The organism is Pectobacterium artocarpous (assembly GCF_046159765.1).
Lineage (GTDB): Bacteria > Pseudomonadota > Gammaproteobacteria > Enterobacterales > Enterobacteriaceae > Pectobacterium.
In genome coordinates this window covers 1-91,026 of the sequence record NZ_JBJXVK010000023.1, presented here as the reverse complement: position 1 = coordinate 91,026, position 91,026 = coordinate 1, and the positions used below count along the sequence as shown (strand labels likewise).

Annotated in this window: 70 protein-coding genes and 2 pseudogenes; 42 read left to right on the top strand and 30 right to left on the bottom strand. The window is 51.7% G+C overall.

Annotated features, from left to right (window positions below):
- Nucleotides 1-78 precede the first annotated feature (78 nt).
- Complete coding sequence (gene ppa, locus ACKQAD_RS15435; protein ID WP_039350246.1) at nt 79-609, bottom strand: inorganic diphosphatase; 531 nt, start codon at nt 607-609, stop codon at nt 79-81.
- 247 nt (nt 610-856) lie between these two features.
- Between ppa and ACKQAD_RS15430 the strand changes: the two genes are divergently transcribed.
- Nucleotides 857-2,443, top strand: a complete 1,587-nt coding sequence (locus ACKQAD_RS15430) for a methyl-accepting chemotaxis protein (RefSeq protein WP_409160962.1) — start codon at nt 857-859, stop codon at nt 2,441-2,443.
- 46 nt (nt 2,444-2,489) lie between these two features.
- On the opposite strand, the gene plsY is transcribed toward ACKQAD_RS15430, so the two are convergent.
- A complete protein-coding gene (gene plsY / locus ACKQAD_RS15425; RefSeq protein WP_409160961.1) occupies nt 2,490-3,125 on the bottom strand; it encodes a glycerol-3-phosphate 1-O-acyltransferase PlsY in 636 nt (211 codons plus the stop codon).
- Nucleotides 3,126-3,232: 107 nt separating this feature from the next.
- Here plsY and folB point away from each other — a divergent pair, with 107 nt between their 5' ends.
- Complete coding sequence (gene folB / locus ACKQAD_RS15420; protein ID WP_409160960.1) at nt 3,233-3,586, top strand: bifunctional dihydroneopterin aldolase/7,8-dihydroneopterin epimerase; 354 nt, start codon at nt 3,233-3,235, stop codon at nt 3,584-3,586.
- Nucleotides 3,587-3,732: 146 nt separating this feature from the next.
- Nucleotides 3,733-4,551, top strand: a complete 819-nt coding sequence (bacA, locus tag ACKQAD_RS15415; protein ID WP_409160959.1) for an undecaprenyl-diphosphate phosphatase — start codon at nt 3,733-3,735, stop codon at nt 4,549-4,551.
- A gap of 63 nt (nt 4,552-4,614) precedes the next feature.
- Here bacA and ACKQAD_RS15410 read toward each other — a convergent pair whose 3' ends face one another.
- Together ACKQAD_RS15410 and ACKQAD_RS15405 are read right to left on the bottom strand one after the other, a co-directional pair.
- Complete coding sequence (locus ACKQAD_RS15410) at nt 4,615-5,859, bottom strand: multifunctional CCA addition/repair protein (protein ID WP_409160958.1); 1,245 nt, start codon at nt 5,857-5,859, stop codon at nt 4,615-4,617.
- Between the two features lie 106 nt (nt 5,860-5,965).
- A complete protein-coding gene (locus ACKQAD_RS15405; protein WP_409160957.1) occupies nt 5,966-6,586 on the bottom strand; it encodes a TIGR04211 family SH3 domain-containing protein in 621 nt (206 codons plus the stop codon).
- A gap of 264 nt (nt 6,587-6,850) precedes the next feature.
- Between ACKQAD_RS15405 and ACKQAD_RS15400 the strand changes: the two genes are divergently transcribed.
- The 5 genes from ACKQAD_RS15400 (at nt 6,851) to ACKQAD_RS15380 (ending at nt 15,074) form a co-directional block, all read left to right on the top strand.
- Entirely contained in the window at nt 6,851-8,179 is a 1,329-nt protein-coding gene (locus ACKQAD_RS15400) for a CYTH domain-containing protein (protein WP_409160956.1), read from the top strand.
- Nucleotides 8,180-8,241: 62 nt separating this feature from the next.
- Complete coding sequence (gene glnE, locus ACKQAD_RS15395) at nt 8,242-11,097, top strand: bifunctional [glutamate--ammonia ligase]-adenylyl-L-tyrosine phosphorylase/[glutamate--ammonia-ligase] adenylyltransferase (RefSeq protein WP_409160955.1); 2,856 nt, start codon at nt 8,242-8,244, stop codon at nt 11,095-11,097.
- A gap of 127 nt (nt 11,098-11,224) precedes the next feature.
- On the top strand, nt 11,225-12,661 hold the full coding sequence (gene hldE / locus ACKQAD_RS15390; protein ID WP_409160954.1) for a bifunctional D-glycero-beta-D-manno-heptose-7-phosphate kinase/D-glycero-beta-D-manno-heptose 1-phosphate adenylyltransferase HldE: 1,437 nt from the start codon (nt 11,225-11,227) through the stop codon (nt 12,659-12,661).
- Between the two features lie 133 nt (nt 12,662-12,794).
- The gene (gene ligA, locus ACKQAD_RS15385) at nt 12,795-14,849 is read left to right on the top strand and encodes an NAD-dependent DNA ligase LigA (RefSeq protein WP_409160953.1); all 2,055 of its coding nucleotides are present in this window, start codon (nt 12,795-12,797) and stop codon (nt 14,847-14,849) included.
- A 3-nt stretch (nt 14,850-14,852) separates the two neighbouring features.
- Nucleotides 14,853-15,074, top strand: coding sequence for a DUF3820 family protein (locus ACKQAD_RS15380; protein ID WP_409160952.1), 222 nt, complete (start codon nt 14,853-14,855; stop codon nt 15,072-15,074).
- Nucleotides 15,075-15,290: 216 nt separating this feature from the next.
- Here ACKQAD_RS15380 and ACKQAD_RS15375 read toward each other — a convergent pair whose 3' ends face one another.
- The 4 genes and pseudogenes from ACKQAD_RS15375 to garD form a co-directional block, all read right to left on the bottom strand.
- Complete coding sequence (locus ACKQAD_RS15375; RefSeq protein ID WP_409160951.1) at nt 15,291-15,641, bottom strand: FlxA-like family protein; 351 nt, start codon at nt 15,639-15,641, stop codon at nt 15,291-15,293.
- A gap of 200 nt (nt 15,642-15,841) precedes the next feature.
- A pseudogene (locus ACKQAD_RS15370) lies at nt 15,842-15,994 on the bottom strand (FlxA-like family protein); the annotation flags it as partial.
- 427 nt (nt 15,995-16,421) lie between these two features.
- Nucleotides 16,422-17,957 carry a methyl-accepting chemotaxis protein gene (locus tag ACKQAD_RS15365; RefSeq protein ID WP_409160950.1) on the bottom strand — a complete coding sequence of 512 codons (1,536 nt, stop codon included), beginning with the start codon at nt 17,955-17,957 and terminating at the stop codon, nt 16,422-16,424.
- A 658-nt stretch (nt 17,958-18,615) separates the two neighbouring features.
- Complete coding sequence (gene garD, locus ACKQAD_RS15360; RefSeq protein WP_409160949.1) at nt 18,616-20,190, bottom strand: galactarate dehydratase; 1,575 nt, start codon at nt 20,188-20,190, stop codon at nt 18,616-18,618.
- A 540-nt stretch (nt 20,191-20,730) separates the two neighbouring features.
- On the opposite strand from garD, the gene ACKQAD_RS15355 reads away from it, so the two are divergent.
- Nucleotides 20,731-22,083: an MFS transporter gene (locus ACKQAD_RS15355; RefSeq protein ID WP_409160948.1), complete on the top strand. Its 1,353-nt coding sequence runs from the start codon at nt 20,731-20,733 to the stop codon at nt 22,081-22,083.
- 287 nt (nt 22,084-22,370) lie between these two features.
- On the opposite strand, the gene ACKQAD_RS15350 is transcribed toward ACKQAD_RS15355, so the two are convergent.
- Nucleotides 22,371-23,705 (bottom strand): amidase family protein, encoded by a 1,335-nt coding sequence (locus ACKQAD_RS15350; RefSeq protein ID WP_409160947.1) that lies wholly within the window; start codon nt 23,703-23,705, stop codon nt 22,371-22,373.
- A 26-nt stretch (nt 23,706-23,731) separates the two neighbouring features.
- Nucleotides 23,732-25,420: an NAD(P)/FAD-dependent oxidoreductase gene (locus ACKQAD_RS15345; RefSeq protein ID WP_409160946.1), complete on the bottom strand. Its 1,689-nt coding sequence runs from the start codon at nt 25,418-25,420 to the stop codon at nt 23,732-23,734.
- A 465-nt stretch (nt 25,421-25,885) separates the two neighbouring features.
- Between ACKQAD_RS15345 and ACKQAD_RS15340 the strand changes: the two genes are divergently transcribed.
- The 6 genes from ACKQAD_RS15340 (at nt 25,886) to ACKQAD_RS15315 (ending at nt 33,795) form a co-directional block, all read left to right on the top strand.
- On the top strand, nt 25,886-27,262 hold the full coding sequence (locus ACKQAD_RS15340) for a carboxyl transferase domain-containing protein (protein ID WP_409160945.1): 1,377 nt from the start codon (nt 25,886-25,888) through the stop codon (nt 27,260-27,262).
- Nucleotides 27,263-27,923: 661 nt separating this feature from the next.
- Nucleotides 27,924-29,276, top strand: coding sequence for an enolase C-terminal domain-like protein (locus tag ACKQAD_RS15335; protein ID WP_409160944.1), 1,353 nt, complete (start codon nt 27,924-27,926; stop codon nt 29,274-29,276).
- 36 nt (nt 29,277-29,312) lie between these two features.
- Nucleotides 29,313-30,653: a glucarate dehydratase gene (gene gudD / locus ACKQAD_RS15330; RefSeq protein WP_409160943.1), complete on the top strand. Its 1,341-nt coding sequence runs from the start codon at nt 29,313-29,315 to the stop codon at nt 30,651-30,653.
- 69 nt (nt 30,654-30,722) lie between these two features.
- Nucleotides 30,723-31,493, top strand: a complete 771-nt coding sequence (gene garL, locus ACKQAD_RS15325) for a 2-dehydro-3-deoxyglucarate aldolase (RefSeq protein WP_409160942.1) — start codon at nt 30,723-30,725, stop codon at nt 31,491-31,493.
- A 60-nt stretch (nt 31,494-31,553) separates the two neighbouring features.
- The gene (garR, locus tag ACKQAD_RS15320; RefSeq protein WP_409160966.1) at nt 31,554-32,468 is read left to right on the top strand and encodes a 2-hydroxy-3-oxopropionate reductase; all 915 of its coding nucleotides are present in this window, start codon (nt 31,554-31,556) and stop codon (nt 32,466-32,468) included.
- Nucleotides 32,469-32,646: 178 nt separating this feature from the next.
- Nucleotides 32,647-33,795, top strand: a complete 1,149-nt coding sequence (locus tag ACKQAD_RS15315; RefSeq protein ID WP_409160941.1) for a glycerate kinase — start codon at nt 32,647-32,649, stop codon at nt 33,793-33,795.
- Nucleotides 33,796-33,881: 86 nt separating this feature from the next.
- Here the strand turns inward: ACKQAD_RS15315 and barA are convergent, their stop codons facing one another.
- Nucleotides 33,882-36,668 carry a two-component sensor histidine kinase BarA gene (gene barA / locus ACKQAD_RS15310; protein WP_409160940.1) on the bottom strand — a complete coding sequence of 929 codons (2,787 nt, stop codon included), beginning with the start codon at nt 36,666-36,668 and terminating at the stop codon, nt 33,882-33,884.
- Nucleotides 36,669-36,894: 226 nt separating this feature from the next.
- Between barA and rlmD the strand changes: the two genes are divergently transcribed.
- The 8 genes from rlmD to bglB all read left to right on the top strand — a co-directional run bounded on the left by rlmD (nt 36,895) and on the right by bglB (nt 48,522).
- Complete coding sequence (gene rlmD, locus ACKQAD_RS15305) at nt 36,895-38,247, top strand: 23S rRNA (uracil(1939)-C(5))-methyltransferase RlmD (protein WP_409160939.1); 1,353 nt, start codon at nt 36,895-36,897, stop codon at nt 38,245-38,247.
- 50 nt (nt 38,248-38,297) lie between these two features.
- Nucleotides 38,298-40,532, top strand: a complete 2,235-nt coding sequence (gene relA / locus ACKQAD_RS15300) for a GTP diphosphokinase (RefSeq protein WP_409160938.1) — start codon at nt 38,298-38,300, stop codon at nt 40,530-40,532.
- A gap of 430 nt (nt 40,533-40,962) precedes the next feature.
- On the top strand, nt 40,963-41,760 hold the full coding sequence (mazG, locus tag ACKQAD_RS15295; protein WP_409160937.1) for a nucleoside triphosphate pyrophosphohydrolase: 798 nt from the start codon (nt 40,963-40,965) through the stop codon (nt 41,758-41,760).
- 225 nt (nt 41,761-41,985) lie between these two features.
- The gene (gene pyrG, locus ACKQAD_RS15290; protein ID WP_409160936.1) at nt 41,986-43,623 is read left to right on the top strand and encodes a glutamine hydrolyzing CTP synthase; all 1,638 of its coding nucleotides are present in this window, start codon (nt 41,986-41,988) and stop codon (nt 43,621-43,623) included.
- Nucleotides 43,624-43,714: 91 nt separating this feature from the next.
- Nucleotides 43,715-45,010: a phosphopyruvate hydratase gene (gene eno, locus ACKQAD_RS15285; RefSeq protein WP_409160935.1), complete on the top strand. Its 1,296-nt coding sequence runs from the start codon at nt 43,715-43,717 to the stop codon at nt 45,008-45,010.
- 104 nt (nt 45,011-45,114) lie between these two features.
- Complete coding sequence (locus ACKQAD_RS15280) at nt 45,115-45,447, top strand: LysR family transcriptional regulator (RefSeq protein WP_409160934.1); 333 nt, start codon at nt 45,115-45,117, stop codon at nt 45,445-45,447.
- 332 nt (nt 45,448-45,779) lie between these two features.
- Nucleotides 45,780-47,339 carry an MFS transporter gene (locus tag ACKQAD_RS15275; RefSeq protein ID WP_151241489.1) on the top strand — a complete coding sequence of 520 codons (1,560 nt, stop codon included), beginning with the start codon at nt 45,780-45,782 and terminating at the stop codon, nt 47,337-47,339.
- A 43-nt stretch (nt 47,340-47,382) separates the two neighbouring features.
- Nucleotides 47,383-48,522 (top strand): beta-galactosidase BglB, encoded by a 1,140-nt coding sequence (gene bglB, locus ACKQAD_RS15270; RefSeq protein WP_409160933.1) that lies wholly within the window; start codon nt 47,383-47,385, stop codon nt 48,520-48,522.
- A 371-nt stretch (nt 48,523-48,893) separates the two neighbouring features.
- Here bglB and ACKQAD_RS15265 read toward each other — a convergent pair.
- Nucleotides 48,894-48,992, bottom strand: a pseudogene (locus tag ACKQAD_RS15265) (NAD(P)-dependent oxidoreductase); the annotation flags it as partial.
- Between the two features lie 36 nt (nt 48,993-49,028).
- On the bottom strand, nt 49,029-50,009 hold the full coding sequence (locus ACKQAD_RS15260; protein WP_409160932.1) for an MBL fold metallo-hydrolase: 981 nt from the start codon (nt 50,007-50,009) through the stop codon (nt 49,029-49,031).
- Between the two features lie 195 nt (nt 50,010-50,204).
- Here ACKQAD_RS15260 and queE point away from each other — a divergent pair, with 195 nt between their 5' ends.
- Complete coding sequence (queE, locus tag ACKQAD_RS15255; protein ID WP_409160931.1) at nt 50,205-50,876, top strand: 7-carboxy-7-deazaguanine synthase QueE; 672 nt, start codon at nt 50,205-50,207, stop codon at nt 50,874-50,876.
- 74 nt (nt 50,877-50,950) lie between these two features.
- On the opposite strand, the gene queD is transcribed toward queE, so the two are convergent.
- Nucleotides 50,951-51,313: a 6-carboxytetrahydropterin synthase QueD gene (queD, locus tag ACKQAD_RS15250; RefSeq protein WP_409160930.1), complete on the bottom strand. Its 363-nt coding sequence runs from the start codon at nt 51,311-51,313 to the stop codon at nt 50,951-50,953.
- Between the two features lie 81 nt (nt 51,314-51,394).
- A complete protein-coding gene (locus ACKQAD_RS15245) occupies nt 51,395-52,729 on the bottom strand; it encodes a glycoside hydrolase family 28 protein (RefSeq protein ID WP_409160929.1) in 1,335 nt (444 codons plus the stop codon).
- 576 nt (nt 52,730-53,305) lie between these two features.
- On the opposite strand from ACKQAD_RS15245, the gene ACKQAD_RS15240 reads away from it, so the two are divergent.
- Nucleotides 53,306-54,598, top strand: coding sequence for an ABC transporter substrate-binding protein (locus ACKQAD_RS15240; RefSeq protein WP_409160928.1), 1,293 nt, complete (start codon nt 53,306-53,308; stop codon nt 54,596-54,598).
- A 21-nt stretch (nt 54,599-54,619) separates the two neighbouring features.
- Here ACKQAD_RS15240 and ACKQAD_RS15235 read toward each other — a convergent pair whose 3' ends face one another.
- Entirely contained in the window at nt 54,620-56,314 is a 1,695-nt protein-coding gene (locus ACKQAD_RS15235; RefSeq protein WP_409160927.1) for a hypothetical protein, read from the bottom strand.
- 216 nt (nt 56,315-56,530) lie between these two features.
- Nucleotides 56,531-57,271 (bottom strand): EAL domain-containing protein, encoded by a 741-nt coding sequence (locus ACKQAD_RS15230; RefSeq protein ID WP_409160926.1) that lies wholly within the window; start codon nt 57,269-57,271, stop codon nt 56,531-56,533.
- 524 nt (nt 57,272-57,795) lie between these two features.
- On the opposite strand from ACKQAD_RS15230, the gene ACKQAD_RS15225 reads away from it, so the two are divergent.
- The 4 genes from ACKQAD_RS15225 (at nt 57,796) to ACKQAD_RS15210 (ending at nt 64,119) form a co-directional block, all read left to right on the top strand.
- Nucleotides 57,796-59,520: a PilZ domain-containing protein gene (locus tag ACKQAD_RS15225; protein WP_409160925.1), complete on the top strand. Its 1,725-nt coding sequence runs from the start codon at nt 57,796-57,798 to the stop codon at nt 59,518-59,520.
- Nucleotides 59,521-59,809: 289 nt separating this feature from the next.
- Nucleotides 59,810-61,639, top strand: coding sequence for an NADPH-dependent assimilatory sulfite reductase flavoprotein subunit (gene cysJ, locus ACKQAD_RS15220; RefSeq protein ID WP_409160924.1), 1,830 nt, complete (start codon nt 59,810-59,812; stop codon nt 61,637-61,639).
- Nucleotides 61,639-63,372 carry an assimilatory sulfite reductase (NADPH) hemoprotein subunit gene (gene cysI, locus ACKQAD_RS15215; protein WP_409160923.1) on the top strand — a complete coding sequence of 578 codons (1,734 nt, stop codon included), beginning with the start codon at nt 61,639-61,641 and terminating at the stop codon, nt 63,370-63,372. Before cysJ ends, cysI begins: the two co-directional genes overlap by 1 nt.
- Before the next feature lie 12 nt (nt 63,373-63,384).
- Nucleotides 63,385-64,119, top strand: a complete 735-nt coding sequence (locus tag ACKQAD_RS15210) for a phosphoadenylyl-sulfate reductase (protein ID WP_409160922.1) — start codon at nt 63,385-63,387, stop codon at nt 64,117-64,119.
- Nucleotides 64,120-64,280: 161 nt separating this feature from the next.
- Here the strand turns inward: ACKQAD_RS15210 and pta are convergent, their stop codons facing one another.
- The 4 genes from pta to ACKQAD_RS15190 all read right to left on the bottom strand — a co-directional run bounded on the left by pta (nt 64,281) and on the right by ACKQAD_RS15190 (nt 70,265).
- Nucleotides 64,281-66,425, bottom strand: coding sequence for a phosphate acetyltransferase (gene pta / locus ACKQAD_RS15205; RefSeq protein ID WP_409160921.1), 2,145 nt, complete (start codon nt 66,423-66,425; stop codon nt 64,281-64,283).
- Between the two features lie 111 nt (nt 66,426-66,536).
- Nucleotides 66,537-67,574 carry an alcohol dehydrogenase AdhP gene (adhP, locus tag ACKQAD_RS15200; protein ID WP_409160920.1) on the bottom strand — a complete coding sequence of 346 codons (1,038 nt, stop codon included), beginning with the start codon at nt 67,572-67,574 and terminating at the stop codon, nt 66,537-66,539.
- Between the two features lie 146 nt (nt 67,575-67,720).
- Complete coding sequence (gene eutR / locus ACKQAD_RS15195; protein ID WP_409160919.1) at nt 67,721-68,761, bottom strand: HTH-type transcriptional regulator EutR; 1,041 nt, start codon at nt 68,759-68,761, stop codon at nt 67,721-67,723.
- 124 nt (nt 68,762-68,885) lie between these two features.
- Nucleotides 68,886-70,265, bottom strand: a complete 1,380-nt coding sequence (locus ACKQAD_RS15190) for an aldehyde dehydrogenase family protein (protein ID WP_409160918.1) — start codon at nt 70,263-70,265, stop codon at nt 68,886-68,888.
- 424 nt (nt 70,266-70,689) lie between these two features.
- Here ACKQAD_RS15190 and cysG point away from each other — a divergent pair, with 424 nt between their 5' ends.
- From cysG to ACKQAD_RS15165, 5 genes are all read left to right on the top strand, one after another.
- Nucleotides 70,690-72,132 carry a siroheme synthase CysG gene (cysG, locus tag ACKQAD_RS15185; protein ID WP_409160917.1) on the top strand — a complete coding sequence of 481 codons (1,443 nt, stop codon included), beginning with the start codon at nt 70,690-70,692 and terminating at the stop codon, nt 72,130-72,132.
- Between the two features lie 9 nt (nt 72,133-72,141).
- Nucleotides 72,142-73,050: a sulfate adenylyltransferase subunit CysD gene (gene cysD, locus ACKQAD_RS15180; RefSeq protein WP_180741696.1), complete on the top strand. Its 909-nt coding sequence runs from the start codon at nt 72,142-72,144 to the stop codon at nt 73,048-73,050.
- A gap of 74 nt (nt 73,051-73,124) precedes the next feature.
- Nucleotides 73,125-74,552, top strand: a complete 1,428-nt coding sequence (gene cysN / locus ACKQAD_RS15175) for a sulfate adenylyltransferase subunit CysN (RefSeq protein WP_409160965.1) — start codon at nt 73,125-73,127, stop codon at nt 74,550-74,552.
- Nucleotides 74,491-75,171, top strand: coding sequence for an adenylyl-sulfate kinase (cysC, locus tag ACKQAD_RS15170; protein WP_409160916.1), 681 nt, complete (start codon nt 74,491-74,493; stop codon nt 75,169-75,171). Before cysN ends, cysC begins: the two co-directional genes overlap by 62 nt.
- 57 nt (nt 75,172-75,228) lie before the next feature.
- A complete protein-coding gene (locus ACKQAD_RS15165) occupies nt 75,229-75,561 on the top strand; it encodes a DUF3561 family protein (protein WP_409160964.1) in 333 nt (110 codons plus the stop codon).
- Nucleotides 75,562-75,621: 60 nt separating this feature from the next.
- On the opposite strand, the gene ACKQAD_RS15160 is transcribed toward ACKQAD_RS15165, so the two are convergent.
- The 3 genes from ACKQAD_RS15160 to ACKQAD_RS15150 form a co-directional block, all read right to left on the bottom strand.
- Nucleotides 75,622-76,344: an amino acid ABC transporter ATP-binding protein gene (locus ACKQAD_RS15160; protein ID WP_409160963.1), complete on the bottom strand. Its 723-nt coding sequence runs from the start codon at nt 76,342-76,344 to the stop codon at nt 75,622-75,624.
- Complete coding sequence (locus ACKQAD_RS15155; RefSeq protein WP_409160915.1) at nt 76,331-77,095, bottom strand: amino acid ABC transporter permease; 765 nt, start codon at nt 77,093-77,095, stop codon at nt 76,331-76,333. The genes ACKQAD_RS15160 and ACKQAD_RS15155 overlap by 14 nt, the downstream gene beginning before the upstream one ends.
- Before the next feature lie 133 nt (nt 77,096-77,228).
- Nucleotides 77,229-77,999, bottom strand: a complete 771-nt coding sequence (locus ACKQAD_RS15150) for a basic amino acid ABC transporter substrate-binding protein (protein ID WP_409160914.1) — start codon at nt 77,997-77,999, stop codon at nt 77,229-77,231.
- 353 nt (nt 78,000-78,352) lie between these two features.
- On the opposite strand from ACKQAD_RS15150, the gene ftsB reads away from it, so the two are divergent.
- From ftsB to rpoS, 7 genes are all read left to right on the top strand, one after another.
- Entirely contained in the window at nt 78,353-78,688 is a 336-nt protein-coding gene (gene ftsB / locus ACKQAD_RS15145) for a cell division protein FtsB (protein ID WP_409160913.1), read from the top strand.
- A 3-nt stretch (nt 78,689-78,691) separates the two neighbouring features.
- Complete coding sequence (gene ispD / locus ACKQAD_RS15140) at nt 78,692-79,405, top strand: 2-C-methyl-D-erythritol 4-phosphate cytidylyltransferase (protein ID WP_409160912.1); 714 nt, start codon at nt 78,692-78,694, stop codon at nt 79,403-79,405.
- 51 nt (nt 79,406-79,456) lie between these two features.
- On the top strand, nt 79,457-79,954 hold the full coding sequence (ispF, locus tag ACKQAD_RS15135; RefSeq protein ID WP_409160911.1) for a 2-C-methyl-D-erythritol 2,4-cyclodiphosphate synthase: 498 nt from the start codon (nt 79,457-79,459) through the stop codon (nt 79,952-79,954).
- A gap of 103 nt (nt 79,955-80,057) precedes the next feature.
- Nucleotides 80,058-81,104 carry a tRNA pseudouridine(13) synthase TruD gene (truD, locus tag ACKQAD_RS15130; protein WP_409160910.1) on the top strand — a complete coding sequence of 349 codons (1,047 nt, stop codon included), beginning with the start codon at nt 80,058-80,060 and terminating at the stop codon, nt 81,102-81,104.
- 128 nt (nt 81,105-81,232) lie between these two features.
- Nucleotides 81,233-81,859 carry a protein-L-isoaspartate(D-aspartate) O-methyltransferase gene (locus ACKQAD_RS15125; protein ID WP_409160909.1) on the top strand — a complete coding sequence of 209 codons (627 nt, stop codon included), beginning with the start codon at nt 81,233-81,235 and terminating at the stop codon, nt 81,857-81,859.
- Between the two features lie 358 nt (nt 81,860-82,217).
- Nucleotides 82,218-83,240, top strand: coding sequence for a murein hydrolase activator NlpD (nlpD, locus tag ACKQAD_RS15120; RefSeq protein WP_409160908.1), 1,023 nt, complete (start codon nt 82,218-82,220; stop codon nt 83,238-83,240).
- Between the two features lie 53 nt (nt 83,241-83,293).
- A complete protein-coding gene (gene rpoS, locus ACKQAD_RS15115; protein ID WP_409160907.1) occupies nt 83,294-84,289 on the top strand; it encodes an RNA polymerase sigma factor RpoS in 996 nt (331 codons plus the stop codon).
- A gap of 105 nt (nt 84,290-84,394) precedes the next feature.
- On the opposite strand, the gene proS is transcribed toward rpoS, so the two are convergent.
- The 6 genes from proS to metN all read right to left on the bottom strand — a co-directional run bounded on the left by proS (nt 84,395) and on the right by metN (nt 90,056).
- A complete protein-coding gene (gene proS / locus ACKQAD_RS15110) occupies nt 84,395-86,113 on the bottom strand; it encodes a proline--tRNA ligase (RefSeq protein ID WP_409160906.1) in 1,719 nt (572 codons plus the stop codon).
- Nucleotides 86,114-86,258: 145 nt separating this feature from the next.
- Nucleotides 86,259-86,975 carry a tRNA (N6-threonylcarbamoyladenosine(37)-N6)-methyltransferase TrmO gene (gene tsaA / locus ACKQAD_RS15105; RefSeq protein WP_409160905.1) on the bottom strand — a complete coding sequence of 239 codons (717 nt, stop codon included), beginning with the start codon at nt 86,973-86,975 and terminating at the stop codon, nt 86,259-86,261.
- On the bottom strand, nt 86,972-87,382 hold the full coding sequence (gene rcsF, locus ACKQAD_RS15100; protein ID WP_409160904.1) for an envelope stress sensor lipoprotein RcsF: 411 nt from the start codon (nt 87,380-87,382) through the stop codon (nt 86,972-86,974). Before rcsF ends, tsaA begins: the two co-directional genes overlap by 4 nt.
- Before the next feature lie 118 nt (nt 87,383-87,500).
- A complete protein-coding gene (locus ACKQAD_RS15095; protein WP_409160903.1) occupies nt 87,501-88,316 on the bottom strand; it encodes a MetQ/NlpA family lipoprotein in 816 nt (271 codons plus the stop codon).
- A 62-nt stretch (nt 88,317-88,378) separates the two neighbouring features.
- Nucleotides 88,379-89,032 (bottom strand): methionine ABC transporter permease MetI, encoded by a 654-nt coding sequence (locus ACKQAD_RS15090; RefSeq protein ID WP_409160902.1) that lies wholly within the window; start codon nt 89,030-89,032, stop codon nt 88,379-88,381.
- On the bottom strand, nt 89,025-90,056 hold the full coding sequence (gene metN / locus ACKQAD_RS15085; protein ID WP_409160901.1) for a methionine ABC transporter ATP-binding protein MetN: 1,032 nt from the start codon (nt 90,054-90,056) through the stop codon (nt 89,025-89,027). The genes ACKQAD_RS15090 and metN overlap by 8 nt, the downstream gene beginning before the upstream one ends.
- Before the next feature lie 181 nt (nt 90,057-90,237).
- Between metN and gmhB the strand changes: the two genes are divergently transcribed.
- Nucleotides 90,238-90,801: a D-glycero-beta-D-manno-heptose 1,7-bisphosphate 7-phosphatase gene (gene gmhB / locus ACKQAD_RS15080; RefSeq protein WP_409160900.1), complete on the top strand. Its 564-nt coding sequence runs from the start codon at nt 90,238-90,240 to the stop codon at nt 90,799-90,801.
- Nucleotides 90,802-91,026: the final 225 nt, after the last annotated feature.

The following is a 91,026-nucleotide window of genomic DNA, read 5'->3' as shown; positions in this document are numbered from 1 at the left end:
ATATGGTGCTGGTTTATTAGCACTGGGTTTGTGGGGATCCCTCAGCCCGTAAGGGGGTTAACGCATATGGTGTGGCGCTTATTTGTTTTTCGCGCGCTCGAAGGAAGCAACGATCTCGGCTTTTGCCGCTTCAGCGTTATCCCAACCTTCAACTTTCACCCACTTGCCTTTTTCCAGATCTTTGTAGTGCTCAAAGAAGTGGCCGATCTGTGCACGCAGTAGCTCAGGCAGGTCGTTAACGTCTTTAATGTGATCGTATTCTTTCGTCAGCTTGCTATGCGGAACGGCAACCAGCTTGGCATCTTCGCCTGCTTCGTCGGTCATTTTCAGCACGCCAACAGGACGGCAGCGGATCACTGAACCCGGCTGTAACGGATACGGGGTTGGCACCAGAACGTCAACTGGGTCGCCATCCAGAGACAGCGTGTGGTTGATGTAGCCGTAGTTGCATGGGTAGAACATCGCTGTAGACATGAAACGGTCTACAAACAGCGCACCAGTATCTTTATCAATTTCATATTTGATCGGATCGGCGTTCGCGGGAATTTCAATCACTACATAGATATCTTCCGGCAGATCTTTACCAGCCGGGACATTGTTCAGACTCATGTCGGTTTCCTTCTCTTAAACCTGAAATAGCGTGGCCGTCATTATAGCCAAAAAGCGTTTAATGTCCCCGATTTTTAGCGTGCCAGAGCGCTGTGCGCTCGCGTGAGCTGTTTAAGTAAAAAAACTTTAGTTACTAAATTTTTTTTAAAGAAAGCAGTCTTAATACCGATAAAAACATGATAAAGGTCACGTTATGTGAGGCTTTTCTCCATATTTGTTTATCATTTGTCATTCCAGGAAAACAAAAATGTTAAGAAATATCACAATCAAGATGAGCTTGATTGCTTTGTTAGGAACGATGGTTCTGCTGTTATTGCTGGTCTGCGGAATTGGTATCACCTCAATCAATCAGGGAATCACTTCGCTGACGAGAATCGACAAGATTCAGGGGAAAGAAGTCACGGCGCTGGCAGGGAGTTATACCGCTTCGTTGCGTGCAAGAACGCGCGCGGAGTTGGCTGCTCGCCAGATAGAGAGCGGGCAGACCGATCTCGCGAATGCATCGGTCGCACGAGCGGAAGCCTACGCGGCGCTCTCCCAAAAAGAAATGACGCGCTTTCTTTCTTACGGCACCGTAACGGAACGCGGCGCTCGAATGGCAGCAGAGGTTAAAAGTAACTACGAGCAATACATGAGCCTTGGTGTTCAGCCGATGGTCGATGCGCTGAAGCGCGGTGATGTTGACGCCTACTACCAACTGCTAGAGGACGTGTTGCCGCCGCTCAGCGTTAAGGTGGATAAAGTGACGAACGAATTTCGCGACTTCGCGCTGGAAGTGGGGGAAAACATGCTCACGCAAGCAGAAAGCTTTGCGTTCGAGCGTCTGACGATCATTGGTATCGCCTGTGTCGTTGTTATTCTGCTGGTGTTTGCGGCCTGGATTGCGCTGAAGCGTTCTATCCTGTCCCCGCTTGAAGATACGGTCGTGCAGCTGGAGTTTATTGCCCGTGGTGATTTGACCCAGCACATTGCCGATGGCGGCAATAATGAAATTGGCCGCCTGATTCGGTCAATGCAGACAATGCAGTCTTCGCTGGCCACCGCCGTTGGGCGCGTCCGCGATGCGGGTATGCAGATCGACGTGGGGACTCGTGAGTTGTCTTCCGGCAATACTCATCTGGCTGCGCGTACGGAAGAGTCAGCCTCATCGTTGGAAGAAACCGCCGCGAGTATGGAGCAGTTGACTGCTACGGTAGCACTGAACGCGGAGAGCGCGGAGCAAGCACATACGCTGGCGCAAAATGTGTCCGACATCGTCAATAAGGGCAGTGAGACCGTGGGCAGCATGATTGAGAAAATGCAGATGATCTCCAACAGTTCGGAGCGTATTGCCGATATTCTGGCTGTAATTGACGGCATTGCGTTCCAGACCAATATTCTGGCGCTAAACGCGGCGGTTGAAGCTGCACGTGCGGGTGAGCAGGGACGTGGGTTTGCCGTGGTGGCGGGTGAAGTCCGCAATCTGGCGCAGCGCAGTGCGCAATCGGCCAAAGAGATTAAAACGCTGATGGAAGAATCTCAGAGCCGCGTCAGTGAAGGCACCGTGATGGCAAAAATGGCGGGTGAGACGATGAATGATGTCTCTGACGCGGTCGAGCGTGTGACGTCCCTGATGCGTGAGATCTCAACGGCAACGCGTGAACAGAGCAATGGGATTGGGCAGGTGAATATGGCGGTGTCGCAGATGGATGAGGTTGCACAGCAAAATGCGTCTCTGGTCGAAGAATCCGCCGCGGCCATGCGCTCGCTGGAAGTTCAGGCGCGTTTGCTGGCTGAAAGCATGGAACAGTTTAAAGTGCAGTCGCAGGAATTTACCGCTATCGAACGATTCTAGTCATACGTCATAAAAAAACTCCCGTGAAAACGGGAATTTTTTTGCCTTATTCTTCGGGGAGAGTAGGTTCGTCCTCTGGCTGTTTCTTCTTACGCAGTTTGTTCCAGATTTTACTTTCCTGTCCGCGCCACAGGCGTTGAATATTGTCGTGGTGACGCATCAGTATCAGACAAGAGAGCATCGCGACGGGGAAAGTGAACTGTGGCTTGAACCACCAGACATAAAACGGTGCGATGAGCGCACTGACGATGGCACCGAGTGAGGAATAGCCGCTCAGCAGAACAGTCAGTAGCCAGGTGCCGGTCATTAGGCCCGTCAGATCCCAGCCGATCGGGGCGATGGCGCCAAAAGCCGTTGCCACACCTTTGCCGCCGCGAAAGTGGAAAAAGACCGGGTAGATATGGCCGAGGCAGGCTGCAATGGCGGTTAACCCGAGATACAGCGGGGGAACGCCCAGTGCGTAAGCGCCCCAGACTGGCAGCATGCCTTTCAGGACATCAAAAACCAATACGGTTGCAGCGGCAGACTTGCCGCCAATACGTAATACGTTAGTCGCTCCGGGGTTCCCGGAACCATGCTGACGCGGGTCAGGTAGTCCTGTAATTCTGCAAAACAAAATTGCACTGGAAATAGATCCACACAGATACGCGATTAACATCATACCAAGCGCGGTAACACTCATAACGTCATTCCGTTTAATAAGGGTCGTTTTACTCTTCTCATCTGTGGATAATACGCACATTCCGTCGGAAGTGGTATCCGACAGCGACAGAAACAGAGAGTGGCGTGATGGATATCGTATTTATTGAAGAACTTACTGTAATCACAACGATTGGTGTTTACGATTGGGAACAGACTATCCAGCAGAAACTGGTGTTCGATATCGAAATGGGCTGGGACAACCGTCAGGCAGCCGCCAGTGACGATGTGAATGACTGCCTGAGTTACGCTGATGTCAGCGATGCGGTGATTGCTCATGTGGAAAACCAGCGCTTTGCTCTGGTAGAACGTGTCGCTGAAGAAGTCGCGCACATGCTGATGCAGCGTTTCTCGATTCCTTGGTTGAGGATCACGCTCAGCAAGCCGGGCGCGGTGGCGCAGGCGCGTCAGGTTGGGGTCATTATTGAACGCGGCACGCGATAAATCTTATTTAACAGAAAAATGCTGATTTATGTGCAACTAAACCGTAACCTAAACAGTCTATAAGCCAGTTATAGCGGCTCGCGAAAGTACGCGGCCGCTTTTTTATGGGCTGCATTTTCGTTTTTATTAGAGGCAAGGATTTTTAGATGACTGACCTGCATTCATTGCTAATCGCATTTATTCTTGGCGTGGTCGAAGGACTGACCGAGTTTTTGCCCGTATCGTCTACGGGGCATATGATTATTGTTGGTCATTGGTTAGGGTTTGTTGATGAGAAAGCCAAGACGTTTGAAGTGATCATTCAGCTTGGCTCGATTCTGGCCGTTGTCGTGATGTTCTGGCGCCGTCTCTTTGGCCTGATTGGGATTCACTTCGGCGAAGTGCCGCATGAGGGGCATACCTCAGGTCGACTGAAGTTGACGCACATCTTGCTGGCAATGATTCCCGCCGTGGTGCTTGGACTGGTTTTCCATGACGTGATCAAATCGTTGTTTTACCCACAGAACGTGATGTATGCGCTGATTGTCGGTGGTTTCCTGCTGTTAGCGGCAGAATGGCTCAAGCCTAAAAAGCCGCGCGCCGTCGGGCTGGATGATATCACGCATCGTCAGGCGTTTATGATTGGTTGTTTTCAATGTCTGGCGCTGTGGCCCGGTTTTTCACGTTCGGGAGCGACCATTTCCGGCGGGATGCTGGTGGGCGTCAGCCGCTATGCGGCTTCTGAATTCTCGTTTATTCTGGCGGTTCCCATGATGCTGGGCGCGACCGTTCTGGATTTGTATAAAAGCTGGCATTTCCTGTCGCTGTCCGATGTACCGATGTTTGCCGTTGGTTTTGTGACGGCGTTTATCGTGGCGCTGATTGCGATTAAAACCTTCCTGAAAGTCATCAAACGCATCTCGTTTGTCTCGTTCGCGATTTACCGTTTTATCGTCGCGGGTGTGGTTTACATGGTGTTTATGTGAGATTGAGAATACCCGTGACCGTGAGATAGAGAAGAGGCCACGCATTAGCGTGGCCTCTTGGTTTCAGGATGCACCAGGTGCATCTGGCTGCTGTGCTTTCCAGTCTGCCAATGCCTGAGTGCGGCGACGTGTCAGCTCATTACGCACGTCAATGCCTTTAAAACCGTCAGCGACGACGTCCGCACTGCTGACCAGGCTGGCAACACGGAAGGCTTCACGCAGATAGTCACTTTGTGGATAAGGCGTATCTTCAAAACCCGCCCGTCCTCGGGCGTCGGCTTCACTCGTGAGCGCTAACTGCTCCAGACGCTGCGGCTTGCGCCAGACGTCAATGGCATCAAATAACTTCAACAGAGTTTTGGGTTGCAGCACCTGCACGGTATGAATCAGGTCGTGATATTCGGCAACCAGTTTCGCCAGATCGCGAATCGGGTTAGGCACGCGCAGGCGTTGACACAGAGCTTCAACCAGTTTAACCCCTGCCGGGCCATGTCCGTGATGCCGTGGCCACAGTTCGGGAGGCGTCAGCCCTTTCCCTAAATCGTGGCACAGCGTAGCAAAGCGTACGTCAATCTCAGAGCTGAGACGTGCAGCCATCGCTACCGTCATCATGGTATGAATACCGGTATCAATTTCCGGGTGCCATTTGGCAGGGGCGGGCACACCGTACAGGTTATCAATCTCTGGAAACAGTACGGCCAGCGCGCCGCAGTCACGCAGTACCTGAAAATAGACATCTGGCGATGACGTGCCGAGTGCTTTTTCCGTCTCTTTCCAGACACGCTCTGGCGTCAGGTAGGCCAGTTCTCCCTCATGCGCCATTTTTTGCATCAGCGCCATGGTTTCCTCTGCAATCTGGAAACCAAGATGGGCAAAACGCGCGGCAAAACGGGCAACGCGCAGCACCCGTAATGGATCTTCGCTGAATGCGTCGGAAACATGTCGTAGCACGCGATTCTCAAGGTCGCGACGGCCATGATAAGGATCGATGAGCTCGCCATGCTTAGTGCGGGCCATCGCATTGATGGTCAAATCGCGGCGGAGCAAATCCTGCTCTAACGTGACATCGGGCGCGGCATGGCAGACAAACCCGGTATAGCCTTTGCCGGATTTGCGTTCGGTACGGGCGAGAGCGTATTCATCTCGGCTAACGGGGTGTAAGAAGACGGGAAAATCTTTTCCAACCTGTTGATAGCCCTGTGCAAGCAGATTTTCCGGCGTCGTGCCGACCACCACCCAGTCTTTCTCGGTCACGGGTAAACCCAGCAGGCTGTCCCGAACAGCGCCGCCGACAAGGTAAATCTTCAACGTCGGGCTCCTGAATCAATAACCAATACTTCACAACATACTACCATCTTTGCGCTGCCGCGTTGCCCGCAGAGCAAAATGCCTGCAAGAAGCAGGCATTTTCCGGTTAACTCATCCAGCGGTCATTTTTCTTTTTGCGCGGGATAATGTGCGGCAACAGTAGACCCAGCAGCAAGCCTATGCCAGCAACGCCGCCGCCATACATAAACCACTGTAGAATGATGGTGCGCTGCTTATCATCAAGCTGGACATTCGCCGCGCTGACTTTCTTCTGCGCAACGATAAGCTGATTTTTCAGATCCTGATTTTCCTGGCGTAACCCGTTGATAACACTATCGCTGCCAGCGACTTTTTGCTGCATATCAGCGGTACGCTGGTTCCAGGTTTGATCGATATTATTCAGTTTGTCAGTCAGGTCTTTGACCTGATTTTCCAGCTCCGGCACTCGTGTGCGCAGGCTTGGCGTATTGCTCAACTGGTCGAGAGGAATCCAGGTCGTGCGATTTTTGTCGTCACGGATCTGCGCATAGCCCGCGTTTTCATTAACGCTGAGCAACGTGACCTCTGCACCCGCATTCAGTGTGCCGACGATACGATATTGATTGCCTGGGCCGCTGTGGACATACGTCAATAACTCATCGGAAATATAGCGTTTTTCTTCCGCCTGTGCGCTCCAGCTCAGCGTGAGAGAAAATAAAGTAAAACAGAGTAAGCCTAATTTCTGCATAAGATCATCATGTTGCGTTAATGGTGGTCTGATAGTAGAGGCTTAAGTCTGACGAGGCAATGTATAAACCGAAATGAGAACAGTCTTAGAAGGCGGTGGGAGGCGTGTTTAAGCGTGGAACATGACGTACTTAATGGGCGGTTTGCATAAGAAATGCGCGCTTGTTCGCAGGTGAAAAAGAGTGTGTGCGGTAAGGGTAGTAAGGTGAAGTAAAATGTTATTTACTGACAGGATAATGAATGTGGTCTTGGTGTTGTGAATACTATGAGTGAAGAGATTGAACTGAAGTTTATTGTTCATCCAGACAGCGTTGAATTGCTGCTGACGCAACTGGCTGAATGGGAGAGTGATTATAGCCAGTATGAGCCTATGCGTGCTCAGCGTCTGAGCAATACTTATTATGAGACGGCGGATAATTACCTGCGTCGCAATGGTATTGGCCTGCGTATTCGTGGCGAGAATGAACGCTATGAAATGACGGTGAAGACAGCCGGTAAGGTCATTGGCGGGCTGCATCAACACCCCGAATATAATGTTGCGTTGGAGAAAGCTGAGCTGGATCTCAGCCTGTTTCCGGCGGAAGTCTGGCCGGAAGATTGCGACATTGAGGCGTTGCAATCGTCGCTCAACCCACTGTTTAGTACGGATTTTACGCGTGAAAAGTGGGTGTTTACTTACTACCAGAGCGTGATTGAGGTTGCGTTAGATCGCGGTGAGATTCGTGCCGGGGATCTAAGTGAACCGCTGTGCGAACTGGAAATGGAGCTTAAGCTGGGGCAGACCACCCATCTGCTGGAACTGGCAAAAGAAATCGCGGAGTTTGGCGGTATGCGGCAGGGCAGCCTCAGTAAGGCTGCGCGCGGATACCATCTAGCTAAAGGTAACCCGGTTCGCGAGTGCCTTCCTCTCAATAGATTGGTTGTCGATCCAAAAACCACTATCGATCAGGCCATCCGTGCGGCGCTGGAACTGGCGTTGAGCCACTGGCAATACCACGAAGAACTGTGGGTTAGAGGGAATCCTTCTGCTCGTGGTGCGCTGCCTGAGGCCAGCGCGTTGATGCGTGAAATGCTGGTACTGGTAGGCGGTGTCGTGCTACGCAAGGTCACCACGCTTTTTCGTTCTGCTCTTGCTACTTTGGAGGCTCGGTTACAAAGCTCCAGCGGCGCAGACGTCTGTTACAGCACTGACTACCTGCAAAGTAAGTTGGTACTGACTTCCTGGCTGGTCGAGTCCGGCTGGAGGGACCACATGGATAATAAAGATCGCATTAAGCTACAGGGATCGTTCAAACGCTTTGCCGACATCATGCTAAGCCGTATCACCGCCGATCTGAAAAGCGCTTTTGCTTCTAAATTGACGGAAACACAGTACGAACAGCAAATCCCTCGTCTGCAACGTAATATCTGTGCTTTTCTTCTCTTATCCGGCGCATATCCGGTGGAACAAGTGGAAGCCTATGTTGAACATTGGCGAGCGTTATTACAGGAAATAGAGCGACTCGCTGCCGGGAAGGCGCCTTCCGTGTATCTGGAAGCCTACCGTAAAGAGGTGCTGACCCTGTCTCCGTTCTGGCTACATAGCGGCGGATAGTTACAGTAACCGTTAACTGCCGCTTGTCAGTAAGGGTAGGCGGCGCATTAAGGGACCCCCCCATGCCGATACTTCCTTTGCCTGCTTTACCTCTGCTTTTGGCGGAACAATCTCAGCGTGCGCTCTCGCGTTTGCGGGAAGCCGCGCCTGATGAACCGATAACGGACAGCGACGCCGTTGTTTTGGCATTGAGCGATTTTGTCAGCGATGCGCTTGCGCTGCATCCTGACTGGTGGCAAGGGATTCATCAGCAACCGCCGCAGCCCGAAGAGTGGCAGCACTATGCCGACTGGTTGAAGAACGCTCTGGCCGATGTTAACGATGAAAATGCGTTGATGGCGACATTACGTCGGTTTCGCCGTCAGATGCTGACGCGCATTGCGTGGTCGCAGGCGCTACAAACCAGCACCACGGAACACACGCTGCATCAGTTGAGTGAACTGGCCGAAGTGGTGATTGTCGCAGCCAGAAGCTGGCTATATCAGGCCTGCTGTCGCGAGTGGGGAACGCCTTGCAACCCGCAGGGTGTAGCTCAGCCGCTGCTGATTCTTGGCATGGGAAAACTGGGCGGGGGAGAGCTTAACTTCTCTTCGGATATCGATCTGATCTTCGTCTACCCCGAAAATGGTCACACGCAGGGGGGGCGGCGCGAGCTGGATAACGCGCAGTTCTTCACACGTCTGGGGCAACGGCTCATTAAGGTGCTGGATCAGCCGACCGTCGATGGTTTTGTTTACCGTGTGGATATGCGGCTACGTCCCTTTGGCGACAGTGGACCGCTGGTACTCAGCTTTGCGGCCATGGAAGATTATTATCAGGAGCAGGGCCGCGACTGGGAACGCTATGCGATGGTCAAAGCGCGCCTGATGGGCGGAATGGACGATGCTTATAGTCAGGAACTGCGCAGTACGCTGAAGCCTTTCGTCTTCCGGCGCTATATTGATTTCAGCGTGATCCAGTCGCTGCGAAATATGAAGGGCATGATTGCCCGCGAGGTTCGTCGCCGGGATCTGCGCAACAACATCAAGCTGGGCGCAGGTGGGATTCGTGAAATCGAATTTATTACGCAGGTTTTCCAACTGATTCGTGGCGGCCGTGAGCCGGGATTACAGGGGCGTTCGCTGCTGCCGACGCTCCAGCATGTGGGGGCGCTGGGGTTATTAACGCCGCAGCAGGTGCTCGATCTCAGTAACGCTTACCTGTTTCTGCGCCGTCTGGAGAACCTGTTGCAGGCCATTGCCGATGAGCAGACCCAAACCCTGCCGGGTGATGAACTGAACCAGCAGCGGATGGCGTGGGGAATGGGGGTCGACAACTGGGACACACTGCAATCCATGCTGTCGCAGCATATGCAGGCGGTGCGCCACGTATTTGATGATCTGATTGGCGATGATGCGCCAGACAATAATGATATTCCCGAACATAGCAGCTATAGCAGTCTGTGGCAGGATACGCTGGATGACGGTGAGTTGGCCCCGCTGACGCCACATCTTACGGAAATCGTGCATGAGAAGCTGATGAAGACGATTGTGGCGTTCCGCTACGATGTGGCGAAACGCACGATAGGGCCGCGCGGGCGGGATGTGCTGGATCAGCTTATGCCGTGCTTACTGGCGGAGGTCTGCGCTCGTCAGGAGGCGGATACGGTATTGTCTCGATTAACGCCGCTGCTGCTGGGGATCGTTACTCGTACCACCTATCTCGAACTGTTGTTGGAGTCCCGAGCTGCGCTCGGTCAGTTGATTCGCCTGTGTGCGGCTTCGCCGATGGTGGCCAGCCAACTGGCTCGCTATCCCCTGCTACTGGATGAACTGCTCGATGCGTCCACGCTGTATCAGCCGACGGCACCGGGCGCGTATGCCGATGAGCTACGCCAGTATTTGATGCGCGTTCCTGAGGATGATGAAGAACAACAGTTGGAAGCAGTTCGCCAGTTTAAACAGTCGCAACAACTCCGCATCGCTGCTGGTGATATCGGCGGCGTCCTACCGGTGATGAAAGTGAGCGATCACTTAACGTATTTGGCAGAAGCGATTATCGCGGCAGTGGTTCAGCAGGCGTGGGGACAGATGGTGGCACGCTACGGCCAGCCGTCCCATTTGCAGCATCGTGAAGGTCGTGGGTTTGCCGTGATTGCCTATGGCAAGCTCGGCGGCTGGGAGCTGGGGTATAGCTCCGATCTGGATCTGGTGTTCTTGCTGGATTGCCCATCAGACGTGATGACGGATGGCGAACGCAGTATTGATGGTCGCCAGTTCTACCTGCGTCTCGCACAGCGTGTGATGCACCTATTTAGCACCCGGACGTCATCAGGCATTTTGTATGAAGTGGATGCCCGTCTGCGGCCATCTGGCGCGGCTGGCATGTTGGTGAGTACGGTAGAAGCATTTGATGAGTATCAACGTAATGAGGCGTGGACGTGGGAGCATCAGGCGCTGGTGCGCGCACGCATGGTGTACGGCGAAAGCGGTGTGCAGCAGACATTTGAGTCTATTCGCCGCCGCATTCTCTGCGCAGAGCGTGACGCGGATACTCTGCGAACTGAAGTGCGAGAAATGCGGGAAAAAATGCGTCAGCATCTGGGAAACAAAGATAAAACGCGCTTTGACATCAAAACGGATGCGGGCGGCATTACGGATATCGAATTTATCGCCCAATATCTGGTGCTGCGTTACGCCGCTCAGGAGTCGCGTTTGACCCGTTGGTCAGACAATGTGCGCATTCTGGAACTGATGGCGCAATATGGCGTAATGGAAGAGAGAGAAGCCAATGCGCTCAAGCTGGCCTATGTCACCATGCGTAATGAGCTGCACCATCTGGCCTTGCAGGAACTGTCTGGTCGAGTCAGCAAAGATCGGTTTGTGGCGGAGCGAGAGCAGGTGCTAGTAAGCTGGAATAAGTGGCTGGTGGGAGAGTAAATGTCCTCTGTCTATCTAGACAAGGGGTTATTGATAAATGCCGCGTCTGGTGATGCGGCGGTGACGTGTAATAATCGTGCCTATGATATTATTACGCGCATTATGCGAAATAAGCCTGGAGTAGAGGATGAAAGTGACGCTGCCTGATTTCCGTCAAGCGTGTGTGTTAGTGGTGGGTGATGTCATGCTGGATCGTTACTGGTATGGGCCGACCAGCCGAATTTCACCAGAGGCACCCGTCCCTGTGGTCAAGGTGGACACGATCGAAGAGCGTCCTGGCGGTGCGGCGAATGTCGCGATGAATATCGCAGCGCTGGGCGCGGGGTCGCGACTTGTGGGGCTAACGGGGATTGATGATGCTGCACGCGCGCTGAATGCCAAACTTGGCGAAGTGAATGTGAAGTGCGATTTTGTCTCGGTTCCTACACACCCGACGATTACCAAACTGCGTGTGCTATCGCGTAATCAGCAACTGATCCGACTGGATTTTGAGGAAGGCTTTGAGGGGATTGATCCCCAGCCGATCATCGAGCGTATTCAACTGACGCTGCCAAAAATTGGCGCACTGGTTCTGTCTGACTATGCAAAAGGCGCGTTAGCCCACGTGCAAACTATGATTCAGACGGCAAAAGCCGCAGGTGTTCCGGTGCTGATCGACCCGAAAGGCACGGACTTTTCCCGCTACCGCGGTGCGACGTTGCTGACGCCGAACCTGTCTGAATTTGAAGCGGTTGCTGGACGCTGCAAAACGGAAGAAGAGCTGGTTGAACGTGGTATGCAACTGGTGGCCGATTACGATCTGTCCGCATTGCTTATCACGCGTTCCGAGCAAGGAATGACGCTGCTACAGCCTGGTAAGGCACCGTTGCATTTGCCAACGCAGGCGCAGGAAGTGTATGACGTGACCGGTGCGGGCGATACCGTCATTGGCGTGCTGGCCGCTGCGCTGGCGGCGGGTAACCCGCTGGAAGAAGCCTGTTTCCTGGCGAATGCTGCCGCAGGCGTCGTTGTTGGCAAACTGGGTACGTCAACGGTCACTCCGATTGAGTTGGAAAATGCGATCCGTGGCCGTGCCGATATCGGGTTTGGCGTGATGACAGAAGAACAACTGAAACATGCGGTTGAACTGGCGCGCCAGCGGGGCGAAAAGATTGTGATGACCAACGGCTGCTTCGATATTCTGCACGCTGGGCACGTATCTTATTTGGCAAACGCCCGCAAACTTGGCGATCGGTTAATCGTTGCAGTCAACAGCGATGCTTCAACCAAACGCCTAAAAGGGCCGACTCGCCCCGTCAACCCGTTGACGCAGCGGATGATCGTGCTGGGTGCGCTGGAAGCCGTCGATTGGGTTGTGCCGTTTGAAGAAGATACGCCGCAACGCCTGATTGCCAGCATTCTGCCGGACATTCTGGTGAAAGGCGGAGATTATCAGCCAGATCAAATCGCTGGTAGCGAAGAAGTCTGGGCTAACGGCGGTGAAGTGAAAGTCCTGAACTTTGAGGACGGCTGCTCCACGACGAACATTATCAATACGATTAAAGCCAACGCCTCTGAATCTTAAAAATAAAACTGACGGCGTTTGAATCATTATGTCGCCGTTCAGGCCGCAAGCTAATGATTCTCGCTTTGCTCATCATGGGCGAGAATCATAACAATCATAACGCCGACAGGGCGACACGTCAGATAAAACAGGTATGAAACCAGTGAAGAAAGAACCAGCCGAAGTGAATGCGGTCGCACTGCGGGTTGCGGAGTTGCGCCGGGTCTTACGCCATCACGAATACAAATATCATGTTGAAGATGCGCCCGAAATCCCTGATGTTGAATATGACAAACTCATGCAGGAACTGAAAGCATTGGAGGCGGATCACCCCGCGCTGGTAACCAGCGATTCTCCTACGCAGCGAGTGGGGGCGGCACCGTTGGCGGCATTTGAACAGGTACGCCATGAAGTGCCGATGTTATCGCTGGATAACGTATTTGATGAAGAGAGCTATCTGGCCTTCAGCAAGCGAATTAGCGACAGGCTGAAAAATGGTGACGATCTGACATTCTGCTGCGAGCTAAAGTTGGATGGTTTAGCGGTGAGCCTGTTGTATGAAGACGGTGTTCTGGTTCAGGCGGCCACGCGCGGTGATGGAACGACCGGGGAAAATATCACCAGCAACATTCGTACTGTTGGGGCGATTCCATTACGCCTTGAAGGTGAAAATATTCCGCGCCGCGTTGAAGTGCGTGGTGAAGTGTTTATGAAACACAGCGGTTTTGAAAAGCTGAACGAAGAAGCCCGCCGTACAGGGAGCAAAGTCTTTGCTAATCCGCGTAATGCCGCTGCTGGATCGCTGCGCCAACTCGACCCACGCATTACCGCTAAACGTCCGCTGACTTTCTTCTGCTATGGCGTCGGTCTGTTGGAAGGCGGTGAACTGCCTGCAAGCCACTGGGAGCGGTTGATGCAGTTCAAGGCGTGGGGATTGCCGGTTAGCGATAAAATTAAGCTCTGTACTGGATCGGCCGAAGTGCTCGATTTTTATCGCCAGGTTGAACAGACGCGCAGTTCGTTAGGCTTTGATATTGATGGTGTCGTTGTCAAAGTGGATTCTCTGGCATTGCAGGAGCGATTAGGGTTCGTTGCTCGTGCACCCCGCTGGGCGGTGGCTTTTAAATTCCCAGCGCAAGAACAGTTGACTTGGGTGCGTGATGTTGAGTTTCAGGTTGGGCGCACAGGGGCAATTACGCCGGTCGCGCGTCTGGAGCCGGTCGCGGTGGCTGGGGTCATCGTTAGCAATGCCACATTGCACAATGCGGATGAGATTGATCGGTTAGGTTTGCAAATTGGCGATCGCGTGATTGTCCGTAGAGCGGGGGATGTGATCCCGCAGATCGTCGGTATCGTGGAATCTGAACGGCCAGAAACAGTACAACCGATCGTGTTCCCTGCGGCCTGTCCTGTGTGTGGATCGGATGTTGAACGCGTCGAAGGGGAGGCTGTTACGCGCTGTACCGGTGGTTTGATCTGTGGTGCCCAGCGTAAAGAGGCGCTGAAGCATTTTGTGTCTCGCCGTGCGCTGGATGTCGAGGGGATGGGTGATAAAATCATCGATCAACTGGTGGAAAAAGAGTACGTCAAGACGCCAGCCGACCTGTTTCGCTTGAGCGCTGGGATCATGACGGGGTTGGATCGCATGGGGCCGAAGTCTGCGACGAATTTGGTCAATGCGCTGGAAAAAGCGAAAAGCACTACGCTGGCGCGCTTTCTGTATGCGTTAGGGATTCGTGATGTGGGCGAATCAACCGCAGCCAATCTGGCGGCCCATTTTGGTTCGCTAGAGGCGCTTTTTGCCGCCGATGAAGAGACACTGCTGGCTGTGCCGGATGTTGGTAAAGTCGTTGCTGCTCATGTGCGTCATTTCCTTGAAGAAGAACATAACCAAACTGTCATCCGTGAACTGACCGATCCCGAAGGCATCAACATTCGCTGGCCTGAGGTTCAGGTCGTCAATGCGGAAGAGATCGACAGCCCATTTGCCGGAAAAACGGTGGTATTAACCGGATCGCTGAGCATTTTGTCCCGCGACGAAGCCAAAGATCGACTCACGGCGTTAGGGGCAAAAGTGAGTGGCAGTGTCTCGAAGAAAACCGACATGGTGATCGCGGGTGAAGCCGCTGGCTCTAAGCTGGCGAAGGCGCAGGAACTGGGGATCCCGGTGCTCGACGAGGCGGAAATGGTCCGACTATTCGGAGAGTAAGCGGTGGAAAAAGAAGACCTGATAGACATTGCCAGGATGCAGATGCCCTTTGGTAAATACAAAGGGCGAGTGCTGATTGATTTACCGGAAGAGTACCTGCTGTGGTTCTCCCGCAAGGACGAATTTCCTAACGGTCGTTTAGGGGAATTGATGAAAATGACGCTGGCAATCAAGATAGAGGGTCTGCAAGGGTTGGTAACACCGCTAAAGCGGCCCCGTTCCTGACCATCCATTTTCTGCGGTAACTTTTGACGAAAAAGTCGCTTCAATCAAGCAAAGCTGGTCGTTTAAGACTTATTTTAGGAGAAACACGGAGATGAGGTTCCCGTAGCGATACCTCACCTCGTTGTCGCTCCGTGTATCTCGGTTTTTAAACGATTGGCATTAGCAGGCAATGAAGCGACCTTTTACCTTTACTGGCTATCCCACCCCTGACGCAGACTAGACGTAAATATTAATCTGGTTGTCTGCTGTTGGACGGTTAACGCCTTCTTGTTTAGCACTTTGTGTCGAAGAAGAATCAGACTGTTGTTCTGATTTTTCACTCTGCAAGCGTGCAATTTGTGCCTGTAACGTCTGGATCTGTGCTTGGATTGCCTGTTGTTGTTGTTCGATCAGTTTACGTTCTTCATCACTTTCAGCATTGGAAGCGGATTCGGTCAGTTTACTTACCTGTTTGGTCAGCGTTTGAACCTGCTTAGTTAGCTGAGCAATTTGTTGCTCTGAGGTATTGCTGCTTTTACTGCTGCTTGCTGTTGTCGTTACGTTGATACTGCTGATGGTGTTTGACATTTTTCCCTCCTGAAAAGATGCCGATATACCCGAATGATGTGGGGTACAAGCTGTTACATCGGCAATTTAAGCACTTTCTCGAGGGGGATATTGTTGGTAATGAAACATGAAATACCCACTTTTCCGATAGTGAATGTAACAAAATGTATTGGTCAGGAAAGGGAAAGAAATTAAAGAGGACAATGCATCAGATATTACGGTCAGACGTAGATATCGACACCGATTTTTTCTTTATTTTCAGTTTGTTGTGATGTCGCTTTTGACGCAGCCTCGGCCGCTTTCTTTTCTGCTTCTTCTTTTTGGATACGGGCAATTTCGGCATAGCGTGCCTGAATTTGCGCCTGGATCAAATCATCTGCTGCTGTTTGATAAGTTTGCGCTCGGCTTCACTTTTCGCTTTTTCGGCGTATGCGCCCAGCTCTTTTAGCTTTTAGTCAGCTGCTTTATTTGATTTTGTATCGCGGAAATTTTTTGTTGAGCGCCACTACCCGATTATAGGTGGATGAAGCTTTACTCTCTGTATTTGATGCAGACTTATTGGACACAGAAGCCGCCACTGCTACGTTTGACAACGTACTCATTGTAATCCGGCTGATATCATTAGATATCACTTCCTCCTGAAATAAGTCAATTCTCCGATTATCATCTGATGTGTCGCGCTTTTCTTGACGAAAAGCTTACAAACGGGTTGGGCTACTGTGCATTCGCTGGAAGGAAAAAGAAGGCTGCTGGCAAGGGCGCTGTCCTGCTCCCTTGCCGTAATTGAAAAGATGACGCCCGTTAACTGCCGTACACGTTAATTGCGCTATTCAGCCGTCTGGCCTGAAGATTTAGCCCTTCAGCGGCTTCTGTAGAGTGCGTAACCATATCGGTATTGCGCTGTGTCATTTGTTCTATCTGTGCAATAGAGGTATTGATCAGGCCCAATGCCGAGGTTTGCTCATGTGTTGCGTTGCTGATCTCTTTGATCATGCCAGAGACTTGCAAGACTTCATCAACGATGTCGCTGATATTTTTGCCCGCGTTTTCTACCATTGTGCTGCCTTGTTTCACGCTCTCAACGTTGGCGTCGATGAGCGCTTTAATCTCCTTGGCCGCAGAGGCGGAATGCTGCGCTAAATTACGAACCTCGGCGGCTACCACGGCAAACCCTCGTCCCTGTACGCCGGCACGCGCTGCTTCAACCGCCGCATTCAGCGCAAGGATGTTAGTCTGGAAGGCAATACTGTCTATCACGCCAATGATATCAACGATTTTATCGCTGGCGCTGGAAATGGAATCCATCATGCCAATGGCTTCCTTCATGATATTGCCACCTCTCAGTGCGGTACTGCTGGCGGCTTCTGCCATGGTGGTAGCCTGTGCCGCTGTTTCTGCACTCTGCTGCACTGCAACGGTAATTTCTTCAATGGCAGCAGCGGTTTGTTGCAGATTTGTCGAGGTTTCTTCCGTACGCGTATTTAGGTCGATATTGTTTTCCGCCAGCTTATGGCTGACGTTGGTAATACCGTTTACCTGCGTGCTGACGTCATCAACAAGCGAGTGCAAATTCAGGCTAAACTGGTTCACGGAACGCAACAGCAAGCCGATTTCGTCTACCCGATTCAGATGGATATGCTTTACTTTACGGCCTGAGACCACATGCTGAGCCTGCTTCAGTATCGTCCTGATTGGTTGTGCAATTTGCTTTTGCAGAAACTGATCCATGATGACAATGAGTAACAGCGCGAGTGCCAGCAGCCACAGAGGATTCATGCCGCTGAAAGCAAGCAGCGTGGGAACGATTCCCGCCGTCAATACCGCGATGCGTAAGCGCCAGCGGACTGGCAATTTCTGCAACAGCGACAGTGGCGCAAAGAGTCCGGTACGAACCACCAGCCCTTTGTAGAATTTACGGTTGCCCGCCTGTTTTTTCTGTACGGCGCTATACAGTGTGTCGGCAGACTTGATCTCTTCGGCGCTGGGCGTGTTACGTACCGAGATATAGCCCGCGAGATGCTCTTGCTGGTAGACCGGCGTAACGTTGGCGCGAACCCAGTAGTGATCGCCGTTGTTGCGACGATTTTTGACGAGTCCGGTCCAGCTATCCCCCTGTTTCAACGTAAACCACATGTCGGCATAGGCTTCAACGGGCATGTCAGGATGACGCACAATATTGTGTGGTTGGTTGATGAGTTGCTCTTCAGAAAAACCGCTAACTTTAATGAAGGCAGAGTTGGCATAAGTAATGTGGCTGTGAATATTTGTCGTGGACATCAATATAGTGTCCATGTCTAACAGATACTCCTGCTGTGTAACAGGTGTATTCACTCTCATGAGAACCCCCGGCGTACGTATCCCACTCAGTTCCCAGGTTCAGCCATACTGACCGCTCTTCTCGTCTCAGTTGTTCTGATTATTACAGAGGCTGATACGTTGTGTCGCTGCCGCGTGGTACATCCCGTGAAATCTGTTAGGAATATTGCTGTGTAAATATTCAAGTTATTCAAATGGGTATACTGAAATTTTTTGGGCGACTCACTCATTTATATAAAGTAATGCCAGGTATTGTTTATGAGCGGGCTTATTGACCCTATATTGTGCGTGATGGTGATTTTGTAACTATATTTTTGTAACAAACATTTCATCAGTGTTAGCACGATTTTTCAGCACGCATAAATTTATGATGAGGACGGTTACCTGTCAATTGATTCATTTTATTGGCAATAAATAATCGGTAAAAATGATTTAAAATAGGTAGGGAGGTAAATAGGGGGTAAAGGGTTTTTGGAATCAATGAAATTGACGCTAAGAAGAATTATTTGTTAAGTTTTTTTTGTTTTTTCTTTGCGCGAATGAAATTAAATGTTGCCGCGCTGCGGTTTATTTTTTTAATTACCGATTTTATTTCGTTTTTATTGACGCTGAATTTATTGTAGATCAAATAACGCCATCCGCAGGTCAGATAATGGGTCTGGCCTGCGGAGAATGATAATCAGGTCACCGGTGCCGGATTGAAAACGGCCAGTGCGTTATGGAGCCCCCACTGATCGGACCAGGTTTTTTTCTTGCCGCTGGCGATATCCAAAATGAAGTGGAAAAGCTGCCAGCCCACATCTTCGATCGTCGCTTCTCCGGTAGCAATCGTACCGGCATCAATATCCATCAGATCGTGCCAGCGGTTTGCCAGTGCAGTACGGGTTGCCATTTTGATGACGGGCACCGCGAGCAGACCATAGGGCGTACCGCGACCGGTGGTGAAGACCTGCACGGTGATACCGGAAGCAAGCTGTTGCGTGCCGCACACGAAGTCACTGGCGGGCGTTGCGGCGTAAATCAGCCCGCATTTGGTTGGGCGCTGGCCGGGGGACAGAACTTCGACAATGGCGCTGGTGCCGGATTTGGCGATGGAGCCGAGCGCTTTTTCCACCACGTTCGCTAGTCCTCCTTTTTTATTGCCCGGAGAGGGGTTGGCGCTACGATCGGTCTGGCCGCTGTCGAGGTAATTATCGTACCAGGCCATTTCTTCCAGCAGACGTTTACCAACTTCTTCATTGATGGCGCGCGGTGTTAACAGATGAATGGCGTCGCGGACTTCGGTCACTTCGGAGAACATCACGGTTGCGCCGCAGCGTACCAGCAGGTCGGACGCAAAACCGACGGCTGGATTAGCGGTAACGCCAGAGAAAGCATCGCTGCCGCCACACTGCATGCCGACAACCAATTCTGATGCCGGACAGGTTTCTCGCTGACGTTTGTTCAACTGTTGCAGGTGTTTGTCTGCCATCGTCAGAATGTCATCCACCATCGATCTAAAACCCACGTGGTGTTCATCCTGCAAGCGGACAATACTGCTGTCATCAAGGGCGATGGTCTGTACGTCTGACGTCCCTTCCAGCAGGCGTTCTGGCTGTAATTTTTCACAGCCTAACCCTACCACCAGTATCTCGCCGCCAAAATTCGGGTTCAGCGCCAGATTGTGAATGGTGCGAATAGGAACGACTGCAGCAGGCGCGTTGATCGCGACGCCGCAGCCGTAGAGATGGTTGAGCGCGACAACGCCGTCCACATTGGGATATTTTGGTAACAAATCCCGCTCGATAATTTTGACGACGTAGTCCACCACGCCCGCGACGCAGTGCACGCTGGTGCTAATGCCCAGCAAATTTTTCGTACCTACGCTGCCATCGGCGTTGCGGTAACCTTCAAAGGTGTAGCCTTCCAGCGGAGGAAGGGAAGGCGGGATTCTGGTCGCCAGCGGCAGGGTGTCCAGTGCGGGGGCCTGAGGCAACTCGACTAAGGATTCATCAATCCAGCTTCCTTTAGCAATATCGCGCAGCGCATACCCGATAATTTCACCATAGCGGATAATTGCGCCTGATTTGGCGATATCAACAAGGGCAACTTTGTGACCCTGCGGAACATGTTCAATTAATTCCAGATTATCATTAAAACGGGTTCCGGCACGTAAGCCATTATTATTAACAACAATGGCAACATTATCAGAATCGTGGACTTTAATATAAAGTGGCTGCTCTTGTGCAGCATTACTTTCTGATTTCTCTGACATGATGCAAGCCTTTATTATTGGTTTATCAGAAACGCCGTGGCAACGATTACCACGCTATTACTTCATTGCTCGATAATGAGTATACGTGAGGTTCTTTTCTCGTACATTATGCAATTGACCTAAGCCAAGGGTTTTTACTTCTGATTTATCAGGCGAAGACCCAGTTTTTGGTGAGTTTGATCACATTCTTTCGGTGCGTGGTTTTTAAGACTGAAATAAAAATAATATCTATGAGTGTAAAAAGAGAATGACGGGATTTTTCGTGAAATACCTCGCACTATATAGGGCAAGTGCACCAACATATTCAAAAGGACATTTTTAATGTTGGGCTTTTATCTAGTGAGCGGTCTGTAGGTAAAATTTATAATGATCTGGCGAATTGATGATGTCAGCGAATTACTTTGAAGCTATATAGCCTGGCTATTCGCAAAAAATAAAAATGGGAATTTAACTATCCACTGATCTTCATTCTGATAACCCTACACCGTTATCTGTTATTCGGAATGAATGAGCGAACCGCGATTGAAGCAGGAGTTCATCATGAATACAGTAAGCTCAGCAGCTGGCGCGATACAAAAGAGAACAAACGCCCGCTACTGGATTGTCGTGATGTTGTTTATTGTCACGTCATTTAACTATGGCGACCGTGCCACTATCTCGATAGCAGGCTCTGCCATGTCAAAAGATATTGGCCTGGATGCTGTCGGTATGGGGTATATCTTCTCCGCGTTTTCGTGGGCTTATGTTATCGGTCAAATCCCTGGTGGTTGGCTGCTTGATCGCTTTGGCTCAAAACGCGTCTACTTCTGGAGTATTTTTACCTGGTCACTCTTCACGTTACTGCAAGGGTTCGTTGATCTCTTTCCTACCACGGCATCTATTGTCATTGCACTGTTCTTGTTGCGTTTTATGGTGGGGATTTGCGAATCGCCTTCTTTTCCTGGCAACAGCCGTATCGTTGCAGCCTGGTTCCCGGCACAGGAACGTGGTACTGCCGTAGCGATCTTTAACTCTGCACAATATTTTGCGACAGTAATTTTTGCTCCCATCATGGGGTGGCTGGTGCACGCTGTTGGTTGGGCGCACGTGTTCTGGTTTATGGGCGGATTGGGGGTCATCCTCAGCTTCATCTGGTTGAAAGTCATCCACGATCCTAAAGATCATCCAGGAGTGAATCAGGCTGAATTGGACTATATAGAAGCGGGCGGCGCGTTGATTAATATGGACGCGGCATCGAATAAAGTGAAGGTTTCATCCGCTGAAAAATGGTTCCAAATTAAGCAACTGCTGACTTCTCGTATGATGGTTGGTATTTATCTGGGCCAGTATTGTATTAATGCGCTGACTTACTTCTTTATTACTTGGTTCCCTGTTTATCTGGTTCAGGCTCGAGGTATGTCAATTCTGAAAGCGGGTTTTGTCGCTTCTGTCCCTGCAATTTGCGGTTTTGTAGGCGGTGTATTGGGAGGCGTGATTTCCGATTATTTAATGCGCCGAACCAACTCACTGACCTTTGCGCGTAAGACGCCGATTGTTCTTGGTATGTTGCTCTCGATGTCGATGGTTATTTGTAACTATGTATCGACAGAATGGGTAGTTATTGCATTCATGGCTTTGGCGTTCTTTGGTAAAGGTATTGGTGCGCTAGGCTGGGCAGTCATGGCGGATACCGCACCAAAAGAAATCAGCGGTCTGAGTGGTGGCCTGTTTAATATGTTTGGCAATATCTCCGGTATCGTGACCCCAATTGCTATCGGGTATATCGTAGGGATGACCGGCTCTTTTAATGGTGGCTTAGTTTATGTCGGTATTCATGCTGCGTTTGCTATCATCAGCTATCTGTTTATTGTGCAAAAGATTGAACGTATCGAATTGAAGCCGTTCGTTAAATAATTGCTTAACCATATTGATGCATCGCTATGTCAGCGTTGTTGGGGCATTTTAGTACGTTGGCCTGCCTGCAAATAAAATCACGGGTAAGGAGTAGGTCACTGCCGAACGTTGTAAAAAATGAAGGACCCAACGGACGAAGGAGCTCTGTGACTGAAACATATTTTCTTCCCCCTCTCGATAAGGCATTGCCAGAATCGAGAGGGGAAAGAGTATGTAAGACAAGATGTTCTCGCGACCTATTTTCTCTCTGTGTCGATGACCAGACCCAGCCTAAAACTAGCGGGATTTTATACCGCTAACAGATGTTCAATATGACATGCCGCCGCTAATAATTCACTGTCACTACCATATGCGCCATCAATGTTTAACCCAACGGGTAGATGGCCAGTCGGCGCGACCGGTAATGTAATTGATGGCAGTGCAGCGTTGCTCGCTAGTTCTGTGTTGCGAACGATACGCGCAAACAGATCGGGATTTGCCGCGGCGTTGAGATGTGGCACGGTGCACGGGACTGTAGGATAAGCCAAAATATCGATTTGATGTTTCACGAACATCTCTGCGACAGCGTCACGCAGTCTGGCTAGTGTGCCAAGTGCGGCGATATAGTCCATCGCACTACTATAGTTCGCGCGGGACAAATTACTGTGGATAAAGTGCCGTACCGCAGGATCGCAAATCTCGTTGATGACATCGTTAATTCGATGTCCCCATCCCTGCTCCAGCAGCGCGCGTGGAAAATCGGTCAGAAATTCATAGAACGGTAGCGTAAAAACGATGGCAGAATTTAGCGCGTTGATGGTGCGATCATCAATGGTGACACACTCATATCCCTCACAAGTCAGGCGATCCAGTGCGCGCTGGCAATACATGCGTACCCCATCATCCAATGCTGACCACATCATTGTTGGTAGCCCGATACGGCATGGCATTTTGTGGCTCGGTCTGTCGGCATGCATCAAGACTCCTTGCAGAAAACGAGCATCCTCCGCTGTGCGCGTCAATAAACCGGGCGTGTCTTTCGTGCGCGACACAGGGATGATACCTTCAGACGTAAAACATCCCGTTGTAGGGCGGAATCCGGTGATGCCGCAAAATGCAGCAGGGATGCGTACGGAGCCTCCGGTATCGGTACCGATGGCGACTGGCACAATTCCTGCTGCTACTGCCGCGGCACTCCCGCCGCTGCTTCCTCCGGCACAGTAACCGGGGGCGGCCGGATTACCGACTGTGCCAAAATGAAGATTGATAGAGGTGACACCGCAGGAGAGTTCGTGCATGTTCGTTTTGCCTGCTACGATTGCGCCATGCATTGCAAAGCGTTTAACAATATCTGCATCGTATTTGGCCATACAATCAGCCATGCCCGGCGTTCCCGCGGTTAATCGGTAGCCAGCGACGCTGATATTGTCTTTGTAAGCAACGGGCAGCGCGAAGAGTGGTTTGCCGCGTTTAACCGGATCGGGCTTCGTTGATATTATCTCTCCATCAACTGAGGGGATAAAAAGGTTCAGATGTTGTTGCTGTATGGCCGACTGGTGAACATGTGCACGCATTTCTTCGGTACGGAGGGTGCCCGTGTTCAACGAGTGACAAAGCGATTGAAGCGATAAGTTTGAGATCATACCTGTCCTCCTAAAATACCTGAAGCCTAATAACGGTACGCGGGCTGCATTGCATCCAGCGGGTTACCTTTCACTAGCTGCCCTCCAGTACTGCGAATGACTGCGCAGGCACTATTCAGCGCAGTTTGTACGGCACCTTCACCCCAGCCACCGGTAAATGAACAGCTACAGCCAGCCAGATAAACACCGGGATCGGTATGCGGGGTATTGGCATCCTGAAACTGAAAAAATAGCCGCTGCGAATAGATATCTTCACCAGGATAATTCAGCTTAAAGGCGCCCAACGCATGCGGGTCGGTCAGCCAGTCGTGATGCAAGACATAGCGGTCATAATCGTTATTGAGTGGGATAAGGTGGCGAGCGAATTCCGGGAATGTCTCCATTAATTCATTGATTAAATAGTGACAACGTTCCGTTTTATTCGTCAGGCTCAATAGTTTGTGCGAATCATCCTCCCAAGTATAACTCAGCAGCACTACCCCGTGTCCTTCCGGATTGTCTGGCTCATAGTCCAGGCAATAGACACCGCGTACCAGACCATCAGACTGGATGGTGACGGGCAATGGGTGTTGTAGCCAGAATTTAGTGCGAGTGAGGATGAACAATTTCGATGACCCCGTAAGATGTGTCTCTTTTATCGCTCGTGAGACGTCATGATTGAAAAACATATTGCTTCGGGTCAGGTTATGCACGATCTGCATGGTACGTGGGCTGCTAGTGACGATCACGCGATCAAATTGCTCTTCGTCGCCTTGTTCAAACTTTAACGCTATTTTTCCGTCCACTTTATCTATCTGTTTCACGGTACGTAAATGGATGTGCTCTCTCAGAGGATGACCGTGGACGTTTTGAGAGAGCAACTGTTCAATGAGTCTGGATATTCCACCGACAACTAAGCGCTGATCGACTTCATAACCATTTACAACCAAGCGAATAATTTCAATAAATCCAGCCTGATAAACAGGAAGAAAGCCCCCGGAACCAATGCCTAATGAACCAAAAAGAGCAAAATCATCCGGTTTTTTCCAGCGTTTACGGCCGGGAGGGTTATCGCTACTGAAAATTAAGGCGATCGCCGAATAGAAGGAGTAATCGCCGAAAGCATCGAGCCACGCCTGCCAAGCGGCTTGAACCTCCTTGAAGCGTCGAGCCTTAAGCAGTGATGTGATCGTCAACGGTGCGACAAGTTGTTGGCCGTTATGTCTATAGCCTTCCTGTAGCAAAGCGTGCCAGCCTTCATAAACCTGCAGGAAAAGGGTCGGTGGTTTTTCACCTGCTGGCCAGTAATAGCGTTGACCGCGGTAGTCCAACTCTGTATCCACGATGCCAGGATCGGGGAAGGCTGAAGACGTCGCAATATGGAATTTATCGAGGTAGTGAAACAAACATGTCTCGCTGGATGGAAAGCGCATTGCGCCCATTTCGGCAATTAAATTAGGGAGGTTGGGATCGAAGTGTTGCGACCAGATTCTGCCGCCAATGCGATCGCGCGCTTCAAACAACGTGATGTCACGTACGCCAGCACGCAGTAATTCGAATGCGATAACCAGGCCGCTTAGCCCTGCACCGACGACTGCGATGTGGGGAGGAGCCACGTTTGTAGGAAACGATCCGATGGCACCATACGCTTCTATTTGTTCAAGGAATGCTGCGTAGTCAAAGAGTTGGTCAACGCACGGCATTCCATTTACTGTCTGGAAGTTGGAATTTAGCATAGGTTTTCCTGAATTTCATGATACGAGCAAAATAATTATTATTGAATTGATTATTAAAAATCAATTCATGATTTTTATTTATATCAGCATATATATTTCGGACGCATCGTATGAAATGCTTCATCATGTTGTAATAATTTCCATGTATAATATCATTAGCAGGGTGATTGTATTGATTTTGATTATGTGCTTCACAGGAAGGTTTTTGAGGTATCAATAGAGAAGTAAGGTAAAAGCATTTTTTAATCATAAAGTAAATTATTTAATATGTGGTAAATAAAGATGCGGTTGTCATTGATAATGAAGCGATAAATAAACGGCGATGAGCGTTTTACATGAATCAGTAATGGTGATGTTTTTATTGTTGTTATTCAGGTTGATACTACTTTTTTACCGTGCTATACCATCTTTTAGTCGTTTGTCGTATGGTGGAACGATTTTTTCTATATTTAAAAGAGGTGTTTCATGGATTGTAGCGAGGAAAGAATAAAGCACTTATTAGATTGCCAGAGTTTCTGTTCTCATTTCCCTTATCACGATACACACTTTATTTGTGGCGAGGGAACAATTAACCATCAGCCTGTATTCATTATTATGAATCGAGGGAAAGATTGTGAGTTTAATGTGCACTGGCAATGGAGAACGATTGACCATATTATTCAGACGACAGAGCGCGCTGCTGTCTCTGGTGTGCCGTTAATCTATGTTCAGGATAAATTGGGAGCAAGCGACACTCATTTCAACACCACAAATGTGTTTTCGGAAGATATGTCTTCACTGCTGCTTTCCCCATCGGGAATGGGAAAGGTTAGTGCGTCATTGGCTCGCTTCTCACGTCGCAATGTGCTTATCTCCGTGATCCTAGGGCCGACCTCCGGGCCCTTGGCTTTGCCACTTATGCTGGCCGATTTGGTCTTTATGACGGAGCGTGGCGCGTTCTGTATGGGGCGGCCTGATATGGTCAAAGCGATGCTTGCGGAAGTGTCGGATCTCTATAGTTTGGGAGGCGCGATGATGCATGCGAGACATTCTGGTCAGGTTCAATGCGTTGTTGAAACGGAGTCGGTATTATTCTCTCGTTTGCGAACGTTATTCTCATTACTTTTTCCACGACAGCATGCTATTGATTTTATTCAGCCAGATGAGGTGAATGTTGATAATATTATTCCGATGGATCATCGAGTACCCTATGACATGCATCGCTTATTATCGGTATTTATCGATAAAGAAAGTTTTTTTGAGTGTAGCCCTGATTACGCTCAGGAAGTGATAACGGGATGTGCGAAAGTTCAGGGTAATCCATTCATTGTGATTGCCAATAATCCCAAATATAAAGGTGGCGCAATTTACCGGCAGTCTGCAACCAAAATGGTTCGGATGATTAATCTTGCGGCCAAGTGCCATACGCCTATTCTTTTTATTGCTGATGTTCCAGGGTTTATGATTGGTAAAGTGGCTGAGAGTAGTGGAATATTTTCAGCCGCAGCGGAGCTTTTCAAGGCTCACGTTAATTGTGAGGTTCCAAAACTTTTTTTAGTCGCCAGAAAAGCATACACCGGCGGCGTTTTTGCACTTGGAGGACCTGGGTTTAATCCCACGGCTGTACTGGCTTATCCTCAAGCGAATATCGGCGTCTATAGTGTGGAAACAATGAATAAGATTATGACGACATCTCTTAGTGAACAAGAAAATAATATTCTTGCTATACTCAAAGCTGAAGTTTCTCACCCTGAACGATTAAAAGAAAAAGGACTGCTAACGGATGTTATTACTATTTCTCAAACCAGAGAGAAAATTATGACGTATTTATTTTCTGACTCTGCAAACCCCGCTAGCTTTTAGCTTCTGCCACAATGGCGATGTCGATAAAATAAGCCAGCCAAATAGAAAAATAACCGTCGTGTAGACGAGCGTCATGCAACGTATGCTCGCTAATCCGGTGACATGAAGACATGTTAGCTGGCTGCATCATGATTGAAAAGTATGCCATGGCTGCGGCATTTTCATTTCCAAAATACCATTGAGGTGGTACCTATTTTACCTTTTGAAGGGATAAATCTGCTTTCCCCAGTTTTCGTGAAACACCTCCCATTGCCCTGTGATAATGACATATTTAATCTGCATTTCGGCAGGGAATGCTGTGCTATTGCCCAATGAGTTGTGAAATCAGAAAACTTATACTTTTTCCTGAGGTTGGTAAGGCGACGCGGATTATCACACCGCCTTCCTGACGGGTTTATTTCGGTATCGGGACAGTAATAACCTGTTTTTATTCTGACAATCTTACAAGCCCTACAAGCATTTTTCATTTCAACTCAGAGTAAAAACCAGGTTGCGCTAAAAAGTAGGAAAACAACATGAAATTATCTACTGGTGCACCATCTGTTTTTTATTTCTGTATGACTGAATTATTTTCATCGGCCTCAACGTACTCCTGCGTTTTGGCAAGTATCGGAAACTTAAGCGTAAACCCTGTGCGCGCCATTCGTGACGGGAGTCTGTAATGACAAACTTTTCAGCAACCCCTGTAATTACCGACATGAAAGTCATCCCCGTCGCGGGCTATGACAGCATGTTGCTGAACATTGGCGGCGCACATGGTGCTTACTTTACGCGTAACCTCGTCATTTTAACCGACAGTGCCGGACATACCGGCGTTGGCGAAGCCCCCGGCGGAGACGTCATTTACAACACGCTAGTTGAGGCGATTCCTCGTGTGAAAGGTGAACAAATCGCCCGTATGAATCGTCTGGTTCATGATATTCATGTCGGCAACCAATCTTCTGATTTTGACTCCTTCGGCAAAGGTGCCTGGACGTTTGAGCTGCGTGTGAATGCGGTGGCGGCACTTGAGGCGGCGCTACTCGATCTGCTGGGGCAATTCATGGGTGTCCCCGTTGCCGAGCTGCTGGGGCCGGGTAAACAGCGTGATGAAGTCACCGTGCTTGGTTATCTGTTCTATATCGGCGACCGCACGAAGACGGATTTGCCTTACTTATCTGGTGAGAAAATATCCGGTGAAAAAGGCAAGCATGAGTGGTATCACCTGCGTCACCAGCAGGCGATGGACAGCGACGCGATTGTGCGTTTGGCCGAAGCCACGACCGACCGCTACGGATTTAAAGATTTCAAACTCAAAGGTGGCGTACTGCCCGGCGAGCAGGAAATCGATGCTGTGAAGGCGCTGAAGAAACGATTCCCGGATGCGCGTATTACCGTCGATCCAAACGGTGCTTGGCTGCTGGATGAAGCAATCGGGTTATGCAAAGACATGAAGGGCATTCTGACCTACGCGGAAGACCCATGTGGTGCCGAACAAGGTTTCTCCGGTCGTGAAGTGATGGCGGAATTCCGTCGTGCTACCGGGCTGCCGGTCGCGACCAACATGATTGCGACCAACTGGCGCGAAATGAACCATGCCGTGATGTTGCAGGCGGTCGATATTCCGCTGGCGGATCCCCATTTCTGGACGATGCATGGTGCGGTGCGCGTTGCCCAACTGTGTGATGAGTGGGGCCTGACGTGGGGCTGCCATTCCAATAACCACTTCGATATTTCTCTGGCGATGTTCACGCACGTTGGAGCGGCGGCACCGGGTAACCCGACGGCGATTGATACGCACTGGATCTGGCAGGAAGGACAGCATCTGACCAAAGAGCCACTGCAAATCATCAACGGCAAAATTAAGGTGCCGGAACGGCCCGGTCTGGGGGTTGAACTGGATATGGAACAGGTGGTGAAAGCCCACAATCTGTACAAAAAATTACCGAGTGGGGCACGCAACGATGCTGTCGCCATGCAGTACCTGATTCCCGGTTGGACATTTGACCGCAAACGCCCGGTTTTTGGCCGCTAACCCTACATAGAAAAATAAGAGAGAAAGGATAAGAAAATGACAGTGCAAAATTCAACGCCAGTTATTACTCACATGCAGGTTATCCCGGTTGCGGGTCACGACAGTATGTTGCTTAACCTGAGCGGCGCACATGCTCCCTATTTCACTCGCAACATTGTGATTCTGAAAGATAACGCCGGGCATACCGGTGTCGGCGAAATCCCCGGTGGTGAGAAAATTCGCCAGACGCTGGAAGAGGCTTCCGAACTGGTCGTCGGCAAAACGCTGGGTGAGTATAAAAACGTAATGACTGCCGTGCGTGAGCAGTTCGCCGACCGTGATTCCTCTGGGCGCGGTTTGCAGACGTTCGATCTGCGTACCACCATCCATGTTGTCACCGCGATTGAGGCGGCGATGCTCGATCTGCTGGGGCAGTTCCTCAATGTCAGCGTCGCCTCGCTGCTGGGTGATGGGCAACAGCGTGAAGCGGTGGAGATGCTGGGCTATCTGTTCTACATCGGCGATCGCAATAAAACCGATCTGCCTTACCAGAGCCAGACGAATGAGAAATGCGACTGGTATCGCCTGCGCCATGAAGAAGCGCTGTCCCCAGAAACCATCGTGCGCTTGGCTGAGGCGGCGTATGAAAAATACGGTTTCAATGACTTCAAACTGAAAGGCGGCGTACTGGCCGGTCGCGAAGAAGCCGAAGCGGTAACGGCGTTGGCGAAACGCTTCCCACAGGCGCGTATCACGCTGGATCCGAACGGGGCCTGGTCGTTGGATGAGGCGATTGGTTTGGGCAAACAGCTACGCGGCGTGCTGGCGTATGCAGAAGATCCGTGTGGCGCAGAACAAGGTTTCTCCGGTCGTGAAGTCATGGCCGAGTTCCGTCGTGCGACGGGGCTGCCTACCGCGACCAACATGATCGCCACCGACTGGCGGCAGATGGGGCACACCATTTCACTGCAATCGGTCGATATCCCGCTGGCCGATCCGCACTTCTGGACGATGCAAGGATCTGTACGTGTCGCGCAAATGTGCCACGAATGGGGCTTAACCTGGGGTTCTCACTCCAATAACCACTTTGATATTTCACTGGCTATGTTTACCCATGTTGCCGCCGCGGCACCGGGCAAGATTACGGCGATTGATACGCACTGGATCTGGCAGGAAGGCAACCAGCGACTGACGAAAGAACCGTTGCAGATTGTTGGCGGCATGGTGGAAGTGCCGAAGAAGCCGGGGCTGGGTATCGAACTGGATATGGATCAGGTGATGAAAGCACACGAACTGTATAAAAACATGGGATTAGGCGCACGTAACGACGCAATGGGAATGCAGTACCTTATTCCTGAGTGGACGTTTGATAATAAACGGCCGTGTCTGGTTCGCTAACGTTCTGATTTTCCGCTTTTTGAGCGCGCCGCTTCAGGCGAGCGGCGCTGGAATGACCGAGGATAAAAAATGAAGACTCCGCTGTTACCTAACCGTTTTCGCCAAGATTTGCAGCAGGGCAAAACGTTGATTGGCTGCTGGTGTGCGTTGGGCAACCCGATTTCCACTGAAGTGCTGGGACTGGCGGGATTCGACTGGCTGGTGCTGGATGGCGAGCATGCACCTAACGATATCGTGACGTTTATTCCTCAGCTAATGGCGCTGAAAGGCAGCCACAGCGCGCCAGTCGTTCGTCCGCCATGCAATGAGCCAATCATCATCAAACGCTTGTTGGATATTGGGTTCAATAACTTCCTGATCCCCTTTGTGGAAACGGCGGAAGAAGCCGCTCGTGCGGTTGCGTCAACCCGTTATCCGCCTGCGGGGATTCGCGGGGTTTCCGTGGCGCATCGTAGCAACTGCTATGGCACCGAACCGGATTATTTCACCAAGATTAACGACAGTATTACCGTCGTGGTGCAAATAGAAAGTCAGGAAGGTCTCGACAATCTGGATGCGATTAGTGCAGTAGACGGCGTTGATGGCGTGTTTGTTGGCCCAAGCGATCTGTCTGCGGCACTGGGCTATCTCGGTCAGCCTAACCACCCTGATGTGCAGAAAGCCATTCGCCACATTTTCGATCGTGCGGCGGCGCATAACAAACCTTGCGGCATTCTGGCTCCGGTTGAAGCTGACGCACGCCGCTATCTGGAATGGGGTGCCAGTTTCGTCGCGGTCGGTAGCGATCTGGGCGTGTTCCGCAGCGCGACACAGGCGCTGAGCGACAAATACAAGAAGTAATTCAGTGATTCCGCGGCGAATCGAATCCGCTATAAGGCGGGTTCATCGTGAATTGAAGTGATATCTACATCAGACAATGAGGTTAGGGCGATGAAAATTGGTTTTATTGGACTGGGCATCATGGGAAAACCGATGAGTAAAAATCTGCTGAAAGCAGGTTACTCATTAGTCGTGATGGATCGAAATCTGGACGCGGTCGCGGAAGTGGTTGCGGCAGGCGCAACGGCTGCGACCACACCGAAACAGGTTGCTGAGCAGTGCGATGTCATCATCACCATGCTGCCTAACTCTCCGCACGTGAAAGAGGTGCTGCTGGGTGAAAACGGTGTCATCGACGGTGCGCGTGCCGGAAGCATTGTGGTGGATATGAGTTCAATCGCGCCGCTTGCCAGCCGTGAAATTGCGACTGCGCTGGCGGCGAAAGAGATTGCCATGCTGGATGCGCCGGTCAGCGGGGGGGAACCTAAAGCGATCGACGGCACGCTGTCTGTGATGGTGGGGGGTGACAAGGCACAGTTTGACCGTTGTTTTGAGGTACTGAAATCGATGGCGGGCTCCGTGGTTCATACCGGCGATATCGGTGCGGGCAACGTCACCAAACTGGCGAACCAGGTGATTGTGGCGCTGAACATTGCCGCTATGTCTGAAGCGCTGGTATTGGCAACGAAAGCAGGGGTTAACCCCGAGTTGGTTTATCAGGCGATCCGCGGCGGGCTTGCCGGCAGTACCGTGCTGGATGCGAAAGCGCCAATGGTGATGGATCGCAACTTTAAGCCCGGTTTCCGTATTGATCTGCATATCAAAGATTTGGCGAACGCGCTGGATACCTCACACGGCGTTGGCGCACAGTTGCCGTTAACGGCGGCCGTGATGGAAATGATGCAGGCGCTGAAAGCGGACGATCTGGGATCGGCCGATCACAGTGCGCTGGCGTGTTACTACGAAAAACTGGCCAAAGTGGAAGTGACGCGATAAGCCGTGAAGCGATAGTCACGAGGCTGGCACTGGATGCCAGCCGACTGGCAGAGAATCATTCTGATCTACCTGCTGGATTTCAGGACCTACTTGCCCTGAAAGTTGGCGGGTATAAGCGCCGTTTCATGAGCGCGCGGATTATTGATGCAATCGGAACGTTGATGAAATCGGATCGTTTATGAAAATAGTGATCGCACCGGATTCTTATAAAGAAAGCCTGTCTGCACAAGATGTTGCTACGCAGATTGAAAAGGGATTTCGTGAAATATTTCCCGATGCCTGCTATGTCAAATTGCCTGTTGCAGATGGTGGGGAAGGTACCGTTGAAGCGATGGTCGCGGCGACCGATGGCAGGATTGTGAATGTTAAGGTGACAGGACCGTTAGGCGATAGTATCGACGCGTTCTTTGGTCTGTCTGGCGATGAAAAAACGGCGTTTATTGAGATGGCGGCGGCAAGCGGGCTGGAGCGAGTACCTTCGCAACTGCGTAACCCGTTAAAGACAACCAGCTATGGTACGGGTGAACTGATTCGCTGCGCATTAGATCACGGTATCCGGCACTGCATCATCGGGATTGGCGGGAGCGCCACCAATGATGGCGGTTCGGGCATGGTGCAGGCGCTGGGCGCGAAGCTGCTGGATACGCAGGGTGAACAAATTGGTTTTGGCGGCGGTGAACTCGACAAACTTGCTCGCATTGATATCAGTGAACTGGATGAGCGCATTAAAGGTTGTCGCTTTGAAGTGGCCTGCGATGTGACCAACCCGTTGACGGGGAAACAGGGCGCGTCGGCGATTTTTGGCCCTCAGAAAGGCGCAACGTCGGAGATGATAGGGCAATTGGATAGTGCGTTGAAGCATTATGCTGCGGTGATTCGCCACGATCTGGATATGGATGTGGAACACGTTCCTGGCGCGGGTGCGGCGGGCGGTATGGGCGCGGCGCTACAGGCATTTTGCGGCGCTGAACTGCGTCAGGGGATCGAGATTGTCACGGAAGCCTTGGGGCTGGATGAACTGGTACGCGATGCTACGCTGGTGATTACCGGGGAAGGGCGCATCGATAGCCAGACGATTCACGGTAAAGTGCCGATTGGCGTGGCGCGGGTTGCCAAACAATATAATAAACCGGTGATTGGTATTGCAGGCAGCCTGACGGCAGATGTCCGCGTGGTACATGAACATGGTCTGGACGCGGTGTTCAGCGTGCTTTACAACATCTGCTCACTAGAAGAAGCGTTGGATAATGCGGCAGAGAATGTGCGTATGGCGGCGCGTAATATCGCCGCTACGATCCGGTTGGCACAGTTCATGTCGTGTGAGTGACGTATTATAAGCCACGAAACTGTCTCTCCAGCCACATAACATGTGAAGAAGAGACAGTGCTATGCCGTGAATTGTGATTATGTGAGTCAAGGGCAGATGTGAGACTGGGCGGCTTTGTTAACGTTGTCGATTTCGTCCAGCAGTTCCAGCCATTCGGGTTCCAAATCGCTGGCGTGAACGCCTTTACGCAACTGCTGTTCCAGATAGCGGCAGATACGTTTCAGACGCGGAACGCCGCTGTAGCTGCAACTGCCGTGCAGTTTATGAACGAGTTCGATAATGTCGTCATCTATCTGCCCCTTGAGCACGTTTTCTATCTTCCGCTGAACCTCCGGTAAGAAATCCAGCAGCATTTGCAGCAGGTCACGTGCCAATTCTGGTTTGTTGGCCGCCTGCTGCTGTGCCAGCGCCCAGTCGAGAGACAGTTGGCTATCGTCGTGCTCGCTTAGTAAACCCGTCATATCGCCCCGATCGTGCTTCAGCGGATCCTTCCGTGCATGATGCGTTAGCACGCATTTCAGCATTTGCTCGTCTATCGGTTTAGCCAGATAGTCATCCATACCCGAACGTAGCAGATGCTCACGCTCACCCGTCATGGTCTGCGCCGTCACCGCGATGATGGGCGTAGTGGCATGGTGTGGGATCTGACGGATCAACTCGCTGGCGCAAATGCCGTCCATACCCGGCATCTGGATATCCATGAGGATAATGTCGCACTGATGCTGTTTCGCCTGCGCAATCGCATCCTGCCCGCTTTCGCACAAAATAACCGTCTCGACTTGCTCTTCCAGCAGCGTGCCGATCAGTTTCAGATTCGCCGGGTTGTCATCCACCGCCATCACGCTGAGCGGCAGACGGGCCGCATGGCGCGCGGCACTCTGGCGAGATGCGGCGTCGTCCGGCAGAAAAGAGAGCTGGGACAACGTATTATCTTGTAACAGCGGCAGCAGGCGTGATGCCGCGAGCGGTTTGCTCAGGCACGCATGTACGCCGAAGGTTTTCAACTGTTCTGCATCCATTTGCGCCAGGCTGGGCAGCGCCAGAATCACACAGGTTGCGCGGCGGCAGATATCGCGCAGCCTGGGCGTGTAGTCGAGCAGTGTGTTGCGATACTGCACGGGAATACCGAGCAGCAGGATATCGAACTCCCCTTCGGGCAGTTGCTCAAACGTCGGGCTGTAGCTCACGATGAGTGGCGTTTGGCTCAGAATATCCAGCGTGGCCTGCGCGGCGATGGGATGAGACTCGACGTAGGCCAGATGTTTGCCTTGCAGCATCGTGTAAGCTGGTTCTGTCGGTATGGCGTGAGGGTTGAGCGGCAGTGTGATGTGGAACCAGAAGGTCGAGCCCTTATTGAGCTGGCTTTGGAAACTAATATCACCGCCCATCTCTTTGACCAGACGTTGGGTGATGACCAGCCCGAGTCCCGTGCCGCCATGACGGCGTGAAATACTGGTGTCAGCCTGACGGAACGCCTGGAACAACTGCGATTGCTGCAACTCGGCAATGCCGATGCCGGTATCGCGTATTTGCACCTCTAGCTGAACCTGATGATGTTCCTGTCGGCGCTTCTCTACCCGAATATCAATATTGCCCTGCTCAGTAAATTTAATCGCATTGCCCAGCAGGTTGGTGATGATTTGCTGTATCCGCAGCGGATCGCCGACAAACTGTTCGGGCACGTCATTCTGAATGCTGAGCGTCAGCTCCAATCCTTTTTCATGTGCTGTGTGCGCCAGCAGCATCACGACATCGTCCAGCGCGTTGTGCAGTGAGAACGGAATATCCTCCAGCACCAGCTTGCCAGCCTCCAGCTTCGAGAAATCCAGCACATCGTTAATGATATTCAGCAGGTTATTGGCGGAGCGTTCGATGGTAAGCAGATAGTCAGTCTGTGTGGTGTTCAGCGGTGTCTTCAACGTCTGGCGAGTGAAACCGATCACGCCATTCAGCGGCGTTCTCAGTTCGTGTGACATATTAGCCAGAAACTCAGACTTGATGCGTGCTGCTTCCTGTGCCCGTTTTTTGGCCAGATCCAGTTCGACGTTCTGGATCTCCATCTGTTCCAGCGTTTCCCGCAGATCGTAGGTCGCCTGATCGATATTTTGCTGCATTTCCTCGTGATAGGCGGTCAATGACATCGCCATCGAGTTGATGCCGTTTTTCAGCATGTCCAACTCGCCCAGCATGTACCCTTCTACTCGGCTATCCAACTGCCCGCGACGAATGCGATCGACCGTATCAACCATATTACGAATCGGCGTGGTGACATCCCGCATCAGACGATAGGCAAAGAGGACGGCGGCACCCAAAGATAGCAGCAGCAAGAGCGTGGCGATGAAGATTTCCTGATACTGCTGAAGCCGAATGGCGCTGGTGTCCAGTTCGATCATCAGATAGCCGAGAGGCGTGGCGGTACCGGGCAGGATGGGCGTCGCTCCACCCGGCAGAAATTCACTATCATTAACAATCGGCATGTGCAGAATCAGCGCGTCATTCGTGTAGTGCAGGTACAGTTTATTGTAGGAAAGCGCATCGCTGCTGATCGGCTGTAATGCCAGGTTGTTGCGTGCGTTGGTGGTGGCCATGAGCTGATTGCGCGCATCGAACACGCTAATGGTGCGAATAATCGCGGAGTGCCGACGATGAAGCGTGTTGATTAATGCTGGAATCGTGTCCATCTGACGATGGGTAATGGCGTAAGCGCTGATGGTGGCCAGCGGTTCAATGAGGCTGGTACCCGAATCGGCCAATTGCGACTGCAACTGATTGTAACGATGGATGACGAAGAACGAACTGAGCAGCAACCCGATCATGAGCGTCGGTGCCAAAATCAGTATCAACATCCGTGCACGAAGACTGTATTTGGTCATGGGGTTCCAATGTGGGAGAATTAGAGGATGCTGGACACCCTATTATTTAATTTAGTTATACCTTAAATAATTCGAGTTGCAGGAAGGCGGCGACACAGTGAATCCCCAGGAGCTTACTCAGGTAAGTGACTGGGGTGAACGAGGAAAGCCAACGCACATGCAGCTTGAAGTATTACAGGTATTTGGGTACTGCCGTTCAACTCAAGAGATAAATCGATAGCACATTATGGCGCAATTCTACTCTCCAAACCGGCGTGTGACGACCCGGAAAGCGATTCCTGCTAAGAACCTCACTGTTACGGTCACGTCACTTGATCCGTTTGGGCAGGGAGTCGCGCGTCATGAAGGCAAGACGGTGTTTGTCACGGGGGGACTGCCGGGAGAGCAGGTGGAGGTCCAACTGACGGAAGAGAAACGCCAGTTTTCGCACGCAAAACTTAAACGTCTTCTGACGCACAGCCCGCAGCGCGTTGAGCCGCAGTGCCCTCATTTTACTCGCTGCGGTGGCTGCCAGCAGCAGCACGCGGATATCACGCTGCAACAGAGCAGCAAAACGGCGGCGTTAATGCGCTTGATGACGCGGGAAACGGGCGTTGAGCTGCCTGACGCTTCGCTGATCTCTGGCACACCTTATGCTTATCGGAGGCGTGCGCGGCTTGCGTTATACTTTCAGACAAAAGAGCAGCGTCTGTTGATGGGCTATCGGCAGCCAAATTCTCACGATCTGGTGGATATCAAAGCCTGTCCGGTGCTGCGTCCCGAGCTTGAAGCACTGCTACAACCGCTGCGCGATTGCCTGAGCCGATTAAAGGCGGTGAAGCGCCTTGGGCATGTAGAGCTGGTGCAGGCGGAAAACGGCCCGATGCTGGTGCTGAGGCACCTTGAGCCGCTGCATTCATCGGATGAGCAGGCGCTGCGAGATTTTGCTCAGCAGCAGGGTGTCTCGGTTTACCTGGCACCGGATGCCGATTCGCTGACGTGTTTGCACGGCGAAGAGCCGGTGTACCACGTCGCCGGACTGATCCTGGCCTTTAGCCCGCGCGATTTTATTCAGGTCAATGATGTGGTCAACCAGCAGATGGTTGCACAGGCGCTAGCGTGGTTGGATGTGCAACCTCAGGATAGAATATTAGATCTGTTTTGTGGCATGGGTAACTTCACGCTGCCGCTGGCACAGCGCGCCGCCAGCGTCGTTGGCGTTGAAGGGGTAACTGCGCTGGTCAAGAAAGGGCGCGAAAATGCCCGACGCAATGCGCTGTCCAATGTCACATTTTTTCACCAAAATCTTGAAGATGACGTCACACAGCAGCCGTGGGCGGCTCAGGGTTTTGATAAGATATTACTCGATCCGGCACGTGCGGGCGCGGCAGGCGTGATGGAGCAGATAACCCGACTGGCACCTGAACGGGTGGTGTATGTTTCCTGTAATGCCACGACGCTAGCACGCGATAGCAAAGTTTTATTGGCAGCTGGTTTTAGACTGGCGAATGTCGCGATGCTGGATATGTTTCCGCATACCGGGCACCTTGAATCGATGGCACTATTTTTGCACGATACCGGCACGCGAAAGGCCTCATAGGCTGTAAAACGGCGTCGTTTGCAAGGTGAAGGGTAACGTAGGGAGAAATTATGGTTGCGGTAAGAAGTGCGCATTTGAATACGGCAGGTGACTTTGTCCCTGACGCGTGGATTGCTTCGCTGGGTATTGCCAGCCAGCAATCGTGTGAACGTTTAGCCGAAACCTGGCGTTACTGTGAGCAGCAAACGCAAGATCATGTCGATGCATCGCTGCTGCTGTGGCGCGGCATTGAAATGGTGGAAATCCTGTCCACGCTCAGTATGGACAATGACAGCATGCGTGCGGCGCTGCTCTTTCCACTGGCGGATGCGGGCGTGGTTGATGAGGCGACGCTGGAATCCGCGTTTGGTAAAAACATCGTTGATTTGGTGCATGGCGTGCGCGATATGGACGCAATTCGCCAGCTCAAAGCGACGCAGAATGATTCTGGCGCATCTGAGCAGGTCGATAACATCCGCCGCATGTTGCTGGCGATGGTGGAAGATTTCCGCTGCGTCGTGATCAAGCTCGCCGAGCGAATCGCGCACCTGCGTGAAGTTAAGGATGCCCCGGAAGAAGAACGGGTGCTGGCAGCCAAAGAGTGTACCAATATCTACGCGCCGTTAGCGAACCGCTTAGGGATCGGCCAGTTGAAGTGGGAGTTGGAGGATTTCTGCTTCCGTTATCTGCATCCTGATGAATATAAAAAAATCGCCAAGCTGCTGCACGAGCGTCGTATCGATCGTGCGCAGTACATCGACGATTTTGTCAAAACGCTGCGCGATGCGATGAAAGAAGAGGGCGTGCAGGCGGAGATCTACGGTCGTCCTAAGCATATCTACAGCATCTGGCGCAAGATGCAGAAAAAATCGCTGTCGTTCGATGAGCTGTTCGATGTGCGTGCCGTGCGTATTGTCGTCGAACGTTTGCAGGACTGCTACGGGGCGCTCGGTATCGTGCATACCCACTATCGCCATTTGCCGGACGAATTTGACGACTACGTCGCCAACCCGAAACCGAACGGCTATCAGTCCATTCACACTGTGGTGCTAGGGCCGGGCGGGAAGACGCTTGAAATCCAGATTCGCACGCGCCAGATGCATGAAGATGCCGAACTGGGCGTGGCGGCACATTGGAAATACAAAGAAGGCACCTCCGTTGGCGGGCGCTCCGGTTACGAAGACCGCATTGCCTGGCTGCGTAAGCTGCTTGCCTGGCAGGAAGAGGTGGCCGATTCGAATGACGTGCTGGATGAAGTTCGCAGCCAGGTGTTTGATGACCGCGTCTATGTCTTTACGCCGAAAGGCGATGTGGTGGATCTCCCGGCCGGTTCTACGCCGCTTGATTTCGCTTATCATATCCACAGTGATATCGGGCACCGCTGCATCGGGGCGAAAATCGGCGGACGTATTGTGCCGTTTACCTATCAGTTGCAAATGGGCGATCAGATTGAAATTATCACCCAGAAGCAGCCGAACCCGAGCCGTGACTGGCTGAACCCGAATCTGGGGTATATCACCACCAGCCGCGGACGTTCCAAGATTCAGAACTGGTTCCGTAAGCAGGATCGCGACAAGAATATTCTGGCAGGGCGGCAGATTCTGGATGACGAACTCGCGCATTTGGGGATTAGCCTTAAAGCGGCGGAGAAATTGCTGCTGCCGCGCTATAACGTGAATTCGCTGGATGAACTGCTGGCGGCGATCGGCGGTGGCGATGTTCGTCTGAATCAGATGGTGAATTTCCTGCAATCGCAGTTAAAACAGCCGAGTGCGGAAGAACTGGATCGTGAAGCGTTGCGTCAACTGACGCAGAAATCGCAGCAGCCGCCAACGCGCACCCATAAAGATAACGGTCGGGTGGTCGTGGAAGGCGTTGGTAACCTGATGCACCATATCGCGCGCTGCTGCCAGCCGATTCCGGGCGACGAGATCACCGGGTTCATCACGCGCGGTCGGGGAATTTCGATTCACCGTGCGGACTGTGAACAGTTGGATGAACTGCGCGCCAGCTCGCCGGAGCGGATTGTGGACGCGGTATGGGGTGAAAGCTACTCCAGCGGCTATTCGCTGGTGGTGAGGGTGATTGCTAATGATCGCAGCGGCCTGCTGCGGGATATCACTACGATTCTGGCGAATGAGAAGGTCAATGTACTGGGCGTCGCCAGTCGGAGCGACACCAAACAGCAACTGGCAACGATTGACATGGATATCGAGATCTACAACCTGCAAGTACTGAGCCGCATTCTGGCGAAGCTCAACCAACTGCCGGATGTGATCGACGCGCGGCGTCAGCAGGGGGCGTAACACTTGCCAACTTTCCTTTCATTGACTGTCTGTTAGACACAAATGGTGTAGGAAAGTAAGCTCCATTGTTTGTTATCCGGCGTAAAAAATTATGCTGAGGAGATAGCGGGCTTAGGATGAGCCGCAGGGACGCGGCTCAAGCTTGTGCCACGCCGGGAGCGTGTCGCAAGCGGTCCGTTAAGCCTGATACCGACGACGGCATCGCGTAGCGACATAATTTAGCCGGAACCAGGGTTCACAGGGCGACGGCGACTGAGCCGCCCTGTGTCGGGCGCGTGCCACGAGGTAGCATGAAAATGTTGGTATTACGGCGCACGAAACCATGCCCACATCTGCATAAAAATGTGGCTAAAAGGCTGTTCACTGCGGAGGTGTGGGGAACAGACGTTGGCGCACATTATTACCTGTTTATTTTATAATCGAGAATTCAATGAACTTATCCCCCGTCGAACGTTTGCTCGCCATCATGAAAACCCTGCGTGACCCTGAAAATGGTTGCCCGTGGGACAAGAAACAGACCTTTGACACTATTGCGCCCTATACGCTGGAAGAAACGTATGAAGTGCTGGATGCCATCAGCCGTCAGGATTTTGATGATTTACGTGGTGAGTTAGGGGATTTACTGTTTCAGGTCGTGTTTTACGCGCAAATGGCGCAGGAAAAGGGCTTGTTCGATTTCTCTGATGTGTGTAACGCCATCAGCGACAAGCTGGAACGCCGCCACCCGCATATTTTTGGCGATCTGACGCTGACGGACAGCGATGCCGTGCTGGCAAACTGGGAACAGACCAAAGCGCAGGAGCGGGCGGAGAAAGATCGTCATTCGACATTGGATGACATTCCTGATGCTCTACCTGCCTTGATGAAAGCGCAAAAAATTCAGCAGCGTTGTGCGTCTGTTGGCTTCGATTGGGGCAGCCTGGGGCCGGTGCTCGACAAAGTGTATGAAGAAATCGATGAAGTGATGTTTGAGGCGCGGCAAGCCGTTGTCGATGAAGAAAAATTAGGTGAAGAGATTGGGGATTTATTGTTCGCTACAGTCAATCTCTCCCGTCATCTGGGGCACAAGGCCGAGGCGGCATTACAGGTGGCAAATCGTAAGTTCACCCGACGTTTTCGTGAGGTAGAACAAATCGTTACGGCATCGGGAAAAACGCTGGAACAGGCAACGCTGGACGAAATGGAAGCCGCATGGCAGCAGGTGAAAAAACAGGAAATCAGCCATTAGATCCTATTTATCGATAAAGTCGTTTTTATTGATTTTAATGTTTTTATTTAATTGTTTTTAAAGGTAATTGTAGGATGAGGTAAGTGTGGTTTCACCTCGTCTGTACGTGTGTTGGAATCGCCACATTGTGTAAAACGAACATTTGTGGCGCTCATCAGGTTCAGGTATACTACTTTCCCGTCTTGGTACTTCCATCGTCTTTAAACCTAAACTCTCAGGTTCAGCATGACAACTAATTATATTTTTGTGACCGGCGGGGTCGTTTCCTCTCTGGGTAAAGGCATTGCCGCAGCCTCTCTGGCGGCTATTCTCGAAGCCCGTGGCCTCAACGTTACCATCATGAAACTGGACCCGTACATCAACGTGGATCCGGGCACGATGAGCCCGACGCAGCACGGTGAAGTCTTTGTCACCGAAGACGGTGCCGAAACCGATCTGGACTTGGGTCACTACGAGCGTTTCATCCGCACCAAAATGTCGCGCCGCAACAACTTCACCACGGGCCGCATCTACTCTGATGTCCTGCGCAAAGAGCGCCGTGGCGACTATCTGGGCGCGACCATTCAGGTGATCCCACATATTACCAACGCGATTAAAGAGCGCATCATTGAAGGTGGCGAAGGACACGATGTTGTTCTGGTCGAAATCGGCGGTACCGTCGGTGATATCGAATCTTTACCATTCCTTGAAGCGATTCGGCAAATGGCGGTACAAGTCGGTCGCGAGCACACGCTGTTTATGCACCTGACGCTGGTGCCGTATCTGGCGGCGGCGGGCGAAGTGAAAACCAAGCCGACGCAGCACTCCGTTAAAGAACTGCTTTCCATCGGTATTCAGCCTGACGTGCTGATTTGTCGTTCCGACCGCACCGTGCCCGCCAACGAGCGTGCAAAAATTGCTTTGTTCTGTAATGTGCCGGAAAAAGCGGTAATATCCCTTAAAGACATTGATTCGATTTATAAAATCCCGGCGCTATTGAAATCACAGGGGCTGGACGATTATATTTGTAAACGATTCAGCTTGAACTGCCCTGAAGCAAACCTGTCAGAATGGGAACAGGTTGTGTATGAAGAAGCGAATCCGGGCGGTGAAGTCACTATCGGTATGATCGGCAAATATGTTGCGCTGCCGGATGCCTACAAATCCGTGATTGAAGCGCTGAAACACGGCGGCTTAAAGAATCGTCTGACGGTGAATATCAAGCTGATCGACTCGCAGGATGTCGAAACCCGCGGTGTCGATGTACTGAAAGATTTGGACGCTATTCTGATTCCTGGCGGTTTTGGTTACCGTGGCGTCGAAGGGAAAATCATGGCGGCGCGTTACGCCCGTGAGAACAATATCCCTTATCTGGGCATTTGCCTGGGGATGCAGGTCGCATTAATGGAATTTGCCCGTAACGTTGCCGGCATGGAAGGCGCAAACTCAACGGAGTTTATGCCAGACTGTAAGTATCCGGTGGTTGCGCTGATCACGGAATGGCGTGATGAGAACGGCAATGTTGAAGTCCGTGATGAAGCAAGCGATCTGGGCGGCACCATGCGCGTTGGCGGGCAGCAATGCCATCTGACCGAAGGCAGTCTGGTGCGTCAGATGTACGGTGAGCAGACGATTATCGAACGTCACCGTCATCGTTATGAAGTGAACAACATGCTGTTGAAACAGATTGAAGCGGCGGGATTACGGGTTGCTGGTCTTTCCGCCGACCGCAAACTGGTGGAGATTGTTGAGTTACCCGATCATCCCTGGTTCGTTGCCTGTCAATTCCACCCGGAATTCACGTCAACGCCGCGAGATGGACATCCCCTGTTTGCCGGCTTTGTGAAAGCCGCTGGCGCGTACCAGAAGCGTCAGGTGAAGTAAGAGTTATACAGCAACGCGCGATCGCGCGTTGCTCGTCTAGGGTTTTAGTTCTGTCTAAAGTTTTAGTTTAACTTGTACTGAGGAAAATCTAATGTCCAAAATTGTTAAAGTCATCGGCCGTGAAATCATCGACTCACGCGGAAACCCAACTGTTGAAGCGGAAGTTCATCTTGAAGGTGGTTTTGTAGGTCTGGCTGCGGCGCCATCAGGAGCGTCTACTGGCTCTCGCGAAGCGCTGGAACTGCGTGACGGTGACAAATCCCGTTTTCTGGGCAAAGGCGTAACGAAAGCCGTTGCTGCTGTTAACGGCCCGATTGCTCAGGCTGTACTGGGTAAAGATGCGAAAGATCAGGCGAACATCGACAAGATCATGATCGACCTGGATGGTACTGACAACAAATCCAAGTTCGGTGCTAACGCTATTCTGGCTGTTTCTCTGGCTGCCGCTAAAGCAGCAGCAGCGTCAAAAGGCCTGCCGCTGTATGCTCACATCGCTGAACTGAACGGCACCCCAGGCAAATATTCTATGCCACTGCCAATGATGAACATCATCAACGGCGGTGAGCACGCGGATAACAACGTTGATATTCAAGAGTTCATGATTCAGCCTGTAGGCGCGAAAACTCTGAAAGAAGCTGTTCGCATGGGTTCTGAAGTGTTCCACAACCTGGCTAAAGTTCTGAAGTCTAAAGGCATGAATACGGCTGTGGGTGATGAAGGTGGCTATGCGCCAAACCTGGGTTCCAACGCCGAAGCGCTGGCTGTTATCGCAGAAGCGGTAAAAGCAGCAGGCTACGAACTGGGCAAAGACATCACGCTGGCGATGGACTGTGCGGCATCTGAATTCTACAAAGACGGTAAATACGTTTTGGCTGGCGAAGGCAACAAAGCGTTCACCTCTGAAGAATTCACTCACTTCCTGGAAGATCTGACCAAACAGTATCCGATCGTGTCTATCGAAGACGGTCTGGACGAATCTGATTGGGATGGCTTCGCGTACCAGACTAAAGTGCTGGGCGACAAAATCCAACTGGTTGGTGACGATCTGTTCGTAACCAACACCAAAATCCTGAAAGAAGGTATCGAGAAAGGCATCGCTAACTCCATCCTGATTAAATTCAACCAGATCGGTTCTCTGACCGAAACGCTGGCTGCAATTAAAATGGCGAAAGATGCAGGCTACACGGCTGTTATCTCTCACCGTTCAGGCGAAACTGAAGATGCAACCATCGCTGATCTGGCAGTAGGTACAGCGGCTGGCCAGATCAAAACGGGTTCTATGAGCCGTTCTGACCGTGTTGCTAAATACAACCAGCTGATTCGTATCGAAGAAGCGCTGGGTGATGCTGCACCTTTCAATGGTCTGAAAGAAGTTAAAGGCCAGTAATTGCGTTTCTGACGTAATCGGGTCGGCTGAGAAAGCTGTCCGATTCGTTCCCAACGTGATAACCCTAAAAATCCAGAAGCGTGAAAACGTTTCTGGATTTTTTTATGGCAGACATCCCTGTCTGCCACCCTGCGGGCCGTTGCTACGCAACGTTGAAAAACGTTCCTAACGTTTTTTTTATGATGGATAGAGAGGCGGCTGGCCGCCAGTGGATCGACATAGTGGCCAATCAGTTCCGCCTGCAGTTCAGGCGTATGCGTCGTGTTCTGACGAGCGGATTTGGCTGGACGGTCATGCCAGTGTATTTATGTCAGGATCTGCTAGATGCTGGCGAACTTGCTATTATTCCGCCTCCCGTTGGCACAACACAGTTGGATCACTATCTGGCCTGGGTGCCGGGCGCGCGGCGTCATCCGCGTTTAGCCCATGCGCAATAAACTTTCCTGTGGCGTTTGCAGCATGCGGAATAGCGCCATTCTCTGCTAAAGAACGCGCTATTTCGCAAGACATCACGAGGCCGCATCCGTTGTGATGCTGCTGCTTCCCACTGACGTCCCTTCTTCTATCCTGTGATCGCCATAAACGAACTACTGGTTTTGTTCCTCTAAAATAGCTTTTTATAAAATATTTGACGCGGATCGCACCCATCTTCCCCATGCTGCCAGCGTGAGGCGGAGGGTGGCAAAAGCGCAAAGGTTTTCACGATCGCCGAGCGCTACCGTAGCAGCGTGACACCTTCATAACTAAAAATGTTCGGGGAAGGATGGCGATGAAAACGCGTAAGATCGGTTTGGCTAACTATTTAGCCTACGGTTCAGGGGACTTTCTTGGTGCGGGTACCACCGCGCTGACGGCCGCCTGGTTACTCTATTTTTACACCACGTTCTGTGGCTTAACGCCGATTGAGGCAACCTTTATTTTTGCGATGGCGCGCGTGCTTGATGCCGTCGTCAGCCCGCTGATGGGCTTCCTGACCGATAACTTCGGTTCAACCTGGTTGGGCAAGCGCTTTGGCCGCCGTAAGTTCTTTATTCTACTCGGTATTCCCCTCGTGTTTAGCTACAGCTTCATGTGGGTTGGGGATATGAGCTATTGGTACTATCTGCTGACGTACCTGCTGTTCGATATCGTTTATACGATGGTACTGGTGCCGTATGAAACGCTGGTGCCGGAAATGACCGACGATTTCAAACAGAAGACCAAGTTCTCCGGCGCACGCATCGCGCTGGCGCAGCTGTCTGCGATTTTGGCTGCGTTTCTGCCGGGTATTCTGTTGGGCTACTTTGGTAAAGACAACGCCATTTCCTTCTTCTATTCGAGTCTGGTGTTCTCCGTTATTTGTGCGCTGGTGTTGACGCTGGTCTATTTCTTTACGTGGGAACGGCCACGCGATCAGATGTCGGAAGCGTCGCTACGCGCGGAGAAAGAGCGCCAATCGCTGACGTTAGGCCAAAGCCTGAAACGCCTGAACGTCGAACTGCTCTCCACACTGCGAATCCGAATTTTCCGCCAGCATCTGGGTATGTATCTGGGCGGGTATATCGCGCAGGACGTGTTTAACGCGGTGTTTACCTATTACGTAGTGTTTGTGCTGATGCAAAGCCCGACAATGGCGTCTAACCTGATGGGCACCATGGCGATCCTGCAATTCATCGCGGTAATCGGCATGATCCCGCTGTGTATTCGCTTCGGGCCAGCACCGTCTTACCGCCTGGTCGTATGCCTGTTTGGCGTGAGTGCGCTTTCCTACGCGGTCCTGTGGTACAGCGGCCTGCATGACACCTTCTCTCTGCTGTTGTTGATTTCTGCGTTGGCTGGCATTGGGCGTGGCGGGATCAACTACGTACCGTGGAACACCTACACTTACATCGCCGACGTGGATGAAGTGATCACCGCGCAGCGTCGCGAAGGGATCTTCGCCGGGATTATGACGCTGACCCGTAAAGCCTCTCAGGCTGGTGCGGTGATGCTGGTAGGCGTGGTGTTGCAGCTATCTGGCTTTGTGTCCGGCCAGAGCGTACAGGCGCCGGGCGTCAGCCACACCATTCTGATGATTTTGAGTTTCGGCACCGTGGGCGTGCTGGCGCTGGGCTTCCTGGTTTCTCTGCGCTTTAAACTCAACCTGCAAACACACAGTGTGCTACGCGAAGAGACGCTGAAAATGCGTGAAGCGGGTCGCCCTGTGCCGGAGAAGATTACGCCACAGGCGCGGGCAACGGTCGAAATGCTGGCGGGTATGCCATATGAATCGCTGTGGGGTAACAACAATATCGGCTACCTGAACCGCCACAAAGGCGACAAGCCGGTCACGCACGCCACGCAGCCGTAACTGTATTGAACTGTTAACTGATAACTCAATTGGATGAATGACTATGACCGTATTCAGTGTAAAACATAGCCCGCTTTTACGTCAGCCAGAACGCTTCATCTCCCGTGAGGATCTGAAGGCGCTGATTTGCCGTATCACCGACAATCTGGTGAATATCGAGGATAAAACCGGTGAATTCTTGTTACGGCTGGACGATGGTCGCGTAATTGATACCAAAGGCTGGGCGGGATGGGAATGGACGCACGGTATTGGGCTGTACGGGATTTATCAGTATTATCAGCAAACGGGTGACGAGCAGATGCGCGCCATCATTGATGACTGGTTTACTGAACGTTTGGCGGAAGGCACACCGACGAAAAACGTGAACACCGTGTGCCCGTTCCTGACGCTGGCTTATCGCTATGAAGAAACGGGCGACGCCCGCTGGCTGCCGTATCTGGAGCGCTGGGCGGAGTGGGTGATGTATGAAATGCCGCGCACGGACAAGCGAGGCTTGCAGCACATTGTTTATAACAACGAAAACCATCAGCAGCTGTGGGACGACACGCTGATGATGAGCGTGCTGCCGCTGGCGAAAATCGGCAAGCTGCTAAATCGACCGGAATTTGTCGAAGAAGCCACGTATCAGTTCCTACTGCATGTGCAATACCTGATGGATCGCGAAAGCGGCCTGTGGTTCCACGGCTGGACGTTCGAAGGGCAGCACAACTATGCGAAAGCACGCTGGGCACGTGGTAACAGCTGGCTGACGATCGTTATTCCTGAATTTATCGAACTGCTGGATCTGCCGGAGCACAACGCGACGCGCCGTTTCCTGTTGCAGGTGCTGGAAAGCCAGATTGAGGCATTGGCAAAATATCAGGATGACAGCGGCCTGTGGCACACGCTGATCGACGATCCGAATTCGTATCTTGAAAGCTCGGCAACCGCCGGTTTTGCCTACGGTATCCTGAAAGCGGTGCGCAAGCGCTACGTCGATCCGAGCTACGCGGATGTCGCGGAGAAAGCGATTCGCGGCGTGATCAATCACGTCAATAAGGACGGTGAACTGACGCAAGTGTCATTTGGCACCGCGATGGGCAACGATCTGGATTTCTACCGCAATATCGCGCTGACCTCCATGCCGTACGGCCAGGCAATGGCGATCCTTTGTCTGGCGGAATACCTGCGGGTGTATTTGTAACAGCTCATCGCAACGCTTATATGCAAATGCTGTGAATTTTTATGGTTTGGTCGTTATCCGGCGTAAAAATTATGCAGCGGTGCGCTTGACTGCCGAGTGAGCGACAGGACGTCGCGAAAGCCAGTGCCGCGTCGGGAACGCGTCACTGGCGGCTCGACTAGCGGTCAAGCACATCGATGGGACCGCGTAGCGGCATAATTTAGCCGGAAGCCTGGGTTCGTAGGGCGGCGGCGACTGAGCCGCTCTACGTCGGGCGCGTGTACGGTATCGCACAATAGTGGCGGAGGTGTGGCGCACGAAAGCCTCTCTTAACCTGCATATAAATGTGATTAAGAGACAGGCTAAGCGGGAGGAACCTGCATAGGTTACGTCTATTTACCGCCCGCGAGGTCGATAAAATTCCCCGTGACGTAAGATGCGTCGTCCGATAACAGCCAGCCTATTGCTTGCGCGACCAATGCCGCGCGACCCGCCAGTAATTAAGGTAATGAATTCCATTCTGCTCCTTAGTTTTTTAGCCCTGCCACACTGTAATTTGCCGGGAGCCAGCGATAGCCGTTGGTCGTGCCGTTGCGTTCCAGACGCGTGCCAACGTGGCCGATGCCGGGGAAGGGCAGGTGAGCGCCTGCAACCCAGTAACCCTGGCTGGCGGCGTCAGCCAGCGCTTTATTACGGGACTCCGTCGCCTGATCCATATTGGAGTCAAAGCTGATGGTGGTGGCCGGTAAGCTCATTTGTACCGCTTCCGCATGAATGATGTCTCCCCAGGCCAGCAGCTTTTTCCCTTCGCTTTCAATCAGAAAAGACGTATGCCCCGGTGTATGTCCCGGACTCGGAATCGCGGTGATGCCGGGTAACAATGTGGCCTGCTGAGGCGGGAACGTTTTCAGCTTGTTCTCTTTGCGAATGGCATCAAAGGTACTTTGCACGCGTTGGAACGCGGCCTTTCTGTTCTCTGGCGCACTCTTCAGATTATCCGTGCTGAGCCAAAAATCGGTTTCTGGTTGGCTGACATATACGGTGGCATTTGGGTAGTTCAGCTTATTGTCCTGCACCAGACCACCAAAATGGTCGCCGTGCAGGTGGGTCATCAACACGGTATCAATCTGCTCAGGCTTGTAACCCGCCGCAATCAGATTCGGCAGCACTTTCCCTACGGTAGGATTGCTCTGCTTGCCGTTGCCGGTATCGATCAGAATCAGGTGTTTTCCCGTATTGACCAAATAGGCGTTGATGGAGGTTTCCACCTGCGGGGTCAGCGCTTTTTCCGCCAGCAGTTCGGTGATTTTTTCCGGTGGAGTGCGCTGCAATAGTTTATCCATCGGCATGGTGTTAGTGCCATCAGCCAGCGCGGTAATTTCGAACTGGCCGATCATCATGCGGTAATATCCCGGCTGGGTTTTAATCTGCACGATGTCCTGCGCCTGAGAAAATGCAGGTACAAAGGCACACGAGACGAGTAGGGCTAACGGCTTCAATAACTTCATTGATTCTTGTCCTTGTTAGTAATGAAAGCAGGCGAAATCGTAACAACAGATTGATTATTGACGCACGAGGAGAATTACTCAACTGCTCTCGAACGGCATGTTCCCGCCAGATTTGTCACGGTATCGCCGCCGTCCTGCAATGCGGAGGATTTAGGGTATAATGCATTTTTTAAGTGAACGAGACAGCGAAAAAACATGCAGTACCCGATTAATGAAATATTCCAGACGTTACAGGGCGAAGGCTATTTTACCGGTGTGCCGGCGGTGTTTGTGCGCTTGCAAGGGTGTCCGGTAGGCTGTAGCTGGTGCGATACCAAACACACCTGGGACAAACTGGCAGAGCGGGAAACCTCATTGGATCAGGTGCTGGTAAAAATGGAAGAACGCGATGCCTGGGGGGCGGCAAGTGCGGACGATATTCTGGCGCTGATCGCACAACAGAGCTACACGGCGCGCCACATTGTGATCACCGGCGGTGAGCCCTGCATCCACGATTTGGCACCGCTGACGCTACAACTTGAGAAGCAGGGGTTCAACTGCCAAATCGAAACCAGCGGCACGCACGGCGTGCGCTGCTCGCCCAAAACCTGGGTGACGGTATCGCCGAAAGTGAATATGCGCGGTGGTATGAAGGTGCTCGATCAGGCGTTGCAACGGGCGGATGAGATCAAACACCCGGTGGCGCGTGAACGTGATATTGAAGCGCTGGATGCGCTGCTGGCACGACTTGATGATGATAAGCCGCGTATTGTGGCGCTACAGCCGATTAGCCAGAAAGAGGATGCGACCAAACTGTGTATCGAGACCTGCATCGCCCGCAACTGGCGGCTGTCTATGCAGACACATAAATACCTGAATATCGCCTGATAGTTATCTACTGATGATAGCGACTGAATAGTCGCGGCGTGAGAGCAGGATGCTCATCGCGCCGCGACACCTCATCACTCGCCTTTATAGACGCAGCCCGCGGTGCAGGTTTCTTTAACCATCACGGCGCTGAGCAGCGGTAATATCGGCTTCAACTGATGCCAGATCCAGTGCGCCAGCACTTCGCTGGTCGGGTTTTCCAGACCGGGGATCTCATTCAGATAGTGATGATCCAATCGTTCCCACGTCGGTTTAAATGCGGCTTTCAGCTCAGAAAAATCCATCACCCAGCCAGTGTGCGGATCCACTTCACCGGTAATTTCCAGTCTCACCATGAAAGAGTGACCATGTAGTCGCCCGCATTTGTGGCCTTCCGGCACGTGAGGCAGATGATGCGCGGCTTCAAACTGAAAATCTTTAAATAGCGTAGTGACCATAGCGAGGTTCCCGGTTTCGTTCTGAAAAAGGGGCTTTCAGAACATAGTATGCAAAAACCGTCGCATACTACCCGAAAGTACTTATTCTTCCAACTGCACGATCGTCGCGTGATGCCAGCCGGAGGGCAGCGGATCGGGACGGCGGAGCGTCATGTGGCTGGTGGTCAGGTTCACAACGCCACGGGCAAATAGTGCGGGCATGCCACCTGGATAATAGTCGACACCGAATGCGCGACCTGTCGCCGGATCGACCCGATACGCATTGTCCAGCCCCATACCTGTAGGGCGTTCCGGGTTGCAGGGCGGGCGTACATCGTACATCCCCTGTTCCGGTGAGTCGCTCTGCCGCTGTTCAAGGTGCACGGCATGGAAATGGATATCACGAATGTAGCCTGCGGGCGTGCTGTGCAGGTTTATTGCCCCCTCGCTGATCCCCGCGATCTGAGAAAATTGTACCGCTTCGATCCGGCCCGGTTCGATGGCGGGATCGCGATAGCGTATGGAAATAAAGATTGGATCGGCCTTGCCCCAGTGGCACGGATGCGCGGCGACGCACTGGAACGTGATGTTGCTGAACTGTAGACGTCGGAACGTGCCGCCATCACGGGAGATCAGCCCAATGGCACGGTTAGTCTCGTAAATGGCGCAGTTGCTGACGGCAATATCTTCAATGTCGGCAAAGGTTTCAGTGCCGACTTTCAGGGCGCAGCTCTTGGATCGCAGCAGACAATTGCTGATGACGACCTGCTGTACCTTCCGTTGCAGATGGGGCGGCTTATAGGTGGTTTTAATACACAGCGCATCGTCAGCAGCGCTCAGCGAGCAGTTACTGATCTGCACCTGCTGACAGCTGTCGAGATCCAGTGCATCGGTATTCGCCATGCTCAGATCGTTATCAATGGTCAGACGTTCGACAATGATTTGGCGACAACTGACCAGATGCACGGTCCACATCGGCGCGTGTTCAATCGTAAAATCACACAGTCGGACGTGTTCGCAATCCTCAAACACCACAATACGTGGGCGATATTGTGCAGGCAGGCGATAGCCTTGATCATCAGGTTCCGCAGAAAAATACGCATCGGCATTCCCCATGATCTTACCCTGACCGCAGATCGTAATATTGCGCTGCTGATAGGCATAAAGAAACGCTCTGTGCGACAGTTCGGCCATGCTGATGGTGGTGGCCTGCGTAAACTGTGCATAGTCACCGCTGACGATTAATTCCGCTCCGGCCTCCAGTTGCAGACAAAAGTTGGAAGGCAGCAGTAATCCCCCTAATAGATAGCGCCCCGGTTCGACCGTCAGGGTGCCGCCACCCTGTGCCGCAATCCGATCGATAGCCTGTTGAAAGACGGCGGTATCCAGCGTGATGCCGTCGGCGGCGGGGAAGTATGACTTAATAGAGTGTTTCATCGTGTCATCCACGGTTTGCCATTAATGAATGGATTGCAGCACGTTTACTGGTCTTTGGCTGTGTTTGTTGTGATGAAATCTGCGCAGGTTGGAGCGGGCTTCACAGCGTATGACGTGTGGCGTAAGAGAATGTGAAAGGCATAACGGAGAAGGTGATACGGTGCGTTATGCCGTGTGTGTTTCATCACGTTTTTACGCTGTTTTTTCTCTTTTTCAGCATGTGTTGAGCTGTTTTGTTGTTTTTGTGTTTCTTATTTGTGAATTAAATCTCTTTTTGGTGTGGTGTGTCGGTTAATGATGTGAAGCATCTCCCTGCCGCGCGAGATAGCGTTCGCATCGCGTGGTTGAAACGCCCACTAGCGCGACGCCGTCATCAACATTTCTTCCGCCAGTCCCGCAAATCACGCGTTTTCCCGCCGTAGCGGCTGGCGCGACAAAAAGGGTTCTGCCTATCTTGTCAGGGTGAGGGATAGGTTGATTCCCAAAATGCCAAGCGGTTACGTACCCGATCCGCTTTCTCATCCACACACCACACCAGTACGGCAAACACACAATAATAATGTCGTTGGGGGAAAAATGAGATTACTTGGACTGATTTTCATCGCCTTCTCTGTGCTCTGTTCAGTTGCGCAGGCTGCTGATCCAGTGGAATTACGCCTCTCCTGGTGGGGGGGAAACAGCCGTCATCAAGCGACGTTGGCTGCGCTAGAGGCGTTTCAGAAAAAATATCCGCATATCCGTGTGAGGCCGGAATATACCGGTTGGGACGGGCACTTATCCCGTCTGACCACGCAGATTGCCAGCGGTGAAGAACCGGATATCATGCAGGTAAACTGGAACTGGCTGCCGATTTTTTCCAAAACCGGCACTGGTTTTTATGACCTGAATAAGCTGACCGAGACGCTGAAATTGCAGGATTTTCCCGAAGATGCGCTAAAACCCGCGACGATTGACGGCAAGGTGAATGCGATTTCCACCTCGTTGAATGCGCTGGTGATGTATTACAACGCGGAAACCTGGAAGAAAGCCGGGCTGCCGTATCCCACCACCTGGGATGAGCTGTTCCAGGCGGGCAAGGTATTTAAAGAGAAGCTGGGTGATAACTATTTCCCCATCGCCTCGCCTGCGCAGGACAGCGGCGAAGGATTGCTGGAACTGCTCAACTATTACATGACGCAGAAATACCAGATCGGCATGATCGATGAAAAGAACAAACGCTTTAACTACAGTGAGGCACAATGGATCGAGGCGTTTCGCTTCTATAAGCGTTTGATCGACGAACATGTCATGCCGTCCTCGAAGTATTACAACGCGTTTGGCAAAGTCGGGATGTATGAAACGCGTCCCTGGATTAATGGGGAATACGGTGGTGCTCACCTGTGGATTTCGGTCGTGAAGAAATACGCCGATCCGCTGGCGGCACCCGGCAATCTCGAATTAGGGCCCTACATCATGACGCCGGGGTCGGATAATTCCGGGCAGTTCTTCAAACCCTCCATGCTGTTTGCCATCAGCAAAAATACCAAACATCCAAAAGAAGCGGCGCTGTTGCTGAATTATCTAATGAACGATCCTGAAGGCGCGCTGCTGATGGGCACCGAGCGCGGTATTCCGCTCAGCCGTATTGCCAGACAAGCGCTGGAAGAAAAGCAGAAGCTGGATATGAACGATCTGTCGGTTGTCGGATTATCACTGGCGCTGGAAAAACCGATGCAAACGCCTGTTTCCTCCTATCTTGAAGATCCGCAGCTTGCCAGCTTGATCCTGCAAACTATCGAACAGATCGACTATGGCAAAAAGAGCGTGGAAGAATCGGCGAAAAACTTCAGTAACTCAGGCGAGCGAATCCTGAAGCGGGTGATTCGCTAAGCATTGACCAGAATAAGGTATTTACTGACCGGGGCGTTGCGTCAGTTCAGCCAACTGCTGTTGTAGGCTATCGGCTAACGCGCGTGGACGCCCGGCATCAAACATCACATGCGTGCTCACCGCGTATGCCCGGTGTTGCAGGCAGAAATCCTCCATCTCATGCCCGATCCCGTACAGCGCCTGAATATTGGTTTTGGCGATTTCCCGCAGCGTCCAGTTGTTCTCGACCTGTTTGCAGTAGTGCAGCGTAAAGAAGGCTTTCTGCGCGTGAACAAAAGCGCGGCAATACAGCGTCAGGCCGCGCCATTCCTGCTGCCAGCGTTGACTGAGCGCTTCCGGCATCGTGTGTTCACGGGAAAATTGCAGAGCGGCCTGCTGGCACTGTTCCGCCAGTTGCCACGCGGCATCTTTCTCTTTCGCGATGTGGTAGAGGTTCTGCGAAGCCAGCTCCGCATGCTGCGGATCGAACGTAATATCCTGACCGGATCCCGGTAGCCAGTGGTTACGGTTGAGCTGACCGTACAAGCTCCAGATCGCCTGACCAAAGCTGGTCGGCAGCAGGCTGTGGCGGTGAAACACGTGGTGGCGTACGTACAGCGACAGAGAAATGGCCTGATGCGCCTGATCAAGCAAGGCTTGCATCGTGTGCAGCACCGTCTCATCCGGTTGCCACTGATAGCGTGTCATCAGCCATTGTGCAAACAGCGCACTTTCGTTTGTCGATGCGGTTTGGTGAGTGAGTAAGCGAGAACAGGCGAACAGCGTAAATTCACTGAGCGTGCCGACCACGCTGTGATTATCGACGCCTTCCCAACTGATACGACACAGCGCGCTGACAATGGCGGGATTTTTCTCCCGACACCACAGGAGCCGCCCTTGTACTTCGGTGTAGCGCAGGAAGGGGAGGTTGCCCCAGCCGACTTCTTCCCCAGCCAAATCCAGCTCAACCCAGATTTCACGCCCGCTGACGTCCAGCAGAGCAGGGTTATTGGGAAACTCAGGCCAGAAGCGTTCCGGCGTAACTTTGATGGCGACAGAGACGGAGTCCGGCAGTGTGCGAATGGCATTCAGGACATTACCGATATCCTGATGGCTGGCGGGAAAGGCACGCAAGACCAGGTGGCGCTGGTGGTAGATCATCACACGTGCGACGGCGGAGAAGAGGCGATGATAGATCTGCTCACTGTCGGCGCTGGTCGGCCAGTGCGTGGTGACGGGAACGACGCCATTGAACTCATCGCCGGAAGGGGCAGAAAAACGCAGCAGGCTATCGCTGTTGGAGATCGCCAGCAGCAGGCCGCTCAGTCGCGGGATCTGCTGCATCAGCAGTTCGACTTTGGCGGCAAGGTAGTCGCACCAAAAATCGGTATCCATGCGGAGACTCTGTTTGTCGTCCAGCAATTCCGGGTGATGGAGCAGCAAATCCGTGGGAAACGACAGCTCTTTGCATTGCAGATACAGCGACAGCCCCTGTTCACGGCAGTGCGCCGCAACCTGATTCAGGTAAATACAGCGGGAGCGCTGCTGGCTGCTAATGCGATCGTCAAAACGCGCGTTATTGTAGGCTTCCGGCGTGACTAGTTTGTCCAGTAAATCCGCCGCACCCAGCACCAGCGTATTGAAACCCTGTTCGCGGGCATAATCGATGACCGAGAGGACCTGTTGCCAGTGCCAAATATCTTGCGTATTGAGTTCCAGCGCGCGTCGTTGCCACATTATTTTTCTCCCGTTGCCAGTGGCGTAAGTATCGCATTGATACGCCATTGTAAAAGGATAAATTCCTGGGGCGAACGCCAGAAATGTGAGCCTGTTCGCTAATGTCGATCGTGCAAGAGGTTGTTGGCGGTGCCGTTATCGTGGGGATGTCGATTATCGGCGGCATGATGACGCATTCATCAGCCGGCGTAGGGGGGCAGAAATGAAGGATATCGGCTAAAAGCCTTCCAGCAGCCTTAATTGGCTGAATGTGAGTGGCCGATAGAAGATATATCCTTGAATTCCAATGGGGTGGTATTTATTTAACCGATTCAAATCGGTCGCTTTCTCAACGCCTTCACAGATAATGTTTACGCCAAGGGGAATGAGTTTGTTCAATAAGACCTTTAGTTTTTGTGATTTTGTTTCTTCTTTACCGATGCCATCGATAATAGAGCGATCGATTTTTATGGTATCGAAGTCAAATAATCTCAAGCTGTCTATTTGTAGATTTCCTGCACCGAAGTCATCTAATGAAATCATAAAGCCATATTTCTTGGCTTGATTTAAAAAAGGTATCCCGTCTATTAACTGCTGCCGGGTCGTTTTTTCACTGATCTCTATTTCTATATTCTGTGGGTTAATCTGATGCATGACGCATTTTTGGTATAACGTTCCCAGATAGGAATAATTATTAAAAAGTAAATGTGAAAGATTGAAAGATATTGTCATGCTGCTTTTGTTTTTTATTACCTGACAGACAATATCAAACATAAAATCTGTTACTTTATCGATTGCTTTAGATTTCTCTATTTTATCTATAGTTTGCTGAGTCGATATGAGTGTGCCTTCCGAATTATAAAACCTGGCCAGAGCTTCATAGCGGAATATTTTATTGTGAGGGAGCTGGATGATGGGCTGGAACTCTGCTGTCAGCCTAAGAATTTTTCCATCAATACTCAATGTTGTTGTATTCATTTTACTGATTACTCCCCCTCTCCATAGAAATAGGAAATCCACAGCCTTGCTCTTTCGGATTCTACACAGCAATTTGTAATAGTTGGAAATTGTTTAAAATGATCAATAATTCTCATTTGATAGTTTTTGGCTATTGAATAAAAATTAATGATCGTTTAAATCTATATGGTTGATGGTGTTTTATTCTATTTTTTTGATTTTTTTTATTTTTTATATTGTTATTTTTTGTTTAATTGGTTTTTAAGTTTACTTTGTGTGAATTTAAATCAATTTGATAGGTGTGTGCGATCGTTGTGACTTTATTGCATCCTTGTTAGGATGATAAACAACGTTAAGATCGATGTTTCGTAATGACATTGAAGGATGAAAAATCAGAAATTGCATCTGAGTGACATTTTTCTCAGTAAAAATAAGCATTTTTATAAAGCTGTGAATCCCGAGTGAAAGTTCGTTTTTATCAAAAAGGGAAATCCTTTTTTGGATTTTTGGGTATATCACCATCGCGTTAATAGGTAGATATTATAGTGGAACACTTTTCTCTTCCTCCTGCTAAAGTTATTAGCACATTGCTGCAACACCCCTATGTGATGTCTATCTATGCAAAGGATATGCTATATGCATTAAAGGCAGATGTTTCGGAATTGAATCTGGATAAAAACCGTATAGTGTTAGCAGTAGAATATTCCGGCTCGGATATTGACAGATACCTTGCCGATGGTGGTTTGAATTTTGATTTGGAGGCGCTCAAAGGCACGGAGAACATCGAACGGGAAACCTACAGCCTTTGCAATATTCCGACCCAATTATTCAAGACGGATAGCATGTTTTATCGTCTAGAGTGTCGTTTGCCAGACTCTGTTTTCGTCACTGAAAACCGAGGGGCGATTCGTATCCCTTTTATTCTTGGCATGCAGGCTCGTGTCCGTATCGAAGTTTATATGCACACGCTTAACGTGCTTGGAACGCTGCGTAATTTATCGATCGGTGGTTGTCTGGTCGAAATTGATCTGGTGGAAAGTATTGCGATTGACGTGGGTCAGGATATTCCCGGCATTACGCTTGAGTTTCCTAACGGGGAAAGCTTTTATGCCGAAGGAAGAATTCGCCACATACGACCCTTAGGGAATAATGGTTATGCGGCTGTCGGCATCCAGTTTATCAATTTGTCGTCATCTCAGTCTGAAGCGCTGTTTCAGTACACGAATGAGTCGGAAAGAGAGGCGGCATATCGAACCGGCGTCACTGGCAGTATGGTGTATTCGTCCCCGTTGTTTATTCCGGGCACCAAGGAGAAAAGCCTCTTGCTGCGAGAAAGCCAGGAACGCGAGAAACGTACTCGCCAGACGCCTATGGAACGAGGCGTCATGGAGGTTGCCCATCGGCTTCAGATTGGGCTGATGTATATAAAAACGCGCAATAAACTGCCTGTTGAGATCTTTTATGACTGCGTCGACACCCTGATCTATATGGTCAAAAAAGAGAGAAAGGTTTTTCTGTATGCGCTGTCGTTCCTGCGCGATGACGCGGATTGGGTCAGGCATGCGGTACAGGTTGCAGGAAGGCTGGCAGATATGCTGCTTCTTGCCGATCCGCACGCTCCCCATGTGCGCGAGGCGGTGTTAGGCGCGCTACTCCACACGATGGGCAAGCCGCTGCTGGTTAACGCCCGTCTGCCGTCGTTAAAGGTCAACATGAATCCAACACAGAAAGCGATCCTTAGCGGCCATGTGGAGGTGTTGTGTGCGAAGTTACGTGAACTCGACTGGGCGATCAGCCCCACTTGCCGCGATGTGATTGAGAACGCTAACGAGCGTTTGGACGGCAGTGGCTATCCGCAAGGCAAACGCGCTGAGCAATTGTCGCCGTTAGTCCGATTGGTCTCTGTAATCAAGGCGATTAATAAGCTCAGGCATGCGCGCAATGGCGTTTCGCCCCGCACGCCATTGGCTGCCTACCGTAAAATCTATGAGGTGAACGCGGCCTATGACAAGGGGATGCTGGTCAAATACGTCCAGATTTACGGCCTCTACCCAATAGGCAGTCTGGCGAAATACTCGGGAGGCTTCCTCGGGTGGGTGATGGATATTGATAAAAAGGGCCGGCCTATTGCGGTGCACCTCGTCAAGAACCTGCGCTTTCCTGATACCAATATCAGCTGTGTTGTCTCTAAAGGTGACTTGCTACAGGTTGGTCAGCTCGAAGACATCGTGAATCCAGACGATTTCGGCATGAAAGTCCTGAAAATTTAGCGGACACCGTGTGTATATAGGGCTGCGTGGCGGCCCTCCTTCCTCATTTCTCTCTACCGGTATCGCGAGGGTGACGGGCCTGAAACGCGCGTACCATCAGCCATAACACTTTAAGCAATAAGGATTATCAGAAAAACCATTTAGTCATTTTGGTTATTTAATATTTCCATCATTTCTTTAATTGTTAAGATGCAGATCGTTACCCTTATCCTCCATCCATCTTTTTATTGCCTATTTTTGTATTAGCGTCGTTGGCTAACTGCACAGGCACAAGGAAACAGACATCACAATGACTACTCCGGTTTCCCCCACTTCATTGCTTCCGCTGAGTGCGGAGCAATTAACGCGTTTACAGGCGGCAACCGGTGATTTCTCATCGACGCAACTGGCCTGGCTCTCCGGTTATTTCTGGGGGCTGGTTCAGCAGCCTGGGAATGTAACGCCGGGGGCGATAGCCGCCACGGCAACGACAGCCGCCGCAGTCACGGTGCCAGTACAAACGATCACGCTGATCTCTGCTTCGCAGACCGGCAACGCGCGCCGGGTGGCGGAACAACTGCGTGACGATCTGCTGGCGGCCAAATTGTCCGTTAATCTGATCAATGCGGGCGATTACAAGTTCAAGCAAATCGGACAGGAAAAACTGCTGTTGATCGTGACGTCGACGCAGGGAGAAGGGGAGCCGCCGGAAGAAGCGGTCGCACTACATAAGTTCCTGCTGTCCAAAAAAGCCCCGGCGCTGAAAGACACCGCATTTGCCGTGTTTGGTCTGGGTGACACTTCTTATGAATTCTTCAGCAAGGCGGGTAAAGATTTCGATAGCCGTCTGGCTGAATTAGGTGCCGAGCGCCTGCTGGATCGCGTTGATGCCGATGTGGATTATCAGACGCTGGCCGAGCAATGGCGCCGCCAGTTAGTTGATATTTTGCAGGCGCGTGTGCCGGTTCAGGGCGCGGCGGTAGCACAGCTCGCTTCTCAGGGGGCTCTGGATGAAATTACCAGCAGCCCGTACAGCAAAACTTCCCCGCTGCATGCCACGTTTGCGGTGAATCAAAAAGTCACCGGACGTAACTCCGAAAAAGATGTTCGCCATATCGAGATCGATCTGGGGGATTCCGGTTTGCGTTATCAGCCAGGTGACGCGCTGGGCGTGTGGTTTGATAACGATCCCGCGCTGGTGCAGGAACTGCTGGAGCTGTTGTGGCTGAAAGGCGATGAATCCGTCAGCGTTGACGGCAAGACGCTGATGCTCGCGCAAGCGCTGAAAAGCCATTTTGAGCTGACGCAGAATACGGCGCCGATCGTCGAGAAATATGCCGTGCTGTCGCGTAATGAAACGCTGCTGTCGCTGCTGGCCGATAAGCCCGCGCTGCAACAGTTTGCACAGCGTACGCCGCTGGTGGATATGGTGCGACAGGCACCGGCTGAGCTGACGGCGGAGCAACTGCTGGGTCTGCTGCGTCCGCTGACGCCACGTCTTTATTCCATTGCTTCCTCACAGGCGGAAGTCGAAAGCGAAGTGCACATCACCGTTGGCGTGGTGCGCTACGACTACGAAGGGCGCGCGCGCGCGGGAGGCGCATCCAGCTATCTGGCCGACAGGCTGAGCGAAGACGATGAAATCCGCGTCTTCATCGAACATAACGATAACTTCCGTCTGCCTGCCAATTCCGACACGCCGGTCATCATGATTGGGCCAGGCACCGGGATCGCGCCGTTCCGCGCGTTTATGCAGCAGCGCGATGCCGAAGGGGCAGAAGGGAAAAACTGGCTGTTCTTCGGTAACCCACACTTTACGGAAGATTTCCTATATCAGGTTGAATGGCAGCGTTACGTTAAAGATGGACTGTTGACGCATATCGATCTGGCCTGGTCGCGCGATCAGGCACACAAGGTCTATGTACAGGACAAACTGCGCGAAAAAGGCGCAGAAGTCTGGCGCTGGATTCAGGACGGCGCGCACCTGTACGTGTGTGGTGATGCCAACCGTATGGCGAAAGATGTCGAGCAGGCGCTGCTGGATGTGATAGTTGAGCATGGCGGCATGGACAGTGAACAAGCCGATGAGTTTTTAAGCGATCTGCGCCTTGAGCGCCGTTATCAGCGAGATGTGTACTAATGAGTGAAAAATACGTTTTCAGTGAAAAACACCCTGGTCCCTTGGTAGTCGAAGGGAAACTCGCTGATGCTGAGCGCATGAAGCTGGCAAGTCACTTTCTGCGCGGCACGATTGCTGAAGATCTGAACGATGGTCTGACAGGCGGCTTCAACGGCGATAACTTTTTGCTGATCCGCTTCCACGGGATGTACCAGCAGGATGACCGTGATATTCGCGCCGAGCGTGCCGAGCAGAAGCTGGAACCTCGCCATGCGATGATGCTGCGCTGCCGCTTACCCGGCGGGGTGATGACGCCGGAACAGTGGCTGGGAATCGATAAATTTGCCAGCGAAAGTACGCTGTACGGCAGTATTCGTATTACTAACCGCCAGACCTTTCAGTTTCACGGCATCCTCAAACCGAACGTGAAACCGGTGCATCAACTGCTGAATCGTCTTGGGCTGGATGGGCTGGCGACGGCAAACGATGTGAACCGTAACGTGCTGTGTACCTCAAACCCGGTGGAGTCTGAACTACATCAGCAGGCGTATGAGTGGGCGAAAAAGATCTCTGAGCATTTGCTGCCGCGGACGCGTGCCTATGCCGAGATCTGGATGGATCAGGAAAAGATCGCAACGACGGATGAAGAACCGATTCTTGGGTCGACGTATCTGCCGCGTAAGTTCAAAACCACGGTAGTGATTCCGCCGCAGAATGATGTGGATCTGCACGCCAACGATCTTAACTTTATTGCGATTGCTGATAACGGCCGACTGGTGGGCTTCAATGTGCTGGTGGGCGGCGGGTTATCTATCGCGCACGGCGATAAGGCGACCTATCCTCGTACCGCCAGTGAACTGGGCTATATTTCCATTGAGCATACGCTGGCGATTGCTGAAGCAGTGGTGACGACACAGCGCGACTGGGGTAACCGTACCAACCGTAAAAACGCGAAAACCAAATACACGCTGGAGCGCGTGGGTGTAGACAACTTCAAGCAGGAAGTGGAAGCGCGTGCCGGTGTGAAATTTGAAGCGGTGCGCCCTTATGAGTTCACCGGACGTGGCGATCGCATCGGCTGGGTAAAAGGCATCGACAATAAATGGCACCTCACGCTGTTTATCGAGAATGGGCGTATTCTGGATTATCCGGGGCGTCCGTTGAAAACGGGTCTGGCGGAAATCGCGAAAATCCATAAAGGGGATTTCCGCTTAACCGCGAACCAGAATCTGATCGTCGCGGGCGTTCCTGCACGTAGCAAAGCGAAGATTGATGCGCTGGCGCGTGAGCACGGTCTGATTGATGACAGCGTCAGCGAGCAGCGCAAGAATTCGATGGCCTGCGTGTCGTTCCCTACCTGTCCACTGGCGATGGCGGAAGCCGAGCGCTTCCTGCCGGAGTTTGTCACAAAAGTGGAAGATATCATGCAGCAGCACGGCGTGGGGGATGAACATATCGTTCTGCGTGTCACGGGCTGCCCGAACGGTTGCGGCCGCGCGATGCTGGCGGAAATCGGTCTGGTGGGCAAAGCGGTGGGGCGATATAACCTGCACCTCGGCGGGAATCGCGAGGGGACACGTATTCCTCGTATGTATCGCGAAAATATTAATGAAACCGAGATCCTGGCGGAAATCGATCGTCTTATCGGACTGTGGGCGCAGGAGCGTCAGCCGAATGAAGGTTTCGGTGATTTCGTCATTCGCACCAACATCATTAAACCGGTGCTGGATCCCGCCCGCGATTTTTATGACTGACAGGAGAGCCTGATGACAGCACTTAACCTTGAGGCGCTCAATGCGTTATCGAAAGCGGAACAGGTGGCGGCACTGTCTGTTGTAAATAGCCAGCTTGAACCGCTATCGGCACAAGAAAGAGTGAGCTGGGCGCTGGAGAATCTGCCGGGAGAGTTTGTTTTGTCGTCCAGCTTCGGCATTCAGGCTGCGGTATCGCTGCATCTGGTGACGCAACAGCGGCCAGATATCCCGATTATTCTCACGGACACGGGCTATCTGTTCCCTGAAACCTATCAGTTTATTGATGCATTAACGGAGCAGTTGAAACTGAATCTGCAAGTATATCGTGCTGCTGAATCTCCGGCCTGGCAAGAGGCGCGCTACGGTAAGCTGTGGGAGCAGGGCGTAGAAGGTATTGAGCGCTACAATCTGCTGAATAAAGTCGAGCCGATGAATCGGGCGCTGAGTGAGCTAAAGGCGAAAACGTGGTTTGCTGGCCTGCGCCGCGAGCAGTCCGGCAGCCGAGGCGAATTGCCCGTGCTGGCGATTCAGCGTGATGTCTTCAAATTTCTGCCGATTATCGACTGGGATAACCGCACGGTTTATCAGTATCTGAAAGAAAACGGTCTGGGCTATCACCCACTGTGGGATCAGGGTTACCTGTCTGTCGGCGACACGCACACCACCCGCAAATGGGAACCGGGCATGAGCGAAGAAGAAACCCGCTTCTTCGGCCTTAAACGCGAATGCGGGCTGCACGAAGGGTAAAACAGAGACCGGGCACTGCCGAATGCCAGTCACTTAAGCATGGATTTAGGGGAAACACGGTGATGAGGTTCCCGCAGGGATGCCTCACGCCGTGGTAGCCCCGGTATCTCGATCCTTAAACGATCGGCATTAGGGCGCGGCCCGGTTTTTTACATTCGGGCTTAATGAGGTGTCTGTGCGCCCTGAATCGCAGTGAGTGCGATGGTATAGACGATATCGTCAACCAGCGCACCGCGTGAAAGGTCGTTCACGGGTTTGCGCATCCCTTGTAGCATTGGGCCGATAGAGATCAGGTCTGCGGAGCGCTGAACGGCTTTATAAGTGGTATTACCCGTATTCAAATCCGGGAAAATAAAGACGGTTGCTTTCCCTGCGACCCGCGAATCCGGCGCTTTGGCGCGGGCAACATCCGCCATAATGGCAGCATCATATTGCAGCGGGCCATCAATGATCAGGTCTGGTCGTTTTACCTGGGCCAGCCGTGTTGCTTCCTTCACTTTCTCGACATCGCTGCCAGAACCAGAATTACCCGTTGAATAGGATATCATCGCCACGCGAGGTTCAATGCCAAACAGCGCTGCTGAGTCTGCCGATTGAATCGCAATCTCGGCCAGTTGCTCTGCTGTGGGATCGGGGTTGATCGCACAGTCGCCGTACACCAGTACTTGCTCCGGCAGCAACATAAAGAAGATGGATGATACCAGAGCGCTTTCTGGTGCCGTCTTAATCAGCTGTAGCGGGGGACGTATCGTATTGGCGGTCGTGTGTACCGCGCCAGAGACCAAGCCATCAACCTCATCTTGTTCAAGCATCAGCGTGCCAAGTACGACATTATCTTCCAACTGTTCGCGGGCGATGATGTCCGTCATGCCTTTATTCTTTCGTAACGCAACCAGACGTGGCACATAGCGTTCTCGGACTGCGTGAGGATCGATAATCGTAATGCCATCGCCTAGCGAGACACCCTGAGACGCGGCAATATGCAGAATATTTTCCGGCTCCCCTAATAAAATACAGTGTGCGATACCGCGTTCGGCACAGATAGCGGCCGCTTTGATCGTGCGCGGTTCATCCCCTTCGGGTAGCACAATACGCTTACCCGCACGACGCGCCATTTCGGTTAACTGATAGCGAAATGCTGGCGGTGACAGACGACGCGTATGCTCAGTGGCCGCACTCAGCGTATCGATCCAGTCTGGATCGATATAGTTAGCCATGTAGTCGCCTACACGCTCGATGCGCTCGTAATCATCAATGGGCACGGCTGGTTGATAGCTTTGCAACTCCAAAGAGGTTTGCCAGGTATTACTCTGCACCAGATAAACCGGCAGGCCCGTGGCAAATGCGCGTTCGCACAAGGTATGGATACTGGAAGGAATATGTCCTCCACCGGTAAGCAGGAGTGCGCCGATTTCCACGCCGTTCATCGCTGCCAGACAGGCAGCAATAATGACTTCAGGACGATCGGCGGATGTCACCAGCAAGGCTCCGGGGCGGAAATACTGCAACATCAGTGGGACGCTGCGTGCGCAGAAGACGATCGATTTTATGCGGCGAGTATGCCGATCTCCGGTGTGGATTGCTGTAGCTTGCAAATGGCTGACAATATCGCTGACTCGGGTTGAAATCAGATCGAAATGCCAGGGGATTGCGCCGAGTAGAGGAAGTGTGCCGATCGTTTTTAGCCGTTTTATATCCAAATTGACGACGTTGGCTTCTGTTGCATCGTCAAAAATTCGGGAAAGGTCCGGTCGTGCCCGGCCTTGCTCATCAACCGGCGCATTGATCTTGTTGACGATGGCACCAATAATTGATGCTCCCTTATTTGTCCCGAGACTGTTGCGAGCCAGCTCAATGCGTGCTTTTAGCTCATCGGCGTTATCAGAACCCTGTGGCAGAACCAAAATGATTTCCGCATTCAGGGCATTGGCGATCTCTTTATTAAGCGATGTCGCGAAGGGATGCTTACGCGTCGGTACAAGACCTTCAATCAGCACGATATCGGCATGATGGGTATTTTCATGATATCGAGCGACAAGCTCTTCAAGCAAAATCGCCTTTTTCTGCTGTGATAGCAGCGATTCTGCGTGAGCGATTGTTAGAGGTTCCGCGACAGGAAGGCGGGAATGGGTTCGAACAATCGCCGTAGTCAGATCCGTGGTGTCGTTGCTGTCGCGCGGCTGCGCGACAGGTTTGAAGAAGCTCAGGCGTACGCCCTTGCGTTCCATTGCGCGAATAAGGCCGAGGCTGACACTTGTCAGCCCCGAACCTGTGCCAGTAGGGATGAGCATAATGGTACGGGACATGTTTTATCCTTCTTATTTTCTCTGGCGATGATATAGACGTCAGCTTTCACGCTGCCGCATGTGGTGGAATTCCCCAACATACAGTCCTGAGCGTGCAGTGGTTGATGAGGGTTACGCGTGATTGCGCACAGCCAGACTACTGCTACGTAAATCAATCACCATCCGACCTTTAATTTTTCCTTGCTCCATTTCCTCAAAGATAGCGTTGACATCGGTCATCGGGCGTAACGTCACTTTAGGGATAACTTTCCCTTCCTGAGCAAACTGGAATGCTTCCAGCAAGTCCTGACGTGTCCCGACCAGTGAACCGATGACCTGAATGCCGTCTAACACCAGACGCGGAATGTACAAATCCATACTTTCGGGGGGCAGGCCGATAGCAACGACCCGTGCACCGGCTCGTACCGCATCAATGGCAGAATTAAACGCCGCCCGCGCGACGGCGGTGACGACGGCAGCCTGTGCGCCGCCCACTTTTTCCTGAATGATTTTTGCCGCATTCTCTTTCGCGGGATTGATGACTAAATCGGCACCCATCTCTTTTGCAAAAGCCAGTTGGGCATCGTTGACATCCACCGCGATAACGTTGGCGTTAAAGACGTTTTTTGCATATTGCAGCGCCAGATTCCCTAACCCGCCTAGCCCATAAATCGCAATCCACTGCCCGGGCTTAATGGTGGAAACTTTTACTGCTTTGTAGGTTGTGACGCCCGCGCAGGTAATGCTGCTGGCTGCCGCCGGGTCCAGACCATCGGGAACTTTGACCGCATAATCTGCGACGACAATACATTCCTCTGCCATGCCACCGTCTACGGTGTAGCCAGCATTTTTGACATCACGGCAGAGTGTTTCATTACCGCCGACGCAGTACTCGCAATGCCCACACCCTTGATAGAACCAAGCTACGCTGGCACGATCGCCCGGTTTTAGTGAGGTGACGCCTGGCCCAATGGCTTTGACGATGCCAATCCCTTCATGGCCGAGAACGACACCGGTTTTATCGCCATAATCACCATTCTTGACGTGTAGATCCGTATGACAGACGCCGCAGTATTCCATGACGAGCAGCGCTTCGCCGTGGCCGGGCTCGCGTAATGTTTTTTCAATAATTTCAGCTTTTCCACCCTTCGCGGCTACCACTGCTTTCATAATTGACTCCTGTTCGTTTTTAATACGTAAATACGCTAACGGCGACATATGCCGTGCATTAGTGATGACTTAACTTAGATGAGTCAGATCCTGTGATGCCGGGAGGCATCACAGGAAGACTCGTCACACGGGTAAAAGATAAGTGGCTAGTGCTGTAAACGCCGTCGAAGCGTTAATGACGGTTTCTCGTTAAAGAGCTTTTGATAATCTCTGGAGAACTGACCCAGATGCCAGAATCCCCACTGCATTGCCGCATCCTGAACCGTGCGATGCGGCGATATCGGACTGATGAGTTCGCGACGAGCCGCGTTGAGGCGGATGATTTTTAGCCACGCATTTGGACCGATACCTACCACGCTGTGGAAGGCATTCTGTAATGTACGGCGGCTAACGTGTAACTGGCGGCAGAGGTCAAGAACGGTGACCGGTTCTGATGTCTGGCTCAACACATACTCCCGCACAAAAGAAATCAATTTGCGATGATGGTGAGCTTGCGCGTGTTCAGAGGAAGGTTGAACGTTCTCCAGGAAAGAGATCAGCGTAGTCAGCAGGTTATGTTTCAGTACTTTTTCTGCATTACGTGTTTTCATCACATGTGGGAAATGACAGCTATACCATAGAGCCTGACGGATAAACGAACACAGTGTGGCTTTTTTGTCGTGTTCCATTTGCAGCGTTGCACCCTGATTCAACCTTTGAGTCAGCCATTCTGGATCGTTGAGTGCGCCAACATACTGGTTGAGAACGTCATGAGAGATAACCACGCCCAAAATAGAAAACTCATCGGGTGTGCTTAATTCAAATTCTTTGCCGCCGGGACTCACGGCAATGCTGTATTCATCCAGCGGTTGTGCATCAATAAACCCCATACGTTGCTGTGTGGAAGGGACGCCAAACCAGAATGAACCGGGCCATACCATGCAGGATTGGCGTAGTGCGAGGTTCGTGTACTCATGACAAAGCTGAATACCATCCAGCAGTAATTCCTGAAGCTCGCCACGGAAGTGGCCGGGAGACACCTGATCGTAAAGCTGTTGCCAGGCGGTAATGGTACAGGACTGGGTATAGGCATCCTGTGTGGAATACTGATGTATATACTGACTCTGTCCCTTAGACGGTAATACGTTTGCTGGAGGCGTAACTCTGGCATCAAGCTGATGTAATGGAGTGAGGTTCTCGGTTCTCATGTGCATTTTCCTCCCAGAAAAAGCCTGACGTCAGATCGTGATACCCAGTGTGTTTGCCTCGCTATCGCCGTTATAATGCGCTCCTGCCTGTTATTAACGGCGATAGCTGTCGTACTGATAAAAATTAAACGATCCTGAACATATCTACCATGACACAGCGTCGAATTCTTACAAAAGTACGTGCTGATGTCACGCCTTCACCCGTCGGCGTTGAAATGGTCATGGACGTACAACCTTCGCCGCCCAACCCTAATCCTGCGATGCAGGGGCCATTCTTCACAAAGATGCTGGTGTTGATCGCATTCGCCATCTTGTGCAAATTATTAATGTTTGTCGAATGCATGGCCGCGGTGTGACGGCGTCCACCTTCCAGATGAATGGCAAGCTCGATGGCTTCCTCTACATCCCGTACACGCACAATGGGGAGAACCGGCATCATCATTTCGGTTACGGCGAACGGGTGATTGGCATCCGTTTCGGCCAGTAGCAAACGGGTGTGTTCGCTGACATTTAAGCCGATGGCTGCGGCAATTTTGGCAGCGTCGCGTCCTACCCAATCGCGGTGTGGACGACCCCTTCCATGTTCATCAATATCGGTGAGCAGCAATGACTGAAGTTGCTCGATTTGCTGATGAGTGAGTAAGACCGCCTGATGGTATTGCATTTCCGACAATAACTCATCGGCGACACTGTTGACCACGATAGCCACTTTCTCATCAACACAGATAATGTTGTTATCAAAAGAAGCACCGCGCACAATATCACGTGCGGCGCGCTCGATATTTGCTGTCTCATCGACAACAACTGGCGGATTTCCAGCACCGGCGGCAATCAGACGTTTGTCCGTATGTTTACGGGCGGCTTCCACGACGGCCTCGCCCCCGGTAACAACCAGCAGACTGATACCCGGATGCCGGAACAGCCGCTGTGCGGTTTCAATATTGGGATCGGCCACCGTCACTAGCAGGTTCTCTGGCCCGCCTGCGGTAATAATCGCTTTATTCAACAGGCTGATTGTGTAGAGCGAGACTTTCTTTGCCGACGGATGTGGAGCAAAAACGATGCTGTTGCCTGCGGCAATCATACTGATCGCGTTATTGATCACCGTAGCGGCCGGATTGGTTGACGGCGTGACGGATGCCACTACGCCCCACGGCGCATTTTCGATCAGCGCGAGGCCGTTATCTCCGGTCACCACTTTCGCTGACAGACTCTCCGTTCCCGGAGTACTGCGTGCTTGCGAGACATTTTTGGCATATTTATCCGCCACGCGCCCCATGCCAGTTTCTTCTACGGCCATTTCTGCCAGAACTTGCGCGTAGCGTTCGCCAGCCTGACGGATGGCGACTATCACGTTTTGACGGACGATGACGTTATCCAACCGTTTTTGCGCCTGCGTTGCGGCGGAGACAGCGTCATCCAAAGAGGCAAAGATCCCGTATTGTGCATCAAAATCAGCAACGGGACGTGCCGTAGCATTTAGCTCAAGTGTTGATTGTTCCATACGCGCAATCCTCTCTATTAATAAGCTAATCTGGCATGCAACGTGTCATGGCATGACCACAACAGATTCGCGTCCATACCACGAGGAACCTTGATTCTTTCTGTTCAATTGATGGCTGAACGAATCGCGTGAACCTCTTCTCGTTAATGGTTTTTGGCTGCCCGCGGGGCTGGTGGCATGTTGCAATGAATCTGGAAAAGCAAATATCAAAAATCGGCAAACTGTCTGCAACTTTGACGTGCGTCATAAACTCTGTTTAGCAAAGTGCGGTGTAGAGGAGATAAACGAGGGGGATTGGTGAGTAGCCGGATTTGTTCTACTGTTATTCCATTACGGAACTTGTCATTCCAATTCGGCATTTCATAAGTGTTCTGTCCGCACCGTATAGTCGCATTATCTACTTTTTTGCTTAGTTAAGGCGATTGTGAACTATCTCCCTATATTTGCCGATCTTCGTCAGCGTCCGGTACTGGTTGTTGGCGGTGGCGAGGTTGCTACGCGCAAAATCGATCTACTGCAACGCGCGGGTGCGGAGGTAAAAATTGTCGCGCAAGCGCTGGCGGAGCCACTGGCTGTGCAGTATCAGGCCGGGAAGATTGAATGGCTGGCGCAGGTTTTTACGCCTGATTTGCTATCTGGCGTATTTCTGGTGATTGCCGCAACCGATGACGCCGAGCTGAATGCAGTTGTGTTTGAGGCGGCAAATCAGCGTCATTTGCTGGTTAACGTGGTAGACGATCAGCCGAAGTGCTCGTTTATTTTCCCCTCGATTGTTGACCGTTCTCCATTGGTGGTGGCGATTTCCTCGGGAGGGCAGGCTCCTGTGCTGGCACGCCTGCTGCGTGAAAAACTGGAATCATTACTGCCAGCCAGTTTGGGCACGATGGCGGACATCGCCGGAAGCTGGCGTGACAGGATTAAAACTCGATTGCATTCGATGTCAGCACGCCGTCGTTTTTGGGAACGGCTGTTTGTCGGGCGTTTTGCTGCACTGGTTTCTGCCGGACAGCTGGCGCAGGCTGAAGACGAATTGCAACAGCAACTGATTAATCATCAAGACGAGCAACAACTGCCTGCGGCATCACGCGGTGAAGTGGCGTTGGTTGGTGCAGGCCCCGGCGATGCGGGGCTGTTGACGTTACGTGGCTTACAGGTGATGCAGCAGGCGGATGTGGTGCTGTATGACCACTTGGTTAGCGCCGAGGTGCTGGATCTGGTACGCCGCGATGCCGAACGCATCTGCGTCGGAAAGCGCGCCAGCGCGCATTCGTTGCCGCAGGATGAGATTAACCAGTTATTGGTGAAGCTGGCACAGGAAGGTAAACGGGTCGTCCGTCTGAAAGGCGGCGATCCCTTTATTTTTGGTCGGGGCGGTGAAGAACTGCAAGCGGTGGCGCAGGCCGGGATTTCGTTTCAGGTTGTACCCGGTGTGACGGCGGCGGCAGGTGTGACGGCGTATGCGGGGATTCCGCTGACGCACCGTGACTACGCGCAGAGCGTGCTTTTTATTACCGGCCACTGTCGCCCTGATGGCGACGAACTGGACTGGTCAACGCTGGCGCGCGGGCGTCAGACGCTGGCGATTTATATGGGAACGATGAAAGCCGCAGAAATTGCACAGCAACTTATCGCGCATGGCCGCTCATCACAGACCCCTGTCGCAGTAATCAGCCGCGGTACTCGACACGATCAACTGGTGCAAATCGGCACGCTGCAACAGTTAGAACATTTGGCACGGCAAGCGCCGACACCAGCCTTGCTGGTGATTGGCGAGGTGGTGGACTTACACCATCAGATTGCCTGGTTTGGTCAGACAACGCCGACAGTGCCGCAAGACAGCCGCCCAGCGGTAGTAAACTTGGCTTAAGGAAAGGGTATGGACGAGAAACGACTCACGCATTTACGGCAGCTTGAAGCCGAAAGCATTCACATCATCCGCGAAGTGGCGGCCGAGTTCAGTAACCCGGTGATGATGTATTCCATCGGCAAAGACTCTTCGGTGATGCTGCATCTGGCGCGCAAGGCGTTCTATCCGGGTTCGCTGCCTTTCCCGTTGTTGCACGTTGATACCGGCTGGAAATTTCGTGAAATGTATGAATTCCGTGACCGGACGGCGAAAGCCTACGGCTGTGAGCTGCTGGTACACCGTAACCCGCAGGGCGAAGCACTGGGGATTAACCCTTTTGTACACGGCAGCGCCAAGCACACTGACATTATGAAAACCGAAGGGCTGAAGCAGGCGCTGGATAAATACGGCTTTGATGCCGCGTTTGGCGGCGCGCGTCGCGATGAAGAGAAGTCACGTGCCAAAGAGCGCATTTACTCCTTCCGCGACCGTTTCCACCGTTGGGATCCAAAGAACCAACGTCCAGAACTGTGGCATAACTACAATGGTCAGATTAACAAAGGCGAGAGCATCCGCGTTTTCCCGCTTTCTAACTGGACCGAGTTGGATATCTGGCAATACATCTATCTGGAAAACATCGAGATTGTTCCACTCTATCTGGCCGCTCCACGCCCGGTGCTGGAGCGCGATGGCATGCTGCTGATGGTGGATGACGATCGTATCGACCTGCAACCGGGTGAAGTCATCGAACAGCGCATGGTTCGTTTCCGCACGCTGGGCTGCTGGCCGCTGACGGGCGCGGTGGCATCCGAAGCGCAGACGCTGCCGGAAATCATCGAAGAGATGCTGGTTTCCACGACCAGCGAGCGTCAGGGAAGGGTAATTGACCGCGATCAGGCCGGTTCAATGGAACTGAAAAAGCGTCAAGGGTATTTCTGAGGAATCGTCGAATGAGCCAAATTTCGTTAAAAGACACCGCCGCAGAAAATGGGGCTGAGAAAGATGCTGTTGTCATGAATAATGCGATTGCACAGCAGATCGCCGAGCAGGGCGGTGTGGAAGCGTATTTACACGCGCAGCAGGATAAAACGCTGCTGCGTTTCCTGACCTGCGGCAGCGTCGACGATGGAAAAAGTACACTGATTGGCCGTTTACTGCATGATACGCGCCAGATTTATGAAGATCAGCTCAGTACGCTGCATAATGACAGCAAGCGTCTGGGGACGCAGGGAGAAAAACTGGATCTGGCGCTGCTGGTCGATGGGCTTCAGGCCGAACGCGAGCAGGGCATCACGATTGACGTGGCCTACCGTTATTTTTCGACGGAAAAGCGCAAATTCATCATCGCCGATACGCCGGGACACGAGCAGTACACGCGCAACATGGCGACCGGCGCATCAACCTGCGAACTGGCGATTCTGCTGATTGACGCCCGTAAAGGCGTATTGGATCAAACCCGCCGTCACAGCTTTATTGCGACCCTGCTGGGGATTCGCGATCTGGTGGTGGCGGTGAATAAAATGGATCTGGTTGATTATCAGCAAGCGGTATTTGAGCAGTTTAAGCAGGATTATCTGGATTTTGCTCAGCAACTGCCAGCCGACCTGAATATCACCTTTGTGCCGATTTCCGCGCTGGATGGCGACAATGTCGCCACGCCAAGCACGACGATGAGTTGGTATACCGGTCCGACGCTGTTAGGCGTGTTAGAAACGGTGAATGTGGCGCAGCGCAGCCTCGAACAGCCAATGCGCTTCCCGGTGCAGTATGTTAACCGTCCGAATCTGGATTTCCGCGGCTACGCGGGCACGCTGGCCTCCGGCATTATCCGCGTCGGGCAACGGGTCAAGGTGCTGCCGTCTGGCGTGGAATCTACCGTTAGCCGTATTGTGACCTTTGATGGTGATTTACCACAGGCGCAGGCGGGAGAAGCGATTACGCTGGTGCTGGCGGACGAGATTGACATCAGCCGTGGCGATCTGCTGGTTGATAGCCGCGAATCGTTGAAAGCGGTGCAGCATGCGCTGGTGGATGTTGTCTGGATGGCGGAGCAGCCGCTGGTGCCGGGACAAAGCTACGACATCAAGATCGGCGGCAAGAAAACGCGCGCTCGGGTTGAGAATATTCAGTATCAGGTTGAGATTAATACGCTAACGCAGCGCGTCGCGGAGAGCCTTCCGCTGAATGGCATCGGTTCGGTTGAGCTGATTTTTGATGAGCCGCTGGTGCTGGACAACTATCAGCACAACGCGGTGACGGGTGGGATGATCTTTATCGATCGTCTGAGCAACGTCACGGTAGGCGCGGGTCTGGTACGGGAACCTATCGAGCAGGTGTATCAGGAACCGGGCGCGTACAGCGCGTTTGAGCTGGAACTGAATGCGCTGGTGCGTCGTCACTTCCCGCATTGGGGTGCGCGCGATCTGCTGGGAGGCAAATAACGTGTCTTTACGCGATGAACCGACTGACGAAAACGTCGTCTGGCATTTGCACGATGTCACCCGTGAGTCGCGCGAGAAACTGCATGGTCATCAGGGCGTGGTTATCTGGTTTACCGGGCTGTCTGGTTCCGGTAAATCCACGCTGGCGGGGGCGCTGGAGCAGGCACTACATCTGCGCGGTGTCAGCACTTATCTGCTGGATGGCGACAACGTCCGGCACGGTTTGTGCCGGGATTTGGGCTTCACCGACGCCGATCGGCGCGAGAATATTCGCCGCGTGGGTGAAGTTGCCAAACTCATGGTGGATGCCGGTCTGGTGGTCCTGACCGCGTTTATCTCGCCGCACCGTGTCGAGCGCAAAATGGTGCAGGATTTACTGGGTGAAGGGCAGTTCATCGAAGTCTTCGTCGATACGCCGTTAGCGACCTGTGAAGCGCGCGATCCTAAGGGGCTGTATAAAAAAGCCCGAGCGGGAGAACTGCGCAATTTCACGGGGATCGACTCGGCGTATGAAGCGCCGGAGGCGCCCGATAGCCACCTGGATGGCGAACAATTAGTAACAAATTTGACAAGCCAATTGTTAGATCTGCTTGGCAAGCGAGCTATTATCAGGCTCTGATATCCCCGCTTTTTTCACCGCACTGTTGGGTGATGCAGGGGAAGAATGGGAAAGATTATGCAAAATGCCACGCAGTTAACGATTAGCAAGACTCGGCCAGCGCAAGACGAGGATGACGGCGTTTCCTACCTGTTTATGGGGGCGGTGACGGGGTTCTCCTTTTATTGGTTGGCCTTTAGCGTCCCCTTTCTGGTATACGGCTCCAATACCACGTTTTTTTTCATGCTCTACACTTGGCCGTTCTTTCTGGCGCTGATGCCGTTTTCGGTGCTGGTTGGCGTTGGGTTTAGTTTTCTGCTGAGAGGCTATCTTTTTTATACGCTTTTTGCGACGGGACTGACGGTAATCTGTCTGTTCTGGCTGATATTTTCTTTTTTGACGGGGTGGTAAAAGAAAAGGCTGCCAGCGCGGAAGACGCTGACAGCCCTGATGTTGTAGTATTGAGCGAATTTACAGTACTTTGCTCAAAAACGCCTGCGTGCGCGGGTTACTTGGATGCGTAAAGATCGTCTCTGGTGTCCCCTGTTCCTGAATGATCCCCTGATCGATGAAGATGACTCTATCGGCGACCTCTTTGGCAAATGCCATCTCATGGGTCACAATGACCATAGTCATACCTTCGTTCGCCAGGGTTTTCATGACGGCCAGCACTTCGCCCACCAGTTCAGGGTCCAGCGCGGAGGTCGGTTCATCAAACAGCATGATAGCTGGTTCCATTGCTAACGCTCGGGCAATGGCGACACGCTGCTGCTGTCCACCAGACAGACTGTTCGGCCAGGCATCGATTTTATCCAGCAAACCGACCTTGCTGAGCAAGGCTTTAGCCCGTTCAACAGCCTGTGCGCGGGGTAATTTCTTCACATCCATCGGCGCCATGATCACATTTTCCAACACCGTCATGTGTGGGAACAGATTAAAGCGCTGAAACACCATTCCCACGCTTTCACGCATGCGGTTGATGTCGGTTTTCTTATCGTGAATGGCAAAACCGTTGACCGTAATCTCACCCGCCGATAGCGTCTCCAGCGCGTTAATACAGCGCAGAAAGGTACTTTTTCCTGAACCCGATGGGCCAATCAGGCAGAGCACTTCCTGAGGCGCGATGTCACAGGAAATACCGCGTAGGACGTGTGTATCCCCAAACTGTTTTTGCAGGTTTTTAACGTGAATCACTTTTGCCAAACCTCGTTTCCATGTGCCGCACCAGCAGCGAGAGCAGGAAAGTAATAACCCAGTAGACGATAGAGATGGTCAGGTAGGGTTCCCAGTACGTGGCGTAAGCCCCTGATACCGTACGAGCGGCATACGCAAGATCGGCCAATCCGATCGCGGACGCCAGCGATGAATCTTTCACAATCGCGATGGCATTATTGCCCAGCGGCGGCAGCATACGGCGAAATGCCTGTGGCAGGATGACTTTCCGCATGGTGCGGCCATAGCTCATACCGAGCGAGCGGGATGCTTCCATCTGGCCGCGATCGATTGACTGAATACCAGCGCGGAATATCTCAGAGACATAGGCACCCGCATTCAGCGTAATGGCCACAATGCAGGAGAGGAACGCACCGTAATCGGCACGCAGCGTGCGGGCAAAATCGACTGACATGATATTGCTGGTTACCAGCAGGCCATCACGCGGATTGATGAACAGCGGCACTAACGCGAAATGCACCACCATGATTTGCACAAACAGTGGCGTGCCGCGAAAGGCGCTGATGTAGATGCGTACCGGCCATTGAACGCCGTAGTACAGGATATATTTCCACGGGCCGTGCGGCGCTTGCGCTACGCGGCCTAACCCGAGTGTTAATCCCCAGCAGGTGCCAAGAATGACACAAATAATGGTGCATTTGATGGTCATCCAGGTGCCCTCCATAAAGAGAGGCGCATATTCCTGAATGATCTCCCAACGAAATCCCGTCAAGATCGTTTCCTTTTTTGAATAGGCTAACGTAATAATTCTTCTAAATTAAACCGGACAGGCTGGCTGTCCGGTGAGTGCGACGTCTCACGCGAGGCGATGGAGACCAGGAGAAGCGCGCAGTGTCTTGCTGGCGTTATTCTGCGGGTAAAGTTGGCACGTTGTTATCAAACCAGGTTTGGTAGATCTTAGCGTAGGTCCCGTCAGCAACGATTTTTTTCAGCCCGGCGTTAATTTTTTCACGCAGTTGATCGTTGCCTTTCGCTACCGCGATCCCAAAATACTGACGTTCGAATTTGGCATCGGAAACCAGATTGAACTGTTTTTCAGGGTGAGTCTTAATGTAAAACTTCACCACGCCCACATCGCCAACCGCTGCACCCACGCCATCTTCATACAGTTCTTGTAACATTAACGGAGTGTTATCGAAGCGCTTAATCGATGTACTGTTTTTCCCTAATACGTCGGAGACCACGATATCGGCGGTACTGGAGTTTACTACGCCCACTTTGTGATCTTTCAGCGCGGCGATCGAATCGATCGTTGAGCCTTTAGGAACGACGATCGACTGTTCGGCAGGAAAGTAAGGCGCGGAGAAATCGACCATTTGCTTACGTTTGTCGGTAATCGTGATACCCGAAATGATAATGTCACGGTCACCGGAATTAAGGGTCGCGAAGATGCCTTCCCACGGCGTATTGATCAGCTTGATATTAAAATTCTCTGCCTTAGCGATAGCTTTAATAATATCAATATCAAAGCCTTCCAGCTCTTTCTGCGCGTTTTCAAACTCGAAGGGGCGATAGGTGCCGCCAGATCCGACAACGTAAGTGGGCTCCGTGGCGAAGGTGTTGGTTGAGAGTGCGGTGGCGAAGAGCGCACCAACAAATAACAGTTTCTTGAACATTGTGTCTCCTGGTTTAGATGTAAAAGCGTAAAGGTGAAACTTTCTTTTTTTATGCACTTTGAATGCATAAAAATACACAGGTAGCACGAATGGTTCAACTGACGTTTTCCGGTGGACGGTGTTATCTAGGTGATTTCCCGACGTCTGCGTATTCTGACAAGTGGCTGAGAGTGCAAAATGTGTGTGGGGGATGAATAGAAGATACGAGGGTTTCTGGAAGTGTTGAGTGGGACTTCTTGCCCGAATATCCCCCATTTAGGTACGCGGCAGAGCGAATCTTGCCTTCCACTGCCGGACACAGTGGAGTCGAAACAAAAGTTATGGGATGATTAGGCGGTTTTTCAGGGGGCGGGATGGGAAAGCTTACGCTGTTATTATTGATATTGCTTGGCTGGCTTCAGTACTCACTGTGGCTGGGCAAGAATGGCATTCATGATTATGTTCGGGTGAAGGATGATGTTGTTGTCCAGCAGGGAAACAACGCCAAATTAAAAGACCGTAACGAGCAACTGTTTGCCGAAATTGACGATCTCAATGGCGGACAGGAAGCGATTGAAGAGCGCGCACGTAATGAACTGGGTATGATTAAACCCGGTGAAAGCTTCTATCGTCTGGTACCAGAATCGAACCACCGTAGCGCGAATACGACTTCATCTAATCCTTCTCCATCCAACAATATACAACGTTGACGCATGCAGACACTGAGCCTTTCCCCGCCTGACATTGTTGCCGTTTTGCCCGCTGCGGGTAACGGCAGCAGAATGCAAAACGATCGTCCTAAGCAGTATCTGACGATTGGTAATGACGCAACCGGCCATAAAACTATTCTTGAACACACTATCGACGCGCTTTTACGCCATTCACGCGTGCAGCGTGTCGTTGTCGTCATCAGTCCCGATGACGTATTTTTTCATACCCTGACGATTGCCAACGATCCCCGTATTTGCACCGTAACGGGCGGGTTGCAGCGTGCCGATTCCGTGCTGGCTGGGCTGTCTGCTGTAGCCGATAGCGCGTGGGCGCTGGTGCATGACGCTGCGCGTCCATGTCTGCATCAGGACGATCTGACGCGCCTGCTGGCGATTGTCGAACAGAGTGACGTTGGTGGAATTTTGGCCGCCCCGGTTCGTGATACCATGAAGCGCAGCACGGATGGGGTTATCGATCGCACGGTAGAACGTAACGATTTGTGGCACGCATTGACGCCGCAGCTTTTTCCCGCGGTGCTGTTGAAACAGTGTCTGAAACGGGCGCTTCAGGATGGTGTTGCCGTCACAGATGAAGCCTCCGCGTTGGAATATTGTGGCTATCGCCCGCAAATTGTTAGCGGACGTTCGGATAATATCAAAGTCACTCGTCCAGAGGATTTGGCATTAGCTGAATTCTATTTAACCCGTTTTCAGTAACCTCATTTTATTCGCTAAATTTATTCGTTAAATATATAAGGAGAATGCGCGATGCGTATCGGTCACGGTTTTGATGTCCATAAGTTCGGTGGAGAAGGTCCGCTGGTGATCGGTGGCGTGCGAATTCCTTATACTCAAGGCCTGCTGGCGCATTCCGATGGGGATGTGGTGCTACATGCGGTGACGGATGCTCTGTTAGGTGCCGCCGCATTGGGCGACATTGGCAAGCTGTTTCCTGATACCGATCCGGCTTTTAAAGGGGCGGACAGTCGTGTCCTGCTGCGTGAAGCCTGGCGTCGTATCAATGAAAAAGGCTATCAGTTAGGTAATCTGGACGTCACGATTATTGCGCAGGCACCGAAAATGGCACCGCATATTCCACAAATGCGCGTGAATCTGGCGGAAGATTTGCTGTGTCATATGGATGACGTCAATGTGAAAGCCACGACGACAGAACAATTGGGCTTTACCGGTCGTGGTGAAGGTATTGCCTGCGAAGCCGTTGCCTTGCTGGTGAAAAAAGGAACGAGTGAAATTGTCGCGTGGTAAGCGGTAGGCTTATCAACAAGATCCTATCAATCATAGAAAACGAACAGTAATAAGAAACAAGGTCATGTCGCGTGTCATTCGGTTATGACCGTGTAGAATAACGATGAAAAATAGCGAACAACTCGTCTGGTTGCACGGCGAACCACAGGCTACCGGGTCATTGAAATCCGCTGAGGAAGATTTTGTCGTCGTCGAGGATCTGGGGTTTCATCCCGACGGCGACGGTGAGCATGTTCTGTTGCGCGTGCGCAAGCGCGGCTGCAATACACAATTTGTGGCCGAAATGCTGGCGAAATTTGCTCGCCTGCCGCTACGGGCCGTGAGCTATGCGGGCCTGAAAGATCGTCATGCTGTCACCGAACAGTGGTTCTGTTTGCATATGCCGGGAAAGGACACACCAGATTTCTCCTCGCTGGCGCTTGAAGGCTGTGACGTGCTGGAGTCCGTTCGCCACCGTCGCAAACTGCGTATCGGTACGTTGCGGGGTAACTATTTTACTCTGGTGCTGCGTCAGGTCAGCGATCGAAGCGAGGTGGATGCGCGCTTAACCTTGATTGCTGCGAACGGCGTCCCTAATTATTTCGGCAGCCAGCGTTTCGGACGCAACGGAAATAATCTTGAGCAGGCGCGTCTTTGGGCGAATAACAATATTCGAGTAAAAGAACGTAATAAACGTAGTTTTTATCTTTCTGCCAGCCGCAGTGCGATGTTTAATCAGGTTGCTAGCGCAAGACTGGCGGGAGCGCAGGCGAAAACTGTTTTGTGTGGTGACGCATTACAGTTGACAGGACGCGGCAGCTGGTTCGTTGCTAAGCCTGACGAACTGGAAGCTTTACAGACGCGCCTTGATGCTGGCGAACTCCAGATTACCGCACCGCTGCCCGGTGATGGTGAGTTGGGTACGCAAGATGATGCGCGGGCATTTGAAGAGCAGGCTTTGGCGGGACAAGAAACGCTGTGGTCGTTGGTCAAGCGTGAACGAGTTGAAGCGGCCCGGCGCGCGATACTGCTGTATCCGCAACAGATGCACTGGGAATGGCAGGACGACGCGACCGTGGAAGTGACATTCTGGCTACCTGCGGGCAGTTTTGCGACCAGCGTGGTACGTGAATTACTGCATTCATGCGAGGATGCCGATATTGGTGTCTGATGTGCTGCGATTTTTTGCAGAAAATCGTTGAGAGAAGAAATGCCAGCGGCTGTGCGTTATGGCTGGCCCTTGTGCGGGAAAATTGCTGTATTGGTGACGAGGTTAACCAGAGCTGAGGTCGGCGGGGAATGGTAAACAAGCGTATAGAAACGTTGCTGGCTCAACTGCGCCAGCAGGGCATTCAGGACGAACGTTTGCTGAAGGCGATAGAAGCCGTACCCAGAGAACGTTTTGTCGATGAGGCTTTTGAACATAAAGCGTATGAAAACACCGCTCTGCCTATTGGTTCTGGTCAGACTATCTCGCAGCCCTACATGGTCGCGAAGATGACGGAATTGCTTAGCCTCACGCCCGTATCCCGCGTGCTGGAAATTGGCACTGGATCGGGTTATCAAACGGCGATTCTCGCGCATTTGGTGCAGCACGTTTGCTCGGTGGAGCGCATCAAAGGGCTGCAATGGCAGGCTAAACGTCGTTTAAAACAGCTTGATTTGCATAATGTTTCTACCCGCCATGGCGATGGATGGCAGGGCTGGGCGTCGCGCGGACCGTTTGATGCCATTATTGTTACCGCTGCGCCGCCGGAGATTCCTTGTGCGCTGTTGGAACAGCTCGATGAGGGCGGAGTGATGGTGTTGCCCGTCGGGGAACAGTCGCAAATACTGCAAGTTGTACAGCGTCATGCCGGCGAATTTATTATTCAAACGGTTGAAGCTGTTCGGTTTGTTCCTCTGGTCAAAGGGGAATTAGCCTGATACCGTGGCGTGGCATGCATTTATTGTTAAGTCTTTAGAATTTCAACACAACTGTTTTATAGTGCGAACTTGTTGATATTGTTAGCCTCTAATCGTCGTGGTGCCTTTCCCGTTTTGCTTATGCGCCAGCGATGGTGAAGTAGCGATATTTCTCGTTCCAACTAACGGATACATGACCGGATATCTTTTACGCTACAATCAATTACGCTACGGGCAGTTGGGCTACAGCCAGTCAAACGGGTAGCTGATACGAGGCAAGCATGTCCGAATTGGGTTCTGAATATTACTGTTTTTTGAATGTTATCGTCACTTTTTTGAACGCTATAGTTATAGGGGAGTAAGGCGCATGGGAAGCCGAATGATGAATTTGCGTCACATTGCTGCTTGTACGGTGGTTGTTTTAGGATTGGCTGGATGTACCAACAATAATTCCAAATCCGCACCGATCAGCAGCGTTGACGGAAATACGGGCAGCCGAGGGGAAATGTTATCTGCGTCACCATCACGTATTTCAACGACGAGTGAAAGTGTTGCAACAACGCCCGATGGCCGGATCGTTTATAACCGTAGCTACGGTAATATACCGAAAGGTAGCTACAGCGGCGGCAATTCCTACACCGTTAAACGTGGCGATACCCTGTTTTATATCGCCTGGATTACCGGCAATGATTACCGGGATCTGGCGCAGCGCAACAATATTCCTGAACCATACAGCCTGAATGTGGGGCAATCGCTGAGTTTAGGCAATGGATCCGGCAACAACGCTTCGGGCGGTGGGCTGACGAGCGGTGGTGGCATGCTGGCAACAACCGATGCCACCCGAGGTGGCGTACCAACACCGCCATCAAGTGCTCAAATACAAACTACATCGGTTGATTCTCAGTCAACTAATGCGTATTCTGGTAATCAGGGTAAACAGAATGTAGGTAAGATGTTACCTACGGCAGGGGCAACGACAAGCGCTCCTGTTTCCGCACCAGCGGCTGTTGCCAGCAGCAATACGGCTGCTGTCGGCAGTTGGCGTTGGCCTACCGATGGGAAAGTCATAGATAGTTTCTCCGATTCCGAAGGGGGAAATAAAGGGATTGATATCGCCGGCTCACGTGGGCAACCGATCACCGCAACCTCCAGTGGGCGCGTGGTGTACGCGGGCAATGCGCTACGTGGTTACGGAAATCTGATAATCATCAAGCATAATGATGACTACCTCAGTGCCTATGCCCATAACGATACGATGCTAGTCCGTGAGCAACAAGATGTCACGGCAGGACAAAAAATCGCTACGATGGGCAGTACGGGCACCAGCTCAGTTCGCTTGCACTTTGAAATTCGTTACAAGGGGAAATCCGTAAACCCGCTGCGTTTTCTGCCGCAGCGATAAATCGGGCAGAATATTTCGGTATTCTGCCAAGGGATCACGGGTAGGAGCCACTTATGAGCCAAAGTACGCTGAAAGTTAACGAGTTACATGAAGATACCGATTTCGACGAGAATGGACTTGACGTTTTTGACGATAAGGCGCTGGCAGAGGAAGATACCAATGATAATGACTCGGCGGAAGACGAGCTGTTATCACAAGGGGTCCCACAGCGTGTCCTGGACGCAACACAGCTCTATCTAGGGGAAATCGGCTATTCGCCGCTTTTGACCGCAGAAGAAGAAGTTTATTTTGCCCGGCGTGCACTGCGTGGAGATGTCCCATCGCGCCGCCGGATGATTGAGAGTAATCTGCGGTTGGTGGTGAAAATTGCCCGCCGTTACAACAATCGTGGTCTGGCGCTGCTGGATCTGATTGAAGAGGGTAACCTCGGCCTGATCCGTGCGGTTGAAAAATTCGATCCAGAAAGAGGATTCCGTTTTTCAACCTACGCAACAACCTGGTGGATTCGACAGACGATAGAACGGGCGATCATGAATCAAACCCGTACCATCCGTTTGCCGATTCACATCGTCAAAGAACTCAACGTTTATCTGCGCACCGCGCGCGAACTGTCTCACAAACTGGATCACGAGCCGAGTGCGGAAGAAATAGCCGAACAGCTTGATAAGCCCGTTGATGACGTCAACCGCATGCTGCGTTTGAATGAACGTATTACTTCCGTCGATACCCCGCTGGGCGGTGATTCGGAAAAAGCGCTGCTGGATATTTTGGCAGACGAAAAAGACAACGGACCTGAAGACACCACTCAGGATAACGATATGAAACAGAATATCGTTAAATGGCTGTTTGAGCTTAATGCCAAGCAGCGTGAGGTGTTGGCGCGTCGTTTCGGCCTGCTCGGGTATGAAGCGGCAACGCTGGAAGATGTTGGTCGTGAAATCGGCTTAACGCGTGAACGCGTTCGTCAGATTCAGGTTGAAGGCTTGCGCCGCCTGCGGGAAATTTTGCAGGTTCAGGGGTTGAGCATTGAAGAACTGTTTCGTGAATAATACGCGATAAGTTACTGAAGTGTCGAAATAAAAAATGGTGGGGAAACCCACCATTTTTTTATGTCAGTATTCGCCCTTTCCTGCGAAAGGGCGGTTCGGCAGCGATTAGCGGACGATATTTGCCAGCAGGAAATCGACGATTTCGCTGGTTTTAATCATCTGCTTTTCACCAACCCGGCGGTGCTTATATTCAATCTCTTCGCTATCCAGATTGCGATCGCCAATAACGATGGTGTGCGGTACGCCAATCAGTTCCATATCGGCGAACATCACGCCTGGACGCTCTTTGCGGTCATCAAGCAGAACTTCAATGCCTTTAGCGCGCAGCTGCTGATAGATATCTTCAGCGACTTCCTTCACGCGGAAAGACTTGTGCATGTTCATCGGCAGAATAGCAACGTGGAAAGGGGCAATCGCGTCTGGCCAGATGATGCCGCGTTCGTCATGGTTCTGCTCAATCGCCGCTGCGACAACGCGCGTTACACCAATACCGTAGCAACCCATCGTCAGCGTCTGGTTACGGCCGTCTTCACCTTGAACCGTTGCTTTCAGCGCTTCAGAATATTTGCTGCCCAGTTGGAAGATATGGCCCACTTCGATACCGCGTTTAATTTGCAGTATGCCTTTACCGTCTGGACTGATATCGCCTTCAACTACGTTACGGATATCCGCAACCTGCGGCAGCGCAACGTCACGCTCCCAGTTGATGCCTAAATAGTGTTTGCCATCAATGTTCGCACCAGCGCTGAAGTCGCTCATGGCTGCAACGGTGCGATCGACAACGACTGGAATCGACAGCTTGACTGGACCCAGTGAACCGGGGCCTGCGCCGATGGTGGCGCGAATCTCTTCTTCCGTTGCGAATGTCAGCGGGCTGGCTACCTGAGCAATTTTCTCCGCTTTGATTTCGTTCAGTTCGTGATCGCCACGAACCAGCAGCGCAACCAGTTTGTAGCCGCTTTCTTCCGTTGCTTTAACCAGCAGTGTTTTCACGGTTTTTTCTATTGGCAGCTTAAATTGCTCAACCAGCTCGGCAATGGTTTTGGCATTCGGTGTATCAACCAGACGCAACTCTTCCGTTGCTTCAGCGCGGCCTAGCTTCGGCGCAACGGCTTCTGCCAGTTCAATGTTTGCCGCGTAGTCGGATTCCGTTGAGAAAACGATATCGTCTTCACCGCTGGCAGCCAGTACCTGAAACTCATGGGAGGCGTTACCGCCGATAGAACCGGTATCCGCCTGGACGGCCCTGAAATCCAGATCCATACGGCTGAAAATCTGGCTGTAAGCGGCGTACATGGCATCGTAGGTAACCTGCAATGATTCCTGTGAGGTATGGAAAGAGTAGGCGTCTTTCATCAGGAATTCACGTGAGCGCATTACGCCAAAACGCGGACGAACTTCATCGCGGAATTTGGTTTGAATCTGGAAAAAATTCAGCGGCAACTGCTTGTAGGAGCTGATTTCATTACGAATAAGATCGGTAATGACTTCTTCATGTGTCGGGCCAAGTACGAAAGGGCGTTCGCCACGATCGACAAAGCGCAACAGCTCTGGGCCATATTGATCCCAACGTCCACTTTCTACCCATAAATCGGCAGGCTGAACAACGGGCATGGACACTTCGATAGCGCCAGCGTTATTCATCTCTTCGCGCACGATGTTTTCAACTTTTCTCAAAACACGTAAACCGGTCGGCAACCAGGTGTAAAGGCCTGAGGCCAGTTTACGAATCATTCCTGCCCGGAGCATCAACTGATGGCTGATGACTTCCGCATCGGCTGGCGTCTCCTTGAGAGTGGAGAGCATGTATTGGCTAGTACGCATGGGGTTTTAGTTCCGTTAGAACGAAAAATAGCATAGGGCTGCCGCGCAGCCGAAGGCACATAAAAAGTGGCTTAGTTTACCAGCGCAGACGGCGTGTCAAAAGAGAGCAGGAACAATTTTAGAATATATTGCTGGGGTTAATGTATTAACACGCGTTTGATGGGTCAAGGCTTAGCACTTCGGTTTGCTCTCTGCAGACGCGCCACCGCACGTTAAATTCGAGCAGTAAAACGGCATATTCCCGCGTGGTACTTTCTCCCTTGCGGTAGGCGGGGCGGGGATCCTGTGATAATACCTGTGAGATAAAGCGCTTTAACTGGGGATATTTTCTTTGGTGTTGCGCTATCTGCTGTTCCGCAAGGGGCGAAAAAAACACCGGCATTGCCGCATCGGGTGCCATTTGGGCAAAACTCGCTCGCGCCTGAGGATGGCTTTCAGCAAACGGCAAGTAAGGTTTGATATCGATGACCGGTGTGCCATCGACCAGATCAAGGCTGCCTAATTCGAGCGTAATCGCATCGCCTTTTGTACGGATTCTTTTTAATTCAACCAACGACATGCCAACTGGATTGGGGCGGAAAGTAGAGCGAGTAGCGAAAACGCCTGTACGTGTGTTTCCTCCCAGACGCGGTGGCCGAACGGTCGGACGCCAGCCGCCTTCCATCGTTTGATGAAAGATAAACATTACCCAAATATGACTGAAATCTTCCAGTCCCCGCACGCACTCAGCTTGGTTATATGGCGGTAATAGCTGAAGTTCTCCGCCTCCATCTTCAATCAGACCCGGTTGCCGCGGAATGGCAAATTTTTCTTTATACGGTGAGCGGATAATCCCGATCTGATTGAAAACAAATTGACTCATTGTGCAGAAACTTTCAGTGCCGTACCCTGACAAACGACTTGGCTGTAGCAACCTGCTACGCCACTGACGGTCTGGCATTCATGCAGCAAAACTGCATTGGCTTTCATGGCAGTTGCACGGTTTTGCATTCTTTTACGCGCATTTGCCGCATTAGGGGGCGAATCCTGAGCGCTGACCTGGCATGAGGAGCCTGAGACTTCGCCCATGTCGCGGAAAGGCTTACCGACTAACTCTTCTGCACTTTTATACAATACCGCAGGCGTCGGGCGAGCGACTGGTTTGGGTTTAGGTGCAGGTTCTGCGGTTTTGGTTTCAACAACAGGTTGAGGAGCAGGTGCTGGTGGCTTCTGAAATAAAGAACAGCCTGTCAGCGACATTGCCAACAATATAAAGGGAACAGCACGCATTAAGGATTCCTCTGCTTTTTCTCAAAGAGCGGGTATTGAAGCAAGCAATTGCACAAATAACAAGACGGGCAGTAGCCCGTCTTAACAATATCTTTTAATTAAACTCGTTAGGGCCGGGTTACCAGCCTTTCACTGCGCCGCCGTTAAAGATTTTATTTGCCGCGTCGTTTACTTCGTCAGATTGATAAGCCTGAACGAATTTCTTCACGTTTTCAGCGTCTTTGTTGTCTTCACGTGAAACCAGCAGGTTTACGTATGGAGAGTCTTTCTCTTCAACAAACAGGCCATCTTTAGTTGGCGTCAGGTTAATCTGGCTAGCGTACGTGGTGTTGATGACAGCCAGTGCGATTTGCGCGTCATCTAAAGAACGTGGCAACTGCGGAGCTTCCAGCTCAACCAGCTTGATATTTTTCGGGTTCTCGGTCACGTCCAATACGGTTGGCAACAGACCAACGTTGTCTTTCAGCTTAATCAAGCCGACTTTTTGCAGCAGCAGCAGAGAACGGCCCAAGTTGGTTGGGTCGTTTGGCAGCGCAACCTGAGCGCCGTCTTGCAGCTCATTCAGCGATGTGATTTTTTTGGAGTAACCCGCAATCGGGTAGACAAAGCTGTTGCCGACAGAAACCAGTTTGTAGCCACGATCTTTGATCTGTTGATCCAGATAAGGCTTGTGCTGGAAGGCATTCAGATCGATATCACCTTTGCTCAGGGCTTCATTTGGCAACACATAGTCGTTAAATGTGACTAATTCAACGTCCAGACCGTATTTGTCTTTTGCCACTTTCTGCGCGACTTCCGCAACCTGTTGTTCTGCGCCAACAATAACGCCGACTTTAATGTGATTAGGATTCTTTTCTTCCTGACCACATCCTGATAGCGCCAGAGCACCAATAAGTGCGCCAATGGTCGCAATAGATTTCAGTTTAATCGCCATATCCTTACCCCTAATTAACTATTCTCTGGCAGATGCTTTCAGGCAAATGCGTATTGTGATGATTACTTGTGTGTGACAGCTTTTACTGCCCTGTCGCCGCAGAATTGAATCAGGTAAACCAGAACAACCAGTAATATTAATACCGTATTCATGACTGTCGCGTTATAACCAATATAACCATACTGATAGCCAATTTGACCTAAGCCGCCTGCACCTACGGCTCCACCCATAGCAGAATAGCCTACGAGCGTGATTAGCGTGATGGTTGCGGCATTAATGAGTCCCGGTAATGCTTCTGGCAGTAATATCTTTCTGATGATTTGCATCGGCGTCGCACCCATCGCACGAGCGGCTTCAATCAGGCCGGTTGGAATTTCAAGCAGCGCGTTTTCCACCATGCGGGCAATAAACGGTGCGGCACCGACGGTGAGAGGAACGATCGCCGCTTGCAGGCCAATAGAGGTTCCAACAATCATGCGCGTAAAAGGAATCATCCATACCAGCAAAATAATGAACGGAATTGAACGGAAAATATTTACCAGTGCAGAAACGGTTCGATAGAGCTTTGGATTGGCGATAATCTGCCCTGGACGCGTGGTATACAGTAAGACTCCCACGGGTAAGCCAAGCACAAAGCCAAAAAAAACCGAAACGAACGTCATTGCGACGGTTTCCCATATCCCCTTAGCCATTAACCACATCATTGCTTCAGACATAACCCAGAACCTCAACTGTAACATGACTTTCCTGCAGGAATTGGATGGCGGCTTTAATATCCGCATCGTTGCCGTGCATTTCTGCCAGCATGATGCCGAACTTGACACCACCCGCATAATCCATCTGGGCGCTGATAATGTTGTTGTTGATGTTGAAGCGTCGAGCAACTTCAGACAGCAGTGGGGCATCCACCGATTTGCCGGTAAATTCCATCCGTAATAACGGCGTGGTATCCGGGCGAGCATCGGGAGACAGACGGATGAGGTAATCGTCAGGGATGTCCAGGTGTAGCGTGGACTGAATGAATTTCTGCGCCAGTGGTGTTTTCGGATGTGAAAAGACTTCGCTGACCGTGTCCTGCTCGATAAGTCGTCCGTCGCTGATCACCGCAACCTGATCGCAAATGCGTTTCACCACATCCATTTCATGTGTAATAAGAAGAATGGTCAGGCCGAGACGGCGATTGATATCTTTCAGTAACTCAAGAATTGATCGGGTGGTTGCTGGATCCAACGCGCTGGTTGCTTCGTCACACAGCAGAACTTTGGGATTGCTAGCCAACGCACGAGCAATGGCGACACGCTGTTTTTGTCCGCCGGACAAATTGGCGGTATACACGTCGTGCTTATCCGCCAACCCAACCAAATCCAACAATTCATTGACTCGTTGGGTAATGTTAGCTTTTGGCGTGTTATCTAATTCCAGAGGGAGCGCTATGTTGCCAAAAACAGTGCGCGAAGAGAGCAAGTTGAAGTGTTGAAAAATCATGCCAATTTGATGGCGTGCACGCGTCAACTGGCTATCTGACAGTTGGGTCAGTTCCTGTCCATCTACCAGCACTTTCCCTTTTGTCGGGCGTTCCAATAAATTGACGCAGCGGATGAGTGTACTTTTACCTGCGCCTGAAGCGCCGATAACACCATAGATTTGCCCGGTAGGAACATGAAGGCTGACATCAGCAAGCGCGGTAATGGTCCGCCCATTTTGCTGAAAAACCTTAGTAATATTAGAAAGTTCAATCATATGTTTTTTATCGTGGGTGCCTATGGCTGGATAAATCAGGTTCTGTATTAACAGAATATGAAATGGATGTTAGGGCGTCTAGACGTCTAAGTCAATCGGGATTGTCACGGCCCTGCATTCTCCCTATGGACGAAAACATGCGATACTAGCGCGTAATTTAGGCCATTCAGGAGCAAAGTCAGTGGCACAAAGCGTTCCAGCAATTTTTCTCGATCGTGATGGCACGATCAATGTCGATCACGGTTATGTTCATGACATTGACCATTTTCAATTTATTGATGGCGTCATCGATGCCATGTGTGAGTTGAAAAATATGGGGTTCGCACTGGTTGTGGTGACGAATCAGTCCGGTATCGCCCGCGGCAAGTTTACAGAAGATCAGTTTATGCAGTTGACAGAGTGGATGGACTGGTCGCTGGCAGATCGCGGTGTTGATCTGGATGGCATCTATTTTTGCCCACACCATCCTGACGCCGGGGAAGGTGAATTCCGTCAGACTTGTGATTGTCGCAAGCCTGAGCCTGGTATGTTGCTTTCCGCACAGCGCGATTTGCACATTGATATGGCGGCGTCTTATATGGTGGGTGACAAATTAGAGGATATGCAGGCTGCCATTGGCGCAGGGGTGGGAACCAAACTATTGGTTCGCACGGGCAAACCTGTTACCGAACAAGGCGAAACGCTGGCTGATAGCGTATTGGAAAGTCTGGCAGAGCTGCCCAAATGGATAAAAACGCGCACTTAACCAGCGGAACGAATGAAAGATGCGCAAACAGAAAAAAGTTTACGAGATTTGCTTGCGCTTCTGAATCGGCTGCCTATAATGCGCCTCCATCGACACGGCGCTGTGAACACACAACCGGGTCGATAAAGAAAGAGAAAACGCTTTAAAATAAGCGTTGACTCTGAAGGTGATAAGCGTAATATACGCCACCTCGCGAAGCGGTTAAGGCCGTAACGCCCTGCTCTT

Excerpts from the sequence above, each read along its gene's own strand:
- ppa (WP_039350246.1), bottom strand. The coding sequence starts at position 609 with ATGAGTCTGAACAATGTCCCGGCTGGTAAAGATCTGCCGGAAGATATC.
- ACKQAD_RS15430 (WP_409160962.1), top strand. The coding sequence starts at position 857 with ATGTTAAGAAATATCACAATCAAGATGAGCTTGATTGCTTTGTTAGGA.
- plsY (WP_409160961.1), bottom strand. The coding sequence starts at position 3,125 with ATGAGTGTTACCGCGCTTGGTATGATGTTAATCGCGTATCTGTGTGGA.
- folB (WP_409160960.1), top strand. The coding sequence starts at position 3,233 with ATGGATATCGTATTTATTGAAGAACTTACTGTAATCACAACGATTGGT.
- bacA (WP_409160959.1), top strand. The coding sequence starts at position 3,733 with ATGACTGACCTGCATTCATTGCTAATCGCATTTATTCTTGGCGTGGTC.
- ACKQAD_RS15405 (WP_409160957.1), bottom strand. The coding sequence starts at position 6,586 with ATGCAGAAATTAGGCTTACTCTGTTTTACTTTATTTTCTCTCACGCTG.
- ACKQAD_RS15400 (WP_409160956.1), top strand. The coding sequence starts at position 6,851 with ATGAGTGAAGAGATTGAACTGAAGTTTATTGTTCATCCAGACAGCGTT.
- glnE (WP_409160955.1), top strand. The coding sequence starts at position 8,242 with ATGCCGATACTTCCTTTGCCTGCTTTACCTCTGCTTTTGGCGGAACAA.
- hldE (WP_409160954.1), top strand. The coding sequence starts at position 11,225 with ATGAAAGTGACGCTGCCTGATTTCCGTCAAGCGTGTGTGTTAGTGGTG.
- ligA (WP_409160953.1), top strand. The coding sequence starts at position 12,795 with ATGAAACCAGTGAAGAAAGAACCAGCCGAAGTGAATGCGGTCGCACTG.
- ACKQAD_RS15375 (WP_409160951.1), bottom strand. The coding sequence starts at position 15,641 with ATGTCAAACACCATCAGCAGTATCAACGTAACGACAACAGCAAGCAGC.
- ACKQAD_RS15365 (WP_409160950.1), bottom strand. The coding sequence starts at position 17,957 with ATGAGAGTGAATACACCTGTTACACAGCAGGAGTATCTGTTAGACATG.
- garD (WP_409160949.1), bottom strand. The coding sequence starts at position 20,190 with ATGTCAGAGAAATCAGAAAGTAATGCTGCACAAGAGCAGCCACTTTAT.
- ACKQAD_RS15355 (WP_409160948.1), top strand. The coding sequence starts at position 20,731 with ATGAATACAGTAAGCTCAGCAGCTGGCGCGATACAAAAGAGAACAAAC.
- ACKQAD_RS15350 (WP_409160947.1), bottom strand. The coding sequence starts at position 23,705 with ATGATCTCAAACTTATCGCTTCAATCGCTTTGTCACTCGTTGAACACG.
- ACKQAD_RS15345 (WP_409160946.1), bottom strand. The coding sequence starts at position 25,420 with ATGCTAAATTCCAACTTCCAGACAGTAAATGGAATGCCGTGCGTTGAC.
- ACKQAD_RS15340 (WP_409160945.1), top strand. The coding sequence starts at position 25,886 with ATGGATTGTAGCGAGGAAAGAATAAAGCACTTATTAGATTGCCAGAGT.
- ACKQAD_RS15335 (WP_409160944.1), top strand. The coding sequence starts at position 27,924 with ATGACAAACTTTTCAGCAACCCCTGTAATTACCGACATGAAAGTCATC.
- gudD (WP_409160943.1), top strand. The coding sequence starts at position 29,313 with ATGACAGTGCAAAATTCAACGCCAGTTATTACTCACATGCAGGTTATC.
- garL (WP_409160942.1), top strand. The coding sequence starts at position 30,723 with ATGAAGACTCCGCTGTTACCTAACCGTTTTCGCCAAGATTTGCAGCAG.
- ACKQAD_RS15315 (WP_409160941.1), top strand. The coding sequence starts at position 32,647 with ATGAAAATAGTGATCGCACCGGATTCTTATAAAGAAAGCCTGTCTGCA.
- barA (WP_409160940.1), bottom strand. The coding sequence starts at position 36,668 with ATGACCAAATACAGTCTTCGTGCACGGATGTTGATACTGATTTTGGCA.
- rlmD (WP_409160939.1), top strand. The coding sequence starts at position 36,895 with ATGGCGCAATTCTACTCTCCAAACCGGCGTGTGACGACCCGGAAAGCG.
- relA (WP_409160938.1), top strand. The coding sequence starts at position 38,298 with ATGGTTGCGGTAAGAAGTGCGCATTTGAATACGGCAGGTGACTTTGTC.
- mazG (WP_409160937.1), top strand. The coding sequence starts at position 40,963 with ATGAACTTATCCCCCGTCGAACGTTTGCTCGCCATCATGAAAACCCTG.
- pyrG (WP_409160936.1), top strand. The coding sequence starts at position 41,986 with ATGACAACTAATTATATTTTTGTGACCGGCGGGGTCGTTTCCTCTCTG.
- eno (WP_409160935.1), top strand. The coding sequence starts at position 43,715 with ATGTCCAAAATTGTTAAAGTCATCGGCCGTGAAATCATCGACTCACGC.
- ACKQAD_RS15280 (WP_409160934.1), top strand. The coding sequence starts at position 45,115 with ATGGCAGACATCCCTGTCTGCCACCCTGCGGGCCGTTGCTACGCAACG.
- ACKQAD_RS15275 (WP_151241489.1), top strand. The coding sequence starts at position 45,780 with ATGAAAACGCGTAAGATCGGTTTGGCTAACTATTTAGCCTACGGTTCA.
- bglB (WP_409160933.1), top strand. The coding sequence starts at position 47,383 with ATGACCGTATTCAGTGTAAAACATAGCCCGCTTTTACGTCAGCCAGAA.
- ACKQAD_RS15260 (WP_409160932.1), bottom strand. The coding sequence starts at position 50,009 with ATGAAGTTATTGAAGCCGTTAGCCCTACTCGTCTCGTGTGCCTTTGTA.
- queE (WP_409160931.1), top strand. The coding sequence starts at position 50,205 with ATGCAGTACCCGATTAATGAAATATTCCAGACGTTACAGGGCGAAGGC.
- queD (WP_409160930.1), bottom strand. The coding sequence starts at position 51,313 with ATGGTCACTACGCTATTTAAAGATTTTCAGTTTGAAGCCGCGCATCAT.
- ACKQAD_RS15245 (WP_409160929.1), bottom strand. The coding sequence starts at position 52,729 with ATGAAACACTCTATTAAGTCATACTTCCCCGCCGCCGACGGCATCACG.
- ACKQAD_RS15240 (WP_409160928.1), top strand. The coding sequence starts at position 53,306 with ATGAGATTACTTGGACTGATTTTCATCGCCTTCTCTGTGCTCTGTTCA.
- ACKQAD_RS15235 (WP_409160927.1), bottom strand. The coding sequence starts at position 56,314 with ATGTGGCAACGACGCGCGCTGGAACTCAATACGCAAGATATTTGGCAC.
- ACKQAD_RS15230 (WP_409160926.1), bottom strand. The coding sequence starts at position 57,271 with ATGAATACAACAACATTGAGTATTGATGGAAAAATTCTTAGGCTGACA.
- cysJ (WP_409160924.1), top strand. The coding sequence starts at position 59,810 with ATGACTACTCCGGTTTCCCCCACTTCATTGCTTCCGCTGAGTGCGGAG.
- cysI (WP_409160923.1), top strand. The coding sequence starts at position 61,639 with ATGAGTGAAAAATACGTTTTCAGTGAAAAACACCCTGGTCCCTTGGTA.
- ACKQAD_RS15210 (WP_409160922.1), top strand. The coding sequence starts at position 63,385 with ATGACAGCACTTAACCTTGAGGCGCTCAATGCGTTATCGAAAGCGGAA.
- pta (WP_409160921.1), bottom strand. The coding sequence starts at position 66,425 with ATGTCCCGTACCATTATGCTCATCCCTACTGGCACAGGTTCGGGGCTG.
- adhP (WP_409160920.1), bottom strand. The coding sequence starts at position 67,574 with ATGAAAGCAGTGGTAGCCGCGAAGGGTGGAAAAGCTGAAATTATTGAA.
- eutR (WP_409160919.1), bottom strand. The coding sequence starts at position 68,761 with ATGAGAACCGAGAACCTCACTCCATTACATCAGCTTGATGCCAGAGTT.
- ACKQAD_RS15190 (WP_409160918.1), bottom strand. The coding sequence starts at position 70,265 with ATGGAACAATCAACACTTGAGCTAAATGCTACGGCACGTCCCGTTGCT.
- cysD (WP_180741696.1), top strand. The coding sequence starts at position 72,142 with ATGGACGAGAAACGACTCACGCATTTACGGCAGCTTGAAGCCGAAAGC.
- cysN (WP_409160965.1), top strand. The coding sequence starts at position 73,125 with ATGAATAATGCGATTGCACAGCAGATCGCCGAGCAGGGCGGTGTGGAA.
- cysC (WP_409160916.1), top strand. The coding sequence starts at position 74,491 with ATGCGCTGGTGCGTCGTCACTTCCCGCATTGGGGTGCGCGCGATCTGC.
- ACKQAD_RS15165 (WP_409160964.1), top strand. The coding sequence starts at position 75,229 with ATGCAAAATGCCACGCAGTTAACGATTAGCAAGACTCGGCCAGCGCAA.
- ACKQAD_RS15150 (WP_409160914.1), bottom strand. The coding sequence starts at position 77,999 with ATGTTCAAGAAACTGTTATTTGTTGGTGCGCTCTTCGCCACCGCACTC.
- ftsB (WP_409160913.1), top strand. The coding sequence starts at position 78,353 with ATGGGAAAGCTTACGCTGTTATTATTGATATTGCTTGGCTGGCTTCAG.
- ispD (WP_409160912.1), top strand. The coding sequence starts at position 78,692 with ATGCAGACACTGAGCCTTTCCCCGCCTGACATTGTTGCCGTTTTGCCC.
- ispF (WP_409160911.1), top strand. The coding sequence starts at position 79,457 with ATGCGTATCGGTCACGGTTTTGATGTCCATAAGTTCGGTGGAGAAGGT.
- truD (WP_409160910.1), top strand. The coding sequence starts at position 80,058 with ATGAAAAATAGCGAACAACTCGTCTGGTTGCACGGCGAACCACAGGCT.
- ACKQAD_RS15125 (WP_409160909.1), top strand. The coding sequence starts at position 81,233 with ATGGTAAACAAGCGTATAGAAACGTTGCTGGCTCAACTGCGCCAGCAG.
- nlpD (WP_409160908.1), top strand. The coding sequence starts at position 82,218 with ATGATGAATTTGCGTCACATTGCTGCTTGTACGGTGGTTGTTTTAGGA.
- rpoS (WP_409160907.1), top strand. The coding sequence starts at position 83,294 with ATGAGCCAAAGTACGCTGAAAGTTAACGAGTTACATGAAGATACCGAT.
- proS (WP_409160906.1), bottom strand. The coding sequence starts at position 86,113 with ATGCGTACTAGCCAATACATGCTCTCCACTCTCAAGGAGACGCCAGCC.
- tsaA (WP_409160905.1), bottom strand. The coding sequence starts at position 86,975 with ATGAGTCAATTTGTTTTCAATCAGATCGGGATTATCCGCTCACCGTAT.
- rcsF (WP_409160904.1), bottom strand. The coding sequence starts at position 87,382 with ATGCGTGCTGTTCCCTTTATATTGTTGGCAATGTCGCTGACAGGCTGT.
- ACKQAD_RS15095 (WP_409160903.1), bottom strand. The coding sequence starts at position 88,316 with ATGGCGATTAAACTGAAATCTATTGCGACCATTGGCGCACTTATTGGT.
- ACKQAD_RS15090 (WP_409160902.1), bottom strand. The coding sequence starts at position 89,032 with ATGTCTGAAGCAATGATGTGGTTAATGGCTAAGGGGATATGGGAAACC.
- metN (WP_409160901.1), bottom strand. The coding sequence starts at position 90,056 with ATGATTGAACTTTCTAATATTACTAAGGTTTTTCAGCAAAATGGGCGG.